At 61.8% G+C, this 112583-nt stretch carries 117 protein-coding genes (2 of these 117 running past the window's edge); 67 read left to right on the forward strand and 50 right to left on the reverse strand.

Translation table 11 applies throughout. From position 1 onward, the window contains the following. The 10 genes from CPI83_RS05460 to CPI83_RS05505 all read left to right on the forward strand — a co-directional run. On the forward strand, positions 1-922 hold the 3' portion of the coding sequence (locus CPI83_RS05460) for a serine hydrolase domain-containing protein (RefSeq protein WP_097388129.1). 290 nt of this gene lie to the left of the window's left edge; the window shows 922 of its 1212 coding nt (coding positions 291-1212); its start codon lies beyond the left edge, outside the window; the stop codon is at positions 920-922. A gap of 15 nt (positions 923-937) precedes the next feature. Beyond that, positions 938-1156, forward strand: a complete 219-nt coding sequence (locus CPI83_RS05465; RefSeq protein WP_003939815.1) for a dodecin — start codon at positions 938-940, stop codon at positions 1154-1156. Between the two features lie 10 nt (positions 1157-1166). Next, complete coding sequence (locus CPI83_RS05470) at positions 1167-2048, forward strand: hypothetical protein (protein ID WP_097386914.1); 882 nt, start codon at positions 1167-1169, stop codon at positions 2046-2048. An 81-nt stretch (positions 2049-2129) separates the two neighbouring features. After that, positions 2130-3812 carry an FAD-dependent oxidoreductase gene (locus tag CPI83_RS05475; RefSeq protein WP_097386915.1) on the forward strand — a complete coding sequence of 561 codons (1683 nt, stop codon included), beginning with the start codon at positions 2130-2132 and terminating at the stop codon, positions 3810-3812. 216 nt (positions 3813-4028) lie between these two features. Then, on the forward strand, positions 4029-4952 hold the full coding sequence (locus CPI83_RS05480) for a L,D-transpeptidase (protein ID WP_019745219.1): 924 nt from the start codon (positions 4029-4031) through the stop codon (positions 4950-4952). A 74-nt stretch (positions 4953-5026) separates the two neighbouring features. After that, the gene (locus CPI83_RS05485; RefSeq protein ID WP_037249638.1) at positions 5027-6001 is read left to right on the forward strand and encodes a sugar ABC transporter permease; all 975 of its coding nucleotides are present in this window, start codon (positions 5027-5029) and stop codon (positions 5999-6001) included. Further along, entirely contained in the window at positions 5998-6900 is a 903-nt protein-coding gene (locus tag CPI83_RS05490) for a carbohydrate ABC transporter permease (protein ID WP_097386916.1), read from the forward strand. Before CPI83_RS05485 ends, CPI83_RS05490 begins: the two co-directional genes overlap by 4 nt. Before the next feature lie 38 nt (positions 6901-6938). Then, positions 6939-8270: an ABC transporter substrate-binding protein gene (locus CPI83_RS05495; RefSeq protein ID WP_097386917.1), complete on the forward strand. Its 1332-nt coding sequence runs from the start codon at positions 6939-6941 to the stop codon at positions 8268-8270. 15 nt (positions 8271-8285) lie between these two features. Then, positions 8286-9371, forward strand: coding sequence for a sn-glycerol-3-phosphate ABC transporter ATP-binding protein UgpC (ugpC, locus tag CPI83_RS05500; protein ID WP_019745216.1), 1086 nt, complete (start codon positions 8286-8288; stop codon positions 9369-9371). A gap of 16 nt (positions 9372-9387) precedes the next feature. Beyond that, positions 9388-9714: a YnfA family protein gene (locus CPI83_RS05505; protein ID WP_003940244.1), complete on the forward strand. Its 327-nt coding sequence runs from the start codon at positions 9388-9390 to the stop codon at positions 9712-9714. Positions 9715-9782: 68 nt separating this feature from the next. Here CPI83_RS05505 and CPI83_RS05510 read toward each other — a convergent pair whose 3' ends face one another. After that, a complete protein-coding gene (locus tag CPI83_RS05510) occupies positions 9783-11741 on the reverse strand; it encodes a M13 family metallopeptidase (protein WP_019745215.1) in 1959 nt (652 codons plus the stop codon). A 113-nt stretch (positions 11742-11854) separates the two neighbouring features. Between CPI83_RS05510 and CPI83_RS05515 the strand changes: the two genes are divergently transcribed. The 3 genes from CPI83_RS05515 (at position 11855) to CPI83_RS05525 (ending at position 15151) form a co-directional block, all read left to right on the forward strand. Beyond that, positions 11855-12304 (forward strand): helix-turn-helix transcriptional regulator, encoded by a 450-nt coding sequence (locus CPI83_RS05515; RefSeq protein WP_019745214.1) that lies wholly within the window; start codon positions 11855-11857, stop codon positions 12302-12304. 5 nt (positions 12305-12309) lie between these two features. Continuing rightward, a complete protein-coding gene (locus tag CPI83_RS05520) occupies positions 12310-12720 on the forward strand; it encodes a VOC family protein (protein WP_020909044.1) in 411 nt (136 codons plus the stop codon). Between the two features lie 70 nt (positions 12721-12790). Continuing rightward, positions 12791-15151, forward strand: coding sequence for an excinuclease ABC subunit UvrA (locus CPI83_RS05525; RefSeq protein WP_060938024.1), 2361 nt, complete (start codon positions 12791-12793; stop codon positions 15149-15151). A 13-nt stretch (positions 15152-15164) separates the two neighbouring features. Here the strand turns inward: CPI83_RS05525 and CPI83_RS05530 are convergent, their stop codons facing one another. The 6 genes from CPI83_RS05530 to CPI83_RS05555 all read right to left on the reverse strand — a co-directional run bounded on the left by CPI83_RS05530 (position 15165) and on the right by CPI83_RS05555 (position 20650). After that, positions 15165-16148, reverse strand: coding sequence for a protocatechuate dioxygenase (locus CPI83_RS05530; protein ID WP_097386918.1), 984 nt, complete (start codon positions 16146-16148; stop codon positions 15165-15167). Between the two features lie 66 nt (positions 16149-16214). Next, the gene (locus CPI83_RS05535; protein ID WP_097386919.1) at positions 16215-17141 is read right to left on the reverse strand and encodes a hotdog fold thioesterase; all 927 of its coding nucleotides are present in this window, start codon (positions 17139-17141) and stop codon (positions 16215-16217) included. A 44-nt stretch (positions 17142-17185) separates the two neighbouring features. Then, on the reverse strand, positions 17186-17968 hold the full coding sequence (locus tag CPI83_RS05540; protein WP_020970714.1) for a pirin-like bicupin family protein: 783 nt from the start codon (positions 17966-17968) through the stop codon (positions 17186-17188). Between the two features lie 114 nt (positions 17969-18082). Then, complete coding sequence (locus CPI83_RS05545; RefSeq protein WP_020970713.1) at positions 18083-18829, reverse strand: pirin-like bicupin family protein; 747 nt, start codon at positions 18827-18829, stop codon at positions 18083-18085. A gap of 1 nt (position 18830) precedes the next feature. Then, positions 18831-19796 carry a pirin family protein gene (locus CPI83_RS05550; RefSeq protein WP_021332042.1) on the reverse strand — a complete coding sequence of 322 codons (966 nt, stop codon included), beginning with the start codon at positions 19794-19796 and terminating at the stop codon, positions 18831-18833. A gap of 131 nt (positions 19797-19927) precedes the next feature. Further along, entirely contained in the window at positions 19928-20650 is a 723-nt protein-coding gene (locus tag CPI83_RS05555; protein WP_029256190.1) for a helix-turn-helix domain-containing protein, read from the reverse strand. Positions 20651-20788: 138 nt separating this feature from the next. Here CPI83_RS05555 and CPI83_RS05560 point away from each other — a divergent pair, with 138 nt between their 5' ends. From CPI83_RS05560 to CPI83_RS05585, 6 genes are all read left to right on the forward strand, one after another. Next, positions 20789-21238 carry a nuclear transport factor 2 family protein gene (locus CPI83_RS05560; protein WP_021345469.1) on the forward strand — a complete coding sequence of 150 codons (450 nt, stop codon included), beginning with the start codon at positions 20789-20791 and terminating at the stop codon, positions 21236-21238. A 49-nt stretch (positions 21239-21287) separates the two neighbouring features. Then, complete coding sequence (locus tag CPI83_RS05565) at positions 21288-22124, forward strand: SDR family oxidoreductase (protein WP_007731420.1); 837 nt, start codon at positions 21288-21290, stop codon at positions 22122-22124. Continuing rightward, complete coding sequence (locus tag CPI83_RS05570) at positions 22117-22899, forward strand: SDR family oxidoreductase (RefSeq protein ID WP_020909036.1); 783 nt, start codon at positions 22117-22119, stop codon at positions 22897-22899. The genes CPI83_RS05565 and CPI83_RS05570 overlap by 8 nt, the downstream gene beginning before the upstream one ends. After that, positions 22896-24353 carry an FAD-dependent oxidoreductase gene (locus tag CPI83_RS05575; protein WP_020909035.1) on the forward strand — a complete coding sequence of 486 codons (1458 nt, stop codon included), beginning with the start codon at positions 22896-22898 and terminating at the stop codon, positions 24351-24353. Before CPI83_RS05570 ends, CPI83_RS05575 begins: the two co-directional genes overlap by 4 nt. Positions 24354-24429: 76 nt before the next feature. Beyond that, a complete protein-coding gene (locus tag CPI83_RS05580; RefSeq protein WP_044480096.1) occupies positions 24430-25743 on the forward strand; it encodes an MFS transporter in 1314 nt (437 codons plus the stop codon). 27 nt (positions 25744-25770) lie between these two features. Next, a complete protein-coding gene (locus CPI83_RS05585; RefSeq protein WP_097386920.1) occupies positions 25771-26259 on the forward strand; it encodes a nuclear transport factor 2 family protein in 489 nt (162 codons plus the stop codon). A 69-nt stretch (positions 26260-26328) separates the two neighbouring features. On the opposite strand, the gene CPI83_RS05590 is transcribed toward CPI83_RS05585, so the two are convergent. The 3 genes from CPI83_RS05590 to CPI83_RS05595 form a co-directional block, all read right to left on the reverse strand. After that, positions 26329-27969: an ABC-F family ATP-binding cassette domain-containing protein gene (locus CPI83_RS05590; protein ID WP_097386921.1), complete on the reverse strand. Its 1641-nt coding sequence runs from the start codon at positions 27967-27969 to the stop codon at positions 26329-26331. 9 nt (positions 27970-27978) lie between these two features. Further along, positions 27979-28116 (reverse strand): hypothetical protein, encoded by a 138-nt coding sequence (locus CPI83_RS30695; protein ID WP_157920611.1) that lies wholly within the window; start codon positions 28114-28116, stop codon positions 27979-27981. Between the two features lie 61 nt (positions 28117-28177). After that, the gene (locus CPI83_RS05595) at positions 28178-28735 is read right to left on the reverse strand and encodes a TetR-like C-terminal domain-containing protein (protein ID WP_021332048.1); all 558 of its coding nucleotides are present in this window, start codon (positions 28733-28735) and stop codon (positions 28178-28180) included. A 51-nt stretch (positions 28736-28786) separates the two neighbouring features. On the opposite strand from CPI83_RS05595, the gene CPI83_RS05600 reads away from it, so the two are divergent. The 11 genes from CPI83_RS05600 to CPI83_RS05655 all read left to right on the forward strand — a co-directional run bounded on the left by CPI83_RS05600 (position 28787) and on the right by CPI83_RS05655 (position 40295). Beyond that, positions 28787-29746: a DMT family transporter gene (locus tag CPI83_RS05600; protein ID WP_097386922.1), complete on the forward strand. Its 960-nt coding sequence runs from the start codon at positions 28787-28789 to the stop codon at positions 29744-29746. Next, positions 29743-31338 carry an amidohydrolase gene (locus tag CPI83_RS05605; protein WP_097386923.1) on the forward strand — a complete coding sequence of 532 codons (1596 nt, stop codon included), beginning with the start codon at positions 29743-29745 and terminating at the stop codon, positions 31336-31338. Before CPI83_RS05600 ends, CPI83_RS05605 begins: the two co-directional genes overlap by 4 nt. A 728-nt stretch (positions 31339-32066) precedes the next feature. Next, a complete protein-coding gene (locus CPI83_RS05615) occupies positions 32067-33008 on the forward strand; it encodes an Ig-like domain-containing protein (RefSeq protein ID WP_232816867.1) in 942 nt (313 codons plus the stop codon). Positions 33009-33226: 218 nt separating this feature from the next. Further along, a complete protein-coding gene (locus tag CPI83_RS05620) occupies positions 33227-33739 on the forward strand; it encodes an alternate-type signal peptide domain-containing protein (protein WP_175470320.1) in 513 nt (170 codons plus the stop codon). A gap of 26 nt (positions 33740-33765) precedes the next feature. Further along, entirely contained in the window at positions 33766-34308 is a 543-nt protein-coding gene (locus CPI83_RS05625; protein WP_019745195.1) for a hypothetical protein, read from the forward strand. Between the two features lie 65 nt (positions 34309-34373). Next, complete coding sequence (locus CPI83_RS05630) at positions 34374-35045, forward strand: signal peptidase I (protein ID WP_223257981.1); 672 nt, start codon at positions 34374-34376, stop codon at positions 35043-35045. A gap of 9 nt (positions 35046-35054) precedes the next feature. After that, on the forward strand, positions 35055-35660 hold the full coding sequence (locus tag CPI83_RS05635; RefSeq protein WP_097386925.1) for a SipW-dependent-type signal peptide-containing protein: 606 nt from the start codon (positions 35055-35057) through the stop codon (positions 35658-35660). Continuing rightward, positions 35657-36271: a signal peptidase I gene (locus CPI83_RS05640; RefSeq protein WP_097386926.1), complete on the forward strand. Its 615-nt coding sequence runs from the start codon at positions 35657-35659 to the stop codon at positions 36269-36271. The genes CPI83_RS05635 and CPI83_RS05640 overlap by 4 nt, the downstream gene beginning before the upstream one ends. Position 36272: 1 nt before the next feature. Beyond that, positions 36273-37331 (forward strand): hypothetical protein, encoded by a 1059-nt coding sequence (locus CPI83_RS05645; protein ID WP_232816868.1) that lies wholly within the window; start codon positions 36273-36275, stop codon positions 37329-37331. Between the two features lie 295 nt (positions 37332-37626). Beyond that, positions 37627-38910 carry a hypothetical protein gene (locus tag CPI83_RS05650; RefSeq protein ID WP_097386928.1) on the forward strand — a complete coding sequence of 428 codons (1284 nt, stop codon included), beginning with the start codon at positions 37627-37629 and terminating at the stop codon, positions 38908-38910. Continuing rightward, entirely contained in the window at positions 38907-40295 is a 1389-nt protein-coding gene (locus tag CPI83_RS05655; RefSeq protein ID WP_019745189.1) for a lipase family protein, read from the forward strand. Before CPI83_RS05650 ends, CPI83_RS05655 begins: the two co-directional genes overlap by 4 nt. 6 nt (positions 40296-40301) lie before the next feature. Here CPI83_RS05655 and CPI83_RS05660 read toward each other — a convergent pair whose 3' ends face one another. Next, positions 40302-41525, reverse strand: coding sequence for a cytochrome P450 (locus tag CPI83_RS05660; RefSeq protein ID WP_020970698.1), 1224 nt, complete (start codon positions 41523-41525; stop codon positions 40302-40304). 185 nt (positions 41526-41710) lie between these two features. Here CPI83_RS05660 and CPI83_RS05665 point away from each other — a divergent pair, with 185 nt between their 5' ends. The 3 genes from CPI83_RS05665 to CPI83_RS05675 all read left to right on the forward strand — a co-directional run bounded on the left by CPI83_RS05665 (position 41711) and on the right by CPI83_RS05675 (position 44599). Then, a complete protein-coding gene (locus CPI83_RS05665; protein WP_097386929.1) occupies positions 41711-42265 on the forward strand; it encodes a helix-turn-helix domain-containing protein in 555 nt (184 codons plus the stop codon). Between the two features lie 124 nt (positions 42266-42389). Next, the gene (locus CPI83_RS05670; protein ID WP_232816869.1) at positions 42390-43538 is read left to right on the forward strand and encodes an acyl-CoA dehydrogenase family protein; all 1149 of its coding nucleotides are present in this window, start codon (positions 42390-42392) and stop codon (positions 43536-43538) included. Then, complete coding sequence (locus CPI83_RS05675; protein WP_097386930.1) at positions 43535-44599, forward strand: acyl-CoA dehydrogenase; 1065 nt, start codon at positions 43535-43537, stop codon at positions 44597-44599. Before CPI83_RS05670 ends, CPI83_RS05675 begins: the two co-directional genes overlap by 4 nt. A gap of 19 nt (positions 44600-44618) precedes the next feature. Here the strand turns inward: CPI83_RS05675 and CPI83_RS05680 are convergent, their stop codons facing one another. Further along, positions 44619-46142, reverse strand: coding sequence for a long-chain fatty acid--CoA ligase (locus tag CPI83_RS05680; RefSeq protein WP_080909560.1), 1524 nt, complete (start codon positions 46140-46142; stop codon positions 44619-44621). Between the two features lie 192 nt (positions 46143-46334). Here CPI83_RS05680 and CPI83_RS05685 point away from each other — a divergent pair, with 192 nt between their 5' ends. After that, complete coding sequence (locus CPI83_RS05685; protein ID WP_198586336.1) at positions 46335-47381, forward strand: phosphatidylinositol-specific phospholipase C domain-containing protein; 1047 nt, start codon at positions 46335-46337, stop codon at positions 47379-47381. A gap of 44 nt (positions 47382-47425) precedes the next feature. Continuing rightward, entirely contained in the window at positions 47426-48202 is a 777-nt protein-coding gene (locus CPI83_RS05690; RefSeq protein ID WP_020908998.1) for a trans-aconitate 2-methyltransferase, read from the forward strand. Between the two features lie 27 nt (positions 48203-48229). Here the strand turns inward: CPI83_RS05690 and CPI83_RS05695 are convergent, their stop codons facing one another. From CPI83_RS05695 to CPI83_RS05745, 11 genes are all read right to left on the reverse strand, one after another. Next, positions 48230-49225, reverse strand: a complete 996-nt coding sequence (locus CPI83_RS05695) for a glycine betaine ABC transporter substrate-binding protein (RefSeq protein ID WP_019745161.1) — start codon at positions 49223-49225, stop codon at positions 48230-48232. Then, complete coding sequence (locus CPI83_RS05700; protein ID WP_007731455.1) at positions 49222-50001, reverse strand: ABC transporter permease; 780 nt, start codon at positions 49999-50001, stop codon at positions 49222-49224. The genes CPI83_RS05695 and CPI83_RS05700 overlap by 4 nt, the downstream gene beginning before the upstream one ends. A 41-nt stretch (positions 50002-50042) precedes the next feature. Beyond that, positions 50043-51254, reverse strand: coding sequence for an ATP-binding cassette domain-containing protein (locus CPI83_RS05705; RefSeq protein ID WP_020908997.1), 1212 nt, complete (start codon positions 51252-51254; stop codon positions 50043-50045). After that, positions 51251-51898 (reverse strand): ABC transporter permease subunit, encoded by a 648-nt coding sequence (locus CPI83_RS05710; protein WP_019745160.1) that lies wholly within the window; start codon positions 51896-51898, stop codon positions 51251-51253. Before CPI83_RS05710 ends, CPI83_RS05705 begins: the two co-directional genes overlap by 4 nt. Before the next feature lie 332 nt (positions 51899-52230). Beyond that, complete coding sequence (locus tag CPI83_RS05715) at positions 52231-52851, reverse strand: malonic semialdehyde reductase (RefSeq protein WP_046379221.1); 621 nt, start codon at positions 52849-52851, stop codon at positions 52231-52233. A 122-nt stretch (positions 52852-52973) separates the two neighbouring features. After that, the gene (locus CPI83_RS05720) at positions 52974-54179 is read right to left on the reverse strand and encodes a TetR/AcrR family transcriptional regulator (RefSeq protein ID WP_070795732.1); all 1206 of its coding nucleotides are present in this window, start codon (positions 54177-54179) and stop codon (positions 52974-52976) included. A gap of 25 nt (positions 54180-54204) precedes the next feature. Then, positions 54205-55752, reverse strand: a complete 1548-nt coding sequence (locus CPI83_RS05725; protein WP_080909558.1) for a long-chain-fatty-acid--CoA ligase — start codon at positions 55750-55752, stop codon at positions 54205-54207. Positions 55753-55781: 29 nt separating this feature from the next. Continuing rightward, on the reverse strand, positions 55782-56585 hold the full coding sequence (locus CPI83_RS05730) for an SDR family oxidoreductase (RefSeq protein ID WP_020908993.1): 804 nt from the start codon (positions 56583-56585) through the stop codon (positions 55782-55784). A gap of 29 nt (positions 56586-56614) precedes the next feature. Next, positions 56615-56995, reverse strand: a complete 381-nt coding sequence (locus CPI83_RS05735) for a MaoC/PaaZ C-terminal domain-containing protein (protein WP_020908992.1) — start codon at positions 56993-56995, stop codon at positions 56615-56617. Then, positions 56992-57447: a MaoC family dehydratase N-terminal domain-containing protein gene (locus CPI83_RS05740; protein WP_020970674.1), complete on the reverse strand. Its 456-nt coding sequence runs from the start codon at positions 57445-57447 to the stop codon at positions 56992-56994. The genes CPI83_RS05735 and CPI83_RS05740 overlap by 4 nt, the downstream gene beginning before the upstream one ends. Position 57448: 1 nt before the next feature. Continuing rightward, entirely contained in the window at positions 57449-58633 is a 1185-nt protein-coding gene (locus CPI83_RS05745) for a lipid-transfer protein (RefSeq protein ID WP_020970673.1), read from the reverse strand. Between the two features lie 380 nt (positions 58634-59013). On the opposite strand from CPI83_RS05745, the gene CPI83_RS05750 reads away from it, so the two are divergent. The 8 genes from CPI83_RS05750 to CPI83_RS05785 are packed head-to-tail and all read left to right on the forward strand — an operon-like array spanning position 59014 to position 67504. Beyond that, positions 59014-60336: an MFS transporter gene (locus CPI83_RS05750; RefSeq protein ID WP_047889639.1), complete on the forward strand. Its 1323-nt coding sequence runs from the start codon at positions 59014-59016 to the stop codon at positions 60334-60336. A gap of 39 nt (positions 60337-60375) precedes the next feature. After that, on the forward strand, positions 60376-61533 hold the full coding sequence (locus CPI83_RS05755) for an acyl-CoA dehydrogenase family protein (protein WP_020970671.1): 1158 nt from the start codon (positions 60376-60378) through the stop codon (positions 61531-61533). A 17-nt stretch (positions 61534-61550) separates the two neighbouring features. Further along, positions 61551-62342: an enoyl-CoA hydratase-related protein gene (locus CPI83_RS05760; RefSeq protein WP_029256164.1), complete on the forward strand. Its 792-nt coding sequence runs from the start codon at positions 61551-61553 to the stop codon at positions 62340-62342. Positions 62343-62388: 46 nt separating this feature from the next. Further along, entirely contained in the window at positions 62389-63921 is a 1533-nt protein-coding gene (locus tag CPI83_RS05765) for a long-chain fatty acid--CoA ligase (protein WP_097386932.1), read from the forward strand. Between the two features lie 38 nt (positions 63922-63959). Further along, on the forward strand, positions 63960-65105 hold the full coding sequence (locus tag CPI83_RS05770; protein ID WP_029256162.1) for an acyl-CoA dehydrogenase family protein: 1146 nt from the start codon (positions 63960-63962) through the stop codon (positions 65103-65105). Positions 65106-65156: 51 nt separating this feature from the next. Then, complete coding sequence (locus tag CPI83_RS05775) at positions 65157-66251, forward strand: CaiB/BaiF CoA-transferase family protein (RefSeq protein WP_060938062.1); 1095 nt, start codon at positions 65157-65159, stop codon at positions 66249-66251. Next, positions 66248-67141 carry an acyl-CoA thioesterase domain-containing protein gene (locus CPI83_RS05780; RefSeq protein ID WP_060938260.1) on the forward strand — a complete coding sequence of 298 codons (894 nt, stop codon included), beginning with the start codon at positions 66248-66250 and terminating at the stop codon, positions 67139-67141. The genes CPI83_RS05775 and CPI83_RS05780 overlap by 4 nt, the downstream gene beginning before the upstream one ends. Before the next feature lie 9 nt (positions 67142-67150). After that, on the forward strand, positions 67151-67504 hold the full coding sequence (locus tag CPI83_RS05785) for a helix-turn-helix domain-containing protein (RefSeq protein WP_046379212.1): 354 nt from the start codon (positions 67151-67153) through the stop codon (positions 67502-67504). A gap of 1 nt (position 67505) precedes the next feature. On the opposite strand, the gene CPI83_RS05790 is transcribed toward CPI83_RS05785, so the two are convergent. Continuing rightward, entirely contained in the window at positions 67506-67922 is a 417-nt protein-coding gene (locus tag CPI83_RS05790) for a PPOX class F420-dependent oxidoreductase (protein ID WP_097386933.1), read from the reverse strand. Positions 67923-68161: 239 nt separating this feature from the next. On the opposite strand from CPI83_RS05790, the gene CPI83_RS05795 reads away from it, so the two are divergent. Together CPI83_RS05795 and CPI83_RS05800 are read left to right on the forward strand one after the other, a co-directional pair. Next, positions 68162-69010: an alpha/beta hydrolase gene (locus CPI83_RS05795; RefSeq protein ID WP_019745156.1), complete on the forward strand. Its 849-nt coding sequence runs from the start codon at positions 68162-68164 to the stop codon at positions 69008-69010. A gap of 203 nt (positions 69011-69213) precedes the next feature. Beyond that, on the forward strand, positions 69214-69417 hold the full coding sequence (locus tag CPI83_RS05800; protein ID WP_019745155.1) for a PspC domain-containing protein: 204 nt from the start codon (positions 69214-69216) through the stop codon (positions 69415-69417). A gap of 9 nt (positions 69418-69426) precedes the next feature. Here CPI83_RS05800 and CPI83_RS05805 read toward each other — a convergent pair whose 3' ends face one another. Beyond that, positions 69427-70086, reverse strand: coding sequence for a TetR/AcrR family transcriptional regulator (locus CPI83_RS05805; RefSeq protein WP_084324871.1), 660 nt, complete (start codon positions 70084-70086; stop codon positions 69427-69429). Between the two features lie 99 nt (positions 70087-70185). Between CPI83_RS05805 and CPI83_RS05810 the strand changes: the two genes are divergently transcribed. Further along, complete coding sequence (locus CPI83_RS05810) at positions 70186-71682, forward strand: MFS transporter (RefSeq protein WP_003940566.1); 1497 nt, start codon at positions 70186-70188, stop codon at positions 71680-71682. A gap of 49 nt (positions 71683-71731) precedes the next feature. Here the strand turns inward: CPI83_RS05810 and CPI83_RS05815 are convergent, their stop codons facing one another. Then, positions 71732-72439 (reverse strand): TetR/AcrR family transcriptional regulator, encoded by a 708-nt coding sequence (locus tag CPI83_RS05815; RefSeq protein ID WP_020970663.1) that lies wholly within the window; start codon positions 72437-72439, stop codon positions 71732-71734. Between the two features lie 141 nt (positions 72440-72580). On the opposite strand from CPI83_RS05815, the gene CPI83_RS05820 reads away from it, so the two are divergent. Together CPI83_RS05820 and CPI83_RS05825 are read left to right on the forward strand one after the other, a co-directional pair. Then, complete coding sequence (locus CPI83_RS05820; protein WP_020908979.1) at positions 72581-73018, forward strand: GtrA family protein; 438 nt, start codon at positions 72581-72583, stop codon at positions 73016-73018. 50 nt (positions 73019-73068) lie between these two features. Beyond that, positions 73069-73839, forward strand: coding sequence for an ABC transporter permease (locus tag CPI83_RS05825; protein ID WP_020970661.1), 771 nt, complete (start codon positions 73069-73071; stop codon positions 73837-73839). Here the strand turns inward: CPI83_RS05825 and CPI83_RS05830 are convergent. From CPI83_RS05830 to CPI83_RS05840, 3 genes are all read right to left on the reverse strand, one after another. After that, positions 73817-74488 (reverse strand): NAD(P)H-binding protein, encoded by a 672-nt coding sequence (locus tag CPI83_RS05830; protein WP_060938261.1) that lies wholly within the window; start codon positions 74486-74488, stop codon positions 73817-73819. The genes CPI83_RS05825 and CPI83_RS05830 overlap by 23 nt on opposite strands. Before the next feature lie 361 nt (positions 74489-74849). Beyond that, positions 74850-76331: an NAD(P)/FAD-dependent oxidoreductase gene (locus CPI83_RS05835; protein ID WP_020970659.1), complete on the reverse strand. Its 1482-nt coding sequence runs from the start codon at positions 76329-76331 to the stop codon at positions 74850-74852. Positions 76332-76406: 75 nt separating this feature from the next. Next, complete coding sequence (locus CPI83_RS05840; protein ID WP_029256154.1) at positions 76407-76865, reverse strand: DUF5990 family protein; 459 nt, start codon at positions 76863-76865, stop codon at positions 76407-76409. 38 nt (positions 76866-76903) lie between these two features. Between CPI83_RS05840 and CPI83_RS05845 the strand changes: the two genes are divergently transcribed. After that, positions 76904-78058 (forward strand): lipase family protein, encoded by a 1155-nt coding sequence (locus tag CPI83_RS05845; RefSeq protein ID WP_060938064.1) that lies wholly within the window; start codon positions 76904-76906, stop codon positions 78056-78058. Positions 78059-78104: 46 nt separating this feature from the next. Here the strand turns inward: CPI83_RS05845 and CPI83_RS05850 are convergent, their stop codons facing one another. From CPI83_RS05850 to CPI83_RS05870, 5 genes are all read right to left on the reverse strand, one after another. Then, complete coding sequence (locus CPI83_RS05850) at positions 78105-78437, reverse strand: CD225/dispanin family protein (RefSeq protein ID WP_003940071.1); 333 nt, start codon at positions 78435-78437, stop codon at positions 78105-78107. A 72-nt stretch (positions 78438-78509) separates the two neighbouring features. After that, positions 78510-79037, reverse strand: a complete 528-nt coding sequence (locus tag CPI83_RS05855) for a hemerythrin domain-containing protein (RefSeq protein WP_020970656.1) — start codon at positions 79035-79037, stop codon at positions 78510-78512. Next, positions 79034-79600: an FMN reductase gene (msuE, locus tag CPI83_RS05860; protein ID WP_019745144.1), complete on the reverse strand. Its 567-nt coding sequence runs from the start codon at positions 79598-79600 to the stop codon at positions 79034-79036. The genes CPI83_RS05855 and msuE overlap by 4 nt, the downstream gene beginning before the upstream one ends. A gap of 8 nt (positions 79601-79608) precedes the next feature. Further along, positions 79609-80667, reverse strand: coding sequence for an LLM class flavin-dependent oxidoreductase (locus tag CPI83_RS05865; RefSeq protein WP_097386934.1), 1059 nt, complete (start codon positions 80665-80667; stop codon positions 79609-79611). Between the two features lie 11 nt (positions 80668-80678). Further along, positions 80679-81182, reverse strand: a complete 504-nt coding sequence (locus CPI83_RS05870; protein WP_060938066.1) for a MarR family transcriptional regulator — start codon at positions 81180-81182, stop codon at positions 80679-80681. A gap of 159 nt (positions 81183-81341) precedes the next feature. On the opposite strand from CPI83_RS05870, the gene CPI83_RS05875 reads away from it, so the two are divergent. Beyond that, entirely contained in the window at positions 81342-82646 is a 1305-nt protein-coding gene (locus CPI83_RS05875; RefSeq protein WP_097386935.1) for an HNH endonuclease signature motif containing protein, read from the forward strand. A 91-nt stretch (positions 82647-82737) separates the two neighbouring features. Here CPI83_RS05875 and CPI83_RS05880 read toward each other — a convergent pair whose 3' ends face one another. Further along, a complete protein-coding gene (locus tag CPI83_RS05880) occupies positions 82738-83700 on the reverse strand; it encodes a GGDEF domain-containing protein (RefSeq protein ID WP_060938068.1) in 963 nt (320 codons plus the stop codon). Between the two features lie 175 nt (positions 83701-83875). On the opposite strand from CPI83_RS05880, the gene CPI83_RS05885 reads away from it, so the two are divergent. Beyond that, positions 83876-85141: a VWA domain-containing protein gene (locus tag CPI83_RS05885; RefSeq protein WP_060938069.1), complete on the forward strand. Its 1266-nt coding sequence runs from the start codon at positions 83876-83878 to the stop codon at positions 85139-85141. A gap of 1 nt (position 85142) precedes the next feature. On the opposite strand, the gene CPI83_RS05890 is transcribed toward CPI83_RS05885, so the two are convergent. The 4 genes from CPI83_RS05890 to CPI83_RS05905 all read right to left on the reverse strand — a co-directional run bounded on the left by CPI83_RS05890 (position 85143) and on the right by CPI83_RS05905 (position 88547). Continuing rightward, positions 85143-86234, reverse strand: coding sequence for an alpha/beta fold hydrolase (locus CPI83_RS05890; protein WP_060938070.1), 1092 nt, complete (start codon positions 86232-86234; stop codon positions 85143-85145). 170 nt (positions 86235-86404) lie between these two features. Then, positions 86405-87031 carry a superoxide dismutase gene (locus CPI83_RS05895; protein WP_003940303.1) on the reverse strand — a complete coding sequence of 209 codons (627 nt, stop codon included), beginning with the start codon at positions 87029-87031 and terminating at the stop codon, positions 86405-86407. After that, on the reverse strand, positions 87024-87596 hold the full coding sequence (locus CPI83_RS05900) for a flavin reductase (RefSeq protein WP_019745136.1): 573 nt from the start codon (positions 87594-87596) through the stop codon (positions 87024-87026). The genes CPI83_RS05895 and CPI83_RS05900 overlap by 8 nt, the downstream gene beginning before the upstream one ends. 105 nt (positions 87597-87701) lie before the next feature. Continuing rightward, positions 87702-88547 carry an LLM class F420-dependent oxidoreductase gene (locus tag CPI83_RS05905; RefSeq protein ID WP_019745135.1) on the reverse strand — a complete coding sequence of 282 codons (846 nt, stop codon included), beginning with the start codon at positions 88545-88547 and terminating at the stop codon, positions 87702-87704. An 88-nt stretch (positions 88548-88635) separates the two neighbouring features. On the opposite strand from CPI83_RS05905, the gene CPI83_RS05910 reads away from it, so the two are divergent. The 5 genes from CPI83_RS05910 (at position 88636) to CPI83_RS05930 (ending at position 92881) form a co-directional block, all read left to right on the forward strand. Continuing rightward, a complete protein-coding gene (locus CPI83_RS05910; protein WP_037136748.1) occupies positions 88636-89547 on the forward strand; it encodes a class I SAM-dependent methyltransferase in 912 nt (303 codons plus the stop codon). 244 nt (positions 89548-89791) lie between these two features. Continuing rightward, positions 89792-90649, forward strand: coding sequence for an ABC transporter permease (locus CPI83_RS05915; protein WP_021332086.1), 858 nt, complete (start codon positions 89792-89794; stop codon positions 90647-90649). After that, entirely contained in the window at positions 90646-91761 is a 1116-nt protein-coding gene (locus CPI83_RS05920; RefSeq protein ID WP_042952828.1) for an aliphatic sulfonate ABC transporter substrate-binding protein, read from the forward strand. Before CPI83_RS05915 ends, CPI83_RS05920 begins: the two co-directional genes overlap by 4 nt. After that, a complete protein-coding gene (locus CPI83_RS05925) occupies positions 91745-92572 on the forward strand; it encodes an ABC transporter ATP-binding protein (RefSeq protein ID WP_019745131.1) in 828 nt (275 codons plus the stop codon). Before CPI83_RS05920 ends, CPI83_RS05925 begins: the two co-directional genes overlap by 17 nt. A gap of 81 nt (positions 92573-92653) precedes the next feature. Beyond that, a complete protein-coding gene (locus CPI83_RS05930) occupies positions 92654-92881 on the forward strand; it encodes a hypothetical protein (protein WP_021345436.1) in 228 nt (75 codons plus the stop codon). Between the two features lie 23 nt (positions 92882-92904). Here CPI83_RS05930 and CPI83_RS05935 read toward each other — a convergent pair whose 3' ends face one another. The 6 genes from CPI83_RS05935 to CPI83_RS05960 form a co-directional block, all read right to left on the reverse strand. Next, positions 92905-93093 (reverse strand): helix-turn-helix transcriptional regulator, encoded by a 189-nt coding sequence (locus tag CPI83_RS05935; RefSeq protein ID WP_003940277.1) that lies wholly within the window; start codon positions 93091-93093, stop codon positions 92905-92907. Further along, positions 93093-93503, reverse strand: coding sequence for a hypothetical protein (locus tag CPI83_RS05940; protein ID WP_020970646.1), 411 nt, complete (start codon positions 93501-93503; stop codon positions 93093-93095). Before CPI83_RS05940 ends, CPI83_RS05935 begins: the two co-directional genes overlap by 1 nt. 90 nt (positions 93504-93593) lie before the next feature. Beyond that, a complete protein-coding gene (locus CPI83_RS05945; RefSeq protein WP_020908958.1) occupies positions 93594-94112 on the reverse strand; it encodes an N-acetyltransferase in 519 nt (172 codons plus the stop codon). Between the two features lie 19 nt (positions 94113-94131). Beyond that, positions 94132-95010 (reverse strand): SDR family oxidoreductase, encoded by an 879-nt coding sequence (locus tag CPI83_RS05950; RefSeq protein WP_097386936.1) that lies wholly within the window; start codon positions 95008-95010, stop codon positions 94132-94134. Further along, positions 95007-96563 carry an NAD(P)/FAD-dependent oxidoreductase gene (locus CPI83_RS05955; RefSeq protein WP_097386937.1) on the reverse strand — a complete coding sequence of 519 codons (1557 nt, stop codon included), beginning with the start codon at positions 96561-96563 and terminating at the stop codon, positions 95007-95009. Before CPI83_RS05955 ends, CPI83_RS05950 begins: the two co-directional genes overlap by 4 nt. Before the next feature lie 13 nt (positions 96564-96576). Next, positions 96577-97572, reverse strand: a complete 996-nt coding sequence (locus CPI83_RS05960; RefSeq protein ID WP_019745125.1) for a patatin-like phospholipase family protein — start codon at positions 97570-97572, stop codon at positions 96577-96579. A gap of 129 nt (positions 97573-97701) precedes the next feature. Here CPI83_RS05960 and CPI83_RS05965 point away from each other — a divergent pair, with 129 nt between their 5' ends. Beyond that, the gene (locus CPI83_RS05965; protein WP_019745124.1) at positions 97702-98292 is read left to right on the forward strand and encodes a TetR/AcrR family transcriptional regulator; all 591 of its coding nucleotides are present in this window, start codon (positions 97702-97704) and stop codon (positions 98290-98292) included. Here the strand turns inward: CPI83_RS05965 and CPI83_RS05970 are convergent. Continuing rightward, positions 98228-99352, reverse strand: coding sequence for an alpha/beta hydrolase (locus tag CPI83_RS05970; RefSeq protein WP_232816870.1), 1125 nt, complete (start codon positions 99350-99352; stop codon positions 98228-98230). The two genes, CPI83_RS05965 and CPI83_RS05970, sit on opposite strands and share 65 nt — an antisense overlap. A 19-nt stretch (positions 99353-99371) precedes the next feature. On the opposite strand from CPI83_RS05970, the gene CPI83_RS05975 reads away from it, so the two are divergent. From CPI83_RS05975 to CPI83_RS05985, 3 genes are read left to right on the forward strand one after another with little or no spacing between them, the layout of a single operon-like run. Beyond that, entirely contained in the window at positions 99372-100136 is a 765-nt protein-coding gene (locus CPI83_RS05975; protein ID WP_097386938.1) for an MBL fold metallo-hydrolase, read from the forward strand. Next, complete coding sequence (locus CPI83_RS05980; RefSeq protein WP_097386939.1) at positions 100133-100780, forward strand: alpha/beta fold hydrolase; 648 nt, start codon at positions 100133-100135, stop codon at positions 100778-100780. The genes CPI83_RS05975 and CPI83_RS05980 overlap by 4 nt, the downstream gene beginning before the upstream one ends. Before the next feature lie 50 nt (positions 100781-100830). Then, the gene (locus CPI83_RS05985) at positions 100831-101382 is read left to right on the forward strand and encodes an SRPBCC family protein (RefSeq protein ID WP_020970638.1); all 552 of its coding nucleotides are present in this window, start codon (positions 100831-100833) and stop codon (positions 101380-101382) included. Positions 101383-101386: 4 nt separating this feature from the next. Here CPI83_RS05985 and CPI83_RS05990 read toward each other — a convergent pair whose 3' ends face one another. Next, positions 101387-102457 carry a LacI family DNA-binding transcriptional regulator gene (locus tag CPI83_RS05990; RefSeq protein ID WP_020908951.1) on the reverse strand — a complete coding sequence of 357 codons (1071 nt, stop codon included), beginning with the start codon at positions 102455-102457 and terminating at the stop codon, positions 101387-101389. Positions 102458-102616: 159 nt separating this feature from the next. Between CPI83_RS05990 and CPI83_RS05995 the strand changes: the two genes are divergently transcribed. Further along, positions 102617-103789 carry an acyl-CoA dehydrogenase family protein gene (locus CPI83_RS05995; protein ID WP_046380332.1) on the forward strand — a complete coding sequence of 391 codons (1173 nt, stop codon included), beginning with the start codon at positions 102617-102619 and terminating at the stop codon, positions 103787-103789. Continuing rightward, positions 103786-104934, forward strand: a complete 1149-nt coding sequence (locus CPI83_RS06000) for a CoA transferase (protein ID WP_020908949.1) — start codon at positions 103786-103788, stop codon at positions 104932-104934. Before CPI83_RS05995 ends, CPI83_RS06000 begins: the two co-directional genes overlap by 4 nt. 55 nt (positions 104935-104989) lie before the next feature. Here the strand turns inward: CPI83_RS06000 and CPI83_RS06005 are convergent, their stop codons facing one another. Next, positions 104990-105991 (reverse strand): NADP-dependent oxidoreductase, encoded by a 1002-nt coding sequence (locus tag CPI83_RS06005; RefSeq protein ID WP_097386940.1) that lies wholly within the window; start codon positions 105989-105991, stop codon positions 104990-104992. 111 nt (positions 105992-106102) lie between these two features. Here CPI83_RS06005 and CPI83_RS06010 point away from each other — a divergent pair, with 111 nt between their 5' ends. Next, positions 106103-107026, forward strand: a complete 924-nt coding sequence (locus CPI83_RS06010; protein ID WP_097386941.1) for an alpha/beta hydrolase — start codon at positions 106103-106105, stop codon at positions 107024-107026. After that, on the forward strand, positions 107023-107454 hold the full coding sequence (locus CPI83_RS06015) for a nuclear transport factor 2 family protein (protein WP_046379194.1): 432 nt from the start codon (positions 107023-107025) through the stop codon (positions 107452-107454). The genes CPI83_RS06010 and CPI83_RS06015 overlap by 4 nt, the downstream gene beginning before the upstream one ends. Positions 107455-107486: 32 nt before the next feature. Here CPI83_RS06015 and CPI83_RS06020 read toward each other — a convergent pair whose 3' ends face one another. Beyond that, the gene (locus tag CPI83_RS06020) at positions 107487-108260 is read right to left on the reverse strand and encodes an SDR family oxidoreductase (protein WP_069145667.1); all 774 of its coding nucleotides are present in this window, start codon (positions 108258-108260) and stop codon (positions 107487-107489) included. 213 nt (positions 108261-108473) lie between these two features. On the opposite strand from CPI83_RS06020, the gene CPI83_RS06025 reads away from it, so the two are divergent. Continuing rightward, positions 108474-109400, forward strand: coding sequence for a hypothetical protein (locus CPI83_RS06025; RefSeq protein WP_021332097.1), 927 nt, complete (start codon positions 108474-108476; stop codon positions 109398-109400). Here CPI83_RS06025 and CPI83_RS06030 read toward each other — a convergent pair. Beyond that, on the reverse strand, positions 109388-109999 hold the full coding sequence (locus CPI83_RS06030; RefSeq protein WP_042952822.1) for a phosphoribosylanthranilate isomerase: 612 nt from the start codon (positions 109997-109999) through the stop codon (positions 109388-109390). The genes CPI83_RS06025 and CPI83_RS06030 overlap by 13 nt on opposite strands. Positions 110000-110085: 86 nt before the next feature. Here CPI83_RS06030 and CPI83_RS06035 point away from each other — a divergent pair, with 86 nt between their 5' ends. After that, on the forward strand, positions 110086-111387 hold the full coding sequence (locus tag CPI83_RS06035) for an alpha/beta hydrolase-fold protein (protein WP_020908943.1): 1302 nt from the start codon (positions 110086-110088) through the stop codon (positions 111385-111387). Positions 111388-111478: 91 nt separating this feature from the next. Then, positions 111479-112583, forward strand: partial view of an acyl-CoA dehydrogenase family protein gene (locus CPI83_RS06040; RefSeq protein WP_007733810.1) — the 5' portion only. The gene runs 125 nt beyond the window's last position; 1105 of the gene's 1230 nt are visible here — the first part of the coding sequence; it begins with the start codon at positions 111479-111481; its stop codon lies off the right edge, out of view.

Raw genomic sequence — 112583 nt, forward strand, 5'->3', positions numbered from 1 at the left:
TGGGTTGATCGACTACGACGCCCCGGTTGCTCGGTACTGGCCTGAATTCGCGGCGGCCGGCAAGGACAAGATCACCGTCCGTGAACTGATGTCACATCGCGCGGGCCTTCACCGAGTTCGCGGCTTGATGCCGCATCCTCTCGACCTGATGGACTACGACGCGGTCGTTGCCGCCCTGGCTGCCGAGAAACCGGATCCGCGTCGGCTTCGAGGCCCCGGCTATCACGCTGTGACCTACGGCTGGTTGGTAGCCGAACTTGTGGCCAGGGTGTCCGGTCAGCCGTTCATCGACGTCGTACAAGCGGAGATAGCGAAGCCCCTCGGAGTCGACGAATTCTGGTACCGCGTACCCGAAACCGAGCGTCCACGGATCGCGAAGCTGTTCCCACATATCAACCCTGCCGGCTTGAACTGGGCCTTCGCGTCGACCGTGCTCTCACACGTCGGTCCGACTCGCGGACTCGCGGAGGCCGCGATGCCGGACGGTTTCGACGTCATGGTGCGCAACCCGGCTGTCCACGACGCCGTCATGCCGGGCTGGAACGGAGTGTTCAGCGCGCGTGCTCTCGCGAAGATGTACGGCGCCATCGCGAACGGCGGCGTGATCGACGGGAAGCGGTTCCTGAAGGAATCGACCATCGACCAGATGTCGACCATCCAGACTCGCAATCGGGATTACGTGCTGGCGGTGCGGCCCAACTGGACTCTCGGTTACCATCCGCCGATCATTGCCACGCGGCGGCAGCCGCGGAATGCGATAGGCCACTACGGAGTCGGCGGTTCAGGCGCGTATGCGGACCTGTCCAGCGGACTCTCGCTCGGTTTCACCACCAACAGGTTGGGTAGTGCTGTGACAGCTCTCGGTGATCTTCGCCTTGCGAGGCTCGGCGCCGAGGCGCAGGAGTTGGTTCGTCGAATCTGACACGAAGGGAATGCCATGAGCAGCAACGTGTACCGGGTGACCGAGATCGTCGGCTCGTCCACCGAGAGCAGTGACGCGGCAATTCGCACCGCCATCGCCCGGGCGAACGAGACGGTGCGCAACCTCGAATGGTTCGAGGTGGTGGAAACTCGCGGTCACATCGAGAACGGCGCCGTGGCGCATTTCCAGGTCACGTTGAAGGTCGGCTTCCGGCTCGACGGCGACGAATCTTGAGTCGTCGTTCATGAGTGTTGATCTCAGGGCGGCCGTCGGGTTCATGGCGGGACATGCCAGAACTCTCGATCGGCATCGACTGAATTTGATTCTCGGACAGGGTGACCGGACCGCGGCATTGGCGGCTGTGGACAGTTATCGCAACCCGGACGGTGGGTACGGCTGGGGACTCGAACCGGATCTTCGCTCGGCATCGAGCCAACCTGGCGGCGCGCTGCACGCCTTCGAAGCCTTTGCCGACATCGGAACGCCGACGCCCAGAGCCGTCGAACTGTGCGACTGGTTGCAGACCAATTCGCTGGCAGACGGCGGTTTGCCGTTCGCCTTCCCGATCGCCGACCCGGCCGGTTGTGCGCCCTTCTGGGTGGATGCGGATCCGTTGGCGCCGTCGTTGCAGATCACCAGCATCGTGTGTGCTGCAGCGGCTCGCGTTGCCGAATTCGACGAGGCCGTCGCCGAACATCCGTGGTTCGCCTCTGCCGTTCGATATTGCCTCGACGCGATCGACGGGGCGGATTCTCTGCATGCCCTCGAGCTGGCCTTTGCCTTGCAGTTTCTAGACGCGGTTCACCGGAACAGTCCCGAAGCGTCGTCGTTGGTGAGCACTCTTGGTTCGCGTGTCCCGGCTGACGGCTTGGTTCACGTGGACGGGGGAGCCGAGGGCGAATTCATGCGGCCCCTCGATTTCTCACCGCTTCCCGGCGGCCCGACCCGCGCGTTGTTCGACGCATCAGTGATCGAGTCCGAACTGTCTGCGCTCGCTGCGCGACAACATGGCGACGGCGGTTGGGCGGTGGATTTCGACAGCTATTCACCCGCCGCGGCGTTGGAATGGCGAGGTCACGCCACCGTGCAGGCGGTGTGGCTGCTGAAGCGCAATGGGGTGATCTGAAAACGATTCTCGCGCCAAATTGGAACACGTTATAGTCTGGGAACCAGTTCGAGCTTCGTGTTTCAGGGATAGGGGAATGTCATGGCGTATGTGATCACGCAGCCGTGCTGCAACGACGCCTCGTGTGTTGACGTGTGTCCGGTCAATTGCATTCACCCGACACCGGACGAAGCTCCGTTCGCGACCACCGAAATGCTCTACATCGATCCCGACACCTGCATCGATTGTGGTGCGTGTGTGGACGAATGCCCGGTCGAGGCGATCTTCCCGGACAACGAACTCGACGAGGACGACGCGCCGTACCTGCAGATGAACGCGTCGTACTTCGAGAAGCATCCGATGGGCCCGGATTGGCCCGAGCCGATCACGATGGCCAAGATCGATCCCGAACTGGGAACGCTGAAAGTGGCGATCGTCGGCTCCGGCCCGGCCGCCTGCTACGCGGCGATGGAACTGACCGGCAAGCCTCGCGTCGAGGTCGACATGTTCGATCGACTTCCCACTCCATACGGTTTGGTGCGCGCCGGCGTGGCGCCAGACCATCCCGGAACCAAGGGGGTCACCGATCAGTTCCGCGCCGTCGTCGCGAAGAAGACTGTGCGCTGCCACTTCAACGTCGAGGTGGGCACCCACATCTCGCATTCGGAACTCTTGGACCATCACCACGCAGTGATCTACGCGGTGGGCGCTGCCGGGGACCGCAAGCTCGAGATCCCGGGCGAGGATCTGCCGGGAAGTCACGCCGCCACCGAGTTCGTCGCCTGGTACAACGGCCACCCGGGATATGCCGATCGGACTTTCGATCTGTCCGGCGAGCGAGCGGTGATCGTCGGAAACGGCAACGTCGCACTCGACGTCGCACGCATCCTGGTGACCGACCCTGACCAGCTTGCGAAGACGGACCTCGCCGAGCACGCATTGGAAGCGCTGCGGAACAGCAAGATTCGTGAGGTGGTCATTCTCGGGCGTCGTGGGCCGGCGCAGGCCGCGTACACCAATCCCGAACTGTTGGCGCTCGGACAGATGGCGAACGTGGACGTAGTCGTCGACCCGATCGAAGCCGAACTCGACGAGGCCAGTCAGGCGTTCGTGGACAGCGATGCCGCCGAGCCGTCCGTCCTGCTCAAGGTCAAGCAGGCGCAGGAATTTGCTTCGCGTACCGCAGATCCTTCTCGCAAGCGGATCGTTCTCCGGTTCCTCACCTCTCCCGTCGAGATCCTCGGCGACGGTGCAGTCTCACAGGTGCGGATCGTGAAAAACGAATTGGTGGCAACGCCGACCGGTCAGCTCTCCGCCCGGCCTACCGAAACCGAGGAGACGATCGACACTTCACTGGTGCTTCGGTCGGTCGGATACCGCGGCACACCGATGGCCGACTTGCCCTTCGACGACGCTCGCGGCGTGATCCCCAACGAGAACGGCCGCGTGATCGACACCGACACCGGCACGCCGATCCCGGGTGTCTACGTCGCGGGTTGGATCAAGCGCGGACCGACCGGCGTAATCGGCACCAACAAGTACTGCTCCGCCGAGACCGTGTCGATGATCTTCGACGACTTCGCTGGTGGGCGCCTCGCCACGCCGACCGAGGACGCTGACAAGTTGCAGGTTCTGCTGGCAGATCGGTCGCCGGATCAGGTGGACTACCAAGGTTGGCAGCGGATCGACAAGGCAGAACGAGCATCCGGTGCCGCCGCCGGTAGACCGCGAACCAAACTCATCTCCATCGAATCGATGTTGGCGGCTGCTCGCAGCGAGGGATAGCAACGTTTGGGCGAACATCCGAATTGCTCGATTGCCGCATTTGTGTGTTAATGACTATGGAAATGTGCGGTTTGCTCTCTTTGGCGTGCTCGGGCGTGTAGGTGTGCGCCCGGCGGGCGCGTCCGGATGGTGCATCGGCATCGGTACCAGGCGGGTATCGATGCCGGCCGCGCAAAATCCACGTGAGTACGTGGTCATTCGAGCGAAGGTAGTGACATGGGCAGCAAACAGGGTCGTCGGACGTCACGGGTTGCCGTGGCAATCGTCGGAGCGGTGGCTGCCGGCCTGGCTCTCGCCGGACCTTCCGCGGCCGTTCCTCTCTTCCCCGGTGGGCCGGACATTCCGTTGCCCGTCATTCCCGGTGTTCCGTACCTCGATCCGGCGATTCCGGTTCCGGGCATCCCGGGTACACCGATTCAGGCTCCCATCGGCGCTCCCAACTTCTCCGCGCCGTCGCTCAACCCGTCCGCGGGTGAGACAGTCGGCATCGCGCAGCCGATCATCATTCGTTTCAACGAGGCAGTCGGCGACCGTGCCACGGCCGAGCGCGCGATTCGCGTGACCACCGATCCTCCGGTCGATGGCAGCTTCTACTGGATCAACGACAGCCAGGTCCGTTGGAAGCCGGCACAGTTCTGGCCGGCGAACATCTCCGTGACCGTCGACGCCGGTGATTCGCACTCCACGTTCAACATCGGTGACGCACTCGTCACCGTCGCGGACGACAACACCAAGCAGGTCACCGTCACCCGCAACGGTGAGGTCGTGCGCACCATGCCGACGTCGTTCGGCAAGCCGGGTCACGAAACACCGAACGGCACGTACATCGTCGGCGAGCAGCTGCGCGACATGTACATGGATTCGTCCACGTACGGCGTTCCGATCGATTCTCCCGAGGGTTACCGCACCTACGTCGAGTACGCGACACGAATTTCCTACAGTGGCATCTTCGTCCATGCCGCTCCGTGGTCGGTAGCGCAACAAGGTTTCACCAACGTCAGCCACGGCTGCCTCAATGTCAGCACCGAGGACGCCAAGTGGTTCTTCGAGAACGCAGGCAAGGGTGACCCGGTGATCGTGCAGAACACCGCAGGTGGAGTCCTCAGCGGCGCCGACGGATTGGGTGACTGGAACCGCTAGACATCGACGAGGAAGGCCCTGCGCGAGAAGTATTCGCGCAGGGCCTTTTTCGTGTCGCGTTCAGCTCTAGTGTCTTGTACGTTCACCGTTCATTCGTTGCGAGCGGTCAGACTGCCTCAGTGAGATCGAGTCCGGAAAGAACGCTGCCCACATCAGGCAAGCCAGGTCTGTGGGGCAGACCATGGCGTGATTACGCGCTCTTTGCGCTCTTGGTAGGTCCCAATCTCGCGTTGCTGATCTTGTTCACCTACCGCCCGCTGGTGGACAACATCCGACTTTCGTTCTTCGACTGGAACATTGCGGACCCGAAGGCGACGTTCATCGGGCTGAGCAATTACCGCGAGTGGTTCGGACGAAGCGACACCTGGCAGATCGTCACCAACACAGTGGTATTCACGTTGGTCACAGTGGTGGGTTCGATGGTCATCGGTTTGGCGTTGGCCATGCTGCTCGATCGCAAGCTCGTCGGGCGAAACCTGGTCCGGTCGGCGATCTTCGCGCCGTTCGTGATCTCCGGTGCAGCGATCGGTGTCGCGTTTCAGTTCGTCTTCGACCCCAACTTCGGTCTGATCCAGGATCTCCTGCACCGCGTCGGACTCCAATCGCCCGACTTCTATCAGGACCCCCACTGGGCGCTGTTCATGGTGACGGTGACATACATGTGGAAGAACCTCGGCTACACGTTTGTCATCTACCTCGCTGCGTTGCAAGGAGTTCGGCAAGAATTGAACGAAGCAGCCGAAATCGACGGCGCCAAGCCGTGGACCAAGTTCCGCCGGGTTCTCTTACCTCAGTTGCGCCCGACGACGTTCTTCCTCTCCATCACCGTCATGCTCAACTCGCTCCAGGTCTTCGACATCATCAACGTCATGACCCGTGGTGGCCCGCTGGGTACAGGGACGACGACGATGGTCTACCAGGTGTACAACGAGACATTCCGAAACTTCCGGGCGGGCTACGGCGCGACGGTTGCCACCATCATGTTCTTGATCCTGCTGATCATCACCGTCTACCAGGTTCGTGCCATGGATCGGGGAGAAGAGAAATGACAGCGGTAGAGGAAAAGAAAAGCGCTGCTCCGACTTCCGTCGTCCGGCCCGGGCCGGATCGCAAGAACGTGGACCGGCGTGAGGTCGGTGTGAAGATCCTCGGCTACGCGGCAATGGTGATCGCCTTGGTCATCATCGTCCTGCCGCTCTACTGGATCGTGATGACCTCGTTCAAGGAGCGTCCGGAGATCTACACGCAGCCTGCAACGTGGTGGCCGTCGTCGCTGCATCCCGAAAACTATTCCGAAGCAACGACATCGGTTCCGTTCTGGATGTTTCTGCGGAACTCGATAGTGATCACGACGATACTGTCCGCGGCGAAGTTCGTTCTGGGGACTCTCAGCGCCTATGGGCTGGTGTTCCTGCGCTTCCCGGGGAAGAACTTCGTCTTTCTCGGAATCATCGCCGCATTGATGGTTCCGAACCAGATCACCGTGATCTCGAACTACGCGCTCGTGGCAGAGTGGGGCTGGCGTAACACGTTCCAGGGCATCATAGTTCCGCTCGCGGGTGTAGCCTTCGGTACGTTCCTCATGCGCAACCATTTTCTCTCGATACCTTCGGAGATCATCGAGGCAGCGCGGATGGACGGCGCCGGCCACTGGCGGCTTCTCTGGCGCGTGGTGCTCCCCGTTTCCGGGCCCACGATGGTGGCGTTCGGCATCATCACGGTGGTCAACGAATGGAACGAGTACCTGTGGCCGTTCCTCATGTCCGACGATTCCTCGGTGGCGCCGCTGCCGATCGGATTGACACAACTGCAGAACAACGACGGACTCACCAACTGGGGTCCCGTCATGGCCGGAACGGTACTGACGATGCTACCGATCCTGGTGATTTTCCTTCTGCTGCAACGACACATGATCAAAGGCCTCACCTCCGGTGCGGTCAAGGGCTGACAGCTTTTCCCGTCACATTTCTTTCTCGAGGAGCAGTAATGGCAAACATGAACAGGCGCGGATTTCTGAGCCTCGGCGGTGCAATCGCCGCCGGCGCAGCACTGACCGCATGCGCGGGATCCGGTGGTTCCAGCGCTGATGCTGCGGGAACATCCGGTGCGTCGGGTGAGTCCAACACCATCACCTTCTGGTCGAACCACCCGGGTAAGTCCACCGATGTGGAGAAGGAACTGATCAACCGCTTCCAGACCAAGTACCCGGACTTGAAGGTCAACTTGGTGGACGGCGGCAAGAACTACGAAGAGGTGGCGCAGAAGTTCAACGCTGCCCTCTCCGGCGGAGATGTTCCCGATGTGGTTGTGCTGTCGGATGTCTGGTGGTTCAACTACGCACTTGCCGGGGCAATCGAGCCGCTCGACGGACTCTTCTCCGAGGTGGGCGTCGACTCGGCCGACTACGTCGATTCGTTGCTCGCCGACTACCTGTTCCAGGGCAAGCACTATGCGCTTCCCTACGCGAGGTCGACGCCGTTGTTCTACTACAACAAGGCGGTCTGGTCGCAGGCCGGACTTCCCGACCGTGGGCCTGCAACGTGGCAGGAGTTCGACGAGTGGGGACCTGAGCTGCAGAAGGTCGTGGGCAACGGCAAGTTGGCACACGGGTGGGGCAACGCGAAGGATTACCTCGGCTGGACCTACGAAGGCCCCATCTGGACCTTCGGCGGATCGTACTCCGACCAGTGGAATCTGCAGCTCGACAACGAGAAGACCATTGCCGCAGGGCAGTTCCTCTCCAGCATGATTCACGACAAGAAGTACGCCGCGGTCTCCACTGACATCGCAAACGAATTCGGTACGGGCATCCTGGCGTCGACCATCGCGTCGACGGGTGACCTGTCCGGCATCAAGAAGACTGCGAACTTCGACATCGGCACCGCTTTCCTCCCGGCAGTGGACGGAACTCCCGGTTGCCCCACCGGCGGCGCCGGGCTCGCCATCCCGTCCAAGATCTCCGATCAGCGTAAGAAGAACGCGCTCAAGTTCATCGACTTCATCACCAATGGTGAGAACACGGCGTACTTCTCGCAGAACGTCGGCTACATGCCGGTCCGCAAGTCGGCAACGTCGGAGCCGAGCATGAAGGCATTCCTCGACGCGAATCCGAACTCCCGTACCGCTGTGGATCAGCTTTCGCGTACGCGCTCGCAGGACTACGCACGCGTGTTCGTCCCGGGTGGCGATCAGATCATCGGCACCGGACTCGAGCAGATTGCTCTCCAGAAAGCCGACGTCGCATCGACATTCGCCGGCGTTGCCACCCAGTTGCAGCAGATCATCGACCGGCAGATCACCCCAAAGCTGCCGAAGTAGTAGGAGAGAACACTCATGGCCAACGTGCAATTCGCGGGAGTCACGCACCGCTACGAAGGAACCGATCGACCGGCAGTCGACCGTCTCGACCTCGACATCGCCGACGGTGAGTTCCTGGTACTCGTAGGACCTTCCGGTTGCGGTAAGTCCACCAGCCTGCGAATGCTCGCCGGTCTCGAATCCGCGTCGGACGGCCGGATCGAGATCGGCGGCACGGACGTCACGCATCTCGCGCCGCGAGCACGTGACGTCGCCATGGTGTTTCAGAGTTACGCGCTGTACCCGAACATGACCGTCGAGCAGAACATGGGTTTTGCGCTCCAGAACGCGGGAGTGGGAAAGTCCGAACGGCGCGAGCGGGTACTCGAGGCAGCACGGATGCTTGAACTCGAACCGCTGCTCGGACGTAAACCGGCCAAGCTGTCCGGTGGGCAACGTCAGCGAGTTGCCATGGGTAGGGCCATCGTTCGCCATCCCAAGGTGTTCTGCATGGATGAGCCGCTCAGCAATCTGGACGCCAAACTACGCGTGAGTACGCGGTCGCAGATCGCTGCCTTACAGCGTCGACTGGGCACCACGACGGTCTACGTCACCCACGATCAGGTCGAGGCGATGACGATGGGGGACCGGGTGGCGGTGATGCTGGACGGTCGTTTGCAGCAGGTGGCGAAGCCGCGGGAACTTTACGACAACCCCGTCAACACCTTTGTGGCCGCCTTCATCGGATCGCCCGGCATGAACCTGATCGAAGCGCCGGTCGAGGGTACCGTCGCAGTGCTCGGTGACCTGCGGATTCCGCTGCCCACCGGGGCGTCCGAGCGGGAGCGGGTCGTCGTGGGAGTGCGTCCCGAGTCGTGGGATCTGGTGGGAGCGTGGCGAAAGGGCTCGCTGGCCGTGGATGCCGACCTGCTTGAAGAGTTGGGCGCCGAATCGTTCGTCTATGCAAAGGGTGCCCCGGATTCGCAGTGGCAGAGCCGATCCGGCCGAATTGTCATTCGCGTCGATCGGAAGATGTCGGTGGCACCGGGGGAGTCGCTTCATCTGCTGCCCAAGGCCGGCGAGGTGTACTTCTTTTCCGCGGAGACCGGGGTACGTCTGTAGCGATACTGTGTGCGGCATGACCGTCGCACGTTCGCTCTTGCTGTTCGTACTCGCCGCGCTGCTCGAGATCGGGGGCGCGTGGTTGGTGTGGCAGGGAATTCGCGAGCACAAGGGCTGGATCTGGGTAGGGCTCGGCGTCATCTCGCTCGGTCTCTACGGTCTGGTCGCGACCATGCAACCCGATGCGAACTTCGGGCGCATCCTCGCCGCGTACGGCGGGATTTTCGTAGCGGGTTCACTGCTGTGGGCGGTGGTGATGGACGGATTCCGCCCGGATCGTTTCGACATCGCCGGTGCGCTGATCTGTCTGGTCGGCGTCGGGGTGATCATGTACGCCCGGTAGGGCCTTCGGCCCCGTGCGCGCTCAAGGAGTCCAGGGGGTCCTTAAGCGCGCACAGGGGCTTGCCCTTGCTACCAGATCTTCACACGCTTCTCCGGCTCCAAATACAGTGCGTCACCGGGCTTGACGTCGAACTCCTCGTGGAACGTGTCGAGGTTGCGGACGACGCCGTTGCACCGGAACTCCGGCGGCGAGTGCGGGTCGACGGCCAGACGGCGAAGCGCTTCGGCCTCACGGGCCTTCGTGCGCCATACCTGCGCCCACCCGAAGAACACGCGCTGCAGACCGGTGAGTCCGTCGATGACCGGAGGTTCGGTACCTTCGGTCGCGATCTTGTACGCCGCGATCGCGATCGACAGCCCGCCGAGATCGCCGATGTTCTCGCCGATCGTGAATTCACCGTTGACGTGGTGGCCCGGCAGTTCCTTGGGCTCGAACTCGTTGTACTGCTCGATGAGAGCCTTTGTGCGCTTGCCGAATTCGCTACGGTCCTCGTCGGTCCACCAGTCGACCATGTTGCCGTCGCCGTCGTACTTGGCGCCCTGATCGTCGAAGCCGTGCCCGATCTCGTGGCCGATGACGGCGCCGATGCCCCCGTAGTTGGCGGCATCGTCGGCTGCGGCGTCGAAGAACGGCGGCTGGAGAATGGCTGCGGGGAACACGATTTCGTTCATGCCCGGGTTGTAGTAGGCGTTGACGGTCTGCGGCGTCATGAACCACTCGTCACGGTCCACGGGGCCACCCAGCTTGGCCAGGTCACGGTCGTACTCGGCGGCGTATCCACGACGGTAGTTGCCCACCAGGTCGGTAGCCGAGATATCGAGACCGGCGTAGTCACGCCACTTGTCGGGGTAACCGATCTTCGGGGTGAACTTCTCGAGCTTGGCCAACGCGGCCTCACGAGTCTGCGGGCTCATCCACTCGAGGTCGGAGATGTTGCGACGGTACGCCTCCTGCAGGTTGGCGACCAGTTCCAGCATGCGGGTCTTCGCCTCAGCGGGGAAGTGACGGTCGACGTAGAGCTTGCCGACGGCCTCGCCGAGCAGATCTTGCACCAGGCTGACTCCGCGCTTCCAGCGCTCACGGTTCTCTTCGGTACCCGAGAGCGTGGTTCCGTAGAAAGCGAAGGTCTCGTCGACCAGCGCCGAATGCAGGTAGGGGGAGCGAGCGTGCAGCACCTTCCACGCCGCCCATGCCTTCCAGTCGTCGAGTGACTCCGACGCCCAGAGTGCGGTGAAGGTGTGCAGGAAATCGGGCTGACGGACCACGATCTCGGCGAACTTCTCCGAATCGGCGCCGAGACCGGACAGCCATGCCGCCCAGTCCAAACCGGGGTTCTGCTCGGTCAGTTCCTCGAAGCCCACGAGGTTGTAACTCAGATCTGCGTCACGACGCTTGACGACGTCCCAATGCCCGGCCGCGATCTTCTTCTCGAGTTCGAACACACGCTGGGCGTCGTAGCCGACGCCGGCGAGGGTGAACATCTTGTCGATGTGCGCGACGTACTTCTCGCGGATCTCCGCGTAGTTGTCCTCGCGGTAGTACGACTCGTCGGGCAGGCTGATTCCCGACTGGCTGAAGTGGATCAGGTACCGCTCGGAATTCTTGGCATCGGTGTCGACGTAATGCGAGATGGCACCGCCGACGCCGACGCGCTGGTGGCGTCCGATCACGGTGGCCAACGACGACCGGTCCGGCGCATCGGCGACGGCGTCCAGCTCGTCGTCGATGGGGCTGAGGCCCGCGGCCTCCACGGCGTCGGCGTCCATGAAGCTCGAGTACAGGTCGCCGATGCGCTGCGCATCGGTACCGGCGGCAGAGTTGGACTCCGCGGCTTCGGTGATGATGGTCTGTACGTCTTCTTCGGCCTTGTCGTAGAGCGTCCGGAATGCCCCGTCGACTGCGCGGTCTGCCGGAATCTCGTATTCGGCGAGCCATTTTCCGTTGACGTGGACGAACAGATCGTCCTGCGCCCGTGTGTCGCCGTCGAGGTGGGTGAGGTCGATGCCTGAGCGATGAGCCGTGGTCATTTCTCCATCCTTACACGATCATGACGAACTGCTCGGTGTGTGCGTGATCGCTCCACACCCCAGTTCATCTCTTGTGCTGGGCAACGTCGGTACCGCATGGCACGATCGAATACGTGACCAGCAGACCTGCCGCAGATCCGCACCTGCAGGACCTCGCGCGACTACGACGCGTGCGTGACCGTATCGACCGGGAGTACGCGCGGCCTCTGGACGTGGAGGCGCTCGCGCGGGGAGTGAACATGTCTGCGGGGCATCTCAGTCGCCAATTCCGTCAGGCGTACGGCGAACCGCCGTACGCATACCTGATGACCAGGCGAATCGAGCGCGCAATGGCGTTACTGCGCCGCGGAGACCTCAGTGTCACGGACGTCTGCTTCGAAGTCGGCTGCAGCTCTCTCGGCACTTTCAGCAGTAAGTTCACCGAATTGGTAGGGGTCCCGCCCAGCGTCTATCGGCGCGAGGCCGAACAGTCGACGGCCGGAATGCCGTCCTGTGTGTCCAAACAAGTCACCAGACCGATCAGGAATCGAGAAGCGCAGAACCCACAACCGCAATTAACGTGATCGCCATGGACATCACCATTCACTCGAGTTTCCTTCCGCAGGACGACCCTGACGCCGCCCTGAACTTCTACCGCGACACCCTCGGCTTCGAGGTGCGCAACGACGTCGGCTACGACGGGATGCGTTGGATCACGGTGGGGCCGCCCGGCCAGCCCGGCACCTCCATCGTGTTGCATCCGCCGGCCGTCGATCCCGGAATCACCGACGACGAGCGCCGCACCATCATCGAGATGATGGCCAAGGGCACGTACGGCGGACTTCTTCTGGCCACCAAAGATCTGGACGATACGTTCGAGCGGCTTCAGGCCGGCGACATCGACGTCGTCCAGGAACCGACCGAGCAGCCGTACGGCGTTCGCGATTGCGCCGTCCGCGACCCAGCGGGAAACCTGATCCGTATTCAAGAACTGCGCTGAGCCCGTCAACTGCGCTGAGCCCGTCAACTGCGCTGAGACCGTCGGCGATCGACTGACAGATGGAGACACGATGACTGCCCTGCACACTGCAGACAGCCACGATTTGATCCGCGTGCAAGGCGCGCGGGTGAACAATCTCGAAGACATCAGCGTCGAGATCCCGAAGCGGAGGCTGACGGTATTCACCGGCGTCTCCGGTTCGGGAAAGAGCTCGCTGGTGTTCAGTACGATCGCCGCGGAATCGCAGCGGATGATCAACGAGACCTACAGCGCTTTCGTTCAAGGATTCATGCCGACGCTCGCGCGGCCGGACGTCGATGTTCTCGACGGCCTGACCACCGCGATCATCGTCGATCAACAGCGGATGGGCGTCGACCCGCGCTCGACAGTCGGAACCGCCACCGACGCCAACGCGATGCTCCGCATCTTGTTCAGCCGTCTCGGAAAGCCTCACATCGGTTCGCCTCAGGCGTTTTCGTTCAACGTGGCCTCGATCTCCGGAGCAGGCGCGGTCACGATGGAACGCGGCGGACGTCAGACGAAAGAGCGTCGTAGCTTCAAGATCACCGGCGGCATGTGTCCGCGATGTGAGGGACGAGGGGCGGTCAACGATTTCGATCTGACCGCGTTGTACGACGACACCAAGTCGCTCAACGAGAGTGCGATCACGGTCCCCGGCTACAGCATGGAGGGTTGGTACGGCCGGATCTACCGCGGCTGCGGTTTCTTCGATCCCGACAAGCCGATCAAGAAGTACACCAAGAAGGAACTGAACGATCTGCTCTACAAAGAGCCGACCAAGATCAAGGTCGAAGGCATCAACCTGACGTACACGGGTCTGATTCCGCAGATTCAGAAGTCGTTCCTCGCCAAGGACGTCGACGCGATGCAGCCCCACATCCGGGCATTCGTCGAGCGGGCGATCACGTTCACCACCTGCCCCGAATGTGACGGGACGCGGCTGAGCGAGGGCGCGCGGTCGTCGAAGATCAAGGGCGTCAACATCGCCGACGCCTGCTCGATGCAGATCAGCGATCTCGCGGAATGGGTCAGCGGTCTGAAGGAACCATCGGTCGCGCCTTTGCTCACGACGCTCGGCGAAACGCTCGACTCCTTCGTGGAGATCGGACTCGGCTACCTCAGCCTCGACCGTCCGTCGGGAACGCTGTCCGGTGGTGAAGCTCAGCGCACCAAGATGATTCGTCACCTGGGTTCCTCGCTCACCGACATCACGTATGTATTCGACGAGCCCACTACCGGCCTGCATCCGCACGACATCGCGAGGATGAACGATCTTCTGCTGCGCCTGCGGGACAAGGGCAACACCGTGCTCGTTGTCGAGCACAAGCCGGAGACGATCGTGATCGCCGATCACATCGTCGACCTCGGGCCAGGCGCGGGTAGCGCCGGCGGAAACGTCTGCTTCGAGGGCACAGTCGAGGGCCTTCGTGCCAGCGATACGGTCACCGGGCGTCACTTCGACGACCGGGCCGCCCTCAAGGAGACCGTGCGGGAGTCCACCGGAGCAATCGAGATTCGTGGAGCGAACTCACACAACCTCCAAGATGTAGACGTCGACGTACCGCTCGGCGTACTGGTCGTGGTGACTGGTGTGGCCGGATCGGGTAAGAGTTCGCTGATCCACGGCTCGCTCGCGAAACGCGAAGACGTGGTGTCGGTCGATCAGAGTGCGATCCGCGGCTCGCGTCGGAGCAACCCGGCAACGTACACCGGGCTGCTCGATCCGATCCGCAAGGCATTCGCGAAGGCCAACGGCGTGAAGCCGGCGCTCTTCAGTGCCAACTCCGAAGGTGCCTGCCCGACGTGCAACGGCAACGGCGTCATCTACAGCGACCTGGCGATGATGGCCGGCGTTGCCACTCTCTGCGAGGAGTGCGAAGGCAAGCGCTTCCAGGCGGAAGTTCTCGAATACAAATTCGGTGGCAAGGACATCAACGAGGTTCTCACGATGTCGGTGGCCGAGGCCGAGGAGTTCTTCGGCGACGGTGAGGCGAAGACGCTCGCTGCGCACAAGATCCTCGTCCGACTGGTCGACGTGGGGCTCGGGTACCTCACGATCGGCCAGCCGTTGACGACGCTGTCGGGCGGTGAGCGTCAGCGCATCAAGCTGGCGACGCACCTCGGCGAGAAGGGTGGCGTGTACGTCCTCGACGAGCCGACCACCGGACTGCACCTGGCCGACGTCGAGCAGTTGCTCGGCCTGCTCGATCGACTCGTCGATTCCGGTAAGTCCGTCATCGTCATCGAGCACCACCAGGCCGTGATGGCGCACGCCGACTGGATCATCGACCTCGGCCCTGGAGCCGGTCACGACGGCGGTCGGATCGTCTTCGAAGGCACTCCCGAGGAGCTCGTCGCCGACGGCTCCACCCTCACCGGAAAGCATCTCGCGGCATACGTCGGCGGCTGACCTGGCTCCTACCTCAGGCGTCGATACCCAGGTTGATGACGGCGAGGTAGGAACCGTCCGACTGCTTCTCGACGGTCATGAGGCCGGTGTCGTCGTAGATACCGTCACTGGCGTTGTTCGTGTTGTTCTCACGACCGGTGTGCTCGCTGTACGGGGACTGCGAGTACACCTCGTCGAGAAGGGTCTCGTCGAAGAAGGTCTGCGACGTGAGGACCGTCTTCTTGTCGATGTGCACCTTGACGTGAATGTGGGTGGTGCGGCCCATGTACCAGCCGGGAAAGATCGTGGTGAACTGCGCGATGCCGTTTGCATCGGTGGTCTGGGCGCCGCGCAGGTAGGTGCCGTCGTCGGTGGTGGTGGCTTCGGTGTCGCCGACGCTGTACGAACCGTCGGAGGTCTCTCCGGAACCGCCCATGCCGCCGCCCATTCCTCCGGGTGCGCCTGACGGAGGTTCGCCCATTCCACCTCCGGGTGCACCTGACGGAGGTTCACCCATCCCGCCGGCCGGGGGAGTTCCGCCACCGCCGCCGCCGTTGGCGCTCAGCGAACCGGATTCGAAGCCGGAGTACACGCCGCCGGCGTCGCAGTGCCAGATCTCGACGACGGCGTTGGAGACCGCGCCGATGCTGCCGTCGACGTTGCACTGGCTGTTGTCCTGCACGCGCATTGCCACCTGCAGTGTGGTGCCCGGACGGTCTTCGCGGATGTCGCCGCGAATGGAGTCGACGTCGAACCAATAGGGGCCCTGTGTCTCTTCCTTGCTCATGACGCACTGCGGTGCTTTGGCCAGAAGTGCGGTGACGGCATCGCCGGACGTGGCCGCTGCGGAAGCGCCGGAAGTGGTTGTCGTCGATGCAGCCGCGGCCGAACTCGTCGTGGCGGTGCCACTGTTACCGGAACAGGCTGCGATGAGCCCGCCGAGACTGATGGTTCCGCCGAGAGCGAGGGCCCGTCGACGGCTCACGCGTAGCCTGCTCGCTTCGATGTCTCTGTTCACGCCGCTGTACCTCCATTGTGTGGGCTGTTGTCTCAATGGTGGACGGGCGACCTGGTGCGGAACTGGTTATCCGCTGTGAACTTGCTGGGAGAGCATCTGGATGCTCGAGGTGGCCCGTACGTAGACCTGTCCGCCGGCGTCGACGATGCGCGTTTCGATCAGCGCGAGCCTGCGCCCGGCACGAATCACGGAGGCCTCGGCGCGTAAGACCGGCCCGCCGATGTCGGGTGAGCGCAGGAAGTCGATCTTGTGGTCGAGGACGCGATAGTCCTGATCGGAGCTGGTCAGGGTCTGTGCTGCCAGTCCCGTAATGGCGTCGACTGCCGAGATGAGGACACCACCCTGCACGGCGCCCAGCGGGTTGGCCATCCAGGCGACGGGTGCGAACTCCCCGACGACGGAACCTGGCGTCACGTCGACGACAGCAAGATCGAGTAGCCCGGCGAGCGGTCCGCGTTCGAGTTTGCCGCCTCGGATACCTTCGACGACGTCGGACCCCGACAACCCACTCAGGTTGCTCGTTTTCTCCGGCGTCGGGACCGGTAGCGGCGCACCGTCCACGTAGTCGTCGATTCCGACGACGGGTGGACGCGAGACCACCATTGCGCGGCCGGCCATCACGGCCAGGAGGGTGCCGTTCTCGTCGCGAAGTTGACCGGACGCGAGCCCGACGCCGTCGTCGAGATGCACGAGCGTGCCGGTGGCGCCGACGTCTGCGAGAGCGGGAATGTCGGCGCCCGCGCTGACCGTGACCTGCGCGAGCACGGATTGATGGCCCGAGGTCAGCCCCGAGTACACCGCGCCGCCCATGGCACCGTCGATCATGACGCCGATGGAACCGAGCACCGTCTTGCCACGGTGATCGTGGAAGCGCGGGCCGACTGCCTGCGCGAAGGCCAAGTCGCCCGGCACGACCGATACGGCGCGCACACCCATCAAGGTGTTGAGGGGGTCAAGTTGCGTGACGGGTGCGGCGGAGTTGTCGATGCTCATCCGTCGAGTATCTCCAGCGCACCCAGTCCTGCCGAGACCGGGTCTCAACCACCGATACGTGAATGCATCTCCCAGACGAGGACTTCCGCCCCGGCGTCGGAGGTCAGTTGCTGCCCACCCGAATCGCTCAACCGGACGGCATCACCCTCGTACAGTGTGCCGACGCCCTCCATCTCGGCAGTGCCCTGCGCAACGAAGACGTGCAGGAACGGTGCGCTGGGAAGATTCACGGAGGTGCCGGGCAGAATCCGCGCGACGTGCATGGCGGCGTTCTTGTTGTTGATGCGAATCGCCGAATGATCCTTGTAGCGCTCCATTCCGGAGGCCACCGGGATCAGACCGCCGCGCAGCAGTTCGTCGTCGATCTCGAGTTGTTCGTAGCCGGGAGTCAGTCCACCTTCGTCGGGTACCACCCACATCTGGATGAAATGCACGGGGTCGGAATGCTGTTCGCCGCCAATACGCCACGAATCGTTCTTCTCACTGTGCATGATTCCGGTGCCGGCGCTCATGCGCTGGGCGAGGCCTGGATAGATGACGCCGGTGTGGCCGATGGAATCCTGGTGCACGAGCGAACCGCGAAGCACCCAGGTCACGATTTCCATGTCCTTGTGCGGATGGGTATCGAAACCGGTTCCCGCCAGTACGGTGTCGTCGTTGTTGACGAGCAGCAATCCGTGATGAGTGTTGTCCGGATCGTAATGCTGTCCGAACGAGAACGAATGTTTCGAATCCAGCCAGGAGACGCGGGATTTCAAGCGATCACCGGAGCGGTGCACATCGATGTGCGGTGTCGTCCGTGGGGCCTGTGCTCGACCAGATGCCATGGCTCCTCCTTCTGTGCCACCGGGATCCATCACTACCGGATCCACCACTACCGGCATCCACCCTACGACGAACCTGCTGTGTAGTCCGAACATTGGGCGTACTCGGTGGTGTCGTCAGTTCGTCGACGCGTGCATCTCCCACACGAGTATCTCCGCATCGTCGATTCCCTCGACTCGTTGACCGCCAGTGTCCTTGAGTCGCAACGAATCTCCTGGTCCCAGCAATCCGACTCCCTCGACGTCGACAGTGCCGCTGGCGATGAACCCGTGCACGTACGGCGCATCCGGAAGAGATACCGACCCGCCGGTCTCGAGGCGAGCAACATGTAGTGCCGCATGTTTGTTGTGCAGGCCGATGGCGCTGTGACCGCGATGCGCAGGCATCCCCGATGCCAGGGTGATCAGGCCACCGCCGTCGAGTTCGGAGTTGATGTCGAGTTCCTGATAGCTCGGGGTCACTCCGGATTCGTCCGGCGGTATCCACATCTGAACGACGTGAACGGGTTCGGTGACGCGTGAGCCGTCGGCCCGGAAGCGATCGTTGCGCTCGGAGTGCAGGATTCCGGTACCGGCGCTCATTCTCTGCGCGAGTCCGCGATGGATGACGCCGGAGTGCCCAGCGGAATCCTGGTGAACCAGAGATCCGCTGAGCACCCACGTCACGATCTCGGTATCGCGGTGCTGATGAGTGTCGAAACCGGAGCCGGCTTCGATGATGTCGTCGTTGTTCACCAACAGAAGTCCGTGCGCGTACGCGGCGTGATCGAAGTTTCCGGCGAAGGGGAAACTGTGACGCGCGGTGAGCCAGCCGTAGTTGAGGTGCGCACGTTCGGCTGCTCGTTGGACGACCACCGACGACATGTCAGCTCAGCTTTTCGTGTGCTGCCGGGATGGATCCGAGGCGTCCGGCCTGGAAGTCCTCGAAGGCCTGCATGACCTCGGACTTGGTGTTCATGACGAACGGCCCGGCCATCGCGATGGGCTCACGAATCGGTTTGCCACCGAGGATGAATACCTCGAGGGATTCGGTCCGCGAATCCTGGCGATCGGAAGCGGCGACGGTGATGGAGTCACCGCGTCCGAAGACAGCCGTCTGCCCTACTCGAATGGGTCGACGCTCGGCTCCGACCGTTCCTTCGCCGGCGAGCACGTAGACGATGGCGTTGAACTCGGGGTTCCAGGGCAGAGTCAGGCTCGCACCCGGGGCAATAGTGGTGTGGGAGAGCGCGATGGGTGTGTACGTCGATCCGGGTCCGGCGTGGCCGGCGATGTCTCCGGCGATGACGCGCACCAAGGCTCCGCCGTCCGGCGAGGAAAGCAGGGCCACCTTGTTGCCCGTGATGTCCTGGTACCGCGGAGATGCCATCTTGTTGTCGCGAGGCAGGTTGACCCACAGTTGGACGCCGTGGAACAGGCCGCCGCTGAGGACGAGGTGCTCCGGCGGAGTTTCGATGTGAAGGATGCCGCCACCCGCGGTCATCCACTGGGTGTCGCCGCCGCCGATTACACCGCCGCCACCGTTGGAGTCCTGGTGCTCCATGATGCCGTCGATCATGTAGGTGACGGTTTCGAAGCCGCGGTGCGGGTGCCACGGAGTGCCCTTGGGCTCTCCGGGTGCGTAGTTGACTTCGCCCATCTGGTCCATGTGGATGAACGGGTCGAGGGCGGAGAGGTCGATGCCGGCGAACGCGCGGTGGACGGGAAAGCCTTCACCTTCGTATCCGACCGGCGCGGTGGTGATGCTCTTGACGGGGCGGTCGACTGCTGCCTCTGCCGGCTCGTCGAGGCGGGGCAGGGCCAAGATGTTCTCGACTGTCACAGCAGGCATGTCGTACTCCTTGTATCCGTGAAGCTGATGTCAGGTAGTTGATTGTTCAACTATCTCATTCGGAGTCAACAAAGTCGAGCCCCGGGTATTCCCGGGGCTCGACTGGTGTTCGGATCAGCCTGTTGTCTGGATCAGCGCAACATGCTGCCGAGGGTTTTTGCCGCTGCCATGACCTCGGCGCCCAGGGCTGCTTGATCCTCGGAGTCGAACACGGAGATTCCGAGGCTGGAGATGGCGTCGCGGCGTCTGCCGGGGATGACTGCCGAGATTCCCAGGACGGACGGGATGACCTCCCCGACGGTCACTGCGTAACCCCGTGCGCGGGCCGCCGTCACTTCCTCTCGTTCCCCGCTCACCGGTGGGAGTGAGGCAAGAATGGAAAGCCCGGCGGAGCCGCGGTCGATCGGATCAACCTGCCCTGGATGAAACGCGACGTGAACCTTGGCGCTGCGCGGTTCGACCACCATCAGTGCGCGCACTTCGGTGTCGCTCTCGCGGACCACCAGGTGTGCTGTCGCCTCGGTGGCCTCGGCAAGTTCTTGAAGTATCGGGCGGGCCAGGGTTCGTAAATCCTGTTCCACCGGTTCGGCGAGGGTGACCAGTCCGGCGCCGAGAGTGACGCGCTTGAAGGAGTCTTTGCGGCACAGGTGATGAGCCTCGAGCGTGCGGATCAACCGATGTGCGACAGTCCGGTGGACTCCCACTCCGTCGGCAATGTCCGTGACTGACAAACCGTGCGGATAGGACGTCAGGAGTTCCAAGATCTCGAGTCCGTGGTGCAGCGTTTTCGACATGCTCGAGTCCACTTGAACTGCGCTTTTGCGCGGTCGGTGTTCCTCGCTCAGCTCTGACATCAAATCCCTTTCTTGACGTTTGTGAGGTATGCCACCTACGCTTTGAACATATCGCACAGTGTGTGCGATTATCGCACACTTTACGGAGCTGCACAACCTTCGGGTGGATGCAGCGCAGCGTGTTCGGAGAGAACCTTCATGAGCAACTATCGCGTCGTGGCAACGGAGGATGTTGTCGCAATCCAACAGCTGTACGGCCACCAGAGTCATTGCATAGACTCTGGGCGCCAGCAGGATTGGGCGCAGACATTCACGGCCAACGGTGAATTTCATTCACCCAGTTATCCGGAACCCGTGGTCGGTTTCGGCGACCTTGCAGCGTTTGCTGCTCGCTTTTACGCTGCTGCGGAAGCCGTCGACGAGGTGCATCGGCACGTTCTGACCAATCTCGTAGTCGAGGCGGTGGACGAGAGTGCTCTCGCAGTGCGCGGGTACCTGCAGATAGTTGCCACCGCTCGCGGCGGCGAATCGCGACTGGTGCGGATGACGACTGTCGATGACCGCGTGGTTCGGGTCGGTGAGGAATGGAAGATCGCCCGCCGCACCGTCTCCCGAGACGACGCACCTCGAGTGTCCGAACAAGGCTGAAGTACCGAAAAGTTTCTTGCACAACAATATTCAGTAGGAGAAGTACATCATGACCGAAAGCTCTGACCAGACGAACCCGGGCCGCACCGTTGTGACGCAGATGTCGGCGGTGTACCCGGAGTTGGCAGGCAAGGTCGCAGTGGTGACCGGCGCGGCTCAGGGTATGGGTGCGACCTTCGCCGAAGGGCTGGCAACACGCGGCGTACATGTCGTCGGTGCCGACATCAACGAAGAGCAGATGCTCGCCACGGCCGCACGAATCAATACGGACCTGGAATCGAATGCACTGGCGGACAAGCCGGGTCGCGTCGTCGGAGCTCGGGTCGACGTCACCAAGCCGGACGAGCACGAACTGCTTGCGCAGTTGGCGTTGAAGGAGTTCGGCCGGGTCGATTTCTGGATCAACAATGCGGGTATCTTCCCGTTCGCGCTGGCCGAGGAGATCACCCCGGAGCAGATCGGCGCAACGCTGAGTGTCAATGTCGAAGGAGTGCTCTACGGTGCTCAGGCAGCGGCACGCCACCTCGGTCCCGGCGGCGCCATCGTCAACATGTCCTCGGTATCTGCGCTGCGTGTGCGGAAGGGGAGAGGCGCTTACTGCACGTCGAAAGCTGCCGTCGCGCACCTCACGGAGTCTCTCGCAGTGGAGTTTGGGGACAAGGGTATTCGGGTCAACTCCATTGCGCCCGGCTACATCGACACGGCGATGACGAAGTGGGTTCAAGAAGATCCGATCGCGCTCGCGAACGCACTCGACGCGGTGCCGCTGCATCGTCTGGGCTCGCCCGAAGAGGTCTTCGGCCCGCTGCTGTTCCTGCTCTCGGACAGCGCGCGCTACGTCACCGGGCACAGCATTGCGGTGGACGGTGGTTCGCGGCATGTCTGAGTCCACGAAATATCCCGGCGTCGTTCTCGTTACCGGCGGTGCTGCCGGGATGGGAGCGCATCACGCGCGCACTCTCGCCGCGCGCGGTTCGCATGTCTGCATTGCCGATGTTTCGGATTCATCCGGCGTGGTCGACGACATTGTCTCCGCCGGCGGATCGGCGTCCGCTCATCTTCTAGACGTCACCGATGCCGAGGCCTGGGACCGGGTTGTCGACGAAATTCGCACCACCCGTGGGGAACTCGGGGGACTGGTTAACAACGCCGGCATCTCGCGTCGGCTCGAATTTATGGACACCCCGAACGACATCTGGGAACTGACCATGAAGATCAACCTCTTCGGTCCGTTCTACGGTATGAAGGCGGTGGCGCCGCTGATGCGCGAGAGTGGTGGCGGATCGATCGTCAACATCTCGTCCATCGCCGGTCAGATCGGATACTTCTCTCCGGCTTACTCGTCGAGTAAGTGGGGTTTGACCGGTCTGTCGAAGTCGGCCGCGGGCAACTTCGCGCAGTGGGGGATTCGCGTCAACTCTGTGCACCCGGGACTGGTCGGTACGGCGCTGCTCGGCGGCGCAAACGACTTCGTCGCCGCGTCACTGAAGTCGGTTCCCTTCGGACGCATGGGAACTCTCGACGAGATCACCGAAGCAGTGCTGTTCCTGCTCTCGAACAGTTCGACCTACACCACCGGTACGGAGCTCACCGTCGACGGCGGGTTGGTGTCGAACGGTCTTTACCACCGCATCATCGCGGAGACTGGAGAACTTTCATGACCGAGCACTGGGACGTCGTTGTCATCGGTGGCGGCGGAGCCGGTCTCGCCGCTGCGGTGTCGGCAGCTGAAGAAGGCGCATCCGTTCTGCTGTTCGAGTCCGAAACCGAACTCGGTGGATCCACTGCGCTTTCGGCCGGAATCTTCACGGCCGCCGGAACAAGCGTGCAGGCAGGCCTCGGAGTCGACGACTCGGCAGAGAAGTTCTTCCAGCACTACATGGACCTCAACCAGTGGATGCTCTCACCCGGATTGATTCGTGCGTTCTGCGAAAACGCCGGTCCGACACTGGAATGGCTCATCGGACTTGGCGTCGAAATTCCGGCGGCAATCTCGGGTAACGCTCACCAACCGGGACTCGCCCAGGCCGGCGTCGAGGACGTCTGGCGCGGCCATGTGCCCAAGGATCAGGGATACGGACTGATTCAGGTGCTGGACAAGGCTCGTCGTAAGCACGGGATCGAGGTCATCTTCGGAACACGGGTGCAGAAGCTGATCGAGGAAGACGGTCGGGTTGTCGGTGTTGTCGCCGACGACATCGAGGTACATGCGGGCGCCGTCGTTGTTGCTTCCGGTGGATTCGCGCAAGATCCGGGCTTGGTGGCGCGCCACTTCCCGGACGCGAACAAGGCCGGAGACGCCTTGTTCGTCGTCGCAGCCGAGGGGAGTCGCGGAGACCATCTTCGTTTTGCCGAAAACCTCGGTGCTTCCGTGGCGGGCGACGGCTGGGGTCTGATGCTGCCCACGGTCTACTTCCAGCGATTCCATCACTGGCAGGCCGGTTTTCCGCCGAAGTCGCGGATCTACGTCAACCAGGACGGCCGTCGATTCATGGACGAGGACAGCTCGTACGCCGTCTCGACCGGCATCATCGACCATCAGGGTGGATACGGTTGGATGATCTTCGACGAGAACGCTCGCGTGAATCTGGCTCCGGGATATGCGGATTGGAATCCCGAACGCATCGAGGAAGAAGTTGCCGCCGGTGGCACGATTCGCGCGGATACGATCGAAGACCTCGCAGTGGCTACGGGTGTTCCGGTTGCGACGTTGACGCAAACCCTGCGTCGATGGAACGACCAACTGCCCAGCGGTCACGACGACGACTTCCTCCGTCATCGCACGCTGCGAAACAAGGGTGCCGTCGGCAACCCGGATCCTATTGCGACAGCTCCGTTCTATGCCGCGAAAATCCTTCCGGCAGAGCTCGTATGCACGCATGCGGGAATGGAAATCAACACCGATGCGGCCGTGCTCGGCAGCACCGGAGTACCTATCGAGGGTCTGTACGCGGCCGGTGAGGCCGGCGCCGGAATCCTCGGACTGAGATACGTGGGCGGCGGCAATGCAGTTGCCAACGCTTTGACCATGGGCCGCGTAGCGGGACGTAATGCGGCGAATTACACCAGGACCAGCGCTGAGAGCGCACCGGTCCATTCCATCGCGCACTCCTGACGTCCGACGTCTGCGCGGCACCGAATCCAGTCAGTATCCAATCCAGGCAGGGAACAACATGTCAGAGAATGAGACCATGGCGAGAGCCGAATCCACCGAGGGCAGGAACGTGGCAACCGAACGACAGTCGACGACGAAGGTAATTCGCGCGGCCATCGTCGGTACCGTCGTCGAGTACTACGACTTCGGTATCTACGGATACATGGCCACGACAATCGCCGCGCTGTTCTTCGTTTCCCACGACCCGAACGCAGCACTGCTCGGTACCTTTGCAGCATTTGCCGTGGCCTTCTTTCTACGCGTGCCCGGCGGAATCTTCTTCGGCCACATCGGCGACAAGTACGGCCGCAAGAATGCTCTCTCCTGGACCATCCTTCTGATGGTTCTGGCGACAGCCGGAATGGGCCTGCTGCCGACCTACGCCACGTTGGGAGTGTGGGCCACGTCCATCCTCGTTCTGGCTCGTTGCCTGCAGGGCTTCGCGGCCGGCGGTGAACTCGGCGGCGCCAACGCGTTTGTCTCCGAGTCCGCTCCCAAGCGGTGGCGTGCGACGCAGACCTCGATGGTCAATACCGGCACCTACCTGGGTTCGCTGGCTGCTTCGCTCATGGCCCTCGGCCTGACGTCGGTATTCTCGCAAGAGCAGATCCTCGAATGGGCTTGGCGTATCCCGTTCCTGCTCAGCCTGCTGATCGGTGGCATCGGTATCTGGATCCGTAGCCAGATGGAAGACACTCCTCAGTTCGAGGAACTGCAGGACAAGGGTGAGACCAAGAAGCTTCCCATCCGTGAGCTGCTCAGTACCTCCGGCGGCAGCGTCGTCAAGATCATCCTGCTGGGCGCACTCATCACCGGCGGTTACTACATCGCCTCGGTGTATGCCGCGACGTACCTGCAGACCACCGGCGGTCACTCGTCGCGCGTCGCCTTCCTTTCCACTTCTCTTGCACTGGTTCTCGGCGTCATCACGTTGCCGATCTCGGGATACATGGCAGACAAGTACGGGCGTCGGCCGGTGCTGTTCGCCGGTAGTGCCGCCGCAGTGGTTCTCGGAATCCCGATGTTCATGATGATGGCCGGTTCTGGTATCTGGCAGGCGGTTGTCGGTCAGTCGGTGCTCTTCATCTGCGTTTCCGTTGTCAACGGTGCTTCGTACGTGACCTATGTCGAAATGCTGAAAGCATCTGTGCGGTACAGCGGTCTGGCCTTGGGTAACAACGTCACCAACATGTTCCTCGGTGGCACCGCGCCCTTCATCGCCACCTATCTCATCAGCTTGACCGGTAACTCTCTCGCCCCGGCCGGATACTTCGTGTTCTGTGCCGTGATCACCCTCGTCACGGTCTTCTTCATCAAGGAGACCAAGGGCGTTGAACTGCAGGTTGATTGATCACCTCGGGAGAACAGGAGACGGGCTGTGTCCCTCGCTGACAAGCAAGAAATCACCGAAGTTCTGTATCGCTACGCTCGGGCCGTCGATCGGAAAGATTTCGACAGCGTAGCCTTCTGCTACTTCGACGACGCGATAGACAACCACGGTGGTTACATCGGAACTGTCGACGGGCTCATCGAAGACATGAAGCTCAGGCACAAGACGATCGACTCGTCGATTCACTGCATCTCCAACGTACTGATCGACGTCAACGGCGATGTCGCTCAGTGCGAGTCGTACTGCTTGTGTTTCCTCCGTCAGGAGCGTTCCGGTACGGATTCGGTGCAGACGCTTGCCACGATCAAGTGCCGTTACGTCGACAGGTTCGAAAGGCGCCGTGGTGAGTGGCGAATCGCCGATCGGATCGTCGTGTTCGACGAATCTCGCGAAGACGTGATCGAGAACGTCTTGCCCACGGACTGGGTGACACAACGGCGATCGTTCGACGACCCGGTCTTTACCAGAACTCCCTGACCGGCCGCGCAGACGAAAGGCCTTCACACACATCGTGTGTGAAGGCCCTTCGTCTGTTCACTACTCGGATCAGCCCGCTGCCTCCGGTGCGGCGACCTCGGTCAAACGGCCGTCCGAGAGCCTCAGCCAGCGTTCGACCTTCACTTCGGCCAGGAATCTCTCGTCGTGGCTGACCACCACGAACGCCCCCTGGTACGCGTTCAGAGCGCTTTCGAGTTGCGCGACGCTCACCAAGTCGAGGTTGTTGGTCGGCTCGTCGAGAAGCAGAAGTTGCGGAGCCGGATCGGCGAAGAGAACGCACGCCAACGTAGCCCGCAATCGTTCACCGCCCGAGAGCGCAGCGACGGGTAGGTGAGCACCCGCACCCCGAAAGAGAAAGCGCGCCAGGATGTTCATGCGTTCCGGGGCCGGTAGGCCTGGAGCCGACAATGCAAAGTTCTCGGCGACGGTGCGTGCGGGGTCGAGTAGGTCGAGCCTCTGCGACAGATATGCCACCCGACCGTCGGCTCGTTTGACCTCACCGGAAGTCGGCGCAACATCCCCGTTGACGATGCGAAGTAGCGTCGACTTTCCGACGCCGTTCGGCCCGGTCAACGCGATACGCTCCGGTCCTCGAATGGCCAGGTCAATGCCGGGGTCGGCGAAGATCTCACGATCGCCGAACGCGAATTGCATTCGCTCACCAAGGAACACCATGCGTCCGGCGGGTACGTGAGTGCCTGGCAGTTCGAGCGAAATCGTCTGGTCGTCTCGAAGAGCGCGGCCCGCTCTGTCGAGTCGGTCCTTTGCCGCGTCGACCCGGGCGAGGTGTGTCTCGTTCGCCTTGCCGGCCGACTCCTGAGCATTGCGCTTCATGGTCCCCGCAAAGATCTTGGGCAAGCCCGCGTTCCCGAGATTGCGGGCAGCGTTACTTGCGCGTCGCGAAGCACGTTCTCGGGCCTGCTGCAGTTCGCGCTTCTCGCGCTTGACCTCTTGCTCGGCGTTGCGGATGTTCTTCTCCACCACTTCGCGAGCCGAGCGTGCCGCGGCTTCGTAGTCGGTGAAATTGCCACCGTAGAAGCTGATCTCGCCGCTGTGAAGTTCGGCGATGCAGTCCATGCGGTCGAGTAGTCCTCGATCGTGACTGACCACCAACAGACAACCACTCCAGTCGTCGAGAACGTCGTAAAGCCTGCGGCGCGCGTCCAGGTCGAGGTTGTTGGTGGGTTCGTCGAGGAGAAGGACATCGGGGCGTCGCAGGAGTTGCGCCGCCAGTCCGAGCGAGACGACCTGCCCGCCGCTCAGAGTGTCGAGGCGACGATCGAACGTCATGTCGGCCAAACCGAGTCGACCGAGTTGGGCTCGCGTTCGTTCCTCGATATCCCAGTCGGAGCCGATTGTCGTGAAGTGTTCTTCTCGTGTGTCCCCGGATTCGACTGCGTCCAACGCAGCGAGCGTCGGGGCGATGCCCAAGACCTCGGCAATGGTCAGATCGCCCGTCAGTGGCAGGTCCTGCGGAAGGTATCCGAGAACGCCGTCGACGGACACACTGCCGGCGCGCGGCCGCAACTGGCCGGCGATCAATCTGAGCAGAGTGCTTTTCCCGACGCCGTTCTGGGCCACCAGCCCGGTTCGGCCGCCGGGCACGGTGAATGACAATTCGTCGAAGACCGGAGTGTCGTCCGGCCAGGCAAAAGACAGATTCGAGCAAACGATGTAGGTATCGGACATGAATAGACCTCAGGTGTTGTGCGGGCGCGGCAACGCTGCTCCGCGAAGAGTCGGGTAAGTGAACGACAACATGGCCACGACGGCAGCGCTCCGAGGCGTCTGCCGGTGGCCGTCATGCCCGGTTTTATCCGGAGATGTCGAGTTCACCAACCATGTCTGATCCTTTTTGGTCTGTGTTGTTTCATCCGACGATAACAGGAGCCGGTATCTACATACGAGCAATACCGGCGCAGAGAAGTTCGACCAGTCGTCGATACACCCGATCCGGGTCGGTGCCGGCCGGTTGTCCCTCTACCGATTCGAGGATGCAGAAGCCGTGCAGCGCACTGCGAAGAGACCACGCCGCCTGCTCCGAATCATCCGGGCTCAGACCGTATCCCGCGATCACCTTGTTGATGACGTCGACCACCTCGCCGACGGCGGAGACCAGATCGGGATGTGGTGCAGTGGGGTAGCGGTCGGTGATGGCGTAGAGCCCGGGGTGTACTCGGACGAACGCACGCCATGCGTCCGCGAGCGCCATGACGGCGTCGTCGCGCGAGAGACCGACCGCGGCGGCACGCAGTTGTTCGGCGAGAAGGCTGCGTGCGAGGAGGCTGAGTTGATGGTGGACGTCGTCGACCCCGTCGACGTGTTTGTACAGCGCTGACTGCCGGACGTCGAGGGTCTCGGCGAGTTGACTCAGTACCAGAGCGTCGGCGCCTTTGCTGTCGACCAGATCGGCTGCGGCAGCGATCACGCGTTCACGGGTAACCGGAGTTCTCATGCACGCATCTTCCCTGTATGACAGGCTTCGCGTCGGTGATACATTATCACCATGAGTGATGAAGTATCGCCACGCGAGCTGTCCGGCGATCAACTACGCCGTCGTGACCTGCGCGTAGTCGTCACCGGTGCATGCATCCTCGGGTTGACCTCGGTGCTCTACGAACTCTCAGGAGTGTCTCCGTCGACGGGTGCATTCTTTCGGTGTCTCTATGCGCTCATCCCTCTCGGCATGCTCGTGCTCGTTCAGCGTCGTCGGTCACCCCGGCCTTCGGTCTCGGCGCCCTGGATCGTGAAGTCTTTGCTTGCCGGCGCGTTCCTCGGAATCGATCTGGTGCTCTGGCACGAGTCGATTCATTCGATCGGGGCAGGTCTTTCGACTGTGATCCTGAATTTGCAAGTGCTGTTCGTCGCAATCCTCGGCTACGTTGTTCTGCGCCAACGGATCGGCCGGGAACTGGTCGCCAGCCTTCCGTTGCTCTTCGTCGGAGTTGCTCTGGTAGCCGGGACGAGCACAACGCTCACGGGGTCGAATCCTGCTGTCGGAGTGTCGTTTGCCGTGATCGCCGCAGGCGCCTACGCGGTCTACATCTTCCTGATGGGTCTGGCTACTCGGGCGGCGGGTAGAACGGCTCTGCCGATGTTCGTCTCGACGGGAGCCACTGCCCTCACTGCAGGTGTATACGGCCTCGTGAGTGGAACTTTGGATCTGACCCCTTCGCTCGTAGCTCAAGGCTGGCTTGTGCTGCTCGCGTTGGTATCTCAGGTGATCGGGTGGCTTCTGGTGGCCAGCGCCAGTCAGCGTCTGCCTGCCAGTGCAGTCGCCGCCAGCCTGGTGTTGCAATCGGCGTCGGCACTGCTGTTCGGCGCGGTGATGCTTGCGCAGACCCCAACTCTCGTCCAACTTGCAGGTGCCGGAATGATTTTGGCCGGAGTGGTTGTGGCGACGCGGATACCTGCGAAGAAGTCCTCGACGACTGTAGTCGGAAAACGAATGGAGACAAGCGTATGACACCGGTGGCTGACCACATCTACATCAACGGCGAGATCAGGACCATGGACGGTGCGGTCGGCGATAACGCGACCGCTGTGGCAGTCAAGGACGGCAGATTTGTCGCCCTCGGAACTGATGCCGAGATCTCGGCGCTGACCGATTCCGAAACCTCCGTTGTCGATCTTGCCGGAGCAGTTGTTGTTCCGGGGTTCATCGAGACGCACCTTCATCCGATGATGTGGGGTTTGATGCTCAGTGGGGTCGACGCAACGACGAGTGCGTGCCCGACCATCGAGCAGTTGATCACGGCGTTGGCCGCGCGGGCCGCGATCACACCAGTTGGCGAGCCCATAGAAGCGTGGGGCTTCGACGACAGCCTCGTGGCGGAGGATCGAGGTCTGACCGCAGCTGATCTGGACAAGGCATCCACCGAGCATCCGATTCTGGTGCGGCACTTGTCTGCTCACGGGATCTATGTCAACTCGGTCGCACTGGAGAAGGCCGGGATCGATGCCACCACGGTCGATCCGGAGGGTGGTGTCATCGTTCGGGACAGCGCCGGTGTACCCACCGGTGAACTGTGCGAGGTTCCGGCAATGTCTCTGGTACACGGACTTGTTCCGGATATGAAGCCGGATGCGTCCAAGATCGCGATGCTGCGGGCGCAGGAAGTCATGGCTTCGGTGGGCGTGACAAGTTTTCACGACATGTACGTCACAGCCGAGATGTACGAGGCGTACCGGCAACTCGATGCCGACGGTGACTTGAGGTTGCGTGCGCGCCTCTATCTCGGCCACGGGGTGCACGATCAATTGGGCGAACTCGCCGATTCGACAGATCGAGTTCGTGTGGGCGGCGTCAAACTCATTTCGGACGGGTCGATTCAGTTGCACACCGCTGCGCTGACCGAGCCGTACCACGATCTGGGCGGATGCCACTGCGGCGGAATGGCAATCCCGGCAGGTGCACTCGGGGTGCTCGTCGCGGAACATCACGCTGCCGGCCGGCAGGTTGCGATTCATACCAACGGTGATCAAGCCATCGATTTTGCACTGGACGCAATTGCAGCGGCACGGACGGCACACCCGGACGTCGAAGTTTCGCATCGACTCGAGCACGTTCAGACGTTGCGGGAAGATCAGATCGTGCGGATGGTCGAACTCGGGGTGGTGGCGTCGATCTTCGTGAACCACGTCTACTACTGGGGCGACCGGCACCGTGATCGGTTCCTCGGACCGGGTCGTGGCGAGCGGATCAGCCCCGTGGCGTCGGTCGTGGCGGCGGGGCTTGCCTACGCGCTGCATTGCGACTGCCCTGTCACTCCCGTGAACCCGCTCTTCACGATGAACACAGCCGTACACCGTGTGACGCGAGAAGGTCATGTTCTGGGTGCAGAGCAACGGGTTTCCGCGTCCGATGCGTTGGCCGGTTACACAAGCGCTGCCGCCCGTCTCACCGGCGAGTCATCGGACAAAGGTCGGATAGCGGTGGGACTTTTGGCGGATTTTGTTGTGCTCGACGGAGATCCGTTGCGGAGCGCTTCTCAGGAATTGAACGAACTGTCGGTCCTGCGCACGGTTGTCGGCGGTGAGACCGTCTTCGAGGTGTAGGTGCTCGTAGTTTTACCTTGGGATTGGGTGCCGGTAGTCAACTCCTTACCGGCTTCGCAACTGTAGACGCACGTGGGCCGGGTAGCGAATTTGCTTCCCGGCCCACAGCTTTGGACGCACCAGGGGGCAGTCGCTATTCGATGGTCGGACAAAGTTATTGGTGGAGTGCTGGTTTCGGAGCGTGCGAGGGTTTGTCATGGCCGTCTGATCCGGCGAGGCGCGGCGATCGATGATGCCCGTGTCCGTGGCATTCGTGAACGAAATGCAGCACGTGCTCGAAACGGTTCGATCCTTCTGTTTGCTCGAGGGTCGCTGTTCTCGACGAGTTCGTTCGTGAATATCCTCGGACATACCAAGAGTATGTAGAACGTGTTCTCATATCGAGTGGAACGAATCGCCCGTTCGGCGCCAAAGGGTTTTTCGGGAACAAGTTACGAAGCGCAGCTAACTGTTTCTAACAGTACTGGTCAGCGCGCATAATTCACCCGCATGGAGTGTTCGACTTCCTCCTGAACGTTTGACCAGTAAAACCGCCACAAAAGCTGATACGTGTGATAAAAATTGATCCGAAGCGGAGCAGTAGCTATGTATGAGCGAGGGCATGCACAGCGTCACGGTTCGGCTCGCAAGCCTTCTGCAACATGTTCGGCACCGATGGCGGATGTACCTGGATCTGTCGTCTTATCACCCCAATGCCCGGCAACGGGACAGACGAAATGAGTCTTCACATGCCTCGATTTTTCCCGGTCGGGGACGGACGCGAATCCCGTCTCCCCCGGCGCGCCACTGCTGTGTTGGCGGCGCTGCCGGCTGCATTGCTCCTCGCGACCTCGGGTGCGCTGCTTGCTCCCGGTAGCGCCGTGGCTGCCCCGGGCGACGACATCACTGACCAGTGCCTGGAGATGTCCCAGAACGGTGGACCCTGGGTCAAGCCGCCAGCCTTCGGGCCTAATGGAACCGACTACATCCCGATCCCCGGAGATGAGGGCACGCAGATTGCCTTCGACGTCCGCAATGTCTGCGACCTTCCCGCCACGCTCACACTCTTCAGCGAGGGCTGGTCCGTCTCGGGCGGCGGCACCGCGACAGTACGGGGCAAAATCGGCAGCCAGGTCGGCCAGCAATTCGTGATCGGACCGGATGCGAATTCCGCGACTCGGATCGAGTTGGTGAAGACGCCTCTCGCGCAGAACGTCAACGTGATGGTCGGTTTCATGATTGGTATCCCGGCCAGCGAAGTCCTGCAGGGATACGAGATCAACCCCGGCTGGGGTCTGGTCCTGGTGGAGGGCGAGCCTGCTGTGGTCGCCCCCAGTGCTCCGACCGACTTGTCTCTGGGCGCCGCCGAGGTAGAGGCGGGTACACCCGTCAAGGTCTCCGGCAAGGCAGAGCCGAACAGCACCGTCACTGTCACCGGAGGGGGTGCCACCTGCACCGCCACCGCGGATGCGAGTGGGGACTTCAGCTGCAACCTGACTATCACCACACCCGGCAGTCATCCGATCACCGCCACTGCGACAAATGCGGGTGGGACCAGCCCCGCCTCCGCGGGAGTCACGGTCAAGGTCACGGCGAAAACTACCGATCCGGGTGGCAGCAGCAGCGGTTCGCTCGGCAGTAGCACCGGTTCGCTCGGAAGCTTGGACCTCTTCGGAAGCCTCGGCGGATAACCACTCCGGCCCAACCGGCCACTTAGAACTCGCGATGCGCGGGGCGATCTCGACCATCTCCGCGCATCGCCGGCATTCTCGGTCACCGAATTCAATTCGGCGGCTTCATTTCCCATGCCCCTTCCTGGGGCTGTTTCACCGGAGTGCACATCCGCACGGCCCGGGCTCAACCAAGCGCGTCGGATGTCCCGCCGCGAACTGCACAGGAGGAATACCAGATGAACAAGACCACAAAGGGTGCGATCGCCGCTGGTGCGGCTGCCGTTCTGCTTGCAGGCGGTGCCGGAACCATGGCCGCGTGGAACGCGTCCACCAACACCACGGGCGCCGGCACGGTGACCGCAGGATCGATGGCAGTTTCCGAGACCACGGCCGGCACCTGGAAGTGGGTCGGCGGCAGCAAGGCCGGACAGGCGTTTGCGCCCACCGACAAGCTGGTTCCGGGCGACAAGGTCGCTTACACCTCGGTGTACCAGGTGACCCTTAACGGCACCAACCTGAAGGCCACCCTCACTCCCACCCTCGGCAACCTGACCGGCTCGCTCAAGGACGCGGATCTGCTCACCGTGAGCCCGTCGAGCACCAACGTCTCGCCGATTACCGCGTCCGGCCCCATCTCGTTCACCACCGAGGTGGAGTTCAAGGCGGATACGACCGGTCAGGTCGGCGCCGCCGGCACCGCCACCATCGGTGCCGGAACGATCCTCCTCGAGCAGACGCTCACCCCGTAGTTAATCCGTAACCAGAAGAAGGTCACGTGAAGACCCAATACAAATGGGCGATCGCAGCGTCGTCGGTTCTGCTCATCGGGTTCGTCTCGGTGCAGCAGACCGGCGCGCTGTGGCGCGATACCGCAGAATCGACCGGCGGCACTATTCAGGCAGGCATGCTCGATATCTCTGCCGGCGGTGAAGGGGTCAAGCAGTTCAACCTCGATGGGTTCAAGTTGGACAACAAGGGCCCGGGCGACAGCATTCAGATGCCCTTGCCGGTGATCAACTCCGGCAATGTGCAGATGAACTACGTGCTTTCCGATGTTGTACTCAACGGCGCCACCCCACCGCCGCTGAGCCTGCGCGTGGCCAAGGTAGCCAACGAGGCGGCCTGCACCGCCACTGGTGACGTGGGCACTGAGCTCTACAACGGTGCCATGGACGGTGCGGCCTTTTCGGAGCAGCTGGTTCCGGCCGGGCAGATGCAGGTGTTGTGCCTGCGGGCCACGCTGGGCCAGGGCGCGGCAGCGAGCCAACAGTCCAACGCGACGTTCACCTTCGACGCAAGCTCAGTGAGCCAGTCATGACCGTCACCGCGAGAAGCCGGCGCGCGGGCGAACGTGCCGAGTATCGACCCCGGCACAGCGCGCACGTGGAAACATCTGAGCGGCAACATGATCCCGAACAAGACTCAGGAGAGAAGACCACCCTCTGGTGGTGGACTCGCACCATCGTCTCGTGGGTGCTGTTGCTGTTGATGATCGGCGTTCTCGCGGTGATGGTCGTTATCCCTCGACTCACCGGCTCCACCGCGTACACGGTTCTCACCGGCTCGATGGAACCGACCATGCCCCCTGGCACGCTCATAGTGGTCAAGCCGACTCCTAACGAGGATCTGACCACCGGGGACGTGATCACGTTCCAGCCCGTCTCCGGCGATCCAGCGGTGGTCACCCACCGCATCGAGGGCATCTACTACACCGGGGAAGGGGAGCGTCGCATCCACACTCGCGGCGACAACAACCCCGTCGCCGACTCGTGGTCGCTGGTGCCCGAGCAGATCCGTGGTCGGGTCATCTACTCGGTGCCGTATCTGGGCCGGGTGAACTCGGTGATCAACGGGCAATCGCGTTCGATTCTCACCACGGGCGTGGCTGCGGGCCTGGCTGTATATGCCGTGTGGATGGTCGTCAGTGGCATCCGCGACAAGCGGGGCAAGGCCGATGACGACGAAAGTGGCACCGACCCGACTCTTTCCGGCCCTGAACTCGGCGCGCCGGTATTGCCCGCCGATCCATCGGCACCAAACTCCGAATCGAAATAGGACAGCAGAATGTCTACAGAACAGAAATCGGGCGGCGGCGCGCGTCTCGGGGCGCGGATGCGAAGCCGTCTGGGCGAGACCGGTTGGATACGTACCCGGGCCGTGCTCTCACTCGGCATGGTCCTGGGCCTCGGAGCGGTCGGCACGATGGCGGCGTGGTCCGACAGCGCTACCGCGACCACCGGCATGTTCAGCACTTCGTCGGTCCAGCTGAAAGTCGACAACCAGCGGCCCGCACACCAATTCACCGAACTCAAGCGCAACAGCATGCTGCCAGGCCAGAGTGAGGCCGGGGCATTGACGGTTCAGAACACCGGAACGGCCAACTTCCAGTGGGCAGTATCGGCAACGGCCACCGGCTCGTCCGCGCTGATCGGGAAGCTCAAGGTTTCCCTACATCAGACCGGCGCCAACGACGGCAGTACCTGTTCAGGACCGATCATCGGGACGCAGCAAGCGTTCTCCGGCAACCCGACACTCGTCTCCGGCAGATCACTCGCTGCCGGTGTTTCGGAGCAGGTGTGTATCAAGGTGATCGTCGATTCGACCGCAGGTCAGACGGAGCAGTTCAAGATCGCCGATCTGGGCTTCAACTTCACCGCAACGGGGCAGTGATCATCGCGATGGACAGCACCGATGAGGAGGTGACCGTGGGACGCAGTCGCGGCAAGGAAATTGCCCTGAATGTGGCTGCGGTCGCCGGGCTCATCTGCATTATCGCCACTCTCGCGTCCCTGATATTCGGGATCAAACCACTGGTGTTCCGCTCGGGTTCGATGGAACCTGCAATCTCCACCGGTGCGCTGGCGCTGGCGAAGACCGTGCCTGCAACTGAACTCGCTGTCGGCGACGTGATCAGCGTCGACAACGACCAAGGCGTGCGCATCACCCACCGCGTGGTCGAACTCGAATCGGCAGGAGTGGAGGACACCGTGCTCGCCACGCTCAAGGGCGATGCCAACAATGTGGCTGATCGGCTGCCGTACACCATCACCGAGGCAGACCGCGTGTTCACCAGCGTCGGTGGGCTCGGCTACGTCGTTGCTTGGCTTTCCAGTCCGCTCGCAACTTTCCTCGGCGGCGGATTGGTAGGCGCGGTGCTGGTCATCGCATTTGGACGAACTAAAGACCGGCGTCTGGAGAATGCCCGCGCCGCCACTACAAATGACGCCCGCGTCGATGCTGACGAAACCTGCGGGGAGCTTCAGGAGGCTCATAATGATTGAAATGCGTCGGGCTAGCACCCGCATGAAGTCGCTGCGGTCGTTGATCGCCATCGGCGGCGCTGCTGCAATGGCTTTCGGCCTGGCTCAGGCCACCGGGACGATGGCAATTCCAACTGACACGGTCAACTCGACCGGCGCACAGGTGGCGACGGGCAACTTCTATCCGACGCCGTTGACCTCGACTGTGAACTGCTCGACGTCGGGAGGAGCAGACCTATTGGGACGTAGAGCAAACCTGAGCTGGCCCGCGGTTCCAGGTGTCACGGGGTACAAGGTGGTTTTCGTGAGGAAATCCGATCCGAGCTACATCGTTCGAACGGATAATCTGTCGGCGAGCCAAACGTCGATCAGTGGAATTACCCATGGCAGTCGCAATGTGATGTGGGCGCGGGTGTACACCGTGAACGGGCCGGCAATCTCATCTGGTTTCATGTCGTCTGTCGAGATAACCCATAAGGACCTCGTAAGTAACAGGACCGAATGCGAGGGTAATCGTGGTCCGCAATTGGCTAACCAGGCCTGGGAAAATACCAACACCTGGGATCCGACGACACCGGCACCCAACGGGGCGAACCCTGTGAGCAGGATGCAGGCCGAAGCGATGGTGCCGAACGAGCCGGATGCGTTGGAGACGACCACTACCCAAGCTCCGTCCACGAGCGAGACCGTCGATCCGACAACGTCCACCGAGCCGACCAGTACAACCGAGGCCACGACCACGACGGCACCGAGCACGACGACTCCGGCACCGACCACCCCGGAAACCACGTCGCCGGAGACCACTCCCTCGGCGGATCCGAAGCCGGTTCTGACGGACACAGTCGAGAGTGGCGGCCTCACCGGCGGCTGGACTGCGGGTGGTAACAAGGTTGCAGTGGTCGACGCCAACGGCAACGAACTCGCAAGTGGCCGTGTCGAATCGGGTTCCACTCTGCACTGGTACGACGGCCAGTTGTGGATTGTCGGGGCAACCGAGGTCTACCGCATCATGGAGTCGCCGCAGGACGGCACGTGGAAGTTCTACAAGGACAGCGGGCAGAACATGCCTGACTTCGCGTAGCAGCTGATCACTCGATCTCTCGCCTGTGCCCCCGAGTCTCCGGATCCGGGGGCACAGGCGTGGATCCGCATGCTCTGATCGTGTCGGGCAACAGGTAACCGGCCGGTCGCTCGCTGGTGAGGTTTCGGCGATTCGGGAACGGGATAAGCAACTGCAGGTGGCAACGACGTGTAGAGGTGCCAAGAGTGCTCGTTCGGAATTGGTATTCCTTCAGGTCTCGAGCTATCTTACTGCAAAGTAAGTTTCGTGTCGGCAATCGATCGGGGCGATTGCCGACCTGAGTACGAGGACCGATATGCGGTTAAACCTGGGGGCCGTAGTTCGGCGACGTCGTTGGGCGCGAGACGTATTGGCAGCCACGGCGGCATGTGCGCTGGCGATGTCCGCGTTGCTGTCTGTCCAGACATCAGCGTCGGCGTCCGAACTGGACGAGTATTTGAATTTGCCCCTTGTGAATCGCAATGCCGAACACGGTCCGGGCGGTGTCCATCCCGCGTTGCCGACTGATCTCGGCACCTTGCAAGCCCTTGTGGAAGAAGCCCGCGCCAGTGGTCGCAGTCCGGAATCCTATGCGGCCTTGCTGTTTCAGTATCGATTGGTCGCTGCCACGGAAGCCGCCGGAATCGATCTCTCATCGTGGAATCCGCGCGCCGGAGTGTCGGCTAATCGCACGAACCTGGTGAAGTCGTACCGCTACTACGAGGATCTGCAACTCGGTCACCCGGAATTGCAGTGGGCGGGAATGGGCGGACAGGTAGGCGCGGACTTCGGCGGGGGACTGATCGACTTCGAACTGATGGCGGACGTGTACTCGTTTCCGAATCTCCAGCAGGTTGCCAATTCGATAGTTTCTCAGGTCACGGATCAGGTTGGCGTGCAAGCGCTGAACCAATTGCCGGCAGGGCTGCGCGCACTCGCGGCGGTGGGCAGGAACGTCACGGCGGACGACTTGGATTATGTGCTGGGGATGATCCTGGTGATGCAGAAGAACATCTTCTCGGATCTGATGCCGATGCATCAGGCATACGTGGATGAAGGGCTTCCTGCACTGGAGGAAATGCAGAGTGCCGGACTATTCGGCAAGGATGTCATGGACGCCTGGCGTGATGTCGCGTCCAGTGATTCGAATCGGATCGCACTGGGGAACGTTGCGCTGCTCCAACGTGAGCAAGGGGTGATCATCCGCGACCAGTGGGATACCGTGCGCGCCTACAAAGGTGATGTGGGAGAAGCGATCACCTACGCATCGACCGTTGCCGGCTCGCCCTCGGTCGCCGGCGTGGTCCCGCCTCGCTCGTTCCGGCCCCTCGAGTTCACGACGACACTCGCCGACGGACGCACCGCGAACGTGACGATGCCACTGCCGGATTGGAACTGGTCGGTGTACGAGGACCGGTGGGACTACATCACCTCACAGCTATTGCCGAAGTACCGAGCGATGGTCGAAGAAGATTGGCCACGGCTCGTAGCCACATTGAGTGTTCCCTACGAAATTCAATTGGAGAGCCACCGCCCGATGATGACCCTCCCACAAACTCTCGAATCGGCCCTCTCCAGTTTGAAAGTGACGGTTCAGTGATGTCGTCGGCCACATTCCGAAGGTTGGCGCCGCTGGTGGCGCTGACCGTTGCGCTGGTCCTGCCAGCAACGGCTGGAGCTGAGGTGCCGGACAGTGATGTCCCGAAAGACGTGCAAACTCCTGTATCCGAGGAGTTTCGGACCGACACCCCAACTCTGGGAGAGGTATTCAACGGGTTCACCGTCGGTGCTCTCAGTTCAGGGGAGTTCGCATCCGAAGAGGAGATCTTCACTGCACTCACCGCCGATGATCCGTTTTACGACGAGCCGGTGTTGACCGGCGCCGAGCGTCCCGGTGATCTCCTGAAGTCGAAGAAGGTGGATGTACTGTTCACCGGATACAAACCGGGACAGCTCGACGCCTACAAGATCATGTATGTCACAACCGGAATCGACGGTTCGACGCCGGTAGTGAGCACTGGAATCATGATGATCCCGATCGACGGAACGCCGGCGTCGGAGAAGAAGATCATCAGCTATCAGGAGGCCAACGACAGCGTCGGCGGCTACTGTCATCCGAGTTCACACTGGACCGGCGGCGATCCGCTGGACGGCGCCTCCTGGTCGGCCTTGGGTCCACTGGCGCTGATGTTCGGAAAAGGCTATGCCGTAGTGATTTCCGACGTCGGGAACAACGGAGACCGTGATCCCCACGGTGTCTTCGCGGGTAAGTTCGCCGGGCACGCCCAGTTGGATGCAGTGCGCGCAGCATTTCAGCTGCAGGATTCCGAGCTGAATCCGGAGGCGGAGATTGCGTTGTTCGGAATCGCTGGTGGTGGAGTCGGTTCGGCATTCGCCGCAGAATCTGCGCAGTCCTACGCGCCGGAACTCGATATCGTCTCGACAGTCCTCGAGGGCATGGTGATCAAGCCCCGAACATTCATGGAGACAACAGATTCCTCGGTCGGCGCGGGCTTCGGATTTGCGACGCTCCTCGGTCTCGAACCGTGGTATCCCGAGATGAAGTTGAACGACAAGCTCAATCCCGTGGGCCGAGTGATTGCCGACGTGTACCGGGGTGAGTGCCAGATGCCGGCGTACTTCACGCTTCCGTTCGTACCGTTGGCAAGCCTTTTCGCGCCGGGAATCGATCCGATCACAGAACCCAGCTTCCAGCGTGCGTACGACGACAACGTATTGGGCCACGGCGCTCCGGCGTCGAAGGTATTGATAACTTCGTGCGCAAAGGACGACTCCCCGATGTCACTTGTACCGGCAGCTGATGCGCGAGAACTGGCGGACACGTACAGAAGCCGAGGGACGGACGTGAGCTATCAGCCCACCGACTGCAGTATGGATCGCGCATTCGCGGATCCATACGGTTGGGGGACAGACCTGTTCGGAATGCAGACAATCGATTGGATTGCCCACAATTTCGACAACTGAGTGAAACTATCCGGTGACAGCGAGACGCAAACTCTGATGGCGGCGTACGAACATGCTGGGGACCCAACGTGGCGGGAATTCGGAATCGACTGTGACATGCGAACTGTTTTCGAGAAGTACACCGATGGCGGTCTTTGCTTCCAGTCTGGCCAGCGCGGCCCCGACACAGAAATGTGCTCCCTTGCCGAAGGCGAAATGCGCTCGGAGATTGGCCCGGTCGAGGTTCATCGCGTGTGGCTCGGCGAACGACTCCGGGTCGCGGTTCGCCGAGCCCCACAGCAGTATGAGATGACTGCCGGCGGGGAGCGCCACACCGCCGAGTGTTGTGTCCGCATTGACATGTCGGTGGTGTCCGCGAAAAGGCGACTCGAGTCTGAGCGTCTCCTCCAGGAATGCGCTCACGAGTAGAGGGTCCTCGCGCAGCTGCGTCTGTATCTCGGGGCGCTCGGCGAGTAGCCGTGCAGAGTTGGCGATCAGTCCGGCGGTCGATTCGCCGCCCGCACCGACGAGTTGCACCAGCATCAGCACGGCCACGTCTTCGCTGAGTTCGCCTGCGTCACAGCAGTGGACGAGGTCTCCGAGTAGATCGTCGACCGGGTTTGTCCGCGCCTCACGAAACTTGCCGTAGAGGTACCCGGTGAGCTCGGCCGCCGAGGTGACGACGTCTGTCAACCGTTCCGCCGTCACGATGCCGCTGAGAAGTTCGGTGCTGTCGTAAGACCACGCCAGCAATTGGGGGACGTCGTGTGCCGGCAGGCCGATCAGTGTGGCAACCATCTGCAGCGGCAGTGTGTCCGCTACCGACGTGACCCATTCGATCTGTCGACCGTCGAAGCCGTTGTCCCACAACTGCTGCGTGTACTCGAGCATCGTCGGCTCGAGTGCTCGTATGCGTTTGGCGACCAGTGTCGGCAGGACAAGTTTGCGATGGTGCTGATGGTCGGGTTCGTCGGCGGTCGCGAGGACATGAACGGCTTGCCCGCCGCCGTTCATGTCGAACGTCACGGCCGATCCGTCCGGTGTTCGAACCAGTACGCCGGTGAGGTTGGAGGAGAAGTCCTCGGTACGGGAAACGGCTTCGGTGACAAGTTCCCACGTCGACACCAGATAGAAGTCGGTATCGGGTATTCGATACACGGGGTGCTCGCGCCGGAGTACGTCGTAGAGCGGGTAAGGGTCGTCGATATTCGACGGGAGGAAGGGGTTGATGTCCAGCGTCGGTGGTGTCACGAATGGAAGATTTCACGGCCGTCGAGGAGAAGTCAACAGGTGGGAAATGCCTCTGAACTGGCATTTTGAGAAAATCTAACGCACTTCAACCCCCTCGTACTTCTCCCAGGTCAGAGGCTCGCGGCCTTCCGTAGCGTTGAGATTTCTGATTGAATCTGTCTCGAGATGAGACGAGGTGACGGAGAGTGACCGGTGTGAACGAGCGCCGCGCCGCCGACTGGTTGGCCGGCGGTAACCGCCGTGAACTCGCAACCGAGCGCATCTTCGCGGCTGCAGCAGAGCTGATTCGAGAACAGGGATTCGATCGGTTCAGTGCCGACGACGTCGCTTCGCGCGCAGGCTGTTCGCGGGCGACGCTCTACCGCTACGTGGGTGGCAAGTCCGCGATCCGTGAGGGGTTGTTGTCGCGAGGTGCGGCGTCCGTGGCGAGCCAGGTTGCGGCTGCCGTCGAATCACTGCGCGGCGACGAGCGGATCGTGGAGTCGATCCTCGTCGCCGTCGACGCGATCAGAGCCGACGCCGCCATGAGCCATGGCCTTGCGGCGGCGCGGGCCAACGGTATCGACGAGTATCTCGTGTCTTCTCCGTTGCTACCGCGTACTGCACTCGAACTTGCTGGATTGGATCCCGAAGGTCAACAGTCGCAGTGGGTGGTTCGGATCGTGTTGATGCTGTTGGCGTGGCCACTGGCCGACAGGGCAGACGAACGACGGATGGTCGAGTCGTTCGTCTGCTCCTGAGCAGGGTTCCGTGTTCGTGAACAGTGCGGCGGGTCGGTCGCTGCTGCAGACGGTTCGGTTCATGCATTCGTTCCTCGGCTCGGTACCCTGAAGCCTGTCCGCTGCCGCGAAGGAGAAAGTCACGATGGTGGTACGCAGTACGTCCATGCGTTTCGACGCAACAGAACTGACGATCGAGGAACTCGCGCTTCAGGCCGAAGTGCGGGAGTACCTCGACAAGCGGCTAACCCCGGGCAGCTACCCCCTCGGACTCGGGATGTCCGGGGCTGTGGATCCGGCGTTCTCGCGAGATCTCGGTAGCCGTGGGTGGCTCGGAATGTCACTGCCGAAGGAATACGGCGGGGGCGGACGGTCAGCAGTGGATCGATTGGTCGTCGTCGAAGAACTTCTCGCGCGGGGAGCGCCGGTCGGCTATCACTGGATCGGAGACAGACAGTCGGGTCCGAGCATCGCCGCCAACGGCACGGAAGAACAGAAGCGGTACTTCCTTCCCGGTATCGCGAGCGGTGAGTTCTCGTTCTCGATCGGGATGAGTGAACCCGACTCGGGTTCGGACCTGGCATCGGTACGCACTCGCGCCGAACGTGTTGATGGTGGCTGGAAAGTCAACGGCACCAAGATCTGGACCACCGGTGCCTTCCATGCCACACACATACTCGCTCTGCTTCGAACCTCGGCAGACAAGCACAACGGACTCACTCAGCTGATCGTCGATCGCGACAGCGAGGGCCTGACCGTCTCACCCATTCCGTTCATCGACGGAAGCGAGGACTTCTGCGAGGTGTCGTTCCAGGACGTTTTCGTGCCGGACTCGCGTCGCCTCGGAGACGTCGGAGCGGGCTGGGGACAAAACACCGGTGAACTCGCACTCGAGCGAGGTGGCGTCGACCGCTGGATGTCGCTGATGCCGGTCCTCGAGAACTGGGCAGCCAACCAGGCGGCGCAGGGCGGTCCCTCTGCCCTCGCCGATCTGGGCTCGATTACGGCGCGCTGCTGGGCTTTTCGTGGGATGTCGCTGTCCATTGCACGGATGGTCGACTCCGGTCGCTCGCCGGTCACGGAGGCCGCGCTGAACAAGGAGATGGCAACACGCTTCGAACAGGACTGTGTTGCGACCGTCGCGCGGCACCTCGGCCGGGCTCCAGACCTTGCCTCCGACGATCCGTACGAGTCGCTGCTCGCCCGGGCCGTGCTGGTGGCGCCGTCGTGGTCGATTCGCGGTGGAACCAACGAAATTCTCCGCACCGTGATCGTGAAAGGATTGAACCGATGAATTCGGGGTCAGAGATCAACGCGTACACATTCGACGCCGACCTCGAATCGATGGTAGAACAATTTTTCGCCGAGAAGTCCGGCACCGAGGTGGTAGCGCAGGCGGAGATGGACGGTCTGCCCACCGGATTATGGAGCGCGGCAGTCGAACTGGGGTTGCCACTGGTCGGTCTTCCCGAATCCGTTGGTGGTTCCGGTGGCTCGCTCCTCGACGCCGTGACTGTCCAGCGCGCGGCGGCGAGGCACGCTGCGCCGTTGCCGCTCGCCGAGACGTACCTCGCGGGCAGGCTGGCAGCAGCGGCCGGGCTACCGGTGCCCTCCGGAATCGCAACCGTCGCGCCGGGATCGCAGCGCGACGATGTGCGTCGCACCAACGACGGTTTCCTGTCGGGCACCTTTCACGATGTGCCGTGGGGTAGCGCCGCATCAGTGCTGGCAGCAGTTCTCGGTGATCGCGTTGTACTCCTGAACATCTCCGACGCCGAGATCGGTGGAGGGACGGATCTTGCCGGGCAACCGTGTCAGAGCCTGACGTTCGCAGAAGCGCGGATTGTCGATGGCGACAACTTTGTCGACCCGCGGATTCTCAACAGGCTCGGCGCGTTCTTGCGCTCGGTACAGATGGCAGGAGCCATGGAGTCGGTGTCGACGTTGACCCGTCGCTACGTGTCGGAGCGGGTGCAGTTCGGTAGGCCCATCGCGCAGTTCCAAGCCGTCCAGCAGCATATCGTCACTCTCGCTCAGATGGCATCGATGTCCACGCTGGCTGTCGATCGCACTGCACATGCACTCACCAGAGGCGATGCCGACTTCGAAGTGAGCGCAACCAAATTGGTGGTTTCACAAAATGCGCTCGCGAGCGTGCGCGCCGCCCACCAGGCACACGGTGCGATCGGCATGACCCGCGAATACCGCTTGCAACAACTCACCCGACGACTGCATGCCTGGCGATCGGAGTTCGGCGACGAAATCGCGAGCGCTACGCAACTGGGAGAGGCCGTAGCTGCATCGCCGTCACTGCACCGCTTGATCACTGATCCAGAACCGACATTGCAGCTGTAATCCTGACTGTCGTAGAGGATTACGTTGCGTTGCAACGAAGATCGCGCTTCAGTATCTTGCCTGCTGCCGACAGTGGCAATGCATCGACGAATTGGAAGGTACGCGGAGATTTGTAACCGGCGATCAGCGTTTTCACGTGAGCGCGCAGTTCGTCGGCGTCGGCGTCGAAACCATGCCGAAGGACGACTACGGCATGGACACGCTCGCCCCACTGGGTATCGGGCAGGCCGATCACGGCACAGGACGCGACGGATTCATGTTGTGCCAGAGCGTTTTCGACCTCGGTGGAGTAGACGTTCTCGCCACCGGTGACGATCATGTCCTTGATGCGATCGACGATGAACAGGTAACCGCGGGCGTCGAGGTATCCGGCGTCGCCGGTATGCATCCACCCGTCGCGGAGCACTTCTGCGGTCTCTTTCGGTTTGTTCCAGTATCCGAGCATGACGTGGCTGCCGAACGTGACGATTTCGCCCACCTCGCCGGGTGGGAGTTCCGCGCCGGTCGGGTCGACGATTTTCACCTCGCAGTGCGGCAGTACTCGACCGGCGCTGCGGAGGAGATCACCACCTTCGAGGTGATCAGCCGGGCTCAGCATGCTGATGTGCGCGGTTTCAGTCATCCCGTAGCCCTGCACAAACGAGCTGTTGGGGAACATTTGCATGACTCGTTCGAGAAGCGTCGGTGAAATGGGCGAGGCGCCGTATCTCAGGATCCTGACGCTGGACAAGTCATAGGTGGTCGAGTCTTCGTAGTCGACCAACATCTGAAGCATCGTCGGCACCAGACCCACAGTTGTCGGGCGATGGTGATCAACGGCCTCGAGGAACGTGCGTGGGCTGAAGTTCGGCATGAACACCTGGGTGCCACCCATCAGCGACTGAGCCAACCATCCAACTATCCCGGCGATGTGAAACAGAGGGTTGATCGCGAGGTTCGTTCCGTTGCTGACAGCCACGCTGCCTGCCGCGAGAGTACCAAGCGCCGAGGTCATCAGCGCTTGATGACTGATCATCACGCCCTTCGGCACTCCGGTGGTCCCGCCGGTGTAGAGCAGTAGTGCCAGCGTGTCGCCGCCGACGCGCAGATCGTCGACCGGAGTCGCCTCCGCGATCACCCGTTCATAGTCGAGCATTCCGTCGCGAACCGGGCCGCTGCCGCAGTAGACGACAGTGGTCAGGCCTGGACACGCCTCGCGAAGGGTAGATCCGACGGAAGCAAAGTTCTCGTCCACGAGTAATACCGTCGATCCTGAATCTTCCAGGGCGTACGTGATTTCCGCCGTGCTCCAGCGAGAATTGACCGGACTGGCCACTGCTCCGAACCACCAGCAGGCCAGGAGCGCCTCGTGGTAGTAGTCGGAGTTCGATGCCAAGATTGCGACTCTGTCACCGGTGCGCAGGCCCAAAGTCTGAAACCCTCCGGAGAGTCTGCTCATCCGGTCCACCGATTCCCGGCACGTGCGCAGCCGGCCGTCGAAGATCGTCATCACCGCATCGGGTGATGCTCGCAGGGATCGGTGAACGAATTGAGTCAGCTGCATGCGATTCCTTCTGCGGGTGTGGGCCGAGTGCTCCGACTCGGATCAGTTCCAGCCATGATGCTATTTGCCTGATAATTTCCTTCACTCACCGCCTGAGACCGCGCCTCACCCTCGATGCAGTCTAGGACGATTGTCCAGTTGTCTCTTCCGATTCCGTCCTGCAGCGGCGTGATTTCTGCGAGAGTGTCGAACATGCGTGGAATTCTGGTAGCCGGTGTGAGTGCATTCGCGGCGGTCGTCTCGGTCGTCTCGGCTCCCACGGCCGGTGCCGAGGCGACTGCGGACCGAGCTCGCTCGTTCTCCGAGACCACGTCCGTCGGCGTCCACAATTCCTACGAGAAGGCGACGTTTCCGTACTTCGCCGACGCTTTGGACTCCGGGGCCTCGCTGCTCGAATTGGATCTGTGGACCAACGGCGGTGGTCCGGACTGGCTTGTCTCGCACATGAATCCGGTGGTGAGTGACAGCAACTGCGTCGGTGCGCAGGACGCATCCGGGTTGCGAAGTGGTCAGCGAGATCAGGGACTGCGCGGATGCCTGGCAGATATGCGGGCGTGGCACGAAGCCGACCCCGAGCATCCTCCGGTGATGATCAAGTTGGAACTCAAGGACGGTTTCACCACCGGCTACGGACGCGGACCTGCCGATCTCGACGCCTTGATCCTCGGGACTCTCGGCGACGCGGTCTTCACTCCATCCGATCTGATGGGTGAGTCCTACTCGACCCCGGATGCCGCCGTCACCGACCGTGGATGGCCGACCATGTCCGAGATGAGCGGCAAATTTCTGTTCGAGCTGATTCCGGGAACGATCGAGGAGGGAAACCCGCTCGACACGGAGTGGACCGACCGGCAGTACGCGACGCACTTGCGAGATCTGTCCGCTGCCGGACTCGTCCAACTCGGCGCCGCCTTTCCCGCTGTTCACCGGGCGTCACCGGGAGACCCACGAATCGACCGTTACGCCGACCCGGGCATCCGCCCGTGGTTCGTGATCTTCGACGGCGACGCCCTCGATTACACCTCGGGCGTTGTGGATCCGCAGTGGTACCACGATCGTGGCTACCTGCTCGTCATGACCGACGCGCACAAGGTCGCTCCACAGATCGACGGTGCGCATGCCACCGAGGTGGAGGCGAGCGAGCGTCTCGACCGGTTGGCGGGTGATCACGCAAGTTACATCACCGCGGACTGGTCGAGGTTGCCGAACGTACTGTCCACCGTGGTGCCGCGTCGGTGATCTAGAGGGCGGCAATTCTCAGGAACAGGGTGCAGGATGGGTTCATGCGCACTGTCACGTGGAATCCCGAAGTCTACGGCCGCTATTCGGGTGAGCGGTCACGCCCGTTCGTGGACCTGGTGTCACGGGTGGCGACCGAAGACCCGACGCGGGTAGCCGACCTCGGCTGCGGATCAGGTAGCTTGACCGCGATGCTGGGGGAACGATGGCCGGACGCCTCGGTATCCGGATTCGACTCGTCTCCCGAAATGGTGGCGCAGGCCCCGACAGACCTACCGGGAAACGTCACCGTCGAGTTGGGGGACATCATGTCCTTCGATGCCACGGGTTACGACGTGGTCGTCAGTAACGCTGCATTGCAGTGGGTTCCGAGCCACCGCGAGCTGATCGACCAGTGGGCGGACACCCTGGCATCCGGGTCGTGGCTGGCGTGGCAGGTTCCAGGAAACTTCGATGCACCGTCACATGCGCTCATGCGAAGCCTCGCGGAGTCCGCGGAATGGAGCGAGCGACTGGGTGGCGTCCTACGCGGCCCGGAAGGCGTCGACAGTCCGGTTGCGTACGCGCAGCGTCTGCAGGAGCACGGATTCGACGTCGACGCCTGGGAGACGACGTACGTACATGTGCTGGCCGGTGCTGATCCGGTGCTCGGATGGGTTCGGGGGACTGGACTTCGGCCGGTGCTGGACGTTCTCGGCGAGGCCGACGCTCCGGAGTTCGAGCGCCAGTATTCGGATCTGCTGCGGGAGGCGTATCCCGCAACAGCCGCCGGAACGCTGTTTCCGTTCCGGCGGGTGTTCTGCGTGGGACGCAAGCGGTAACTACTCGGCTGTGCTGCGGTCCGCCGATCACTCAGCGGTGACAAAGCCTTCCGAGACCAGCCAGTCGCGAGCCACGTCCGCCGGCTCCTTGCCATCGACGTCGACCTGCCGGTTTAGCTCGGTCATCACCTCGTTGGTCAGTTTCTCCGAGATCGGCGCCATGACTTCGGCAACCTCCGGATGTGCTTCCGCGAAGTCCTTTTTCATGACCAATGCCGGATTGTATTTCGGGAAGAACTGCAGATCGTCTTCGAGCAGAACGAGATCGAGTGCGATGATGCGACCGTCGGTGGTGAACACCTCGCCGAACTTGCACTGATCGCTGTCGGCTGTCGCCTGGTAGATGATGCCGGTCTGCAGGATCTGGCGCTGGGCACGCGAGGCGTCGAAACCGTATTTCGCTGCCAGGCCGGGGTATCCGTCCTGGCGGACGTTGAACTCGGTCTCGACGCACGTCACCGCGGCGCCGGGATCGGATTCGACCAACTTCGCGTAGTCGGAAACCGTCTTGACGCCGGTCTTCTCAGCGGTCTCCTTGCTCATCGCCAATGCATACGTATTGTTCATCGGCGCCGGATCGGTCCACACCATGTCGTTCGCAGCAAGGTCCGCATCACGGACGGCCTCGAACTGCGCCTGCGAATCGGGAAGAGGAGTCTCGTTGCCGAGGTAGTTGATCCAGCCGGTCCCGGTGTACTCGTACGCAAGGTCGATCTGCCCGTTCAACTGTGCGTCACGGGTGCTGTTCGAGCCCTGGATGTTCGTGAGATCTCGAACATCTGCGCCCGCAGCGGCCATCGCGAATTCGATGACGTATCCGAGCACGATCTGCTCGGTGAAGTCCTTGGAGCCGACGGTCATCTTCACACCCTCGAGCTCGGGAACCGGCTCGATGCTGCCGGGGCCGACAGCCAGGGGCAGTGCGCCACCGGACTCGAGGCCACACGAAGCGACAAGTGTGAGGCCGATCGTGGCAACCGCGACTTTCCAGCCCCACGTTCTGGTGATCGAAGTCTTGGTCATCGTAATCCCTTGGGCCCGAGATAAGTTTCGGCGAGCGCGCCGAGCCAGTCGATCAGCAAGGCCAACGACACCGCCAGTACGGCACCGACCACGAGGGTGACGTTGTCGCGGAGCTTGTATCCGGTGTCGATCAGAATGCCGAGTCCGCCGGCACTGACCAGGAAGCACAGCGTCGCGGTGCCGACTGCCAGAACGAGCGAAGTGCGCAGTCCTGCAAGGATGTACGGGACGGCCATCGGGAATTCGAGTTGACGCAGGACCGTGAGCGAAGACATTCCCTGCCCGCGCCCGGCATCGATCAAGGTCTTGTCCACTTGCTGGTAGCCGAGGATGGTGTTGCGCAGCACCGGGAGCAGCGAATAGAACGCGATGGGAAATACGCCGATCCAGAAGCCCGTCGTTCTTGTTGCGAGATAGAACAGCACGAGCAGGCCGATGGCAGGCGCCGCGGCTCCGATGTTGGCTATCCCCACGAAGAACGGTGCCAGCCGGGTGAATTTCGGCCTGGTCAGCAGAGTTCCGAGTGGAACTGCGATGGCGACGACGATGATGACCACGGCGGCCGTGATCAGTACGTGCTGCCAGGTCAGTGTGACGATGTTGTCGAGATTGATACTCGCCTTCTGCGTCGCGTTGAGATCTCGGCTGAATGCCCAGATCAACACGCCCGCAACCAGGATCAGGACGATGACCGGTTGCACATACAGTCGCATCCGTTCCGCACGGCGCGTGGCGGCGTTCTCGGCCGCACCCAGATCGGGGGCGTCCGGTTCCATCTCAGGCGCGGAGACGCGCTCCTCTGTCGTGGCAGTCATGTTCAACCCTCGACGTTCTCGGTGTCTGGCTCTTCGTCGTGGTCGTGCGCATGCTCCTCGCGCATCTCGGAGAGATGGCTGACCAGTGTGTCGATGGTGATGAGACCGACATACTCGCCGCGCCGTCCGGTGACCACTGTGGACGCATTGCTTTCAGCGAGAAGAGCTTCCAAGGCATCCTGCAGGGTGGACTGGATGGACACGGCTTCGCCGATCTCGTTACCGACACCTCGAAGCGTCGACGCATGGGCGAGGTGGCCGGGCGAGACCCAGCGAAGCGGCCGTCCACGCTGATCGAGAATCAAGGCCCACTTCCACTTACGCGCTGCGAGTGCGGTTCTCAAATCATCGACCGAATCGGTTTCGCGGGCGGTGAGGCACTGCTTGAGTTTGATCTGGCGCACGCGTGTCAGGGTCAGCTGCTTGAGCGAGGCGTCCGCCCCGACAAATCCCGCGACCATGTCGTTTGCGGGATTGGCGAGAATCGCTTCCGGAGTGTCGTACTGCATGATGCTGGACTGATTGCCCAGCACGGCAATACGGTCACCGAGTTTGACTGCCTCGTTGAAATCGTGGGTGACGAAGACGATGGTCTTACCCAACTCCGACTGCAGGCGCATCAGTTCGTCCTGCAGCAGGCCGCGGGTGATCGGGTCGACGGCACCGAAAGGCTCGTCCATCAACAAGACAGGTGGATCGGCAGCCAGCGCCCGCGCAACGCCCACACGCTGTTGCTGGCCACCGGACAACTGGCGAGGGTAGCGGTCGCGATAGGTATCGGGATCGAGGCCGACGAGGTCGAGCATCTCGTCGGTGCGAGCTGCGATACGTTTCTTGTCCCAACCGATGAGGCCGGGCACCGTCGCGACGTTCTTCGCAATGGTGAAGTGCGGGAACAATCCTGCCTGCTGGATCGAGTAGCCGATGCCGCGGCGAAGCTTGTCCGGGTCGATGGACAGCGCGTCCTTGCCGTCGATGGTGATCTTGCCCGAGGTGGGTTCGATCAGACGGTTGATCATGCGCATCGTCGTCGTCTTGCCGCAACCCGAAGGTCCGACGAAGACCACGATCTCACCGGCCGGAACAGTCAGTGAAACATTGTCCACCGCTGCAGCTTTCTGGCCCGGGTAACGCTTGGTGACGGATTCGAGAACAATCTCGACCCCGGATACCTTCTGATCTGCAGATACGTCAGACGGAATGGTTTCAGTCATTGCAGCCCCTTCGAAGTAGTGAGACGACCGATGACGACGTAGATTCCGTCGAGAATCAGAGCCAGAATGACGATCAGTACGGTGCCGACCAGCGCTTGAGGAACAGCGTTCGGGCTACCGACACGCGAGAGTCCGGAGAAGATCAGGTTTCCCAGACCAGGACCCTTGGCGTACGCCGCGATGGCGAGGATGCCCATGAGCATCTGTGTGCTGACCCGCATGCCGGTGAGGATCGACGGCCACGCGATCGGCAGCTCGATTCGACTCAGAACATGCATGCGATTCATTCCGACACCGCGGGCTGCGTCCGTGATCGCCGGGTTGACCGCATCCAGACCGATGATCGTGTTCCGAATGATCGGGAGCAGGGCATACAAGATCAACGCGGTGATCGTAGGAGCGACGCCGAGACCGAGAATCGGAATGAGCAGTCCGAGGAGGGCGAATGAAGGAACCGTCAGGATCGTGCTGGCCAACGCCGTAGCGATGGAGGATCCCGCCGGGCTCCGGTAGACGAGAATGCCGATGATCACGGCGGCAATCGTCGCGATGATCACGGACTGGATAACTGCTGAAACATGTAGGTACGAGTCGGTCATCAATTGTTGTCGTCGTGCAACGACAAAATCCCATAGGGCGCCCATATTTCCGAACCCACTTTCTTCGGACTTCTGCTCGCTCGAACGTCTTCCCTCGACACCGACCGGCGCACAAGGGCTTTCCCCGCAGCCTCCGTAGGCCGAGGGGTTTCCCTCGACTGTCGTCCAAAAACTGAGATACTGCAACTAATTCCGATTGCAGCGTGTCGGATGTTGTTCTGGACGTGAGATTTTGCGGGACGCGGGTAGGTACCCACTGCGTGCGGAGTTGAAACGTGCTGGAGACAGCAAACGCTCGAGACATCAAACGCTCGAGACAGCAATGCGGGAGGGCTCCGGAGAACCCTCCCGCATTGTGGGAACTGTACGAATCGGCCTCAGGCCCAGCTGAGCGCATCCTCATTGGACAGCCGCGGCAGACGGTCGAACCACGGGTTCTCGCCGGGATGGCCGATGTTGACCACCAGGGTGGTCTTGAAGCGTCCGTCCGCGAAGAACTCGCCGTCGATGCCGTCGGCGTCGAAGCCGGCCATCGGGCCGGCGACCAGGCCCTGGGCCCGAATCGCGAGGATCACGTAACCAGCTTGCAGTGCGGCGTTGAACTTGCTGCTCGATGTGGCGGCAGCGTCGTCGGACTCGAAGTAGTCCTTCATCTCCGGACGGATGGGGAACAGTGCCGGAATGTGCTCGTAGAACTTGGTGTCAACGGCAAGAACCGCGACAGCAGGCGCCGATGCGGTCTTGGCCTTGTTGCCGTCGGACATGTGCTCGACGAGGCGCGCTTTGCCCTCCTCCGTACGCACGAACAGCACGCGCAGTGGATTGGTGTTGGCCGCGGTCGGTGCCCACTTCGCGAGCTCCCAGATCGCAGTCAGTTCGTCGTCGGTGACCGGTTCGTTGGAGAAGGAGTTTGCCGTGCGGGCTGCTGTGAAGAGCAGTTCACGGCCGGCTGCGTCGAGCTGATGTGCGGTAAATGGGGTGGCTGCGTCGAGTGACATCGGTGGTTCCGTTTCCGTTGTAGCTCATCCGAGCGTTACCCGGTAAAGCTAGTTGCTAGTAAAAAGAAAGTACTTGGATACGGTAGCACCAGTCGTAGGGTTCAGCGCGGGGGAGTGACGAGTCAGACCGTCTGGGTGGCGAGAATCCTCACCGCCAGATCCTCGATCGCGCACTGTCGTGATTCGAGGCGGACGCGCGTGAGGTCGTTGATCATGCTGATGGTTGCCAACACCGTCGCCCGCGCATCCGCAGTTTCGTTGCCGAGCAGGTGTACCCACTCGTCGATGTACTCGCGTTGTGCAATGTGCGTCGAGGCCTGCGCTTCTTCGGGCAAGTTCGCTGTTTCTTCGATGAGAATGGCAATCGCGCTGTCGGGTGAGATCACCGAGTTGGTGTACGAATGTACGACGCGGGCAATCGCGTCTTCCCGTGAGTCTGCGTTCCTCAAAGCCTGGACCAGGCCGAGCCGGAGTGTTTCGTTCCCGCGGGCCAGAATTGCTTGCAGCACTTCGGCTTTACTTCCGAAATGGGTGTAGATGCTCGAACTCGGAACACCGGCGGCGCTGCCGATGTCGTCCATTGTCACGGATCGGTAGCCGCGTTGATCGAACAGCGTGATTGCGGCGCCCATCAAACTTTCGCGACGCGAAGTGTGGCTGAAGTTCGAAGTCGGCTGGGGCTGTGCCGCCGGCTCCTCGGGAAGGACCGGAGCGGTACGAACGACATCGAACAACCTGGCCAACAAAGCCTCGAAGCGCTTCCGAGGAAGCGTCGTGCGGTGTCGAGCGGGGCTGAACGCGATACTGGTGAGTGCCCACCCCAGAACGACGGAATCGGGAACCGACAGGTCGGGACGCTCGTGTCGAAGGGCGGCTGCGACCCGGCTCGTGACTTCCCGAACTCCGGCACGCGCCTCCGTTCTGCGCTCGGGGGTCAGGTTACGGGCCTCCTGATCGAAGAGAAGACTACGGAAGTTGTTGTCGAGTCCGTAACGAACCAGTGCCGTGAAGACCACCTTGGAATCGGTTCGATCGACCTCGTCGAGGATCGCGAGGATCGAAGACGAGCCGTCGAGCATTGCCTGCGCGAGGAGTTCCTGCTTGTTCGGGAAGTGGCGGTACAGCGCGCCTGCGGTGATGCCCACCGCAGACGCGATGCCTTCCATGCTGACGTTGTGGTACCCCGAGCGGCCGAACTGTTCACGAGCCACGGTGATGATCTGCGCCTTGCGGTTGCGTGGGCGCAACGTCTTCTTCGGGGTCGTTTTCGGCGCGGCCGGCCGGTCCGGCGAGGCCGCAGGTGTGCCGTCCGATGTATCGATCGTCATGGGGCCCTCGAGGTCGGTGGCGTGGTCAGGTGATGGTGCTGGTTGCCAAGTCGGAGAACTGCCTGCGGAGTTCTCTCTTGAGTATCTTGCCAGCCGGGGACACGGGCATTTGCTCGACGATGGTGATACTTCGCGGAGACTTGTAGCCGGCAATCAGCGTCTTCGAGTGTGCGCGGACTTCTTCGCACGTCAAAGACACCCCGGGACGCACGACCAGGACCGCGTGGACTCGTTCGCCGTACTGATCGTCGGGTACGCCGATCACAGCGCAGCTGATTACGTCCGGATGTGTGGCCAGTGCGTTTTCGACCTCCGTCGAATAGACGTTCTCACCACCCGAGATGATCATGTCCTTGAGCCGATCCACGACGAAGAGATACCCGGCTTCGTCCATGTAGCCTCCGTCGCCGGTGTACAGCCAACCGTCGCGCAATGCCGATCGTGTTTCTTCCGGCCGATTCCAGTAGCCGCACATGATGTTGCCGCCGCGGGCGATGATTTCGCCGACCTCACCGCGAGGAAGCTCGTTGCCGTTCTCGTCGACCACCTGAATCTCGACGTGTCCCATCGGCCGACCGGCAGATTTCAGGCGGGTCGCGTCGACGTGATCTTCTGCGCTCAGGCTGGTGAGTCCGGGTCCGGCCTCGGTCATGCCGTACCCCTGCATGAAGGCTGCCTGCGGAAAAGCCTGTTGCGCTTGCCGAAGCAAGGTTTCGGAGATCGGGGAAGCACCGTACTGCACGGCCAGGATGCTGGACAGGTCCCGGTTCGTCCGGTCCGGATGACGAATCAGCATTTGAATCATCGTGGGTACCAACAGCATCGACGTAACTTTGTGCTGCTCGATCAAGCGCAGTGCGGTGGCCGGTTCGAAACTTGGCTGAATCACCAACGTCGCCCCGACAGTGTTACGGCCGATCCAATTTGCCAGCGACGCAAGATGAAACATCGGGGCGGTGATCAGAGCCAGGCCGTCGGTACCAGGCGTTCTGTTACTGGCCACTGCGCCGAGGCTCGACGTCACGAGGTTGGCGTGGGTGAGCATGACCCCCTTGGGGTGACCGCTGGTTCCGCCGGTATAGAAGATTCCGGCCAGGGTGTCACCGCCGAGTCGCAGGTCCGGTGTGGGTTCGCTCGAGGCGATCAGATTCTCGTAGTCGAGAGCGCCGGCCGGCGTCGGCAGTTCGCCGGCATGTATCACTACGGCGAGCTGTGGGAACAACACCCGTACCTCGTCGAGTAGCGGCAGAAAGGTGTCGTCGACGACCAGCACTCGTGTATCGGAATCGTCCAGCGCAAAAGCGATCTCGGCAGCGCTCCATCTGGTGTTGAGCGGATTGACCGCGCCTCCCATCCACCAGGTGGCAAAGAAGTACTCGTGATAGCGGTCGGAGTTGAGCGACAGTATCGCGACGCGATCGCCTACCTGCACACCGAGGTCACGGAAAGCGCCCGCAAGACGGGTTACTCTCCCGCCGACCTCGGCGCAGGTGCGGAAACGGTCCCCACACACGGTCATGGGCTGGTCAGGGCGTTGCTGCATTGATCGTTGCAGAGACTGAGTCAAGTACATGGGGACCGCTCCTTTCGGGAAACGTGAGGTCAGCGACTGCCGCCGTCGCACACCAGGCATTGGCCGCTGACGTAGTCGGTTTCGGGCAGGCAGAGCGCAAATACCGCGCCGGCCGCTTCGTCCGGACGTCCGGCGCGGCCCAGTGGGATGGTCCGCTCGGCTGCCGCCAGGAGCTGCGGGTTGACGCCGACTTTGATCTCGCGACCCTCGACGTCGATGGTCGAGTTACCGTCCGCCGACGCTTCCGTCAGGCGGGTGTTGATCAGACCGTATGCAACGGCATTGACGTTGACCTTGTAACGACCCCACTCACGCGCAAGGGTCTTGCTCAAGCCGATGATGCCGGCCTTGGCGGCTGCGTAGTTGGACTGTCCGGCATTGCCCACCACTCCGGCATTGGAGGAGATGTTGACAACCTTGCGGTGGTAGTCGGTGGGATTGGCCTTGATGTAGGGCTGAGCGGCGCGCAGGATCTGGAACGGTGCCTTCAGATGCAGATCGAGAATCGTGTCCCACTGCTCGTCGGTCATCTTCTGGATGACGTTGTCCCAGGTGAACCCGGCATTGTTGACGATGATGTCGAGGCCGCCGAAGGTATCGATTGCGGTGTTGACGAATCGATCCGCAAAACCTTCTTCGGTGACCGAACCGACGCACGCCACTGCCTTGCCACCGGCCGCGATGATCTCCTCGACCGTCTCCTTGGCCGGGCCCGGATCAAGATCGTTGACTACGACGCTCGCGCCTTCCGCGGCGAACTTCATGGCGATGGCGCGGCCGATACCGCGGCCGGATCCGGTGACGAGTGCTGTCCTGTTGTCGAGCTTGCCCATGTCGGGGTTCCTTTCGGTAGAGAGAGTTTTCAAGCGGCTACGACGGCGTCGCCGCGCAGGGTGACGGTGCCGTCGGAGAGAGTGACGGCAATATCGAGATGGGCCAGGCCGTCCTCGACCTTGGTGACGGTCCCGGTGCACGTCGGCTTGGCGTGCAGCGGTGTGATGGAGGCAAAGCGAACACTGTAGGTGCGGATGCGTTCCTGCGGAACGTAATTGGTCAGCAATCGACCGAGGTAGGCCATCGAGAGCATGCCGTGTGCGAACACGTCGTCCATTCCGCCGGAACGAGCGACGTCGAGATCGATGTGCATCGGGTTGTGGTCACCCGAAGCGCCGGCGTAGAGCGCGAGAGTGGTGCGGCTGATCTCGGGCAATTCCAGGGAGGGAAGAACGTCTCCTGTTTTCATTTCTGCGCCTTAGGGTTTCGAACGACCAGGGTGTTGGTGAGGCGGGCGATCAACTCGCCGTCGCGGGTGACCTCGGCGGTCCGGACAAGGAAGTCCAAGGCGCCGTTCTTCTTCGAGTACACGTCCGTGACCTTGCCGTTGTAGGCAAGTGTGTCGCCGGCATAGGCGAGTGCGTGATATTCGAAGGACTGCTCGCCGTGCAGGACGTACCTCATGTCGATTTTCAGCGATCGGACCAGGGCAAACGGGTCCGGTTTTTCCATGTCGAGGCAGAACAGGAATGTCGGCGGTACCACCAGGTCACGATGCCCCGCAGCCTTGGCGGCCTCGACGTCTCCGTAGATCGGGTTGGTCTCACCGATGGCCTGGGCGAAGAAGCGCAGGCGTCCGCGCTCGACCAGTGCCTCGTGGCCCGGGATGATCGTTCCGACGACGGACGGATCGAGCGCCATGTCAGCCCACCTTCTTGAAGATGCTGACCACGCACGCACCGCCGAGTCCGAGGTTGTGCTGCAGTCCGATTCGTGCTCCTTCGACCTGCCGCTTGCCGGCCTGACCGCGCAGTTGCCAGACCAGTTCGGCGCACTGGGCAAGACCGGTGGCGCCGAGGGGGTGGCCCTTTGACAGCAGGCCTCCCGACGGGTTGGTGACTACTCGTCCGCCGTAGGTGTTGTCGCCGTCCAGGATGAACTTCTCGGCAGTACCTTCGGGCGTGAGGCCAAGACCTTCGTACGTGATGAGTTCGTTGGCGGAGAAGCAGTCGTGCAGTTCCACGACCTGAACGTCCTCAGGTCCGATGCCTGCGGCTTCGTAAACCTGCGCAGCTGCGGCAGCCGTCATGTCGTAGCCGACGACCTTCATCATGTCGCGGTCCTCGAAAGTGCTTGGTGTATCGGTGGTCAGGGCCTGTGCCTCGATCACTACGTCAGCCGCCAGCCCGTGCTTGCGGGCGAACTCTTCGCTGCAGACGACAGCGGCAGCGGCGCCACAGGTGGGTGGGCAGCACTGGTAACGAGTGAGCGGGCCGAAGATGTGCGGTGACTCCAGCACCTGCTCTTCGGTGAGAAGATCACGGAAGACCGCGTTGGGATTGTTGGCCGCGTGCTTACGGGCCTTGACCGAGATCTTTGCGAAGGTCTCGGGCTTGGTGCCGTACTTCTCCATGTGCGAAAGTCCTGCGCCACCGAACATCTGGGCTGCGCGCGGTGCGTCGTGGACGCCTTGGATCTCGGTCATCAGATCGTCGAAACGGTACATCGGGGCAGGGCGGTCGTCCCAAACTCGCTTGAGCGCACCGGGTTTCATCTGCTCGAAGCCGACAGCCAATGCGCATTCGACGGCGCCACTCGCGACGGCTTGGCGTGCGAGGAAAAGGGCCGACGAGCCTGTGGCGCAGTTGTTGTTGACGTTGATGACCGGGATTCCGGTGAGCCCGAGACCGTAGACGGCGGCCTGTCCGGCAGTGGAATCGCCGTAAACGTAGCCGGCATAGGCCTGCTGGACCAGCGAGTAGTCGATACCGGCGTCGTCGAGGGCGGCACGGGCGGCCGTCTCTCCCATGACGTTGTAGTTCTCACTCTTGCCCGGCTTGGTGAACGGGATCATTCCCACTCCGGCAACATGGACTTTTCTGGTCACGATTGTCTCCTAAATGATCGGATGAAGATTTACTTAACACCACGATTCGAGTTTTGTCTACTGGGTCACAATGCGTATTTACGAGGTACTTTCGTCGCGATATCCGGCAGATTTTCGACGAAGGTGGACAATTTCACGAGGCTATTGCGTCGGAGTGTCGATTGATGATTTACTTTCTGGGCGGCAAGGTGGCGTGCGTCACAGAGTAGGTGCCCGGCGGTTGAATCGACCACGAATCGACCACATCGGGTTCGCACCGGACCGGTCTCCGAGTCCCGCATCCAGTACTTCGGTGCTGAGATCAGTTCACCCAGCTTCTGTTTCGCATTGCGCTCACTCCGTGGCGCAGTTGTCGCACTTGTCTGAGAGGATCGATGAGAATGACGTTGAGCAAGCCGGCTCTTCCCACCGCCGCACCACCGCGAGAAGTAGGGGAATCCCGAGTGCGGGCATGGGGGCTCACCGGAGTTCTCGTTCTCCTTGTCGTCGTCAACTGGGCTGACAAGGCAGTCTTCGGCCTGGTTGCACAGCCGCTGGCCAAGGAATTCGGGCTGACCTCTGCACAGATCGGACTGGTCGGCAGTGCATTCTTCCTGGCCTTCACCGTCGGTGGCTTCTTTGCCGGGGTACTGCACAAGTGGATGTCGCTGCGGTGGTTGCTGGTTCTGCTCTCACTGGGGTGGGCAGCGTCGATGATCCCGCTCGTCGTGGTTGCCGGTTTCGGCATGCTTCTGTTCACGCGCATGATGCTCGGATTCTTCGAGGGACCAGCGGGTGCGCTGGTTCACACGGGTGTCTACTCGTGGCATCCTGCGGAAAAGCGTGGTCTGCCAGGAGCTTTCCTGGCTTCCGGTGCCTCTATCGCGAAGATTGCGATCGCGCCGCTGATGGCCTTGGCTGTAGCCAGTTGGGGGTGGCGAGCAACGTTCATCATCCTTGCCGGGGTCGGCGTGGTCTGGTGCGTCCTGTGGTTGTTCACCTGGAAAGAGGGGCCGTACATGCAGCGGCCGGTCAGGAAGTCCGAGCGGGAGACCACAACGGCCACAGACTCGGTGGTTGTCGCCAAGGTGCCGCTGACGAAGATCTTCTTCACGCCGACATTCCTCGGTGCGCTTGCCGCGGTGTTCACCATGTACGCTCTCATCACGGTGGTGCTCACGTGGCTGCCGTCGTACTTCGAAGTGGGACTTGGATACTCGCGGGTTCAGGCGGGAACCATGTTCGGCATTCCCAGCATCGCGGGACTGTTCTTCATGTTCCTGTGCACGTCGATCAGTGACAGGCTGATGGCGCGGGGTGCCAGCTCTCGGATCCTGCGCGGTATCGTTCCCGGAATTGCCCTGCTGATCTGTGGGCTTGCCCTCGTCAGCATGCCGTTCATCAAGACTCCGATCGTTGCGGTGCTCGTGGTATCAGTGGGTTACGGCATCGGGACGGTCATCATTCCGCAGTTCAACGCAGCGATCTCCGAAATCTGCCCGCCGCAGCAGATGGCCTCGGTACTGGGTGTTTTCATGGCTCTGATGGCCACCGGCGGTCTGATCGCTCCCTACCTCACCGGCGTCATCGTCGACAGCGCCGCAACCCCGGCCGAGGGATACGCCACCGCATTCCAGATCTTCGGAATCGCGACTGTCATCGGTGCCGTCATCGCGCTCTGCGCCGTCAACGCCACCCGCGATCGGGTGCGAATCCTCGGCTGAGCACTACTCACTTTCATTTCACAATATCCAGGAGAAACAATGCAGCGCACAGTATTCAACGAAGAGCACGAGGATTTCCGCAAGGTCATCCGTAGCTTCATCGAAGCCGAGGTAGTGCCCAACTTCTCCGATTGGGAGCGCGAGGGCATGGTGCCCCGCGACTTCTATCGCCAGCTCGGCAAGCTCGGCGTTCTCGGAATGACGGTTCCCGTGCAGTACGGCGGAGCGGGTGAAACAAGCTTCAAGTTCCAGGCTGCCCTGACCGAAGAGACGGCTCGTGCGGCAGTCAGCTTTGGCGCATTCGGTGTACACACCGGCCTGGTCCTGCCATACATCCTGACCTACGGAACCGAAGAGCAGAAGCAGCGTTGGCTGCCCGATTTCATCAGTGGCGACATGATGACTGCCATCGCGATGACCGAACCGGGCACCGGCTCGGACCTGGCGGGCATCAAGACCACGGCCAAACGGTCCGAGGACGGCACTCACTATGTTCTCAACGGCGCAAAGACATTCATCACCGGCGGCGTTCAGGCTGATCGGGTTCTCGTGATCTGCCGTACGTCACCGCCGACGGTAGAGAATCGTCGCGCCGGGTTGAGCATCCTCGCAGTGGACACGTCGAGCGAAGGCTACGAGGTCGGTCGCAAGCTCGAGAAGATCGGCATGCGCACTTCGGACACGGCAGAGCTTTCCTTCACCGACGTACGGGTGCCGGCCGAGGATCTACTCGGTGAGGAGGGGGCTGCCTTCGGCTACCTGGCCAACAACCTTCCGCAAGAGCGACTGATGATCGCAGTCACCCAGACTGCGGCGGCCGTCGGAGCCATCGACTTCGCCTCTGCCTACGTGCGTGACCGCAAGGTGTTCGGCCAGGCGGTGGCGGAGTTCCAGAACACCAAGTTCGTCATCGCCGAGTGCATCGCCAAGGTGGAGGCTGCTCAGTGCATGGTCGACCGGGCTCTGGAATTACACGAGACCGGCGACCTCAGTGTTGCCGACGCCGCCAAGGCAAAGCTGTTCTGCACCGAGACGGCAGCCGAGGTCATCGACAAGTGCTTGCAGCTTCACGGGGGCTACGGCTACATGCTGGAATACCCCATCGCGCGTCTGTACGCGGACACCCGTGTGTCGCGCATCTACGGCGGAACCAACGAAGTGATGAAGACGATCATCGCCAAAGCGGCCGGGTTCTGAACGAATCGAGGGAAACCATGGCAGAGCTTCTCTACGACGTCGATGACGGTGTCGCCACGATGACTCTGAACCGACCGGATCGACGCAACGCGATTACGTACACGCTGCTCACCGAGCTGCAGAACGCGCTTACGTCGGCGGCCGGTGACGAGGCCGTGAGAGTCGTCGTGCTCACGGGCGCTGGAGGGAACTTTTCGGTCGGTCGCGATCAGTCCGGTGATCGGTCGAGCCGTGTAGTGCGGGGTGATTCACAGCAAGAGGATCGCACTCGCTTGCTTGATGTTTCACGGGTGATACCAACTTTGGTGCAGCATCCCAAGCCTACGGTGGCGGTGATTCGCGGTGGCTGTGCGGGCGCCGGCTTGAGTCTCGCTCTGGCGTGCGATCTTCGCTATGCCGGAGCCGATGCGATGTTCAACACGGCCTTCCTGGGGGCTGGAATGTCCGGTGACATGGGAATGGCGTGGTTGCTGACCCGCGCAGCGGGCACATCGAAGGCGCGGGAATTGATGCTGCTGTCCGAACGAATCAAAGCTGATCGCGCTGCCTCGTTCGGAATGATTCACGAGGCTTTCGCCGAAGAATCGCTGGAAGCGAGGACTACGGAAATTGTTCAGCGGCTCTCTGTTTCGGCACCGTTGGCAGTGCGTGGTGCAAAGCTGAACCTCGATTCGGCGATGTCGCGGCCGCTGTCCGAATTCTTGATGGACGAAGCCGACCGGCTGATCACGTGCGCGTATTCCGAAGACGTGGAGGAAGCGCGCTCGGCATTCCTCGAGAAACGAGTACCGCACTTCACGGGCCGCTGAAAAGAACTGGAACACATTGTTATCGGGATCAGGAGAGTGAACGAGAATGTACTTGACTCAGGGTTTACATCGGTCGGTCCAGCGTGAACCCGACGCGATCGCCGTCGTTGACGGGCAGCGCCAGTTGACGTTCGCTCAACTGGAGAGTCGCGTTGCGCGATTGGCCGGTATGTTCACGTCGTACGGGCTCGACCGAGGTGACCGGGTAGGAATACTGGCCACGAACTGTCTCGAGTATGTCGAATACTCCTTCGCCTGTGCCTGGGCGTCGATGGTCGCGTCCCCGGTGAACAACCGCTGGAGTCCCGACGAGATGGCATTTCACATCGAAGACGCCGGAATCACAGTGCTTCTCGTGGACGGACCGCGCCTGGCCGCTGCGCTGGAACTGCGTGAACGGTGCGCTGTACTGGAGACCGTGATCGTATTCGGTGCGGCGGATCTGCCCGGCGATACGGTCGACTACGACTCTGCTTTGGCGCTGCACGGTCCGATTCCCGATACTCACGCAGATCCCGATGCCTTGGCGTTGCTCATGTACACCGGCGGAACTACAGGCCGCCCCAAAGGTGTCATGCTGAGCGCAGGCCAGATCCTGACATCGGTGCTCGGAGTCCTTGCCGGTAGTGGTGAGCCGAATCTGCCAGGCCGCTCCCTGCACGTGGCGCCCCTGTTCCACCTCGCAGCCTTCGCCGGTTTGGTCCAGGCCTCGGTTACCGGATCCGTGCATGTTTTGATGGGGGACTTCACCGTCGAGAAACTCGTCGAAACCATTGCAGAGAAGGAAGTTACACAATCTCTGCTCGTGCCGACAATGGTGCAAGCGATGCTCGAATACGCTGATCGGACAGGTCTGCCGATCGACAGTCTCACCTCGATCACCTACGGCGCATCGCCGATGCCCGAACCACTGGTTCGGCGCTTGATCGAACGATCACCTGATCTTCGACTGCGCCAGGGCTACGGAATGACCGAGTTGGCCCCGGCAGCAACACTTCTCCGCGACGACGACCACCGCAATCCTGATCACCCGGAACGACTTCGATCAGTGGGACGTGCTGCGCCACACACCGAGGTGCGGATTGTCGACGCAACCGGCACAGAGCTTCCGCGCGGCGATATCGGTGAGGTCGTCGTGCGGGGCTCGAACGTCATGATGGGTTACTGGAACAACGAGGCGGAGACGGCGCACGCGGTGCGCAGTGGATGGATGCATACCGGTGACCTCGGCTTCATGGACGAGCATGGCTACGTGTTTCTCGTAGACCGACTCAAGGACATGATCATCTCGGGCGGCGAGAACGTCTACAGTGCCGAAGTCGAAGCCGCCCTGTCCCAGCATCCCGGTGTGAGCAGTTGCGCGGTCATCGGAGTACCCGACGACAAGTGGGGAGAACGCGTCCATGCAGTGGTGGTGCGCACACCTGAAAACAATTCGAGCGGTGATGAACTCCGAGATTTTGTCGGCGAGCGTATAGCTCGGTACAAGGCGCCGCGGTCGGTCGATTTCGTCGACGCACTCCCGCTGTCGCCGGTAGGGAAGATCCTCAAGCGCACTCTGCGTGAGACCTACCGGTGACACAGCCATCTTCCCAACATGCTTCCAGGAGTAGAACCGTGATCGACCCACAGATTCGCGACCTCGATTTCGACGCCTACCGGCAGGTGATCCGCGACTTCACCGACAATGAGCTCATTCCTCGTGAGAACGAAATGGTCTCTGCTGGTGAGGTTCCCGCTGACCTCGTGACAAGGATGGCCGAGGTCGGACTATTCGGCATCACGCTTCCGAGGAGCGTCGGCGGATTGGGGTGGACCGTCGAACAGCAGGTGCTGCTGACTTTCGAGTTCACCCGGTCATCGGCGGTGTACCGTTCCCGATTCTCGACCAGTATCGGACTGGCTTCGCAGATCCTCCTCGAATACGGCACCGACGCTCAGCGTGAACAGTATCTACCGGCGATGGCGGCGGGGGAGTGCGTCATGGCGTTTGCTCTCACCGAGGAGCAGGCGGGTAGTGACGCCTCCGCCGTGCGCGCCACCGCTACCAACACCCCGGACGGCTACGTCATCAACGGTGAGAAGCGCTTCATCACCAACGGAGCGTGGGCTGATGTTCTGGTGGTGTTCGCCCGCACCGCGGACGGCGAGATTTCATCCTTCCTCGTAGATCGGGAATCGCCGGGGGTAGAGACCCGGGTGCCTGAATTGATGAACGGTCATGCCGAAGGCCCAGTCGCCGAGATCAGCTTGCGTGACGTTGTGGTGAGCGCCGACCGGTTGATCGGCGGTGCAACAGGTTTGGGGATGATTCACGCGATGCGCGGAATCAACCAGGCTCGCACCCACGTTGCCGCGACCGCAGTCGGTCAGGCGACTCGGATGCTCGCGGAGGCAATGAAATACGCGGGTTCTCGTGAGCAGTTCGACCAACCTTTGGCCGAGTTCGGTGCCGTGCAGGCGATGCTCGGACGCAGCTATGCGGAACTCGAGGCCGGACGAGCGATGATCCTCGACTGCGCCCGTGAGTTCGACCGCGGAACGCCGCCGCGTCATCGGATTGCCGCGGCAAAGCTGTACTGCACCGAGATGGCGTCGGTGGTCGGGGACCGGGCGGTGCAGGTGCTCGGCGGGGTCGGCATCGTCGGCAATCACCCGGTACCGCGTATGTGGCGGGATGTGCGTGCCTTGCGAATCTACGAGGGCGCCTCCCAGATTCACGAACGCAACCTCGCCCGGGCGCTGCCGTCATTGCTCGGCTGAAACCCGTACTTACACAAATATTTCGAGACGAGAGAAAACCGAGGGACAATCATGGGTACCACCACAGGCCGCGGACCGCTCGCCGGACTTCGCGTCGTAGAGCTTGCCGGAATCGGTCCAGGTCCCCACGCAGCGACGTTGCTCGCTGATCTCGGCGCTGACGTCGTCCGTGTTCAGCGCGCCGGTCGGATCCCCGGTCCCGGTCAGCCACGGGATCAGACCCAGCGTGGGCGTCGTATCTGCGAGGTGGACCTCAAGGACCCTGCCGGCGTCGACATCGTTCTGGGATTGATCGAGCGTGCGGACGTGCTCATCGAGGGTTTCCGTCCCGGGGTCACCGAGCGGCTCGGTCTCGGCCCGGATGTTGCGCTGGAACGGAATCCGGCCCTGGTGTACGGCCGGATGACAGGATGGGGTCAGGAGGGGCCGCTTTCGCAGGCTGCCGGACACGACATCAACTACATCTCGCTGACCGGCGTCCTGCACGCGATAGGTCGTGCCGGTGAGCGTCCGGTTCCGCCGCTCAACATGGTGGGAGACTTCGGTGGTGGCTCGATGTTTCTGTTGTTCGGAATACTTGCCGCGCTCTTCGAGCGACAGAAGTCCGGGCAGGGTCAGGTTGTCGATGCCGCCATGGTCGACGGGACGCTGGCGCTGTCACACATGATGTGGAGTTTCCGCGGTCTCGGACGCTGGTCTGACGAACGCGGTGTGAACATGCTCGACACCGGCGCCCCGTACTACGACACTTACGAGACATCCGACGGCAGATACATGGCAGTCGGTGCCGTCGAACCACAGTTCTATGCACTACTTCTGGCCGGTTTGGGACTTGATCCCGCGACGTTGCCGAGCCAGAACGACAAGAGTGCATGGCCGCACACGAAGAAAGTGTTTGCCGATGTGTTCGCGTCCAAGACACGCGACGAGTGGGCGGCGATCTTCGACGGCACCGATGCATGCACGACACCGGTTCTGACGTTTGCGGAAGCCTCATCCAATCCCCATGTTGCCCAGCGTGGTTCGCTCGTGGAACTGGACGGGGTCACTCAGCATCGTCCGGCGCCGCGATTTTCCCGCTCCGATCCGGGTCTGCCGTCGGCCCCTGCCGCTGAAGCCGTTGACGCAGGGACGTTGTGGACGTGACGCTCACCGAATCTCGAGAACTCGAGTCCTTCGATCTACACACGTTGCTGAGCCTGGACGACGTCGGACCCGACAGATTCCATGGGTACTGCCACGCTGGCTCTCCCGGGCGCATCTTCGGCGGGCATCTCGCGGCACAGGGCTTGACCGCCGCTGGTCGGACAGTGCCTGCGACTGCGGTGGTGCATTCCCTTCACGGATACTTCCTCAGCTCAGGCGATCCGCGGCAGCCCATCACCTACGAAGTCGGTCGTCTTCGTGACGGACGTACGTACTGGTCCCGTCAGGTCACTGCCCTGCAACTGGGCACGCCGATCTTCACACTCTCCGTGTCCTTCAAACTTCCGGAGGACAGCACCGATCGACAGGGGGAGATGCCCGTCGTACCTGCTCCGGAGGACCTTCCCGATCCATACGAGCGCTGGGCGAGTGCACGCGCCGACGAGTTCCGCGACAACAAGACACATCGTGCGATGGACATGAGATTCGTTGCGGACGAGGGTGAGCGCGAGCGGGGGTCGGTCGCACAGTCGGTGTGGTTCAAACCGAATCACGCCTTTCCCGACGAACCGCTGTTCCATGCCGGGGTCCTCACCTACGCTTCGGACTTGTCTTTGGCATCGACGGCCTCACTCGACATCCAGCCCCACCGGTCGTTGATGGTCGGACCTTCGCGAGTGCTGATGGCGTCACTCGATCACGCGATCTGGTTTCACCGACCCTTCCGGGCCGACGAATGGATGCTCTTCGCTCAGGAAAGCAACTCCGCCACTGACGGTCGGGGATTCTCGACGGGCCACTTCTGGACACGCGACGGCGTCTTGGCTGCAACCGTCGCCCAGGAGTCGCTCTTGCGGCGAGTTGACGGGCCACCGTGGCCTCGGGCCTAGGATGAAGCAATGTCTGGGAAGAGTGAAGCCGAGCACCAACCACGCGTCTGTGACGCGGCGTTGGCTCGCGCTTTCAGCTTTCTCGGCAAACGCTGGAACGGTGTGATCCTGGCGACGCTCCTCGGTGGTCCGGCGGGATTTGCGGAACTCAAGCGTGCAGTGGGCAAGATCAGCGACTCCGTGCTCTCGGACCGATTGACCGAACTGGCTGGTGCGGGCCTGGTCACGCGGACCGTCGACGCCGGCCCGCCCATCGCTGTGGAGTACGAACTCACGGCGTCGGGGCAGGCGCTGCTCCCCGCTCTCAGCGAACTGACAACGTGGGCCGCCGAAAACCTGCCACCCGAGAGTTGCCCGAACTGACCTATTGCGTGTGAACAGTCTTGTGAGATTCGTACCAGGTGTCACCTGCCGGTTCTCCCGCCAAGTTCCAACTCCACGAGACTGTCGGCGTGATGCGTGAATAGATTCCGGGACCGACCATTCCTACCCTTTCGATCGGCTGTTCAGCGACTCCGTAGATCCTGATCCCGCGCGCGACAAACGGCTCGAATGACGGCATGTCGTCGATGACGAGGGCTACTTCGAGTTGTCCTGACCCGATATTGCGGAACTTCCTGGTTTTCAGGACACTCTGGCCGCCCCCGCCGATCCAGAAGTGGGCCCCGTCGTATTCGAAGGCCAATGGAACGACGTCTGGTTGCCCGTGCGGTGAGAGCGTCGCTACGCGCGCCAGTGGCTGCGACTGCATGTATGCGATTTCTTCTTCCGTGAATGCCATCTGTTCTCCTTCGGGGACGAAACACGTACGCAACGTAGATGCAACGTAATCAAAACTAGTGTTCTGGATCACACAGTGTTCGTGTGGTCGAGAGGCCTTTGGTCACGAATCTGTGGGCAGAACGGGTCCTGGTTCGCTACCGGTGGTGGATGAGGACAAGGTTCCGCGGGTTGAGCACACAGCTCGCGGAACCGCCCCACCACACGCCCCGACGAGGGCACCGGCCGACAGGAGTTCAGGTGTCCGTAGTTGCGGAAGTCTCGGCGATTGATTTCGCGGAGACCGAATTCGATTGGGCGCAGCGATCGACGCGGATTCGTGAAGTCGACCCACTCGTTCCGGGGCCACCATCCTTGGCGATGTGTCTGAGCGAGCCGACGCGCGGACTGGTCGACATCGCTTCACTGCTTCTCGCGGCTCCTTGGTTGCTTCGATCGCCGCGTGGGGACGGGCATCCGGTCCTCGTTCTCCCCGGATTGCTGACTTCGGACGTGTCGACTCTCGCCTTGAGGACGTACCTGAGCTTTCTCGGATACCGGGTTCACGGTTGGAATCTGGGTCTGAACACCGGTCCGACGGCGACGGTGGTCGACGGATTGCCTGCCGCATTGGCCGAGGTAGCTGATCGATACGAGCAGAAGGTGTCGGTGATCGGCTGGAGTTTGGGCGGTATCTACGCTCGAAAGCTGGCGAGGGATCTGCCGGATTCCGTACGTCAGGTAGTGACACTCGGAAGTCCTTTCGCTCTCACCAGTCTGGAGCAGACGAGAGTCGGATCTCTCTACGCTCGTTTGTCCGGTAATCACGCGATACTGCCTCCGGTCGACGGCATCGAATCCGAACAGGGATCGCCTATTTCCGTTCCTGCCACGTCGGTCTACTCCAGGCACGACGGTATCGTTCCATGGCAAGCGTGCTGTGAAACCTCGGCAGGCCTGTCGGAAAGCATTGCGGTGCAAGGCAGTCATATGGGGTTGACCCACAACCCGTCGGCGTTGTGGACGGTTGCCGATCGTCTGGCGCAGGACGTGGACAACTGGCAACCTTTTGCGGCTCCGAAACGGCTTCGACGCATGTTTCCCTGCTGAGGTTCGAGGCTGGGGTTCGAGGCTGGGGTTCGAGGCTGGGGTGTGGGGGAGAACCCTGAGTCAGACGTGGGGACGGACTCGTACCTGAGGACACACCGCGTCGGAAAAGATGGGTCCATGGCCTGATGCGCACAGGTGGATCGGCGGCGGATAGTGGAGGTCGACGCGGATGAACCGCGAGTTCCGTTGAAAGGAAACAACACATGACCTCCCCGATGAAGACCCGCAAGCTCACCCGCGCCCGCTCGGGAGCAATGTTCGGTGGGGTGTGCGCCGGAATCGCTCGATACTTCGGTTGGAAGTCGTCGACTGTCCGCTTGCTGTTCGTGCTCTCGTGCCTGCTGCCCGGCCCGCAGTTTCTGATCTACATCGTGATGTGGATTTTCATTCCTCGTGAGCAGATCTGACCGAACCGCTCAACGGCGGCGGTCTTTCAGGCATTGCTTGGCCTCGTGCAATTCCTCCGAACTCAGTGGAGGAAGGGGGAGTGCGTCACGGTGCAACCCCGCCGTGCGTAGACCGTCGAGCATCACCGAGAGGTATCGACGCCACACGGTCGGGTTGACGGGCTGAGCAAATTCGGTGACTGCGCCCACCATGAAGATGAGGCCGAACAGGTCCGTCGGTACGGCGTCGGGGCGCAGCATCCCGGCCTCCTGGGCCCGGTAGAAGATCCTCTCGACCGACGGTTCGATGATGGATCGTTGGCATGCGACTTGCTCGCATCCCTCGTCGGTTCCGTTCAGGACGTCTTTGAGCCCGCGGTTGACCGACATACGGCTGCAGGCGAATTCGGCAAAGGTGACAAGTCCGTCCCACGGATCCGGATTGGCGAGTGACGCGTCCGCGGCCGCCGCCATGTCGGCGAAGTTCTGTTGGAAGACTCCGTCGATCAATTCTTCCTTGCTGGCGAACCGCCGATAGACCGTTCCGACGCCGACACCCGCGCGCCGGGCGACGTCGTCGAGTGTGACGTCGATCCCTTCTTCGGCGAACAATTCACGTGCGGCGTCGATGATCAACTGCCGATTACGTGCAGCATCGGCGCGAAGGGGGCGCTCCATTGCGGTACTCATGTCCCCACTCTACCCGCCAAGTGGAGACAGCCTCTCCGTTTTCGTGTAGCGTTTTTGCTAACCGGAGAAGCCATCTCCGCATAGGTTGGGCGAGGGACTATGTCAGACATTGCTGAACGGACTGAATTCGAGCAGTCCTCAGCGCCTTCAGGGGACAACCACGCAAAGCGGTGGCTGGTTCTCGCGGTTCTGGGAATTGCGCAGCTGATGGTGGTCTTGGATGCCACCATCGTCAACATCGCGCTGCCTGCTGCGCAGCGCTCACTGGAGTTCGGTGATTCGGACCGCCAGTGGATCATCACGGCATACGCATTGGCGTTCGGCAGCTTGCTGCTACTCGGCGGTCGATTGAGCGACTTGTTCGGGCGCAGGCGAACTTTCATCGTCGGCCTGATCGGCTTCGCAGTGGCTTCCGCCATCGGTGGCGCAGCCGTCAACTTCGAAATGCTTGTTGCCGCTCGTGCCGGCCAGGGCGTATTCGGTGCGCTCCTCGCCCCGGCAGCCCTGTCGCTGCTGTCCGTGACATTCACGGATCCAGGTGAGCGTGCCAAGGCTTTCGGTATCTTCGGTGCCGTTGCCGGCGGCGGTGGCGCCATCGGACTGCTGCTCGGCGGAGCGCTCACCGAGTGGGTCGACTGGCGTTGGTGCCTCTTCGTGAATCTCTTCTTCGCGGCGATCGCCCTGGTCGGAGCAGTCCTGTTGCTCGCGCCGCACACCAGTGACTCGCGACCCAAGCTCGACATCCCGGGAACGATCCTGGTGTCGATCAGCTTGTTCAGCATCGTCTTCGGATTCTCGAAGGCCGAATCGGACGGGTGGAGTGCAACTCCCACTATCTCGTGGCTCGTTGCCGGCGTCGTGTTCATGGCGGCGTTCATCTACTGGCAGACCAAGTCCGAGCACCCGCTCCTGCCGCTGCGGGTGGTTCTCGACCGAATCCGGGCTGGCTCTTACCTGGCGATCTTCCTTTCCGGCGCAGGCATGTTCGCAGTCTTCCTGTTCCTGACGTACTACATGCAGCTGATCCTCGGGTACAGCCCGATCATGACCGGCCTCGCATTCATGCCGATGGTGTTCGGAATCGTGACAGCGGCAACGCTTTCGACAGCGGTTTTGCTACCGCGCGTCGGTCCGCGAGTGCTGATCGTGAGCGGAATGGTCATCGCGGCGATCGGAATGACGCTGCTGGCCCAGATTTCCGTGGACAGCACTTATGCAGTCCACATTCTGCCGGGGCTCGTTGTCACCGGACTCGGCATGGGCAGCATTTTCGCCCCGTCGATGCAGGGAGCAACTTCAGGCGTGCATCACGAAGATGCCGGCGTCGCCTCTGCCACGGTCAACACGATGCAGCAGGTGGGCGGCTCGATCGGAACTGCACTGCTCAGCACGATTGCAGCCTCGGCTTCCACCAACTACCTGGTGGGCCGCGAGATGAATCCGCTGACCCAGGCACAGGCTGCCGTCGAGAGCTACACCACGACGTTCTATTGGGCCGCAGGCATATTCGCGGTCGGTGCGGTCTTGACCGGACTGGTTCTTCGGAGTGGACTGCTGCCGGATTCGCCGGAAGGCGAACCGGTAATCGCCCACTGACAGCAAATTTCGGGGTCGACGCCATTGCGGCGTCGACCCCGAAATCGAGTCAGCAGTTCTTATCGGGCGATGCCTGAAACCGATGAAGGACGTGATCGAGTTGTTCGGAGGAAAGCGCCGGGACGGGCAACTCGCGATGGCCGGTGCGGGACGCGCAGAGTCCGTCGATCATGAACCCGAGTGCGCGGCGGTAAGCCTGAGGGGCCTCGTCGCCGCCGAACTTCTGGGCCATCTTGACGACCTGCATGAGAAGCGGAATGTCGTTGACTTCGAAGTCGCTCCGCAGGGTGCCCTGTTCCTTGGCACGATTGACAAGTGCCGCGGTGTGCTGAGCGATCCCGGCGCGCGCGCGAGCGAAAGTGTCCGACGCGAAGCGCCCGTCCATCAGGAGATCGCCGAATCCGCGGTTGTCTGCCATGCGCAGGGAGATCACGTCGAGAAAGTAGACAAGACCTTCCCAGGCGTCTGGCATCTCCCGGGCGGTGGCGGCAATCGTTTCGATCTCGGAGCACCGTGTGTCGAACAGGGCCTGGATCAGCTCGTCCTTGCTGGCGAACCGGCGATAGACGGTGCCGACGCCGACGCCGGCGTGCTTGGCGACGTCCGCCAGCGTGGCGTCGAGTCCTTGGGCAGCGAACACCTCGCGAGCGGAGTTGAGGATGCGCTCGAGGTTGGCCTTGGCGTCGGACCGAAGGCGCGGCTGTGAGCAGTCGGCCGAGGTCCCCGCATGAGAAGCGTCGGGGTGTGTTGTCGGCATCCTCACAGTCTACGGCACTAAGCGGAATGATCGATTCCGTTAGTGCTATATTACTAAGCGGAACGTGTGGTTCCGATTGTCCGTATGAGAGAAGCCGATATGAGCACGTCTGACATCTGGGTCGGGAGCAATCCGATCTCGATGGTGGGTACGCGGAGTGCAGGTTTCGCGGCAACGAGGCTTCGCGCTCTTGCCGGCGACGGCGCCTTTGCTCAGCTCGTTCGTTTTGCCCTCGTCGGCGGAGCCAGCAATATCTTGTACTTTGCCGCTTTTCTGGCGCTGCGCGGTGACGGAGCGCTGGTCGCCAACGCCGTTGGTGCAGTCTTGAGCACCATTCTGGCCAACGAGCTGCATCGCCGGCTCACCTTCCATGCCGCGGATCGCGTCAACTGGTTCACCGCGCAGTGGGAAGGCGGTGGACTCGCTCTGGTCGGGTTGATCGCCAGTTCGGCCGCCATCAGTGCGCTCGGCTTCCTTCTCCCCGGCGCCGACGGACTTCTTCAAGCCGGGCTTGTGATCGCAGTGAGCGGAATTGTCGGTGGCCTGCGATTTGTCGCCCTTCGCGGTTGGGTTTTCTGAGCGGTTCTCGAATTCGAGTCGGACTCGGCTCGTAGGGAACACTGTGACCTATGAGCCTTTCGATAGCCGACTCCGGCATCCGTCTGGCTGTGCTCTGCATCGTCATGGCTCTTGTCGCCACGCTCGTCTACCGATTCACCTCTCTCGGTAGCGTTCGGGTAGTCCCAGGCGCACTCGCTCGTGGCGCTCTTCAGTTGGCTGCGATTTCGTTGATCCTCGCCGCAGCCTTGGCTCACATCTGGTCAGCGCTCCTCGTGCTCGTCGGCATGTTCGCTGCGGCGTCGTTCACCGCGGCACGACGCTGCGGCGCAGGAACGTCCGGAGCGTGGCTGACCATCGCCTTGGCGTCGGGAATCGGTGTGGTTCTGCCACTGATGCTGCTGTCCGGAGTGGTTCCGCTGGAAGGCATCGCTCTGGTGCCGATCGGCGGAATTGTTCTGGGCGGCGCGATGACTGCAACATCGATGGCAGCCAAACGCGGACTCGACGCCGTCGACGACCGGTACGGGGAAGTCGAAGCCGCACTGAGCCTTGGATTTTCCCAGCGCGATGCACGGTGGGAAGTAGCCCGCACCGCTGCCTCCGACGCCCTGCTACCGGGAGTCGACCAGACGCGCACCGTCGGCCTCGTGACATTGCCCGGCGCTTTTGTCGGCGTTTTGCTCGCGACGGGGTCGGCCGTTCAAGCCGGTGCCGTGCAAATTCTTGTGCTGGCAGGGCTGCTGTTGGCGCAAACCTGCTCGGTCGCCGTGGCGTTGGAACTCGTCGCCCGCGGCTTCGTCTTTCGAGGTAAGACTGTCAGGCCTGCGCGAGTTCGTTGATCTTGTCGCTGCGAAGGACGCGGTCGGGAAGCTCGGGTGTGTTTGCCGCGAGGGTGATCATTGCCCTGCCGATGTTTTCACTGGTGGTCACGCTGCTGGGCCAAACCTTGCGCAAGAGTGGGTAGAGAGGCACGGAGATTTGATAGAAGGCCTTGTACCACCAGGTCTTCGACGGCGATCCCGGGCGCGGACGGATGAATCCCGGCCGGAGGATGTAGGTCGTGAGAGGGAGTGCGAGTAGCGCATTCTCGGTCGCGCCACGTACTCGCTTCCACATGGTCTTGCTGGTTTCGGTGGAGTCGGCGCTTTCGCCGGACACGTAGACGAACACCATCTGAGGGTTCACACCCGACAGTGTCGTGGCGGCGGCAAGCGTGATGTCACGCGTGATGCGGGTGTAGTCGGCTTCGTTCATGCCGGCAGAGGAGACACCGAGGCAGAAGAAGCAGGCATCCGCGCCGGTCAGATCGGCTTCGATCGCCGAGAAGTCGAGCATGTCGCGGTGAACGATGTCGACGATCTTCGGGGCGGTTGTACCGGACGGATTGCGGCCGACGGTCACGACTTCGTCGATTCGTGGATCGTCGAGGCATTCCCTCAGGACGCTGTTGCCGACCATTCCTGTTGCCCCGAAAACGACGACCTTCATGATGTTCCCCCCGGCGTTGGTTCCACTTTCTGTGATGCGCACACTACGGAACGGTCTGCAGTTCATCCGACCGGAGTGGCCAACTGAACGCTTGACCTGCAATTATGAGTCCATTTTGACCCGACTCGTGACTAAAGTCCCTACAAACCGGCTGGACGGTTGGCTGAAAATAGTTTTATGAACGAAGGAGTTGATGAAATACACGTTCTGGGATCGGAGTCAGCCGGTCGAATGGTAGAGGCGTCGACGATCATCGTTCTCGGTGCGCTCTGTGCCGTGGTCGCAGGTTCTGGCGTGTTCTTTGTCGTCGGATCGATTGGTGGCTTCGCCAGACTGCTCTACCTGGTTGTTCGTGGTCCGCTCAACTCTTGCTCGGTACCGGCGTCGAATGTCGAGCTGGTGCCTTCGAGAACGTCATGTGGTCGTTGATGCTCCCGAACGTGGAGTGAAGACGGTCAAGGATGTAGTTCTGACGCATGTTCCACGGTGACTTCGATCCCTGCTTCGGGAACTGTTCCACGGCACGCATGACGTACCCCGACGCCAGATCCAGGATCGGCCGCTGGTCCATTTCTTCGGTCGCGTGCGGCACGCACTTCGAATAGTCGCGCTTGTCCATCTCCGTCAGCAGTCGGCACACGTACATCGACGTGAGGTCTGCTCGCAGAGTCCACGAGGCGTTGGTGTAGCCGACGCACATCGCGAAGTTCGGTACGTCGCTGATCATCATGCCCTTGTAGACGTAACGATCACCGAGGGTGACGGGTTCGCCGTCCACTTCGATGGACATCCCGCCGCACGCCTCCATCTTCAATCCTGTTGCAGTGACGATGATGTCAGCTTCGAGTTCGCGACCTGACGCGAGAAGGATCCCGGTCTCGGTGAAGGTGTCGATGTGATCGGTCTCGATCGAGGCCTTGCCGGATCGGAGGGCTTTGAACAAATCGCCGTCGGGTACGACGCACAAGCGCTGGTCCCAGGGATCGTAGGAGGGTGTGAAGTGAGGATCGAGGGGGATGTCTTTCGGGAGTTGACGACTGATCGCGAGGTTCAGCATCCTCTTTGCACGCGCCGGACTGCGTCGGCACAGTTGGTAGAAACTCAGGTTCACTACGACGCTCTTCCATCGAGCGATGCTGTGCGCGAGTTGATTCGGCAGTACCGCGCGAATGGTGTCCGATAATTTGTCGCTGGACGGCAGCGCCAGAATGTACGTCGGTGATCGCTGGAGCATCGTGACGTGGCTTGCGTCCCGTGACATCGTGGGGACCAAAGTGACTGCGGTGGCGCCGCTTCCGATCACAACGACCTTCTTGTCGGAGTAATCGAGTTCTTCGGGCCAGAACTGGGGGTGCACTACCTCACCGGCAAACGATTCACGTCCGGGGAAGTCGGGGGTGTATCCGCCGTCGTAGCTGTAGTACCCGCTGCAGAGATAGAGGAAGTTACAGGTCAATGTTTCGTCTTCGTCGCCGGTCGTGACCGTGACTGTCCAGGTCGAGGTCGCTGACGACCATGATGCGGCCGTCACCTTCCGGTTGTACCGAATCTTCTTGTCGATCCCGTTCTCTCGCGCGGTGTCGCGCACGTACCGCAGGATCGAATCACCGTCGGCGATTGCTTTGGCATCTGTCCACGGGCGAAACGGGTAGCCGAGCGTGAACATGTCGGAATCCGATCGGATGCCGGGATACTTGAAGAGGTCCCAGGTTCCGCCGCTGTTCGCTCGGGCCTCGAGGATTGCGTACGACTTTCCTGGAAGCTCGGTCTGGAGTCGATAAGCAGCACCGATGCCGGACAAGCCGGCGCCGACGATCAGGACATCGAGGTGTTCGGTGCTCATCAGTTCGGACTCCGTATCGACTATGTGGGGCCACCGGCAGAGTTAGTGCTCGATCACCACACTACTGAACGATGCTCAGTAAGGCGAGGAGGACCATGTGATCGTTGGTGGTCGGATTGCCGCGCACAGTGGTTTACCTGCGGCGTCGGTGAGCCCGAGGTCTCCGTGGAGCACACCGGAAGCGTCGGCCTGCTCGACGATGTGCTCGGGGATCGCGTCGAGCATCAGCTTTGCGCGCCGAAACATCTCGAACGTCTGGTCATCGGATACCGTCACCCAGGACAGGTAGATGAAGCGTCCGCGAGGTGGACCCTGGATGTGTGGACCGAGAATGTCCCAGGCACCGGACTTTCGCTCCTGGCTCGCTGTCAGTTCCCATCGCACTGTCTCGGTATCTCCTGGTACGAGGTCGAGGACTTCGTGTGGCTTGCCTCGGCGCTGAACGCCGACGTGGATGTTGCTGCGCCCTTCGAAGGTTGCGGTTTCGGAACACTCACGTCCGGGCAGGCTGTGACCGGTGATGATGATCTGCATATCGACATCATGCTCCGCACAGGTCGGGAGGGGTTGGCGTGGTGAGTCGTTCGGGTAGAACCTTTGTTGCGGCCGTGGTGGCGAGCATCCTGTTGTCGAGTCTCGGCTGGGGGTCAGGTGCTGCCGCGGCGACGACGGACGAACCGGAAGTCGCGGGCGCGCTGGAGTCCTATGGCGAACTCTCGGCCGCAGTGTTTCCGGTCGGCGCCGGTGAGACGCAGAGGGTCGTGTATCGAACTCTGCGTACCGCTGACAGATGGGGAGAGTCGTCAGGGTCCGTGTTTCTGCCGGAAGGTGCCCCACCGGCGGGCGGTTGGCCCGTCATCTCGTATGCCCACGGAACTTTGGGCAGTGCGGATCAGTGTGCACCCTCGTCGACCGGATTCGGTCCGGGCGAGATCGAACCGATCGAACGCTGGTTGGAGCAGGGATACGCGGTAGTCGCTACCGACTACTCGGGACTTGGTACCGACGGGGTGCTGGCCTATCTCGACGGACATGCCGCCGGCGCGAATGCGGTCGACATCGTGCGGGCAGCGCACGAGTTGTACGGCAGTGTGCTGAGTCCCCGGTGGATGGTTGCGGGTTTGTCCGAAGGCGGTCATGCGGCGTACTTCGCGGGACACGAGGCCACCACTCGTGCACCGGAATTGGATTTCCGCGGCTCGGTCGTTGTTGCCGGCCCCACCCATATGGAAGGTTTGTTTCCGTTGGGCGGACCGCTGTTTCCCGACATCGGCATCACGGGGTTGGTGGGATACGCGCTGTACGTTCTGGCCGGGATCGACGATCAACGACCCGAAGAGAACATTCGGGAGGTTCTCTCGCCGCAGGGGATCGAGTGGATGGAAAAGGCTCGGACACTGTGCGCCGGAGATCTCGGCCGCCACATTCGCGCCGAACGAATCCAGTTGAGCTCGTTGTTTTCTCGGTCGGTGTGGACGCCACGCTTCCACGATCTGTTTCGCGAGATGATGCAGGTGCCGGTCGACGGCTACGACCGGTCACTGCGTGTGGTGCAGAGCGTGTCGGACACAACGGTTCCTGTCGCCCTTACCTGGGCGCAACTGGTCGACATGCGTTCGCGAGGAACGCAGTTCGAGTATCAAGAACTCAGCGGAATCAGCCACGGCCAAACGACGGTCGCTTCGATGGACCAGACCATGGAATTCATCGATCGATTGATGAGGTGATGTTCGGCGGTGTTGTTGTTGCAGTTTGTTGTTTCAGGGTGGTTGTTCAGCGCATACGTCGCGGCCCGTAATCGTGGCCACCGTTGGCGAACCACACGATTGCCGCAATCGCGTACAGGATGCAGACTAGGAGTAGTAGCCCGCCTGCGATCCACAGCGAGATCTGACCGAGTCGTTTCACTCGATCGGACGCGTACCGCGACCCGGCCACATCGCCGTCGGCCCACAGCGGATACACGTTGAAGGCGTGCGTGAAAGCGGAGAAGGAGAGCGGCCAGAAGAACAGCAGCGAGACCACTGCCCAACCCGCATTGACGGGCGGTCGAATCGGGTGCTGAGGAACGGATTGCTGGACGGTGGGTTGATCCGGGTTGGTCATGGGGGCTCCTGACATGAGGTGGCCCTTTCGACGCTACTGCGATGGAGCTGAAGAATCACTGAGTGTGCACGATCAGCCGTAATGCCAGTCGCGATCCATCCGTCGGAAGTACGGAAAGAGTGTGGCCTCCTCGAAATCGAGGTGCGACTGCATATGATCCGCCAATTCGGAGATTGCGGCGTGTGCCCGATTGACCGTGGAGGATTCGGTGCTCAGCGCGAGTGACGCACGCTTGGCTTCCGACACGATCTCCCCGACAAGCTTGTGTTCTGCCTGCAGTCGTTCGACCGCAGGGGCCAACTCGGGAAAGTTCCTGGTCATTACGGGGAACATACGTTGATCTTCGATGGTGTGGTGCAGAGTCAGCGTGTTGCAGTAGAAGTCGCAGTTGACCCGTAGTTGCCAGACGAAATCCGCGATCGTCAGATTGTCGATCATTTCGGGTATCCGAGTCAGATCGGCGGTTTCGTCCGACAACAGTTGCAGGGCATTCTCGAGTACCTCGATATCGGCTCGCAGAGGTTCGTGAACCTGACGTAGCTGTTCGATCATCCTCAGACCGGCAACTGTTGCCGTGTTGTGCGAATGAGGGGCGTTCACGTCAGCGCAACTCGATCCCGCTCCGCGAGCATCCTCGCTACCGGCAGGACGTCCTTCGCTGCCATCTCGATACGCTCGAATACCTCAGGGTTGAGGATAGTCGTTCCGTCGAAATCACCTGAGCTGAGATAGATCCCGACCGGAGCGGTCAGCGCTTGGAAGAAAGCGAACAGTGGACGCAGGGCATGATCCAACACGAGAGCGTGGCGGTCGCTGCCACCTGTCGCAGCAAGAATCACCGGAGTGTTGGCAAGCGCGTACTGGTCCACGAGATCGAAGAAATGCTTGAACATTCCCGTGTACGAGCCGCGGAACACCGGTGACGCCGCGATGACGATATCGGCAGACTCGACTGCTGCCAGCGCTTCGGCGGTCACTGAGTCGACGTGATCGCGATCCAGAGCAGATGCAAGACCTGGAATCAGATCCACGATCTCGAAAACTCGTGTGTCGATCTGCTCGAAGTCTCCCAAGGTTTCGACGATCAGGTCGACGAGGGCACGAGTCTTGGAGGGTTTTTGGAGGTTGCCGACAACGGCAACAATTTTGAGCGGTGTGCTCATCGAAACTCCTATTTTTGGGACGATTTCAGTGATTCGATTTCCTTACGCACAACGGGCGCTACTTCGGTGCCGAGGATCTCGATCGCACGCAGCATGTCCTTCTGTGGCACATTGCCGAACCCCATCTGGATCATGATGCGGTCATGATGGAACAGTTCGTACTGCGCCATCGTCTTGTCGATGATTTCCTGCGGGCCGCCGAGGAAGAACGCACCCGCGGTGGTTGCCTGCGCCTCATATGCCCTGCGCGGCATGGGAACTCCGTTTCCCCGCTGATGATGATTCTGCATCCACCCGGCCTGGAAGTACGGGTACGACGTGTCGAGTGCTGTTTGCTTCGAGGTATCGACAAATCCTGGCGAAGCAATCGAGACCGCCAGCTTCTTCGGATCGTGTCCGAACTCCGCTGCAGCCCTGCGGTATAGATCGACGAACGGTTCGAACTGTTGGTAACTTCCACCGATGATGGCCAGTGAGAGGGGCAGGCCCAGTTTCGCGGCACGGACGACAGAGGCCGGAGTACCTCCGACTGCGATCCACACCGGAATCTGACGGTCCGGGCGGGGCGTCACGTCACCGTCGATCAGTGGTGGGCGAAGTTGTCCTTCCCAGTTGATCGGGTTCTCGTCGCGCAGTTTCAGTAGTAGATCGAGCTTTTCGGCGAAGAGTTCGTTGTACTGAGACAGGTCGTACCCGAAAAGCGGAAATGACTCCGTGTACGAACCTCGGCCGGCAATGATCTCGGCACGGCCTTCGGAAAGCAGGTCAACTGTCGCGAACTGTTGGAACACACGTACGGGATCGTCGGAACTGAGTACAGTTACGGCGCTGGACAGCTTGATCTTGTCGGTAGCCTGAGCCATTGCCGCGAGCACAACTGCAGGGGCTGAGACTGCGAAGTCGGTGCGATGGTGCTCGCCGACGCCGAAGACATCGAGTCCAACCTGATCGGCAACGGTTGCCTGCTCGACCAAATGGCGAAGGTGGACACCGGGATTCATCATCGCGCCGGTAGTGGGATCTGGGGTGAGTTCACCGAAATGGTAGACGCCCAATTCGAAAGCCATGTTGTTTCTCGCTATCTGTTCGTGGGGGTGATGGAAAGTTGTTCTGCGTGCGCATCGCATGCGCCGCCTTGATTCGTGTGATGTGCGGCAAGTCGGGAGAAGAAGCGTTCGAGTACCGGAAGCTCCTCGGTTTCAATGAGATCGGAGAAGTATTCGGCGATCCCTCGCGTGTGTATGGCGGACGCTTTTCGAAGCGTCTTCTTGCCCGCAGGCGTCATCGATACCGTCACGACGCGTCGATCGTTGTCCGGGCGAACGCGCTCTGCCAGTCCTGCCTCGACCAATCGATCGACGACGCGCGTCACGCCACTGGTGGTGACCAGGACCAGTTCGGCCAGATCGCCCATTCGGATCGTGTTTCCCGGCGCTTCGTGCAGTCGGAGCAGAACGTCGTACTGGCCAAGGGTGAGCCCGGTGGTGGTTCGAAGGTCCGCCTCCATCTTGCCGAGGATGACGCTGTGGCTGACCACTAGGTCGCGCCAGACGGAACCACGTCGACGTTCATCGGTAGTCATCGGTGACAGCCTCCATTTATTTGCGCTCGCAAGTATTGCTTACTCAAATAATACGCCTGGATCGATCGAACTATTCCCCGCTCTCATTTGTGCTGGTAGCAAAGCATTGACTCGAACACGTGTTCGAGTATTCTTGTGTGTAGGGGATCGGGGGATTCAATGAGCGTGCTGTTGTCGGATGTGGTGTCTGGTTCTGCGGTGGGGTTGCGCGGACGTCTGTGGCAGTTGTCTGCTTCTGAGTTGCGTGCTGCTGCTATTGAGGCGAGTGCGGAGATTCTTCGTCTCGAGGCTGTTCGTGTGGCGGTGGGGGACGAACTCTCGATGCGTCCTGATGATCAGGTGATTGCGAGCCGCGGGGTGGGTTGCTGGTTGGCGGCCAACACGATGCTGCAGGTTCGGGACGGGAAGAAGATCGCCGACCTGGGTGCGGCGCTGCGGCCTTTTCCGGCGGTGGCGGCCCGGTTCGATGGCGGGGACTGCTCGTTCGAGCATGCCGTGTTGATCGTGGCGTTCTGCGAGTCACCGCCGAAGGGAATGCCGGACGAAGCGCTCCCTCGCTGTATCGATTTGTTGTTGGCTGCCGCGTCGGGCGTGGAGGCGACAACGACGAAGGTGCGGAACGTGATCGCGACCTTGGAGCGAGTGTTCGAATCGGATGAGATTCCGCCCGCCGAGGATGTGGATCGGAATGAATTGCGGATCGCGTCGACGTTGAATGGTCGGGTGGTGGTGCGCGGCGATTTCGATGCTCTCACTGGTGAAATGTTGTTGTCGGCGTTGTCGAATCTGACGATGCCCACCCCCGCTGCGGATGGAACCCCGGATTCTCGGTCGGCGGCGAAACGCACGGCGGATGGGTTCACCGAACTGATTCGGCGGTATCTGGATTGCGCGAAGACCGGTGTCGATGGTGGGCAGCGTCCGCATGTGAACGTGCACATCAACGCGCGTGATTTGGCGGAGCACCGGGATTGCGCCGCCGCACCCTCGCCCGATGGTGGTGGAGTGGCTGTGTCGGATCTTGATGTCGGGCACATGCCCTGGCTGGGGCCGCTGTCGGTGTCGCAGACCAGGCTTCTCGGGTGCGATTGTTTCCTGTCGACTGTGCTGCTCGACGATTGCGGGGCGCCACTCGATGCGAAACCCGGGAAACGGTTGGTGTCCGCCGAACAGCGAGTGGCGTTGATCGCCCGCGACAAAGGCTGCGCGTTCCCCGGCTGCACGTGTGTACCGGCCTGGACGGATGCGCACCATATTCGGCACTGGGCGAACGGTGGCCCGACGGTGATGAGCAACCTTGTCCTGCTGTGCCGTTCACATCACCGGCTGATGCACCGGAAAGCCGGGTTCGTCGGGAAATGGGTGATCCGCATCGGCGTCGACAACAAACCGTGGTTCATCCCGCCGCCCTCGATCGACCCCGGCCAGCACCCACGGCCCGCGAACACCACCTTCAAAACCTGAGGTAGTACTCCTCGGGCACAACAGAACACGGGCCAGCACCGCATCGAAGGGATCCTCCGATGCGGTGCCAGCAGGCCGTGGGGGAGTCGAATCAGTGCTTCGAGCGCTTGTGGCGGTACATCTCGGCATCGGCCGTATCCCAAGTCTCGGAAAGGCTTTGGAACATGGAAAAGTCGGCTCGGCCGATCGAACAACGGACGTCGGCATTCCGGAACGCCTTCTCCAAACACTCGACCAGGTAGTCGACGGCGCGCGGCTGTGTATCGGGCAGAGCGATTCCGAACTCGTCTCCGCCCAACCGTGAAACCACCGCACCAGGGTGCGCGCATGCTGCCAAGATCTTGCCGGCCCGTTGAACATATTCGTCACCCGCGGCGTGACCGAGTTCGTCGTTGATGGTCTTCATGCCGTCCAGATCGACGATGATGATAGATCCCGGATCGGCGAATTGGCGGTACCGGGTTTGCTCGGCCTCGAGGATGCGGTTCCACCCGCGCCGATTGAGAAGACCTGTCAACGGGTCGGTCTCGGCATCGAGTTGCGCAGTTTCGGCCAGTCGCACTGACTGCGCGCGCTGATAGTCGACATCGAGAATCGTTCCGAGGAGTCGGCACAGGAGAGTGAGGAGGGCCAGGTTGTCCTCGAGTACGGAGTCGCCCGTAATCGGGTCGGCGCCACACAGAGTGCCGAAGAGACTGCCGTCGTTGTGAAGGATTGGGATGCTGACGTATGCGCCTATGCCTTCCCACCTGTCATCTCGGGAAAGTGCAGGTACGAGTGCGCGATTCGATGAGGCTGGCGGCGCATTTCCGAGGACTACCTCGCTGCACATGGTGTTTTGCCAAGTCCGGGTCTCGCCGACTTCGATGTGAAGTGGGTTGGGTGAGACGGTGAGAAAGATTTGATTCGACCCGTCGAACCGCGTGATCGACCACAGTGCCAGCGGAAGATATTCGTCGAGGTAGGACACGATCGAGCGACTGGCGTCGTCGAAATTCGTCAGTGGTGGCAGGAGTGGCAACATCGGGATGGTGCGCGCCTGGCCGTGCGGCATTTGGTGACCTCCTGATCGACCCTAAGATTCTGTCGATGTTCAGGCTCTTGGTCCCGCGTGCGACAAATCTTCCACGAACAGTCTGCCTCGAGAATCCTGGCGATTGCTGAAAGTGTGCTGTGATTCTTCCGACCGCGGGGCCGTTGATTCTTTGGTGGCCCGCTAATCTTCAGGCATGGAGCTGGCGCGTGGAGCGAACACAGTCGTTGACGGAACTTCGCTGAAGGTGGCGGTGAACGGTAGCGCCCCGGGCACGGTGGACCTGATGGTGTTCCAGCTCGACGAACGGAACCAGGTGCGGAACGACGCAGATTTTGTCTTCTTCAATCAGCCGGTGTCGCCCGAAGGTGCGGTGCGCTTGGAGTCCGGCGGCGTCATCGAAATCGACATTGCGAGGTTGCCCGCCGACATCCACCAGCTGAGTGTTGCCGTGGCGCTTGATGCGGCGGCAAACGGAACCCTTTCTGCTGTCGGGGGCCTTGGTGTCGTGGTGGAGCAGGCTGGTTCCACCGCTATCGTGGCTCAGGCTTTGGGTTTGACGAGTGAGAGGGCAGCGGTCCTCGTCGAGATCTATCGCCGCGGCACGGACTGGAAGGTTCGGAACGTTTCGGCGGGTTGGGACAGCGGATTGGCAGATCTGGTCACTGCATTCGGAGTCTCGGTCGACGAGGAACCGCAGAGCCGACCCGACTCGGCTGAATCGGCAGATGGCATTCGGACCGTGCCCGACGAAGCCAAACTCTCGATGGTGAAGCGGGAAAAGCTGGACCTCCGAAAGCGCGAAGTGGCCAAGGTCCTGCTGACCAAGGGTGGCAACGGAATTCGGGCGCGAGTGGTCCTGGTGATCGACAAAACCGGAAGTATGGCCAAGCAGTACCGCACCAGAGTGGTGCATCGTGTTGTCGAACGCATGGTTCCCGTTGCGATCCAGCTCGATGACGACGGCAAGCTGGAGCCGTACTTGTATGCAGTCAGCTTCGTCAAGCTTCCCGAGATCTCTGTTCATGACGCGGAAGAGTGGTCGGATACCTACCTGCACTTGCGCGGCTCGCACGGCGGATTCAACTATGACAAGATCGGCGCCGCAAATCGTGAAGTGCCGATCATGACTGAGATTCTCTCCGGCCTGACACGTGGTTCGGCGCCGACGCTCGTCCTGTTCTTCACCGACGGAGGCTTCAGCGAGCGCAAGGAAATCACGAAATTGATGCGCGAAGCGTCTGGGCTCCCGGCCTTTTGGCAGTTCGTCGGAATCGGCAAGGCCAACTACGGAGTGCTGGAGAAGCTCGACGACCTCGACGGCAGGGTGGTCGACAATGCCGGATTCTTCGCGCTGGACGACATCGACACCGTCGACGACGCCCAGTTGTACACCCGTTTGCTGAGTGAATTCCCGGATTGGCACAAGGCAGCTGTAGCCGCGGGCATCACGACGCCGTGATTTAGCTGGTCGAAACCAACTGCGGTGCATTCTCTTTCAAGAATTCGTCGATGTGCGCCCAGGTGGAGTCTCTCGCGGTGGGGCCGGCAACGAGCCCGAGGTGACTTCCCGGCGCCTTCTCGAACCGGACCGACGGCGCTCCGGTGAGGACCGACGTGATCGCTTCCACCGAAGCGATGGGTGCAATCACGTCGGTGGTGCCGCCGATCGCGAGAACGGGAACGCTCAGAGCTGACAGTTTGATCTCGCGCCCGGCAAGCGTGACAGCGTCGTTGTAGAGATTGTTGCCGAGCATGAGTTGTTCGCAGATCTGCTGAAATGCCTTGCCCGGGTATCCAGGCATGGCTGCCATGAACTTGTCTATCGATTCCATACGAGCCAGGGTCTCGGTGTTGTGAAGATTGCGGACGATGAACCATGGCTTGAGGACTTCGCGCTGCAACGCCGTCACCTTGTAACTCGCCTGAACGAGTGGAGCAGGTAGTCCGCCGACCAGATTGGTCGCGGAGGTGAGCGGGGTATCGCCCGTGTATTTGCCGATCAGCCTCAACGGGCTGATAGCGGGAATCTTCGTGTAATCGATTGGCGTGCCGATTGCCGTGATCGATGCGATCGGAAGGTCGGAGTGAGCGGAGCCCGTGAGCAGAGACATGGTCCCGCCGAGGCTCCACCCGATCAGCGAAACAGGTGCGCCGTCATGTAGGTCCGAGATCGTTCGGATCGCTTCCGGGATGATGTCGTCGACCCAGGCCTCGAAACCCATACCGCGGTCGGAGTACCGCATGGTCCCGTAGTCGAGGAGGTAGGGCGTGTTTGCGCCATCCAGTAGGTGTGCGGCGAGGCTCTGGCCTGCACGAAGGTCGTAGCAGTCGGCTGAAACCGCGAGGGGAGGTACGAGGAGGACCGGATTGCCTCTGGGCGTCCACAATGCGCCGAAGCGATACAGATCGCGGTGTGGACCTTCGCTGATCAGTACCGACGGCGTGCGTTCGGCCTTCTCGACACCGTCGCCGAACGAGAGTCCCCATGCATTGCGCGCTGCGGTGTCCAGCGTCGGACGCCACGTCGCGATCAAACCACTGATATCGAGCACTGGTTCCCCTCGGAGTCGAATCGGCGGACGGCCGAGTCAGCCGCGCTCGGTGTATGTTACCTGCCTTCACATACATCGATCTCGGGGGTGCAAAAACCCAGCTCGGCAACGGAGCCACCGTGCCGAGCTGGGCTGATCGGGGTGATCTGGCAGTGATCGGGTGGGGACGATCAGGCGGGGACGATCAAGCCGGTCGAGGCTGTGGCCGTCGCGTATCGCTGTGCAACGTCTTCCCAGTTGATGACGTTCCAGTAGGCCTTCACGTAGTCCGCCTTGACGTTCTTGTACTGCAGGTAGAAGGCGTGCTCCCACATGTCGAGCATGAGCAACGGAACGATACCGATGCTGATGTTGCCCTGCTGGTCGGTGAGCTGCTCGATGACCAGGCGCTGCCCGACCGTGTCGTAGGCCAGTACCGCCCAGCCGGACCCCTGCAAAGTCGTTGCTACAGCGGAGAAGTGGTTGACGAATGCGTCGAAGGTACCGAAGTGCTCGTCGATCGCGGCTGCCAACTCGCCTTCTGGTCGCTCACCGCCGTTGGGGGAGAGGTTCTTCCAGAATATCGAGTGATTGGTGTGGCCGCCGAGGTGGAAGGCGAGGTTCTTACTGAGCAGCGGCGCCTTCGCAGTGATCGTGCCGTCTTCGCGTGCAGCAGCCAACTGCTCGATTGCGCTGTTGGCGCCCGCCACGTACGTGGCGTGGTGCTTGCTGTGGTGCAGTTCCATGATCTCGCCGGAGATGTGCGGTTCGAGTGCGGCGTAGTCGTAGTCCAGCTCGGGGAGAACGTATTCAGTCATGTGACATGCCTTCCTTTGAGGAAATGTTGTGAGACGAGAGATTTCGATAGGTTCGATCGTGATAGACGAGCGGCGCTGACACGTGCTGCGGATCGATGACGTCGACGACGCGCGCGGTGACAATCACTGCGGAGCCACACGTCGTGGCATTCAAGGGAACCGCCCGCAAGGCGTGGCCCGTGCCGTGCAGGAATGGTTCACCCGTCGACAGAAACGACCAGCGCATGTCGTCTCCGAAGCGCACAGCGCCGCGGGTCGCGAACGTGGCCGCCAGTCGCTCGTTCGCCGAATTTGCCAGGTGAACAACAAAACTGCTTGCGGAAGCAATGACGCTCGCAGAACCACGCAACGACTGCAGTGAGAACGCCAGAACTGCCGGATCGGCGCTGATCGAGATCACCGAAGACGACGTGATGCCGGCCGGGCCGTCATTGCCCGTGGCGGTGATGATCGAGACGCCGGCGGGATGATTTCGGAACGCCTCGACGAATGCGCTTCGGATGGACGGCGCCGAATCAACAGCGACATCCGAAACAGGTTGGGTGCCAACCAATTTTGTCGTCACACTTAGCACCTCTTCTGACTCGGGTTTTGCTGTCGTTGCACTGTCTTGTGCAATACCGACGTTAAAACCTCGAGTGCAGTTGAGGTCAAGGTGCTGTGGCGGACCTCACCGTCCGAGCTTGGCTGCCAGACGTTCCATGTATCCGACCACCTCTTCGGGGCTCTTGTCCGGAGTGCCGAACATCGCCTCCGTGACACCGATATCTGCCCAGTGGGCGAGCTTCTCCGGATCGGGTTTGCCTGCCAGGACGGTTATTTCAGGCTCGCCGACTCTACCTGCTTCGGCCCAGATCTTTCGGAGCAGTTCCACGTTTCCGTCGATCTCCTGCTCGATCGGTGTGGTGATCCACCCGTCGGCAGACTTTGCGATCCACTTGAAAGTCTTCTCGTTGCCGCCGCCGCCCAACATGATGGGAGGACGGGGCTTCTGAACGGGCTTGGGCCAGGCCCAACTAGGCCCGTACTTCACGAATTGGCCGTCGTACGAAGCTTCTTCCTTCGACCACAGTTCACCCATGGCTTCGAGATACTCCCGGAGTGCGGTCCGGCGTTTGTTGGGCGGTACGCCGTGGTCGGCGAGTTCCTCTGCATTCCAGCCGAATCCGACGCCGAAAACCACGCGTCCGTCGGAAAGATGGTCCAGCGATGCGATGGTTTTCGCGAGAGTGATCGGATCGTGTTCGAGGGGGAGGGCCACCGAGGTGCCCAATCGGATGGTGCTCGTGACCGACGCGGCGGTGCCGAGGGCAACCCAGGGGTCGAGTGTGCGCATGTAACGGTCGTCGGGCAATTCTGCCGACTGGGTTCCGGGGTGATCGGAATCCCTCGATACGGGGATGTGAGTGTGCTCCGGAACGTAGAAGGCGTCGAATCCATTCGCCTCCGCAGCCTTTGCTGCATCGGCAGGGCGGATGCCGCGATCACTGGTGAACAGGCTGAGTCCGTAGCGCACTGGTTCTCCTTCGATGGTCCGTCGAAAAACTGTAACCTGTTGCATCTTCGTTCGGATAGGTTTCCAGCCCAGTAAATCGATTGCCGACGTGACCGGGGGCGTGGTGAACTCGGGCGGAGTTGTTGTGGGCCGAGAGGTGGATGCAGTAGAGATGGACGCAGTGGAGATGAATCGGTTGTCGTGGAATGCGGCGACCGTCGCTCACAACAGTCACAAAGGTGACCAAGCACAGTTCTTTCGCAACGGCGGGTCGACCTTGTTTCCGGAAGAAGTGGCGCTGCTTGGCGAGATCGACGGCTCCTCGATTCTTCATCTGCAGTGCAATTCCGGTCAGGATTCGCTGAGTTTGGCTGCTCTCGGTGCCGCGGTGACCGGCGTCGACATCTCGGATTCTGCGATCGACTTCGCGCGAACGTTGTCTGCGGAATCCGGCATTGCCGCCGATTTCGAGCGAGCGGATGTATCTGCGTGGCTCCGAGATGCCGGCGCTACCGGGAGGAAGTTCGATCGAGTCTTCTCTTCGTACGGAACGGTGATCTGGTTACCCGATCTCGACGAGTGGGCCGAGGGGATTGCCGGTGTTCTGGCGCCGAACGGTCGATTCGTTCTGGTGGAGTTTCATCCGTTTGCCATGTGTTTCGACGAGAAGTGGTCGCTGACATACCCGTACGGAGGCGGGACTCCCGTGACCGAACCCGGTGGCGTCGGCGACTACGTGGCAGATTCAGCCGATCTCGTCTTGCCGGGCGCTCAGGGAGACGGAGTCGAGAACTTCGAAAATCCCTTCCCTTCATGTGAATTCAACTGGTCCATCGCCGAGGTGCTCGGCGCCCTGCGGCGTGCCGGATTGACGCTCGAGTCCTTCGACGAGTACCCGTACGCCAACGGTTGGCAAGGATTCGAGGAGATGGCAGAACTCGGTGGCAAGCGTTGGGGAGTCCCGGCCGGACGACCAGAGATACCGCTGATGTATTCGCTGTCTGTTCGCTTGGCCGACTGACGCCTATTTCCCCCGCATTTGCGGGTAATTGCAGACACAGGTAGTAATTACCCCCATGCCCACGACGCCACTGACACGACGCATCGCCGTCGACCTGTGCCGTCTTGGTGCCAACTGCTGTTGCTGTTGATTCCTTCCGACTCTCCTGAGTGAGAACGGCGCCGCTCTGTGCGCCTTCGCCCCTGCATGTGCGCTCGTTGCTGCATGTGTGCCGGAATTTTCCGTACGTCGAGGAAGAACAGCGATGTCGACTCCTGTCGAAGCAATAGAACCAACACCAGTCGCGGAACCGAACCGTGAACCGCGTCGGCCGTGGACTTCGAGTGTGACCACTGTCGGACTGCCGGTGCTCTCAGTGATCGCATTCTTGGCCTTGTGGCAGGTCGCCGCGGCGAGCGGCACCTGGAGTGAGACCTTCGTGCCCTTTCCGAGCACGGTCTGGCATGCCTTCGTCAACACGATGACCACGCACGACGGAGTGCGTGGCTACCAGGGGTATTTGCTCTGGGAGCACCTCTACATGACGCTGCGACGGGTGCTGGTCGGTGTGATCATCGGCGTCGGATTGGGCGTGATCCTAGGTTTGGCAATGGGATCGGTGACATGGCTGCGGAGCCTGCTCGAACCGTGGTTGACCTTCCTGCGGGCACTGCCGCCCTTGGCGTACTTCTTCCTGCTGGTGATCTGGCTGGGAATCGACGAGGCGCCGAAGATCACGCTTCTGGCGTTGGCTGCGCTACCGCCGGCAGCAGTGGCCACCACAGCTGCTGTTGTCGCGGCACCCGTCGGGCTGGTCGAAGCTGCCAGGGCGCTGGGAGCCTCACGGGCACAAGTGATCCGAGACGTGGTTGTCCCGTCGGCGCTGCCTGAAACTTTCACGGGCATTCGCTTGTCGGTGGGTATGGCGTACTCGTCAGTTGTCGCGGCCGAATTGTTCAACGGCATCCCCGGAATCGGCGGAATGGTCAAGGATGCAAGCAATTACAACAACACTCCGGTAGTGCTGGTGGGGATCTTCGCCATCGGATTCTCCGGTTTGATCATCGACGGACTGTTGCGGGCTGCTGAGCGCCGCGCCGTTCCCTGGAGGGGAAAAGTATGACCGACAATAAGAAATATGGCAGCATTTCCGAGCCCAGCGGCAATCTGAAGCGCAACAGCAATCCGAACCGCAACGAGGGAAGGGCTTCCCGGACGGCGTTCACGGTGCTGATCGGCGTTCTTGCCCTTGTTCTCGGTGCGTGCTCGGTGGATCATTCGGGCCAGGATTCGTCCAAGGAAACGATCCGTATCGCCTACCAGTCGTTCCCGAGCGGCGACTTGATAGTCAAGAACAATCGCTGGCTCGAAGACGCATTGCCCGAGTACAACGTGAAGTGGACGAAGTTCGATTCGGGAGCCGACATCAACACCGCCTTCATTGCCGGTGAAATCGATTTCGGCGCAATCGGTTCGAGTCCGGTTGCTCGTGGCCTCTCGGCACCGCTGAACATTCCGTACCAGGTCGCGTTTGTTCTCGACGTGGCCGGCGACAACGAAGCCTTGGTGGCGCGCAACGCAACCGGAATCAAGACCGTCGCAGATCTGCGTGGCAAGAAAGTGGCCACGGCATTCGCCTCGACCGCGCACTACAGTCTGCTGGCAGCACTGAACCAGGCCGGACTCAGTGCTGACGACGTCCAGTTGGTGGATCTCCAGCCGCAAGCATCCCTCGCTGCCTGGCAGCGCGGTGACATCGATGCCGTCTACACCTGGTTGCCCACGCTCGACGAGCTCCGTAAGGACGGAACACAGTTGATCGCCAGTCGCGAGCTCGCGACGGCTGGAAAGCCGACACTCGATCTTGGTGTGGTGTCGACCGCGTTTGCCAAGGATCACCCCGAGATCGTCGATACCTGGCGCCAGGTTCAGGCCCGCGCGCTCACGACGATCGCCACGGACCCGGACGCGGCAGCGGAAGCTGTTGCCGCGCAATTGGGCGCCTCGAAGGACGACGCGGCAGCGCAGCTGAAGCAGGGAGTGTTCCTCACTCCCGAGCAGATCTCCTCGCCGGAATGGCTGGGCGCCGAAGGCGCTCCCGGGAATCTGGCAGTGAACCTGCAGAGTGCAGCGCAATTCCTGGCCGAGCAGAAGCAGATCGACAGTGTGCCTGATCTGGCGGTCTTTCAGAATGCTCTCTATGTGAAGGGGCTTCCCGATGTCCTTGACCAGTAGCGAGACCGCACAGCAGGCCGCGGGAGGATTCGCTGCCGACCGCCCGGGCGCGATCCGAATCGACACCGTCTCGCACAAGTACGGCCACGGTCGAGAGTCCGTCACGGCACTCGGGCCGGTATCGATCGACGTCGCCCCTGGTGAGTTTCTGGTCCTCGTCGGAGCGTCGGGTTGCGGCAAGAGCACATTGCTGCGGCTGATTGCAGGTTTCGAAAATCCTTCCAGCGGAACAGTTCAGGTATCAGGATCCGACCCGATTCCCGGGTCGAGTGCCGGCGTGGTGTTTCAGCAACCACGATTGTTTCCGTGGAAATCGGTGGGCGGCAACATCGATCTGGCACTCAAATATGCCGGGGTGACGAAGAGCGAACGCGGGCGAAGGCGCGACGAGCTTCTCGACCGCGTCGGCCTGGGCGGCACTGCGGACCGGCGTATCTGGGAAATCTCCGGCGGGCAGCAGCAGCGGGTAGCAATTGCCCGGGCCCTGGCGGCCGAAACATCGTTGCTGTTGCTGGACGAGCCCTTTGCCGCATTGGACGCCCTCACTCGCGAGCGTCTACAGGAGGACCTCCGCAGTGTCAGTGCCGAATCGGGGCGAACAAGTGTCTTCGTCACTCACAGTGCCGACGAGGCGGCCTTTCTCGGCTCCCGCGTCGTAGTTCTGACAAGCCGGCCCGGCAAGGTCGCACTGGACCTGAAAATCGATCTGCCACGAACCGGCGTCGATCCCGACGATCTCCGAGGCTCACCCGAATACGCGGCATTCCGAGCCGAAGTCGGCCATGCGGTCAAGGTTGCTGCTGCAGCGTAGGTACCCTGCGCGTCGACTACCAGGTGGCCGCGTCGATAATAGGAAGGAGAACGTGCAGGACACGACGAACAAGGAGTGGTCATGGCAACTGAGGTGGAGTCCGGTGACCTCGTGCAGGCAGCCGGCCATGCGGGTCCGTGGACGGTAGTCGAAGTTCGCCAGGGCATGGCGTTGCTCGAACACAGTGACGGGCACAGGTTGTCGCGTCGAACGACGACGTTGACCGTCGTCCGCAAGGGCTCGGGCAAGAAGACGACGGCGGTCGACGACGGGAAAGACGAAAACGGGTCGCCTACCCTGTTCGACTGATCTTCTGTCAGCCCGAGACGGCGTCAGCTGGAGAAAATGTCGTCGACGCGTTTGTCGAAGTACTCGGCGATTCGGAACGCCAGCGACAGACGCGGGTCGAAGTGTCCCTTCTCGATCGAGATGACGGTTTGGCGCGTGATTCCGAGTGCGTCGGCGCACGCTTGTTGTGACAATCCGGCCGCCGTCCTGAGTTCTTGAAGATTGTTGCGCATCAGATCTCGATCGTGGGGGCGCGGTCCCTCGACACCGCCCAGTACCGAATTCCGAAGTCGACCAGGCCGAGGGCAGTGAAGATCAGGAGCGGCAGTTCGGGAGCGCCGAAGACATTGTGCGCGATCAGCGCGATTCCCATGGCAGTGATCAAGTCTGTGAACGCGCCGAATCCGGCCTTGCGGCTCCATTCTGTTTCGACGGTGTCCTCGGGATAGGCGGGAGCCTTGTTCTTTTCCGATGGGAAAAGGGCCCATACGGATCCGATGCAAGCCGGCGCCATGACGATTGCGAAGACGACGAAGGTCAACGTCTTCTGGTCGCCGGCGGTCAGTGCTGCGAAAAAGCCGAGGGTCAGCGTTACTGCGACGCCGATGCCGATAACCAGGCTCCACCGTGCCGTGGTGCTCATGAAGCCTCCCGGATGTAAGAGTTCTTTGACAGGGTTGAGCGTAGATTCACGCACGCCGTATGTCAAAGAACTCTTACATCGCGCTCCGGGTCACGCGATTCCGAAAGGCGCTGCGTATGAAAACTTCCCCGTCTGATCAGCGCGATGTGTGGTGAGCGTTCTGATCTGAAAGTGAGCGCCCCACTCAGCTTCCGGAGACTCCACTCCGACGTCCGTGCTGGTGACGAATCCGAACCGCGGGTAGTACTCGGTGCTGCCCAAGAGTGCGATCAGCGGCACGTCCAGGGCGTCGCACGCGCCGACCACCGCGTGCATCAGTGCCGAACCAACCCCGCTGCGCTGGTTGCCCGGGGTGACAGCCAGCGGACCGAGGCCAACAGCCTCCACGGGACCGACCCATCCGCGTGTCCCGATCACGAAGCCGACGATCTCACCGCCGGCTACGGCGACCAGCGACAACTTCGGTAAGTAGTCGTCCGAGGCGAAGAGTTGGCGTGTCAGTTCGATCTCGTAGGGAGTCTCGCCGGGCGGTGCCTGGTCGGCAAACGCCGCCCCGAGCAGTGAATAGATGGCGTCACGGTCGGAAGAAGTTTCGCGGCGGATGTACATGGCCACGAAACTACCCGGTTCACTTCGGATTGTGCTCCCCATTTTCGGCCTGACGTGCCACTCGCTTTTCGTAGTCCGCACGCCCGTTCGGATCTACCGATGTCAGTGCGCGGCGATCGTCGATCACCCGGCGGCCGATGTTGATGATCCATTCGGGGACCAGTGCGTCGACGAGATCCCAGCCCGCAAGGTAACGGGGAACTGCAGTTTCGGCTCGCCGATGCGCGACCGTGTCGACGACGGCCTTGGCCACTACCTCGGGCTCAACCGTCGGCATTCCCTTTCCGAGTGGCACGCCTGACGAGAGGCCGGTCCGCACCGCGCTGGGCAGGATCGCGCTGACGCTGACCCCGGAATCTGCGAATTCGACACGGGCAGAAGCCGAAAGGCCCACTGCGCCGAACTTGCTGGCGTTGTACACGGCCATCCCGGGTACCGGAAGTTTGCCTGCCATCGATGCGATGTTGACGACGTGCCCGCGTCGTCGATCCACCATGCCGGGCAACACGGCGCGCATCCCGTGAATAGGCCCCCAGATGTTGACGTCGAGGGTGACTCGACTGGTGGCGTCGGACTCGTCGAGGAAGCTGCCGAGCGGCATCACTCCCGCGTTGTTGACGAGAATGTCGATGTGGCCGAATTCACCGATCACCTTGGAGACGAACACATCCCAGGAATCGCGTGAGGTGACGTCCAGCAGGTAACCGCGGGCACGTGGGCCGATGGACTCCGCTGTGTCGACGGCTGTCTCCTCGTCGAGATCGCCGACGCATACGAGTGCACCGCGAGCAGCGAACAACTTGGCTGTCGCCCGGCCGATTCCGCGGCCACCGCCCGAGATGACGACGACCGCTCCGTCGAGATCGATCGGCGGGTAGGTGATGCCGAAGAGGCTCATGCGGTGTACTCCGGTTCCGGACTGGTGGTGGGCTCGGATGGCGTGGGTTCAGATGGCGCGGGTTCAGGGGGCCTGTTGTCTGACTCAGGGTTCGACGTGTGGTTGTAGGCATACGGATCGAAGTCCCGTAGCCGTCGACGCATGGCACCGGACGACCACGGCCAGTTGAAACTGTTGCGGCCGTTGACGTCGAAGAAATAGCTTTCGCAACCACCGGCGTTGTAGACCGTGGTCCCCAATGCCTCCTGAACCTGAGAGTTGAAGGCTGCCTGAACTTCCTCTCGCACGTCGATGGTCTGCCAGCCGTGACGACGGGCGTGGCCGATTGCCTGCGCCACATAGTTCAGTTGGGCTTCCAAGATCATGAACGCCGATGTGTGCCCGGTGCCGAGGCTCGGGCCCAGCAGGATGAACGCGTTGGGGAATCCACTGACGGCGGAGCCGAAGTACGCCTGCGGGCTTCCCTGCCAATGATCGTCGAGTGATCGACCTTCTCCGTCGAATACCTTGGATGCGATGGGCATGTCGAGGATGTGGAAGCCCGTTCCGAAGATGATGGCGTCCACCTCCGCCTCCACTCCGTCGGCGCCGATCACGGTGTTACCGCGGATCTGCTCGACGGCGTTGGCATGGACGCTGACGTTGGGTTTGCCGAGGGCCGGATAGTACGAGTTCGACATGAGCAGTCGCTTGCAACCGAGGGTGTAATCGGGAGTCAATGCCTTGCGCAGCTTCGGATCGCGTACCTGCAGGCGCAATTGGGCTGACCCGAGTTTCTGCACGATTCGCAGAATCCACGGATTACGGAATCCCAATCCGAGCGCTTCCATGATTCCGTATTCGATGCTGCGCAAGGCTTTCTGTGCTCCCGGCACGAATCGCATGACGGACCTTTCGATCCGCGGTACGTAGTGATCGGGTTTGGGAAGAACCCATTGAGCGGTTCGCTGGTAGAGGTGAAGGGCGGAGACCTGGGAGACGATGCGCGGAACGAACTGGACTGCCGACGCTCCGGTTCCTACGACGGCGACGCGTTTTCCGGTCAGGTCGTAGTCGTGATTCCACTGCGAGGAATGAAACACCTCTCCCTCGAACGCTTCCAGTCCGGGGATCGCCGGTGTCAGGGGCTCGTTCCATGGGCCGGCAGCGGCTATCACGAAGCGAGCAGTCAGTTCGCCGCTGGAAGTTGTTATCTTCCACAGTGATTGCGACGCATCCCATCGCGCGGAGAGCATTTCGACCCCGAAGCGAACGTGTTTGTCGACTCCGTGCGTGCCCGCCGTGTTCTCGATGTATTCGCGGATCTCCGGTTGCTCCGCGAACAAGCGCGTCCAATCCGGATTGGCGGCAAAGGAGTACGAGTACAGACCGGATGGAACATCACAGGCGCACCCGGGATAGGTGTTGGCGCGCCAGGTTCCACCGAGGGAGTCGGCCTTCTCGAGTAGCACGAAGTTGTCGATTCCGAGACGCTGCAGGTGGATAGCCGCGCCGATTCCGGAAATTCCACCGCCGATGATCACGACCTCGAAGTGGTCAGATTCGTTGTTCACTGAGTCTGCGCTTTCACTGGTGGGAACGAGTGGGCTGGAACGGGTGCACATCGAGTTCGCGCTTGACGCTCGCACGTGTTGTACGCAGCGATGATTCGAAGGTGGCGAGCCGTCGGCGGCCGTCCATGAAGTTGGCGCCCATCACGGCAAGGTCGTCGTCGGTGGCATCGATTCGTATGACTCTGGTACCCGCGGAGCGGACCAGTTCGATCTCCTGATCGAGCCCCTTGGACATGGCATTGCGCAGTGCACCGCGTTCGATACGGGCGGCTCCGCGCGCCGGCCTCAGGGTTCGAGAAGCCATGGGCGCCAGTACAACCAGCTCGTCCAGTTGGAGGGGGAGCAGAAGGTCTACCGAAGCCGTGGATGCGGCGCCGCCGTCGATGTACCTGACGCCGTCGATCGTGACGGGTGGAAACCAGCCGGGAATCGCCCATGACGCTCGGAGTGCTTCACCGACGGTCACTTTCGGAGCCCCCTGTGCCCCGAATGCGACCCGTCGCCCCGTTCTGTAGTCCATGGATACCATGTACGCGTTCGGATGTGGGAGCCACGAATCGCCCGGAGCAAGTGATTCGGCGAGCGTAGTGAGCCAGGACGGGTCGCCGCCACCAACCGGTGCGATGCCGCTCATCCGGCTCAGAACCGGAAGGTCTCGACGCGTGAGGAGTCGTGGATTGCCGACGCCCAGTCTCGGAAGTGGCGGGAGCTTTCCGGGCGCCGACGCGATGTGGGTGAGGAGCTCGGGGCGTGCGGCGGCGTTGCCGAGTTGCATGGCAACCAACTCGTCGACACCGACTCCGCTGCCGAGCATCGTCACGAACTCGGCGCCGGCGGATGTCCCGATGATGGCTGTGGCTTCCCGTGGATCCCAGTCGAGCGCATCCCGGACCGAGGCGAGCGCGGCAACAGTCCAGGCAAAACCGAGAGTGCCGCCGCAACCGATGGCCAAGCCGCGTCTCGGTGCGCTGTTTTGGCGCACGGTGGTACCGGTCACATCTGAAGTCATGTTTCGGAGACTATCAGTATCCGAATAACGTTGGTACCCCAAAATTGGTTTCAGTACTCCACTCGACGACCGTTCGCGGTATTCGGCTACCGTGGGAATCTCGATACCGAGGACCACTGGGAGGTTCCGATGGCGCGATTGACCAGGCAGGAAGCGCAGGCGTTGACCCGTGAGACCCTGTTGGCGACGGCCGTCGAGCACTTTCTCGATCGCGGATACGCCGCGGCCTCTCTCGATCAGATCGCCGAGGACGCCGGGTACTCCAAGGGGGCGGTGTACTCGAATTTCAAGAACAAGGATGAATTGTGTGCCGAAGTTCTCGGCCGGATCAGGCTGACCAAGGTCGGTGAGATCACTGCGCAACTCGGGGCGAAATCGACCCTCGACGATGCGGTAGCCGAATTCGCGCGGTGGGCCGAGCGAACAATCGGGGACCAGAGGTGGACGCTGCTCGAGGTCGAGTTCTCGGTGAGATCGCGGCACAGCGAGGACATTCGGGAGAAGATCGCGGCGGGTGCAGACCAGGTGCGGGGACTGATCGCCGGATTGGTCCAACACCTCACGGAATCCAACGGGGTGACGCCGACGCTGGATCCGGACGCAGCCGCGCTGCGAATGCTCAGCGTCGGAATCGGTTTGGGGCTACAGCGCGCAATCAGCCCAGAGCTTCCCGTCGATCCGCTGGTGGATACGGTGCGGGAGATTCTGTCGGGCGGCTGAGGAGTGCGCGGAGCATGCCGCCGATCTCGGCGACCGCTGCACGGGATCCGGCACTGGGCCCCAGAACGTTGACGAAGCCGTGGATGAAGCCGGGATAGCGTCTATCCGTGACGTGAACACCGTTGTCTCGCAATCGTGCTGCGTACGCTTCGCCTTCGTCTCGGAGTGGATCGAATCCCGCCGTGATCACGATGGCTGGTGGCAGTCCGGCCACGTCGGGGGCGCGTAGCGGCGATACCAACGGGTCGAGTCGATCGGCATCCTTGCCGAGGAAGCTGGACTCGTAGAAGTTCATATTGGCCTCGGTCAGGAAGAAGCCTTCACCGAACGTCGTTCTCGAGGGAGCCTTCTCGTGAAAGTCGGTAGCGGGGTAGATCAACAGCTGTGCTGCCGGTGGCGTCTTGCCGTCGTCGCGGGCACGCAACGCCACCGTCGCGGACAGGTGCCCGCCCGCACTGTCTCCTCCGACAGCGATGCGTGTCGGGTCTGCCCCGAACTCTTCGGCGCGGTCGACGATATCCTGGTACGCGGCATAGGCGTCGTCTACCGGTGTGGGGAAAGCGAATTCGGGTGAAAGCCGGTAGTCGACCGAGATGACCCGTGCGCCGGAGGTCTCGGCCAACAGGCGACACGGAGCGTCGTGTGATTCGATGCCGCCCTGTACCCAGCCGCCGCCGTGGAAGTAGGCGAGCAGAGCGCCGGTGTCGGCAGTCGGAACGTAGAGCCGGGCGCGGAGCGGGCCGTCGGCGCCCGAAACGGAGATCTCTTCGGTGCGGACCTGCGCGGGTCGGCCGCCCATCATGATCGCGGTTCGGGTGAGATTGGCGCGAGCAGCGGCGAGTGACTGGGGATCGGTGGAATGTGAGGGGAGTGGCCGCGTCTTCGCGAGCGTGAGCAGCAGGTGTGCGTCGGCGTCGAGCGTGTTGCCCTCGATGACGACGGGTGGCCCGGTGATTCGACGTTTCACCGCGCTGGGCAGCGCGAATGCGGCTGCTACCAAGGACGCTTCGGCGCGATCTCGAATGCTGCGGCTGCTGGCCTGCTTCACGGATTCCGACACGTGGCGCAGACTACCAAGCATGACTACTGCGGCACTGTCGATCACGCAGATCGAGAACACACATCTGGTTCGGTGCGGTCACGCCAATTGGGTCCTGGTCGAAGAGGGGGCCGATCTGACGTTGATCGACGGCGGATACCCGGCCAACGGCGCCGACGTCGAACGCTCGATCGAGCAGATCGGTCACCAGCTCGGGGATGTTCGGGCAATCCTCGTCACTCACGCGCATGTCGATCACATCGGTGGAATCGCGGACATCGTGACTCGGCTCCAGGTTCCGGTCCTGATGGATCCGTTGGAAGTGCCCCACGCGAAGCGGGAGTACCTGCAGCAGTTGTCGCCGGCCAAAGTTCCGTTGCTGTTGTGGCGGCGAGGCGCTCCGAAGTGGCTACTCGACGTGATCGGAGCAGGCGCGTTGAGAGGCGCGGAACTGCCTCGAGCACAGGCCTTTGCGGCAGGTGGTGCGCTGGACGTTCCCGGTCGGATCGTACCGATTCCTACCCACGGGCATACCGACGGCCACAGCGCTTACCTTGTCCCCGAGGCAGGAGTCATCGCGTCGGGTGACGCTCTCGTGACCGGACATGCGACGTCGAGCGTCGCCGGACCACAATTTCTGGTGCGCCCCTTCAACCACGACCGTGGAGCGACGGACCAGGCGTTGGACAATATTGCCGCTGCGCCCGCCGGCGCGCTGTTTCCCGGACACGGTCCGGTCTACGAAGGCAGCTTGGCTGCCGCAGTCGAACAGGCCCGAGCGGGCCGGACAAGGATGCGTCCATGAGTACTGTCGAAACGGTCGACGAAGGCGCGGTGCACGGTTTCCTGCACCGCCCCGAGTCAGTGCCCGTCGCAACCCTGGCATTGACCCACGGCGCCGGAAGTAATTGCAACACTGTGCTGTTGAGTGCTGTCGCCGACGGCTTTGCTGCAGCAGGAGTGCAAGTTCTGCGCTTCGATCTCGCGTTTCGGGTGCGTCGAGCTTCGGGGCCGCCGCATCCGTCGCGTGCTGCGGAGGATCGTGCGGGCATTGCCGAGGTGATTGCCGCTGTTCGCTCGGACTACTCGGTGCCCGGACCCGTTCTGCTCGGCGGACATTCGTACGGCGGTCGGCAGGCGTCGATGCTGGCAGCGGAGAACCCGGGACTTGTCGACGGCCTGGTCCTGCTGTCCTATCCACTGCATCCACCGAAGAAGCCCGAGAAGCTCAGAACCGAACACCTGCCCGACCTGAACACACCCGCCGTTGTCGTCCACGGATCGAAGGACGAGTTCGCGACGACGGAGGAGATACAGGCAGCACTCGACCTGGTTCCCGCCGCGACACGTCTGGTGGAGTTCGAAGGAGCGCGACACGACTTGTCCGTGGTGAAGTTTCCGGTGGTGGAGGCGACAGTCGCGGCCGCATCGGCTTTGTTTGTGTTCTGAACGCCGAGCGGGCAGTTGCCCGTGTCGGTGGTTCCTGGTGAGATCGAATCATGAGTGCCCAGCCGTATCAGCCCAGTGCCCTGTCCGACGTCACGGTGAGCGTCGACGGGGACGACACAGTCGTCAGCTTCCCTCGGGTGCTGCCGTATCCCGTCGAGAAGGTGTGGGAGGCGATCACCGACCCGGAGATGTTGGCGCAATGGACGCCGTACACCGCCGATCGGAATCTGAGCCGTACCGGTGACGCCGTGATCACCATGCTCACCGAGGACGGTGCCCCCGAAATGTCGCTGCCGGTCACCGTTCACGTTGTGGAGACCACTCGGCGGCTCGAACACGAGTGGGGCCCGGACGAATTGGTGTGGGACCTGACCTCGGTCGAGGGCGGCACCCGCGTCGTACTTACGCAGAGGTCGCGCGCCGAGGGGATGGCGTCGGCACTCGCTGCCGGGTGGCATTTGTGCTTCGACGTACTCGATGCCCTTCTGGCCGGCGAGCCCTTCGGACCGATCGTGGGCGAACGGGCGCGCGAGTACGGTTGGGACGCACTCAACTCCGGTTACGCGCGACAGTTGGGCATCGACGAATCTCAGGTTTGGTAGCTGCTCAGAGTTTTCGACTGGCAGGCTTTCTGGTGGAGGCTCGCACGATCAGTTCGACGGGAAGTTTCACGGATTCGACGTTCTTGCCGGAGATCAGTGCGAGTAGGTGCTCGAGCCCGGTCGCGCCGATCTTTCGGGCGGGGGACCTCACCGTTGTCAGGGGCACCGGGAGTTGCGAGACAACCGGAATGTCGTTGTAGCCGACCAGCGCAAGATCGTCGGGAATGCTCAACCCGAGATCACGTGCCACACCGAGTACGCCGATCGCGATGGTGTCGCTCACCGTGAAGACGGCGTCGGGGCGTGAATCTCCACCGAGCAATGTCGCCGCCGCATCGACACCCCCTTGAACTTCGAACTCGGACGCCACTATTCGGTTCGGCGGCAGTGCTAGACCGGCTTCGGTCAGGGCATCGCGGAAACCCGCGACGCGTTCCCGCGACGTGCTGGCGTGATCCGGCCCCGCGATCACTCCGAGATCGCGATAGCCGCAGTCCAGAAGATGCTTCCCCGCGAGGTAGCCGCCGAGTCGGTCGTCGCCGCTGACAAAGGGAAGACCTCGGTTCGGAGACGACGTCGCCGAGTCGATGTGCCGGTTCAGCAGCAGGATCGGGAGTGAGCGCAGGGGGAGCGAGTCGACGAAATCGGTACCCGGCAGGTGGATGCTGCTCAGCATGAGACCGTCGACCTGTCGGCTGACCAGGAACTCGACCGCTTTGCGCTGCGCGTCCAGATCGTCGGGTGGGCTGGAGAGCAGCACGGAGTACCCGGCTGCGGTGGCGGCTTCCTCGATGCCTTGGAACATCGTGGCCACCACGACGTCCGTCAGCCTCGGCATCACGACGCCGATGGTGGTGGTCTTGCGGGTACGCAGGCTGGCCGCCCACAGGTTCGGTTGGTAACCGAGTTCCTCGGCAACCTGACGAACTCGGAGTGCGGAGTCGGACCAACCGTCGGCGGGCTCGGGCTGACGGAGGACCCGCGACGCCGTCGAGATGTGGACCCCGGCCTGGTCGGCGATTTCGCGCAGCGTTGGCGGACGGCCGTTGCTGCGGTTCGACGGATCGGGCGTCATCTGCGTCGGGGCTCCTGGTGTGCGTCGGTTCTGAGCTGGTTCTGAGTCGGTTGGCCGTCCGGGGATTGACGGGTGTGCAACCGGGCTCTACTCTAGGCGATGCAAACGATTGCGCAATCGTTCTCGCAATGGATTGCGCCCGAGAACACTGGAGGCCCCGTGACCACGCCGCAGTCCCTGTCCGAGCTTTTTGCCATCGACACCCTGCTGGACGCCGAGGAGATCGCGATCCGCGACACGGTCCGCAAGATGGTCGACGATCGCATCCGCCCGCACATAGGTGAATGGTTCGAAGCGGCAGCACTGCCGGCGCGTGAGCTGGCCAAGGAACTGGGCGCGCTCGGCGTTCTGGGCATGCACCTCGAGGGCTACGGCTGTGCCGGAATGAGCGCCACGGCGTACGGGTTGGCCTGCCAGGAACTCGAAGCTGTCGATTCGGGCATTCGCAGCCTCGTCTCGGTCCAGGGCTCACTGGCCATGTTCGCGATCCACCACAACGGAAGTGAAGAGCAGAAGGAAGAATGGCTCCCCCGGATGGCGGCGGGTGAAGCCATCGGCTGCTTCGGTCTCACGGAACCCGATTTCGGATCCAACCCCGGCGGTATGCGAACCAACGCCAAGCGCGACGGCGACGACTGGATCCTCAACGGCACCAAGATGTGGATCACCAACGGCTCCATTGCGGACGTCGCCGTGGTCTGGGCGCGAACAGACGACGGCGTGCGCGGATTTGTCGTTCCCACCGATACTCCGGGATTCTCCGCCCCCGAGATCAAGAACAAGATGTCGCTGCGCGCGTCGGTCACCTCGGAACTGGTGCTCGAGGACGTGCGTCTTCCTGCCTCGGCGATGCTGCCCAAGGCACGCGGACTTTCCGGGCCCCTCGGCTGCCTCAACGAGGCACGCTTCGGCATCATCTTCGGCGCGATGGGTGCCGCACGTGACTGCCTCGAGACCGCGATTTCCTACGCGCGTGATCGCAAGGTCTTCGACAAGTCGCTCGCCGCGTACCAGATCACCCAGGCCAAGATCGCCGACATGGCAGTCGAATTGGGCAAGGGGCAGTTGCTCGCCATCCACCTCGGACGCCTCAAGGACGCCGGGACGGTTCGCCCCGAGCAGGTCAGTACCGGCAAGCTCAACAATGTCCGCGAGGCCATCAAGATCGCCCGTGAATGCCGCACCATTTTGGGCGCCAACGGCATCACGCTCGAGTACCCCGTGATTCGGCACGCCAACAACCTCGAATCCGTTCTCACCTACGAGGGCACCTCCGAGGTTCACCAGCTCGTGATCGGTCGCGCTCTCACCGGTGAAGAAGCGTTCCGGTGACGGTCGACGCTGTCGGAGCACTCGACGGGCTGGTGATCGCTGATTTCGGTCGCGTCCTCGCCGGCCCGTACGCCACGATGATTCTCGCCGACCTCGGCGCGGAGGTAGTCAAGATCGAACGTCCGGGTGTCGGCGACGACACTCGTAGTTGGGGTCCGCCATGGGTCGGGGACGAGTCGAGTTACTTCCTGTCGGTGAACCGCAACAAGAAGTCGGTCACTCTGGATCTGCGCGAGCAGGAGGATCTGGAGAGTGCGCGTGAGTTGGTTCGCGGCGCGGATGTAGTGGTTCAGAACTTCCTGCCGGGAACGATGGACCGGCTGGGATTGGGTTACGACTCTGTGCGAGAAATGAATCCGCGTGCGGTCTACTGCTCGATCAGCGGCTTCGGTGGCAACAACTCTTTGCCGGGATACGACCTGTTGATCCAGGCGGTGGGCGGATTGATGAGTATCACCGGCCCCGATTCCAAGACTCCCACCAAGGTCGGCGTCGCGGTGGTCGACGTCATCACGGGCCTACACGCCAGCGTGGGAATCCTTGCAGCGCTGCGCCATCGCGATCGAACGGGCGAAGGACAGCACGTCGAGGTCAATCTGTTGTCCTCGTTGCTCTCCGCGCTCGCCAACCAGTCGTCCGGCTATGTTGCCGCGGGCGTGGTGCCTCAGGCAATGGGCAATCGACATCCGAGCATCGCACCATATGAGGTATTCGACACCGCGGACCGTCCGCTGGTCCTCGCTGTCGGCAACGACCGGCAATTCGGTTCGTTGACAGAGGTTCTCGGAGTTCCCGAACTTGCCGCGGATGTGCGGTTCATCTCGAACCGGGATCGGGTCGCGCATCGAGAAGAGTTGTTCGATGCCGTCACTGCTGCGTTGGCCAAGGGCACTGCAGACTCGTGGTTCGAGGCGCTGACCGAGCGAGGTGTCCCGTGTGGACCTCTCAACGACATCGCCGACGCGATAGCGCTGGCGGAGCGACTGAATCTCGATCCGGTGGTGTCCATCGACGACCCGCGTCGCGATGCACCGACCCGGCAGGTAGCCAATCCGATTCGGATGAGCGGCACGCCGGCAACCTATCGGTCGGCCCCGCCGCGGTTGGGGGAAGACAGCGTTCCCACTCCGTCGGGAGTCAGTTGACCCAAGCGAATCGGCCACCGGAATACCCGGTGGCCGATCTGCGTGTGTGGGTGACTCAGCTGACCTTCAGGACCAGCTTTCCGGTGTTCGCACCGGCGAAGAGAAGGTTGAGGCTGTCGCCGAACGCGTCGATACCCCCGGCGACGACGTGCTCGCGGGCAGTCAATTCGCCACTCTTGATCCACTTTCCGATCTGCTCCTGAGCTTCTGCGTAGCGATCGAGGTAGTCGAAGACCACGAAGCCGGCCATCGTGGCCCGGTTGACGAGAAGTGACAGGTAGTGCGCGGGGCCTGGCTGAGGCTCGGTGGCGTTGTAACCTGCGATGGCGCCACAGATGACCACCCGAGCGCCCAGGCGCAGACGGGAGAGAGCAGCGTCGAGAATTTCTCCGCCGACGTTGTCGAAGTACACGTCGATACCGTCGGGAGCGTTGGACTTGAGCGCCTTGTAGACGGATTCGTTCTTGTAGTCGATGGCGACATCGAAGCCGAGGTCCTCGGTGAGCCACGCGCACTTCTCCGGACCGCCGGCGATGCCGATGACCTTGCATCCGTGGAGCTTTGCGATCTGACCGACCAGGCTGCCGACCGCGCCCGCAGCACCGGATACGACGACGGTGTCACCGTCTTTCAGCTTTCCGACGTCGAGCAGTCCGAAATATGCGGTGACGCCGGGGAATCCGAGAGCTCCGAGCCAGGTCGGTAGGGGAGCGATCGATTCGTCGACCCGGGTCACATCTGTTCCGTCGGACACTCCGTACTCGGAAGCGCCGAACGATCCCGCCACGATGTCCCCGACCTGGTAATCGGGGTGTTGGGATTCGGTGATGCGTCCGACGCCGTGGGCGCGCATGACGGAACCGAGCTTGACCGGCGGAACGTACGACTTGACGTCGTTGAGCCAACCGCGCATCGCGGGGTCGAGGGAGAGGTATTCGACCTTGACGACAAACTCACCCGGCCCGGCGGACGGGATCTCGGCGTCGACATATTCCCAGGTGGAAGCGTCGGGAAGTCCTGTCGGGCGGGTGGCGAGGCGTACTTGGCGGTTGGTCATCTCTCCCCTTCGGCGAAACGAATTGAACTTGAGGCCGGATTCAATATAGGTGATGGATCACGAACTGGGAAGAGTTGGATGAACCGATTGACGACTATGTATGTTCGATCGATGAGCAATGTCGTCGAAGACGCGCCTGGTTGGTTCACTCGGGCGCTGGAAGCGCCGGTCGAGACGGGGTCGGTGGAAGTCGAGGGCGCTTCGGTGCACTTTCGGGCTTGGGGGTCGGCGGGGCCGGGAATTGTGTTGGTCCACGGCGGCGCAGCCCACAGTCGCTGGTGGGATCACATCGCGCCGCAGTTCGCCGAGGGGCGGCGCGTCGTCGCTCTCGACTTGACGGGCCACGGAGACAGTGACACTCGCGATGCCTACGCGATATCCCAGTGGGCTCGCGAGGTGCTGGCGGCGGCCGAGGCCGGGGGAATCGACGGCAAGCCGATTCTGGTGGGGCACAGTATGGGTGGGATTGTTTCCTTCGTGGCCTCGCATCTGCACGGCGAACTGTTGGACGGCGTTGTCATCATCGATTCGCCACTCAAGGCGCGGACGCCCGAAGAGGAGGCAGCTCGACGCCAGAATGCGTTCGGCCCCAAGAAAGTTTATCCCACCAGGGAAGACGCGATGGGTCGATTCCGCTTCGTTCCGCCCCAGGATTCGGGACTGCCTGCGGTGCGTGACCATGTGGCAGCCACGTCCATGGAGGAAGTTGATGGCGGTTGGTCATGGAAATTCGATCCAAACTTCTTTCTCCGAGTTGGCGCCGAAGATGTTCTCGACAGTGAACCACGTTGCCGCGTAGCCTATTTCCGAGCTGAGAACGGTATCGTGTCCGATCGACTCATGGAGCACATGCGTGGACTGTTCGGACCGGAGGCCATCGTGGCGGAGATTCCCGAAGCCGGCCATCACGTCATGATCGATCAGCCGTTGCAACTCGTGACCGGGGTGCGAACTGTGTTGAGTGCGTGGGCCGTCGCAAGTCAAGTGCCGGTAAATCAAGCGGCAGGTAACATCGAGGAAAGGGTAGAAGCATGAGCACGGAATTGACTCTCGAACCGAAAGTTGAAGCTGCACTGCAGTTGTGGCACACCATGATCGAAACCGGTGACCTGTCGGCACTACCGACCATTGTCGCGCCCGACGCGCAGTTCCGATCGCCAACCGGATTCAAGCCGTACCAGTCCGCGGATGCCGTTGTGCTCATTCTCAATACGGTGATCCAGGTGTTCGAGAATTTCGAGTACCACCGTCAGTTCGCCGGAGCCAACGGTCGGCAGGTCGTTCTCGAATTCAGTGCGAACATCGGAGACAAGAGCCTCAAGGGAATCGACATGGTCGAATTCGACGAGGACGGCAAGATCGTCGATTTCGAGGTCATGGTGCGTCCGGCCAGCGGGCTCGCCGCATTGGCTGCCGAGATGGGCCGCAGGCTCGGGCAGACGCTACCGACCTACAAGGCCTGACCTGAGTCCGGGCGCGGGCCCAGTCTGCCTGCTCAGCTGGTGCGGAATCCACCGTTGGAGTGAAGGAGTTGTCCTGTTATCCAGCCTCCGGCGTCGGACATCAGAAATCGAACGAGGTCTGCAGTGTCGCCGGGAGTACCCAGCCGGCCGGCAGGGGTCTGGAGGGTTGCGGCCTGTCTGATCTCCGGTGTCATCCATCCTGTGTCGATCGGTCCTGGGTTGATGACGTTTGCCCTTACGCCGCGTGATCCCAGTTCGACTGCGGCGGCGATGACGATGCGGTCGAGAGCGCCCTTGCTGGCCCCGTACGGAAGATTATGGGCCGCATGGTCGCTGGTGAGTGCGATGATCCGCCCGGTCACCTGACTGATTTCGCGTTGCTCCGGAAGGCGTTCAGCGAACGCTTTGATCAGCAGCCAAGAGGCGCGGGCGTTGACGGCGAAATGTCGTTCCCAGCTCTCGACGGTGGTATCGAGGATCGAGCTGTCGACGCTTTCGCAATGCGAGAGAACCAGCCCACGAAGGTCATTCCGCGATGCGGCAGCGTCAACGAGCTGTGCGGCCGCATCCGGCGAGGCCAGATCTCCGGGAACCAGGTCGACACGGCTCCCGAGTGCGCGACACTTCTCGGCAACGTCCTGCGGATCGTGCGCTCCGCGGACGAACCCGACGCGTTCGTCATAAGGCGCCCAGTAGCCGATCGTCAGATCCCAACCATCCTCGGCGAGACCCAATGCGAGGCTTGCTCCGATCGACTTGCTCCGGCCGACGCCGGTGATCAACACGGTCCCGCGCCTGTCAGACACTGCTCGCCTCCAGAGATGTCTTGCAATTCAAATGGGGTGAGGTCACTTCAGTTGGAAGCATCACTGTAGCGGGCGAGCTGTCGACTGTATCGAGCGAGCTGTCGCCGTAGGTGCCTCGACCTGACCAGTGTCTTGACACGGCGCTGGTCACAGCGTTTGACTGAGATGCAAGCTCGAGTTGATTCGCCGGACTGTGTCCCGGGAGGTTGACCTATGCGCGGCAATGGAATTGCAGGCAAGGCTTTCTCAGGCGAGGGCTGTAGACGTGGACAAGAATCTCACCGAGCAAGGTCTCATCGCGGGACCGTCTCGGTTCTGGCTTTGGTTGGGGTGTGCGTACTTTCGTTTGCCACCACTCAGATGGCCGGCGCGCAACCGGTTGCAGAGAATGTCGATACCGGGTTCGTGATCCCTTTTGCCGGGGCACCGGTCTACGAGAGCGTCGCGCCCACGCAGATGACTACTCCGGATCAACTCAACCAGCCACTCGGTCAGCAGACTGCGGAAGAGATTGCCGCGCAGATCGGACTCGAGCCAGCCGACGCTTTGACCGAGGAGCAGTATCGCGACCTCATGACCGGCGGTGGGATCGGTGGCAATCTCGAGGATGCCGAGGTGATCGACGAATGCGCTCGGATTCTCACCAATACGAACGGGCGGCCCCTCTATTCCGGCACTACGCCGTCGGTTCTGGCCAGTTACGGGTTGTACGTGAATCCCGACGGATTGCTGGAGAGTCCGGCCAACGCGGATGCGCCGACGCGACAGGTGAATACGCTGATCGCCCCTGGCGGTTTCGTGGGCACCTGGTTGCGCAACAACGGTGCGACGCACACTCTGATTGCGCTCTATCAGTCGGCATACACGGTGCAGGCAGTCTACGGATTTGCAGCGCAACAGATTTCGGGAGAAGCACAGCTGGTGACCAACACCAAAGGCGATGTGAGTTCGGAAGTCGGCATGTCGATGGCGCCGCCGCTCTGGATAGTGAACTTCGCACTGCTCTACATCTTGAAGCCGTCACTGGCGGCGGCCATGCCTGCGCACTGGGCTCCCATTCCGCCTGCCGTTGCCGACGCCGTGAAGGCGAGTCCCACCGGTCAAATCGCCTTCAGTGACTATGCGTCCTATTTCGAGTGATCGGTCTGCCGGACAGCGCTGACGAACTTCTCGATCAAAGCGTGGTCCTTGACGCCGCGGGAAGACTCGACGCCGCTGGAGACATCGACGCCCCAGGCACCGGTGGCATCAAGAGCGTCACGGACGTTCTCCGGGGACAGTCCGCCCGCCAGGATCCACTGGCCTTGGGGGCGCGATTGCTGTTGTGCCCAGTCCCACGGCACGCCGGATCCGGCGTCGGCGCCGTCGATCAGAAGTTCGTCCTCGCCGAGGTCGAGGTTGTAACCGTCGCGGACGTTGCTGGAGACAACAGCGCGGATGACAGTGAGGCCGGCGTCGTGCAGCCGCTGCACTTGCTCGGCGTCGACCAGATCGTGAATCTGCACGGTACGAAGACCGGTGATCTCGGCGATCTCGAGGACCTGATCGATCGGGTTCCCGAGAAATACTCCGATTGCCCGGATGTGTTCGGGGATTCGTGCAAGAAGATCGACTGCGAGTGCGGGGTCGACTTTGCGGACGCTCTCGGCGAAGACGAAACCGATGGCGTCGACGCCCAGACCCACCGCGAGGTCGACCGTGTCAGCGTCCCGCAGCCCACAGACCTTGATGAATGTCACCTGATACACAGTACTAGCGTCGTCGCCGTATCAGCGTGGTCGTCTAGCCTCGTGCGTGCGACATTTCTACGTGCGAGAGGCTTGACGTGGACTGGCTCTACCGAATCAGTTTGATCTCGGGACCACTGCCGGTGATCCTGACTGTGCTCGGGGTCCTGGGTGGTGTGTGGCTGCTCGGTTCGAGCGTTCGCTGGTACTACCGCAGAGCGGTACCGATCGCGGGGCTGATCGCACTGGTGATCATGATCGCCGTCTGGATCACCGTCGAAAAGGTGATCGTGCCGTTCCCGGATCCCATCGAGATGTCGATCTACGTGTGGATCGGAATCGGTATCTACGCGGTGCTACTTCTCGGGCCGCGAATCAAGGCGGGCGGAACGATCGCGAAGGCGGTGGTGTCCGTCGTTGCGACCGTTCTGGTCATCGTCACCGCCGCGACGCAGATCAATCTGGTCTTTGCTGCCTACCCGACGGTGGGAATTGCCTTCGGACACGATGATTTCGACCGCATTTCACTCAGCGAAGTTCCCGGTCCGACGGATCCTGTTGTCACCGGCGATCCCACCGACACGGTGTGGAAAGCGCCGGAAGGCATGCCGATTCGCGGACGAGTCACGACTTTGCCTGTTCCCGGAACGATTTCGGGATTCTCCGCACGTGACGCCCAGGTGTATCTGCCGCCGTCGTACTTCACCAATCCGCGTCCACTACTGCCCGTCCTGGTGCTCATGGCCGGTCAGCCTGGCAAGCCCGAGGACTGGCTCCAGGGCGGAAAGCTCACCGCGACAATGGATGCTTTTGCCCGGGATCACGAGGGGTTGGCGCCGGTCGTCGTGATAGCCGATGGAACAGGCTCGCAGATGGCCAATCCGCTGTGCACCGACTCGTCGCAGGGCAAGGTCGGCACGTACCTGGCAAAGGATTTGCCCGCTGCAGTGGCGAATGCGTTCCAGATCGACACGAACCCGAGGGCGTGGGCCATCGGCGGACTCTCTTACGGCGGTACCTGCTCGCTGCAGATGGCTACCAACTACCCCGACGTGTATCCGACGTTCCTCGATCTCTCCGGTCAGTTGGAGCCCTCGCTCGGTGACCGACAGCGAACCGTCGACGAGATATTCGGCGGCGACGAGGCGGCATTCGTGAAGGTGAATCCGATGGACCTGCTGGCGACCCGGAAGTTCCCGAACTCGGGCGGAGTGTTTGTGGTCGGAACAGATGACAACGAGTTCAAGCCCGGCCAGCAAAAGGTGTACGAAGCGGCCAAAGCGGCCGGAATGGACGCCAGATATCTCGAGCTTCCCGGTGGTCACAGCTTTTCGGTGTGGTCGGCCGGCGTCGAGCAGGAGCTGACGTGGATCTCGCAGCGAATGGGTCTGATCAGCTGAATCCTGTTCCGGTTTTGGAACGTGTTCTATATTCGGTGTGTGGCTGCCGTTCGGCAGTCTCTCGATCGTTCACCGACTGGAGTTCAGGCACATGTACGAGTGGTCCGACACCGACCTGATGTTCCGCGACGCCTTGCGGGGCTTTATCGACAAAGAGGTGCGACCTCACGTCGACGAGCTCGAAAGTGGTGCGCTACCGCCGTTCGACATCATTCGCAAGCTGTACTCGACCTTCGGTCTGGCCGACATGGCACGCGAGGGCCTCGAGAAGTCGCTCGCACGCGAGCGCGGCGATGCTCCGTCCGGTGACGGTGAGAAGTCGAGCGCCTTCAGTGGCGCCGGCAGCATGGGCGTTGTGCTCAACAGCGAATTGGCCGGCGTCAGCCTCGGTCTTGTCGCGTCGTTGGGCGTCAGCCTCGGATTGGCCGCTGGAACTATCCGCAGCCGCGGCACACTCGCGCAGAAGGAACGCTGGCTCCCCGGCTTGGTGACATTCGAAACCGTCGGTGCATGGGCGATCACCGAACCGGACTCCGGCTCGGATGCCTTCGGCGGTATGAAGTCCTACGTACGCCGCGACGGTGACGACTACATCCTCAACGGCAACAAGACCTTCATCACCAACGGTCCGTACGCCGACGTGATGATCGTCTACGCAAAGCTCGACGAGGGGGACGCTTCGGTTGATCGTCGTGACCGCAAGGTGCTCGCCTTCATCCTCGACAAGGGCATGGAGGGGCTCACGCAGAGCCCGCCGTTCAAGAAGATGGGAATGAACTCCTCGCCCACCGGTGAGCTGTTCTTCGACAACGTCCGCATCACCAAGGATCGTCTGCTCGGCGAAACCGAGGACAGCGGAAAGTCCGACGGAAAGTCCAGCGCCAAGGAGAGCTTTGCCGCCGAACGCATCGGCATCGCGTCGCTCTCGCTGGGCATCATCAACGAATGTCACCGTCTGAGCATCGAATACGCGAAGTCCCGCAAACTGTGGGGACGTGAGATCGGGCAGTTCCAGCTCATCCAGCTCAAGCTCGCCGAGATGGAGGTCGCTCGAATCAACGTGCAGAACATGGTCTTCAACGCGATCGAGCGCACCGCGGCCGGAGACAAAGTGAGCCTGGCGGAGGCGTCGGCGATGAAGCTGTACTCGTCGCGCGCAGCGACCGAGGTCGCGATGGAAGCCGTACAGCTGTTCG

Source organism: Rhodococcus sp. H-CA8f (assembly GCF_002501585.1).
Classification (GTDB): domain Bacteria; phylum Actinomycetota; class Actinomycetes; order Mycobacteriales; family Mycobacteriaceae; genus Rhodococcus_F; species Rhodococcus_F erythropolis.

What these genes read in the sequence shown, in the direction of transcription:
- CPI83_RS05685 (WP_198586336.1), top strand. Translation starts at nt 46,335, where the DNA reads ATGCGTGGAATTCTGGTAGCCGGTGTGAGTGCATTCGCGGCGGTCGTC.
- CPI83_RS05730 (WP_020908993.1), bottom strand. Translation starts at nt 56,585, where the DNA reads ATGGGCAAGCTCGACAACAGGACAGCACTCGTCACCGGATCCGGCCGC.
- CPI83_RS05560 (WP_021345469.1), top strand. Translation starts at nt 20,789, where the DNA reads ATGAGCAACTATCGCGTCGTGGCAACGGAGGATGTTGTCGCAATCCAA.
- CPI83_RS05835 (WP_020970659.1), bottom strand. Translation starts at nt 76,331, where the DNA reads ATGAGCACCGAACACCTCGATGTCCTGATCGTCGGCGCCGGCTTGTCC.
- CPI83_RS05615 (WP_232816867.1), top strand. Translation starts at nt 32,067, where the DNA reads ATGCCTCGATTTTTCCCGGTCGGGGACGGACGCGAATCCCGTCTCCCC.
- CPI83_RS06025 (WP_021332097.1), top strand. Translation starts at nt 108,474, where the DNA reads ATGCGCGGCAATGGAATTGCAGGCAAGGCTTTCTCAGGCGAGGGCTGT.
- CPI83_RS05930 (WP_021345436.1), top strand. Translation starts at nt 92,654, where the DNA reads ATGGCAACTGAGGTGGAGTCCGGTGACCTCGTGCAGGCAGCCGGCCAT.
- CPI83_RS05935 (WP_003940277.1), bottom strand. Translation starts at nt 93,093, where the DNA reads ATGCGCAACAATCTTCAAGAACTCAGGACGGCGGCCGGATTGTCACAA.
- CPI83_RS05710 (WP_019745160.1), bottom strand. Translation starts at nt 51,898, where the DNA reads ATGGGCGCCCTATGGGATTTTGTCGTTGCACGACGACAACAATTGATG.
- CPI83_RS05785 (WP_046379212.1), top strand. Translation starts at nt 67,151, where the DNA reads ATGTCTGGGAAGAGTGAAGCCGAGCACCAACCACGCGTCTGTGACGCG.
- CPI83_RS05875 (WP_097386935.1), top strand. Translation starts at nt 81,342, where the DNA reads ATGAGCGTGCTGTTGTCGGATGTGGTGTCTGGTTCTGCGGTGGGGTTG.
- CPI83_RS05765 (WP_097386932.1), top strand. Translation starts at nt 62,389, where the DNA reads ATGTACTTGACTCAGGGTTTACATCGGTCGGTCCAGCGTGAACCCGAC.
- CPI83_RS05975 (WP_097386938.1), top strand. Translation starts at nt 99,372, where the DNA reads ATGACTACTGCGGCACTGTCGATCACGCAGATCGAGAACACACATCTG.
- CPI83_RS05465 (WP_003939815.1), top strand. Translation starts at nt 938, where the DNA reads ATGAGCAGCAACGTGTACCGGGTGACCGAGATCGTCGGCTCGTCCACC.
- CPI83_RS05475 (WP_097386915.1), top strand. Translation starts at nt 2,130, where the DNA reads ATGGCGTATGTGATCACGCAGCCGTGCTGCAACGACGCCTCGTGTGTT.
- CPI83_RS05650 (WP_097386928.1), top strand. Translation starts at nt 37,627, where the DNA reads ATGCGGTTAAACCTGGGGGCCGTAGTTCGGCGACGTCGTTGGGCGCGA.
- CPI83_RS05490 (WP_097386916.1), top strand. Translation starts at nt 5,998, where the DNA reads ATGACAGCGGTAGAGGAAAAGAAAAGCGCTGCTCCGACTTCCGTCGTC.
- CPI83_RS05565 (WP_007731420.1), top strand. Translation starts at nt 21,288, where the DNA reads ATGACCGAAAGCTCTGACCAGACGAACCCGGGCCGCACCGTTGTGACG.
- CPI83_RS05830 (WP_060938261.1), bottom strand. Translation starts at nt 74,488, where the DNA reads ATGAAGGTCGTCGTTTTCGGGGCAACAGGAATGGTCGGCAACAGCGTC.
- CPI83_RS05720 (WP_070795732.1), bottom strand. Translation starts at nt 54,179, where the DNA reads ATGACGATCGATACATCGGACGGCACACCTGCGGCCTCGCCGGACCGG.
- CPI83_RS05820 (WP_020908979.1), top strand. Translation starts at nt 72,581, where the DNA reads ATGGTGGGTACGCGGAGTGCAGGTTTCGCGGCAACGAGGCTTCGCGCT.
- CPI83_RS05535 (WP_097386919.1), bottom strand. Translation starts at nt 17,141, where the DNA reads ATGAGCATCGACAACTCCGCCGCACCCGTCACGCAACTTGACCCCCTC.
- CPI83_RS05960 (WP_019745125.1), bottom strand. Translation starts at nt 97,572, where the DNA reads ATGACTTCAGATGTGACCGGTACCACCGTGCGCCAAAACAGCGCACCG.
- CPI83_RS05680 (WP_080909560.1), bottom strand. Translation starts at nt 46,142, where the DNA reads ATGCAGCTGACTCAATTCGTTCACCGATCCCTGCGAGCATCACCCGAT.
- CPI83_RS05690 (WP_020908998.1), top strand. Translation starts at nt 47,426, where the DNA reads ATGCGCACTGTCACGTGGAATCCCGAAGTCTACGGCCGCTATTCGGGT.
- CPI83_RS06010 (WP_097386941.1), top strand. Translation starts at nt 106,103, where the DNA reads ATGAGCAATGTCGTCGAAGACGCGCCTGGTTGGTTCACTCGGGCGCTG.
- CPI83_RS05800 (WP_019745155.1), top strand. Translation starts at nt 69,214, where the DNA reads ATGACCTCCCCGATGAAGACCCGCAAGCTCACCCGCGCCCGCTCGGGA.
- CPI83_RS05590 (WP_097386921.1), bottom strand. Translation starts at nt 27,969, where the DNA reads ATGTCCGATACCTACATCGTTTGCTCGAATCTGTCTTTTGCCTGGCCG.
- CPI83_RS05925 (WP_019745131.1), top strand. Translation starts at nt 91,745, where the DNA reads ATGTCCTTGACCAGTAGCGAGACCGCACAGCAGGCCGCGGGAGGATTC.
- CPI83_RS05985 (WP_020970638.1), top strand. Translation starts at nt 100,831, where the DNA reads ATGAGTGCCCAGCCGTATCAGCCCAGTGCCCTGTCCGACGTCACGGTG.
- CPI83_RS05570 (WP_020909036.1), top strand. Translation starts at nt 22,117, where the DNA reads ATGTCTGAGTCCACGAAATATCCCGGCGTCGTTCTCGTTACCGGCGGT.
- CPI83_RS05705 (WP_020908997.1), bottom strand. Translation starts at nt 51,254, where the DNA reads ATGACTGAAACCATTCCGTCTGACGTATCTGCAGATCAGAAGGTATCC.
- CPI83_RS05760 (WP_029256164.1), top strand. Translation starts at nt 61,551, where the DNA reads ATGGCAGAGCTTCTCTACGACGTCGATGACGGTGTCGCCACGATGACT.
- CPI83_RS05510 (WP_019745215.1), bottom strand. Translation starts at nt 11,741, where the DNA reads ATGACCACGGCTCATCGCTCAGGCATCGACCTCACCCACCTCGACGGC.
- CPI83_RS05670 (WP_232816869.1), top strand. Translation starts at nt 42,390, where the DNA reads ATGGTGGTACGCAGTACGTCCATGCGTTTCGACGCAACAGAACTGACG.
- CPI83_RS05880 (WP_060938068.1), bottom strand. Translation starts at nt 83,700, where the DNA reads ATGCCGCACGGCCAGGCGCGCACCATCCCGATGTTGCCACTCCTGCCA.
- CPI83_RS05715 (WP_046379221.1), bottom strand. Translation starts at nt 52,851, where the DNA reads ATGTCACTCGACGCAGCCACCCCATTTACCGCACATCAGCTCGACGCA.
- CPI83_RS05575 (WP_020909035.1), top strand. Translation starts at nt 22,896, where the DNA reads ATGACCGAGCACTGGGACGTCGTTGTCATCGGTGGCGGCGGAGCCGGT.
- CPI83_RS05740 (WP_020970674.1), bottom strand. Translation starts at nt 57,447, where the DNA reads ATGGCGCTCGATCCGTCCGTCGTCGGAACGATCATCCCGGGCCACGAG.
- CPI83_RS05595 (WP_021332048.1), bottom strand. Translation starts at nt 28,735, where the DNA reads ATGAGAACTCCGGTTACCCGTGAACGCGTGATCGCTGCCGCAGCCGAT.
- CPI83_RS05825 (WP_020970661.1), top strand. Translation starts at nt 73,069, where the DNA reads ATGAGCCTTTCGATAGCCGACTCCGGCATCCGTCTGGCTGTGCTCTGC.
- CPI83_RS05850 (WP_003940071.1), bottom strand. Translation starts at nt 78,437, where the DNA reads ATGACCAACCCGGATCAACCCACCGTCCAGCAATCCGTTCCTCAGCAC.
- CPI83_RS05550 (WP_021332042.1), bottom strand. Translation starts at nt 19,796, where the DNA reads ATGCCTGCTGTGACAGTCGAGAACATCTTGGCCCTGCCCCGCCTCGAC.
- CPI83_RS05870 (WP_060938066.1), bottom strand. Translation starts at nt 81,182, where the DNA reads ATGACTACCGATGAACGTCGACGTGGTTCCGTCTGGCGCGACCTAGTG.
- ugpC (WP_019745216.1), top strand. Translation starts at nt 8,286, where the DNA reads ATGGCCAACGTGCAATTCGCGGGAGTCACGCACCGCTACGAAGGAACC.
- CPI83_RS05755 (WP_020970671.1), top strand. Translation starts at nt 60,376, where the DNA reads ATGCAGCGCACAGTATTCAACGAAGAGCACGAGGATTTCCGCAAGGTC.
- CPI83_RS05545 (WP_020970713.1), bottom strand. Translation starts at nt 18,829, where the DNA reads ATGTCGTCGGTGGTCGTCCAACGAGCAGCCGAACGTGCGCACCTCAAC.
- CPI83_RS05790 (WP_097386933.1), bottom strand. Translation starts at nt 67,922, where the DNA reads ATGGCATTCACGGAAGAAGAAATCGCATACATGCAGTCGCAGCCACTG.
- CPI83_RS05695 (WP_019745161.1), bottom strand. Translation starts at nt 49,225, where the DNA reads ATGACCAAGACTTCGATCACCAGAACGTGGGGCTGGAAAGTCGCGGTT.
- msuE (WP_019745144.1), bottom strand. Translation starts at nt 79,600, where the DNA reads ATGAGCACACCGCTCAAAATTGTTGCCGTTGTCGGCAACCTCCAAAAA.
- CPI83_RS05635 (WP_097386925.1), top strand. Translation starts at nt 35,055, where the DNA reads ATGTCTACAGAACAGAAATCGGGCGGCGGCGCGCGTCTCGGGGCGCGG.
- CPI83_RS05980 (WP_097386939.1), top strand. Translation starts at nt 100,133, where the DNA reads ATGAGTACTGTCGAAACGGTCGACGAAGGCGCGGTGCACGGTTTCCTG.
- CPI83_RS05965 (WP_019745124.1), top strand. Translation starts at nt 97,702, where the DNA reads ATGGCGCGATTGACCAGGCAGGAAGCGCAGGCGTTGACCCGTGAGACC.
- CPI83_RS05775 (WP_060938062.1), top strand. Translation starts at nt 65,157, where the DNA reads ATGGGTACCACCACAGGCCGCGGACCGCTCGCCGGACTTCGCGTCGTA.
- CPI83_RS05805 (WP_084324871.1), bottom strand. Translation starts at nt 70,086, where the DNA reads ATGAGTACCGCAATGGAGCGCCCCCTTCGCGCCGATGCTGCACGTAAT.
- CPI83_RS05735 (WP_020908992.1), bottom strand. Translation starts at nt 56,995, where the DNA reads ATGAAAACAGGAGACGTTCTTCCCTCCCTGGAATTGCCCGAGATCAGC.
- CPI83_RS05470 (WP_097386914.1), top strand. Translation starts at nt 1,167, where the DNA reads ATGAGTGTTGATCTCAGGGCGGCCGTCGGGTTCATGGCGGGACATGCC.
- CPI83_RS05675 (WP_097386930.1), top strand. Translation starts at nt 43,535, where the DNA reads ATGAATTCGGGGTCAGAGATCAACGCGTACACATTCGACGCCGACCTC.
- CPI83_RS05945 (WP_020908958.1), bottom strand. Translation starts at nt 94,112, where the DNA reads ATGTACATCCGCCGCGAAACTTCTTCCGACCGTGACGCCATCTATTCA.
- CPI83_RS05920 (WP_042952828.1), top strand. Translation starts at nt 90,646, where the DNA reads ATGACCGACAATAAGAAATATGGCAGCATTTCCGAGCCCAGCGGCAAT.
- CPI83_RS05865 (WP_097386934.1), bottom strand. Translation starts at nt 80,667, where the DNA reads ATGGCTTTCGAATTGGGCGTCTACCATTTCGGTGAACTCACCCCAGAT.
- CPI83_RS05480 (WP_019745219.1), top strand. Translation starts at nt 4,029, where the DNA reads ATGGGCAGCAAACAGGGTCGTCGGACGTCACGGGTTGCCGTGGCAATC.
- CPI83_RS05810 (WP_003940566.1), top strand. Translation starts at nt 70,186, where the DNA reads ATGTCAGACATTGCTGAACGGACTGAATTCGAGCAGTCCTCAGCGCCT.
- CPI83_RS05950 (WP_097386936.1), bottom strand. Translation starts at nt 95,010, where the DNA reads ATGAGCCTCTTCGGCATCACCTACCCGCCGATCGATCTCGACGGAGCG.
- CPI83_RS05555 (WP_029256190.1), bottom strand. Translation starts at nt 20,650, where the DNA reads ATGTCAGAGCTGAGCGAGGAACACCGACCGCGCAAAAGCGCAGTTCAA.
- CPI83_RS05885 (WP_060938069.1), top strand. Translation starts at nt 83,876, where the DNA reads ATGGAGCTGGCGCGTGGAGCGAACACAGTCGTTGACGGAACTTCGCTG.
- CPI83_RS05495 (WP_097386917.1), top strand. Translation starts at nt 6,939, where the DNA reads ATGGCAAACATGAACAGGCGCGGATTTCTGAGCCTCGGCGGTGCAATC.
- CPI83_RS05895 (WP_003940303.1), bottom strand. Translation starts at nt 87,031, where the DNA reads ATGACTGAATACGTTCTCCCCGAGCTGGACTACGACTACGCCGCACTC.
- CPI83_RS05815 (WP_020970663.1), bottom strand. Translation starts at nt 72,439, where the DNA reads ATGCCGACAACACACCCCGACGCTTCTCATGCGGGGACCTCGGCCGAC.
- CPI83_RS05505 (WP_003940244.1), top strand. Translation starts at nt 9,388, where the DNA reads ATGACCGTCGCACGTTCGCTCTTGCTGTTCGTACTCGCCGCGCTGCTC.
- CPI83_RS05645 (WP_232816868.1), top strand. Translation starts at nt 36,273, where the DNA reads ATGCGTCGGGCTAGCACCCGCATGAAGTCGCTGCGGTCGTTGATCGCC.
- CPI83_RS06005 (WP_097386940.1), bottom strand. Translation starts at nt 105,991, where the DNA reads ATGACCAACCGCCAAGTACGCCTCGCCACCCGCCCGACAGGACTTCCC.
- CPI83_RS06015 (WP_046379194.1), top strand. Translation starts at nt 107,023, where the DNA reads ATGAGCACGGAATTGACTCTCGAACCGAAAGTTGAAGCTGCACTGCAG.
- CPI83_RS05525 (WP_060938024.1), top strand. Translation starts at nt 12,791, where the DNA reads ATGACTGCCCTGCACACTGCAGACAGCCACGATTTGATCCGCGTGCAA.
- CPI83_RS05600 (WP_097386922.1), top strand. Translation starts at nt 28,787, where the DNA reads ATGAGTGATGAAGTATCGCCACGCGAGCTGTCCGGCGATCAACTACGC.
- CPI83_RS05915 (WP_021332086.1), top strand. Translation starts at nt 89,792, where the DNA reads ATGTCGACTCCTGTCGAAGCAATAGAACCAACACCAGTCGCGGAACCG.
- CPI83_RS05840 (WP_029256154.1), bottom strand. Translation starts at nt 76,865, where the DNA reads ATGCAGATCATCATCACCGGTCACAGCCTGCCCGGACGTGAGTGTTCC.
- CPI83_RS05620 (WP_175470320.1), top strand. Translation starts at nt 33,227, where the DNA reads ATGAACAAGACCACAAAGGGTGCGATCGCCGCTGGTGCGGCTGCCGTT.
- CPI83_RS05940 (WP_020970646.1), bottom strand. Translation starts at nt 93,503, where the DNA reads ATGAGCACCACGGCACGGTGGAGCCTGGTTATCGGCATCGGCGTCGCA.
- CPI83_RS05540 (WP_020970714.1), bottom strand. Translation starts at nt 17,968, where the DNA reads ATGGCATCTGGTCGAGCACAGGCCCCACGGACGACACCGCACATCGAT.
- CPI83_RS05725 (WP_080909558.1), bottom strand. Translation starts at nt 55,752, where the DNA reads ATGTACTTGACTCAGTCTCTGCAACGATCAATGCAGCAACGCCCTGAC.
- CPI83_RS05605 (WP_097386923.1), top strand. Translation starts at nt 29,743, where the DNA reads ATGACACCGGTGGCTGACCACATCTACATCAACGGCGAGATCAGGACC.
- CPI83_RS05580 (WP_044480096.1), top strand. Translation starts at nt 24,430, where the DNA reads ATGGCGAGAGCCGAATCCACCGAGGGCAGGAACGTGGCAACCGAACGA.
- CPI83_RS05990 (WP_020908951.1), bottom strand. Translation starts at nt 102,457, where the DNA reads ATGACGCCCGATCCGTCGAACCGCAGCAACGGCCGTCCGCCAACGCTG.
- CPI83_RS05750 (WP_047889639.1), top strand. Translation starts at nt 59,014, where the DNA reads ATGACGTTGAGCAAGCCGGCTCTTCCCACCGCCGCACCACCGCGAGAA.
- CPI83_RS05520 (WP_020909044.1), top strand. Translation starts at nt 12,310, where the DNA reads ATGGACATCACCATTCACTCGAGTTTCCTTCCGCAGGACGACCCTGAC.
- CPI83_RS05700 (WP_007731455.1), bottom strand. Translation starts at nt 50,001, where the DNA reads ATGGAACCGGACGCCCCCGATCTGGGTGCGGCCGAGAACGCCGCCACG.